Source organism: Lysobacter olei (genome assembly GCF_054777355.1).
In genome coordinates this window covers 224,971-336,460 of sequence record NZ_BAAHAT010000003.1, presented here as the reverse complement: position 1 = coordinate 336,460, position 111,490 = coordinate 224,971, and the positions used below count along the sequence as shown (strand labels likewise).

The following is a 111,490-nucleotide window of genomic DNA, read 5'->3' as shown; positions in this document are numbered from 1 at the left end:
AGCGACACCTGGCTGCCGCTACTGGGGCGGCCGCGGAGCGTGGGCGCATGAGCATGAATGCCCCGCTCGTCCTGCGCGACGTTCACATGCCGGCTCCGCCGCCTTGGTGGCCGCCTGCGCCCGGGTGGTGGCTGGTGGCGCTGGCGGTGTTGCTCGCCGCGCTGGCCCTGGGGTGGCGCCGGCACGCACGCCGCCGACGGCACGCGCGCATTGTGGCCCTGTTCGACGAGGCGGTCCCAAGTGCGGCAACGTCGCCACAGGACGTGGCGGTGATGTCGGAACTGTTGCGTCGCGCCGCCCGGCGCCACGACGCACGCGCCGACCGCCTGGAAGGCGAGGCGTGGCTGGCCCTGCTCAACACGGGGCTGGCACGACCGGAGTTCGATAGCCCGCAGGGACGCTTGCTGCTGGATGGGGCGTTTCGCCCCGATGTGCCGGCGGAGGATGTCGCGGCATTGCGGCGCATCGCCCGCATGCGCTTCATCGCATGGATGACGGCACGATGACCGACTGGCTGTCGCATGCCGCGCAATGGCGCGACTTTTCCGTGGCGTGGCCGTGGCTACTGCTGGCCATCCCATTGCCGATGTTGATCGCCGCGTGGGCGCGACCTGCGCCCTTGCCAGGCTCCGCGCTGCGCGTGCCTTTCGGGGCGCGCCTGGAACGTGCAGCGACCGCGGTGGGCAGCAAGCGGCCGTTGCTAGCGGCAGGAGCCCTAGCGTGGTCGGCCTGGGTGCTGCTCTGCGTCGCCGCCGCGCGACCGCAACAGCTCGGGGACATGGTGCAGCCGCCCCATGCCGGCCGCGACCTGATGCTGGCGTTGGACGTGTCCGGCAGCATGAGCGAGCCAGACATGGAACTGGGCGGTCAGCGCGTGGATCGACTCACCGCTGCGAAGGCTGTCATCGCAGACTTTCTGGCTCGCCGCGACGGTGATCGGGTCGGCCTGCTGGTGTTTGGGCGAAGCGCCTACGTGCTGACCCCGCTGACGCTGGACCACCAGACCCTGCGCGAGCAACTGCAGGACGCAGTGGTGGGCTTGGCGGGACAGGAAACGGCGGTGGGCGATGCCATTGGACTGGCCGTCAAACGGCTGAGCCGGCAGACCGAGGGCCAGCGCGTGCTGGTGCTGCTGACGGACGGGGTGAACACGGCCGGCGTGCTGCAACCCGCGAAAGCGGCGGAGCTGGCCCGGGATGCAGGCGTCCGCGTGCATACCATTGCGCTCGGCGGCGAAGGCGTCGTGTCGTTGTTCGGGTTCCAGTTGCCGGTACCGGGCGGCGGTAACGAGATTGACGAAAAGAGTCTGGGCGACATCGCGGCAAGCACTGGGGGCCGATTCTTCCGGGCGCGGGATGCGGTGGAGCTGGCGGGCATCTACGCGGAAATCAATCGCATCGAACCTGTCGCGCGGCCGGGCGAGGCCATGCGTCCGCGCGTGGAGCGCTACCCGTGGCCGCTCGGCGCCGCGCTGCTGCTTGCGTTTTTGGCCTTCCTGCGTTCGCGACGGAGAGGGCATTGACCATGGACATGGGTGGGCTGCATCTCCTGCGCCCGGGATGGTTGTGGGCACTGACGCTGCTGCCGTTGTGGCTGTGGGTAGCGGTTAGGCGCGCGCGCGCCCCTGACCTTTGGCGGGGCGTGGTGGATGCCCAGCTGATGCCGCACCTGTTGGCCACGGCAGAGACTCCGGCTCGACGGCGGGGCTGGTGGTGGGGCGGCGCGGCCTATGTGTTGGCCGTGCTGGCGCTCACAGGGCCCAGCTGGCGGCTTGCGGAACAGCCCGTGTGGCGCCAACAGTCTCCGTTGGTGGTGGCGATGGATCTGTCGACGGCAACCCTGCAGCGCGACCTGCCGCCGTCGCGACTGGCGCAGGCGCGGGGCAAATTGGGCGAATTGCTGAAGCTGCGCCAGGGGGGGCAGGTCGGCCTGGTGGCCTATGCCGGGGATGCCTTCACCGTGGCGCCCCTCACTGACGACGCGAACAATGTGGCTGTGCTTCTGGACGCCTTGGCGCCGGACGTGATGCCGGAGGATGGCCAGCGCCTCGACCGGGCAATCGCATGGTCGACCCGCCTGCTGAGGCAGGGTGGACACGCGCGTGGCGACATTCTGGTGATGGCCGACCATGCGACTGACAGCGACATTGCGGCGGCGGCGACCGCCGCGGCGACGGGCATCCGCGTGTCCGCCCTGGGCGTCGGCGCTGCCGCGGGTGATGCCGCGTCGTCTGGTTTCGATGAGGCGTCGCTCCGACGGTTGGCCGCGGCAGGCGGTGGCCGCTACCGACGCATCAGCCTGGACGATGCCGACCTGCGCGACCTCGGGATACTGGTGGCGCGTGGCCCGGCGCAGTCGGATGACACCGAGCGCCGCGCGCGGCGTTGGAAGGACGAGGGCTATTGGCTGTTGCCGGTAGTCATGCTCCTGGTGCTGCCGCTGTTCCGGCGCGGGGTGGCGATGGCCGCGCTGTTCGTCGCCGTGGGCTTGCCGTTGGGCAAGGCGCAGGCGGCCGACTGGTGGCGCCGTGAGGACCAGGTCCAACACGCGACCATGGCGGCCGCAACGCAGCGCTACCGCCAAGGCGACTACGAGGGGGCTGCCAAGGGCTTCGCGCAAGTGGACAGCGCCGATGGACACTACAACCGGGGCAACGCCCTGGCGAAGGCGGGACGCTATCGGGAGGCGATCCAGGCGTACGACCGGGCCTTGGAGCGTGCGCCGGGCATGGCGGACGCCATTGCCAACCGTCGCGCGGTGGAGGCAGCGATGAAGCGCCCGTCGACGTCAGGTCCGCAAGGAGGGCGACCATCGTCCGGGCAAAGTGGCTCGAAGGACTCGACCGCCGGTGGCCAGGGCCGCGACGGCACAGGCGAGGCGAGTGGCAATGCGTCCGGTCCACCGGATGGCCACCAGGGCGGCCGTCAAGCAAGCGGCGACGGTGGCGCGGCACGTCCTTCGGAAGCAGCCACGACGGAGCCTCCTGCAGGGCAACGTCCTGCCTCCGGGGACGCCACTGCGCCTGCGCCAAGCGCGAAACCGGCGGATGCGGCGCGGCAGGCGCAGGCGGACGCCGCGCAGCGCGCGCGCATGGCGCAGGCGATGCCCACGCGCGGGTCGGAGCGGGGTGATGCCCGGGCATCGCAATCCACGGCAGCACGCACGGAAACCGCGCAAGCGCGCGAGCGCCGAATCGCGAATGAGGCCTGGTTGCGACGCGTGCCCGATGATCCGGGCGGATTGCTTCGCGAGAAGTTCAGCCTGGAACACCAACGTCGTCTACAGCAGGGAGGAGCGTCGCCATGAGGTCGTTGGACGACGTGCGGTCCAGCGTGCGCGTGACCCTGTGGGCAATGCTGTGCGTGGCGTTGCTCTGCTCCGGCTTCGCTGCCGAAGCCTCCGCCCAGGCACGCGCATGGCTGGACCGCGACAGGATCGGACCGGGCGAAACGGTCACGCTGAACGTGGAGGCGACGGCCCCAGGGTCGGCCACGCCTGACTTCTCGCCGTTGCAGCGCGACTTCGAGATCAGCGGCAACACCAGCCGCCGCGAGTTCGAGATGCGAAACGGGCGAGCGACGGTTCGCGCCTCCTTTGGCGTGGTCCTGCGTCCGCGACGCAGCGGGACGCTGACGGTGCCGGCGCTCGCGGTTGGAAACATGCGGACGGAGCCCATGGCGCTGGTCGTGATCGCCGGGCCGAACGGGTCGCCGGTGCCTGCGCGCGCCGGGGACGATGTATTCATCGAAAGCGACGCCGATGACGAATCGCCCTACGTGCAACAGGCCGTCGGCTGGGTCGTGCGGTTGTATTCCGCGGTGCCGCTGGTGTCCGGCCAGCTGGACCAGCCTGCACCGGAAAACGCGACGTTGCAGCGCGTGGGCACGGATGCGCAGTACACGCGCGACATGGGGGGGCGGCGCTACGTGGTGGTGGAACGCCGCTTCCAGTTGGTGCCCGAGCGCAGCGGCACGCTGACGATGCCTGCGGCGACCTTCGAGGGCCGGGGCGCCGGCGGATTTTTCGACGACCTGTTCGGCGACCGTGGGGGCGCGTTGGCCGCGCAGGCACGCCCGCGATTCCTGCAAGTCAAAGCACCGCCCGAAAACGCGCCCCAACCCTGGTTGCCGCTGCACACCCTGACGATGCGGTACCGCGCGACGCCGGCGACGCTGCAGCTGGGCACGGCGAGCGATCTGGTGGTTGAGATCACCGCGGACGGCGCGACGGCCGCGCAGATGCCCGACATTCGGTTGCCTCCCGTTGACGGTGCCCGGGTATTTGCCGACCCGGTAAAGACCGACGAGTCCTTGGTGGGTGGGCGCCCGCGGGTGAGGCAGGTCCGGCGCTTTTCCCTGGTGCCGACGCGCGAGGGCGAGATCAGTGTCCCCGCCGTGCGGGTGTCCTGGTGGGATGTCGGGTTGGGCCGGGCGCAGGTGGCGGGCCTGCCGGCGCTGGCACTCCGCGCCCTGGGTACACCTGGGGCAAATGCGTCCGGGCGCGCAAACGCGGCCGCCGCGCAAGCCGCCTCCGTCCCCCCTTCGGCTAGCGAGCAATCGAAAAACGTCATGGATCTTCGTACGCCCTGGATACTGGCCACGGTCGTCTTTGCCGTGTTGTGGCTGGTGACGCTGATGTGGTGGTTGGGCCATCGACGCGGCCGGGCGGCGCCGGTCGCACCCGTTGACGCTGGCGCGCTGACGCGAGCGCCGCCGTTGTCCGGGCTCGCGAATGATCCCGGGATGCTGCGCCGGGCGCTCGATACCGGCAGTTTGACGGATGTGGCCGATGCCTTGCTGGCGCAGGCGCCTGTGCCTTGTACGGGCATGGATGCGGTTTGCGACTTGCTCGCCGATCCGCACCAGCGGGAAGCGGTCGATCTGCTGCAACGCGCGCGCTGGTCCGACGGCGATGGCCGTGCGGCCCGTGCGGCATTGCGCGAGGCGTTTGCGAAAGGGGCGAAGTGGCGGCATCCAGCGAACACGCGCGAACAGGTGCTGCTGCCGCCCCTCTACCCCGAGCGGTAAGGCGCCCCAGGCGGGTTTGGTAAGCTCCGAGGATTACAAAGGGAACGCCGACCATGACTGAAGCCCGTGCCACTGCCCAGGGCAAGCCCAAGATGCCCTTGCACTGGAAGATGGCCATCGGGTTTTTTTCCGGCCTGTTGCTGGGCATGTTCGTGCACTACGGCGCAGGCGCGGATACGGGCTGGGTGCAGTGGCTGACCAGCCACGTAACCCAGCCGGCGGGCACGCTGTTCCTGCGCCTGATCTTCATGCTGGTGATCCCCTTGCTGTTTTCGGCACTGGTGGTGGGCATCGCCGAGATGGGCGACATCCGCGCGCTGGGGCGCGTGGGCTGGCGCACGCTGGCCTACACCATCGTGGTATCGGCCATCGCGGTGCTGATCGGGCTGGTGCTGGTCAACTGGCTGCAGCCGGGCGCGGGGGTGGACCGGGCCGCCGCGCAGCAGATGCTGGCCGAAGGCTCCGAACGCGCGCAGTCGATCATCAGCAGCAGCGCGGAGCAGCCCAAGGGCATGGACATGCTGCTGTCGATCGTCCCCGACAACGTGGTGGCCGCCGCTTCCAACAACGCGATCCTCGCGGTGATGTTCTTCGCCTTGATGCTCGGCATTGGCCTGGTCGCGACGCGCAGCGAGGCGGCCGACACGCTCAAGCGCGGCATCGAGGGGCTGTTCGAAGTGTCGATGACGCTGATCGGCATGGTGATCAAGCTGGCGCCCTACGCGGTGTTCTGCTTCATGTTCAACCTCGCCGCACTGTTCGGCTGGGACCTGCTGGCGCGCTTGGGTGCTTACGTGGGCGTGGTGGTGCTGGCGCTGGCGCTGCACATGTTCGTGACCTATTCGCTGGCGCTGAAGTTCGTCGGCAATTACTCGCCGGTGAAATTCTTCCGCGGGTCGCAGGAGGCGATGGTGATGGCCTTCTCGACCGCGTCGAGCAATGCCACGCTGCCGACCGCGTTGCGCGTGGCCGAGGAGGACCTGGGCTTGCCCAAGCGCGTGTCGCGCTTCGTGCTGACCGTGGGCGCGACCGCCAATCAGAACGGCACGGCGCTCTTCGAGGGCGTGACGGTGCTGTTCCTGGCGCAGTTCTTCGGGGTGGACCTGTCGCTCTCGCAGCAGGTGACGGTGATGTTCGTGTGCATCCTCGGCGGCATCGGCACCGCGGGTGTGCCGGCGGGCTCGCTGCCGGTGGTGGCGCTGATCTGCGGGATGGTGGGCGTGCCGCCGGAAGGCATTGGCCTGATCCTGGGCGTGGACCGGTTCCTGGACATGTGCCGGACGACGCTGAACGTCACCGGCGACCTGGCCGCGGCGGCCGTGGTGTCGCGCGGGGAAGCGGATTCGCCGGCCTAGGGCTTGAGGTTGTGGGTCGGGTTTCGGGCACCCATGGCGCGCTTTTCCGCAACGCCCCCGAGGCCCGAAGCCCTTTTCACCTTGGCGGCGGCTCGTAGGACGTTGATTCGCCGAAGCTGAATGGCGCCAAGGGCGACACAGCCCCCCGGGGATGGGACAATAGGGGTCCGGCCCGCCCGTCCAGGCCCGGCCGCGCCTCCTTCCGCCTCCCAGACGCCCACGCCGCCCCATGACGACGCCCAGCCGCCGCGACCTCGCCAACGCCATCCGTTTCCTTGCCATCGACGCCGTACAGGCCGCCAACTCCGGCCACCCCGGCATGCCGATGGGCATGGCCGACATCGCCGAGGTGCTGTGGAACGATTACTACAGCCACAACCCCAACAACCCCAAGTGGTTCAACCGCGACCGCTTCGTGCTGTCCAACGGCCACGGCTCGATGCTGCAGTACGCGCTGCTGCACCTGTCGGGCTACGACTTGCCGCTCGATGAGTTGAAGAACTTCCGCCAGTGGGGCAGCAAGACCGCCGGCCACCCCGAGAACACCCACACCCCGGGCGTGGAGACCACCACCGGCCCGCTGGGCCAGGGCTTCGCCAATGCCGTGGGCATGGCGCTGGCCGAAAAGCTGCTGGCGCAGCGCTTCAACCGCCCGGAACTGGAAATCGTCGACCACCGCACCTGGGTGTTCATGGGCGACGGTTGCCTGATGGAAGGCATCTCGCACGAGGCCGCGTCGCTGGCCGGTACGTGGGGCCTGCACAAGCTGGTCGCGTTCTGGGACGACAACAAGATCTCCATCGACGGCAACACCGATGGCTGGTTCACCGACAACACCCCGGCACGCTTCGAGGCCTACGGCTGGAACGTGATCCGCGGCGTCGATGGCCATGACGCCGTCGAGATCAAGACCGCGATCGAGACCGCGCTGAAATCCACCGACAAGCCGACCCTGATCTGCTGCCGCACCACGATCGGCTTTGGCTCGCCGGCCAAGGCGGGCAAGGAATCCAGCCACGGCGCGCCGTTGGGCAAGGACGAAGTGGTCGCAACCCGCGCCGCGCTGGGCTGGGAACACGGTCCGTTCGAGATTCCGCAGGCCATCGCCGATGGCTGGCGCGCCGGCAACGCTGGCCTCGTGCGCGAGGATCAGTGGAACCGCCTGTTCGACACCTACGCCGCGCAGTACCCGGAGCAGGCCGCCGAGTTGGTGCGCCGCTCGCACGCCGAGCTGCCGGAAGGCTTCATCGCCGATGCCGACGCCTACATTGCCAAGCTGCAGGCCGAAGGCCCGGTCGTGGCCTCGCGCAAGGCCTCACAGATGGCAATTGAGGCCTTCGCGCCGCTGCTGCCGGAACTGGTCGGCGGCTCGGCCGACCTGGCGCACTCCAACCTGACCCTGTGGAAGGGCAGCAAGTCGGTCGCCACCGACGACCCCAACGCCAACTACATCTACTTCGGCGTGCGCGAGTTCGCGATGACCGCGATCAGCAACGGCCTGAGCCTGCATGGCGGCTTCGTGCCGTACGACGCCACGTTCCTGGTGTTCAGCGACTACGCGCGCAATGCCGTGCGCATGAGCGCGCTGATGCGCGCGCAGGCGATCCACGTCTACACGCACGATTCGATCGGCCTGGGCGAGGACGGCCCGACGCACCAGCCGGTCGAGCACCTGGCCAGCCTGCGCTACATCCCGCATAACGACGTCTGGCGTCCGTGCGATGCGGTGGAGTCCGCCGTGTCGTGGAAGGCCGCGATCGTGCGTGCTGACGGCCCGAGCTGCCTGATCTTCTCGCGCCAGAACCTGGCCCACCAGCCGCGCAGCGCGCAGCAGGTGGCGGACATCGCGCGTGGCGGTTATGTGCTGAAGGACAGCGTCGGCGCGCCGGAGATCATCCTGATTGCCACCGGTTCGGAAGTGGGCCTGGCCACGCAGGCCGCCGAGCAGCTGGGCGACAAGGTCCGCGTGGTGTCGATGCCGTCGACCGACGTGTTCGACCGTCAGGACGCGGCCTACCGCGAAGCGGTGCTGCCCAAGGCCTGCCGCAAGCGCGTGGCCATCGAAGCCGGTGTCAGCGATTTCTGGCGCAAGTACGTGGGCCTGGATGGCGCCGTGATCGGTGTCGACGAGTTCGGCGCCAGCGCACCGGCGGAGAAGCTGTTCGAGGAATACGGCTTCACCGTGGAAAAGGTGGTCGAGGCGGCGAAGGCGCTTTGATCCATTGGCTGTGAGGTAAAAGGAACGGGGCCTCAGGGCCCCGTTCTTGTTTGCGCACCGCCGCACGCGAATCCATTGCGATCAGCGAGACGGTCGAGGGTGCGCGGATCCATATGGCCCTTCAAGTTGCTGCTTCAAGCGCCGCATCCTGCCTCGCGCAGTGCGGTGTCGACGAGCATTGCGGGTGCGGCGTAGGGTTTGATTGCCCGTTCAGCACGCTGCCAGGATCCATGGCGGAGTTGTCGGCACGCAGGCTGACGAAGTTCAGCGCATGACCATCGCCGCTGAAAGCCGGGGTGAAGTCCATGCCCGTGCCATTGATCGGTGCAGGCAGTCGAGCGGCGCGCGACCAATGGGTCGGCCGCCTGCAGGCGGCGAACAGGTCCAGCTCGTCGGAGCCGTCGCGCCATTGAAATTCGACGCATACGTGCTCCATTACATCGCGGGGCACGCCCGGCGCGGCGATCACCTGGGCTTGCTGTACCAGAGCGCGTTGACGATGATCCAACGCTCGCCGAACTTGCCCATGTGGAAGTAGTCGACGAACCACGGCGTCTCCAGCCGCACCGATGCGGCGTTGCCGGTGACGTCCAGCACGCGGCACGTCCGGTTCCACTGTTCGCGGGGCGTTCTGATCACCCCTTGGCGCGTGAGACCGACCAACTCGTCTTTCGACATCCGGCGCAGGCCCAGTCGCTCGTAGGGCGTGTCGCCAATCACCATGCGCTTGGCCAGATCAGGATGCAGCGCACGCGCGACGCGTTCGGGATCGGCTTCCAACTGACCATCCACATAGTCGTGGCATGTCGCCTCGATCGCGGCCAAGGTGGCGGCATCGGCCGGGATTGGATTGGCGGTTGCCGCAGCGGCGGCAAGCAACAGGGCAAGCGTGGACATCGTTTCTCCAGATGGGCGCGTGATCGAGTACAGACTGGCATTGGACGATACTGATCCAGCCACTGTCTGCGGGGCCTGCGACAAACTTTTAGCGGTTTGCGGTGAGGTTCGACGCCCCGAAAAGAATCGCGCCCGCTCGTCCGGTGGTGAGGTCAGGGGAACCCATGGACCGGACGGCGGGCGCAAGGGGGAATCACACGTGAGAGATGGCCTTGTGGCCGGCGGGGACGAACATCCATAGCAACACGTAGGCGATGATGCCGGCGCCGCCGGCCAGGGCCAGGCCGATGAACGCGCCGCGCCACAGCCAAGCGGGCACCGGGCTGTGCTCGGCCAAGCCGGCGCACACGCCGGCCACCTGCACGTCGGTGGTAGCGCGCTTGATGGCCTGCAGGTCCCAGGCGTCGGCGGCGGGCGCACCCGCGCTGCCGGCCTTGGGCATCAGCAGGGCGAAGATCAGGTAGGCAACCGCGCCGGCACCGCCCGCAAAACACAGTGCGACGAACAGCACGCGCCACATCCAGCTCGGGACGGGCGTGTGTTCGCCCAGGCCGCCGCAGATGCCATCCAGCTGGCGGTCGGTGGCGGATTTCCGCAGGGCTTTCAGGTTCCAGTCCATGGGGGCGTCTCATCGGGGGGCCGTTGGGGGGTGGCCCTATGGACGCATCGTCGGTTAGCGCAGTCGACGTCGCACAGTGTCGAAAGACAGGGGGACCAATGCCGCCGCGATGCCACGTGCGGTATGCCATCGCGGCGCGCTGCGCGGCGCCGCCGTATGCCGTGGATTGAGGGCTGCGCGGTCGCAGCTTTTTGCTGCACCACCTTCGCGCGCACCTGCGCCAACATCGCGTCCAGCGCGGTGCGGTCGTGCATGCGGCCGGCCAGCACCACGGCGTAGATGCGGCGCGGAGCGGAGATGTTCTGTAGCGGGTTGGCGTCCAGCAGCACCAGATTGGCGCGCTGGGCTCCGGCGACCGGGCACGGCAGGCCGCTCGCCTGGATCCCATCGCCGCGCTGCGCCATGACTGACGGGGCGACGGACGGGGCGACGGACGGGCTCGCCCCGTCCGCCGCCGATGCTCGTGCCCACTCGGTGAATCCCGACGCATTCCGGGGCCAGGGCTTGACACCACCGTTTACAAGCGTAATCTCAATATCGATTACGAATGTAAACGGAGTGGCCCCCGTGCAGATAAGTGAAGCCGAATCGATCGTCATGGACGTGCTCTGGCACCGCCACCCGTTGGCGGCCGAAGAGGTGGTCAGCGCGCTGGGTGATGCCCAGCAATGGCAGGAAGCCACGATCAAGACCCTGCTCAACCGCCTGCTGAAGAAGGGCGCCATCACCGCCGAGAAGGACGGCCGTCGCTACCTGTACGCGCCGGTGCTGCGCCGCGAGGACTGGGTGCTGGGCGAAAGCGAAAGCCTGCTCGGCCGGCTGTTCGGAGGGCGCGTGGCGCCGCTGGTGGCGCACTTCAGTGAGCACCGCAAGTTGAGCCCCAAGGATGTGGCAGAACTGCGCAAGCTGCTTGAGGAGATCGACGATGGAAAGCGCTGAACTGCTGGGTACGTTGGTCGAGGCCACGCTGGCGACGAGTGCGGCGCTGGTGTTGGTCCTGCTGTTGCGCCGCCGGCTGCGCGGCATGTTTGGTGCACGCGTCGCCTATGGCGCCTGGCTGCTGGTGCCGGCCGCCTTGTTGGCGGTGCTGCTGCCGGCCGCCGTGCAGGCACCGCTGCCGGTGAGCGTTGCACCGGTGGTGGCCGCGCCCGTGGCGGTGGTGGCCCCCGTGGTCGTTACCGCGCCAACGGATTTTTCGTCGTGGTGGCTGGCGACGTGGGTGCTCGGCGGTGCGGGTCTGCTCGGTTGGATGGCGCGGCTGCAGCGCCGCTTCCACCGCACGCTGGGGCGCGTACGCGCACGCGGCGACGGTTTGCACGAAGCGGACACCGTCGCGGGCCTGCCCGCGGCAATGGGTCTGGTCCGGCCGCGCATCGTCGTCCCTGTCGATTTCGAGCAGCGCTACGACGCTGACGAGCGCGAACTGATGCACGCCCACGAACGCATGCACATCCGCGCCGGCGACCTGCACAGCAATGCGCTGGCCTCCGTGATGCGTTGCGTGTTCTGGTTCAACCCGCTGGTGCATGTGGCGTGGTTCGCGTTCCGCCACGACCAGGAACTGGCCTGCGACCAGCGTGTGATCAGCCGCTATCCGCATGCGCGTCGCCGCTACGGCGAGGCCATGTTCAAGACCCAGCTCGCAGCCAACCCGCTGCCGCTGGCCTGCCATTGGGGCTTTGGCCACCCGCTCAAGGAGAGAATCGCCATGCTGACCCGTCCCGTTCCTTCGCGCGCCCGCCGTGCGGGTGGCGCGCTGTTGATGACTGCACTTGCAATGGGCGTGGGCTTTGCCGCCTGGTCGGCACAGCCCGCGCGCACCGCTGACGCGCCGTTCGCCAGAACCGCGCGCCCGCTGCCCAAAGGCCACGTGATGGCCCGCATTGAGGCCCGGGTAGATGCCAACCGTGAGGAGTCGTTCCTCATCGCCAATCGCGCCGGCGAGCCGTTCGCCATCGCCGTGGGTGAGGGGGCGACCGCTTATCAGATGGAGGCCGCGATGAAGCCGCTATCCGGCGACCGCATCGAGCTGGATGCAGTGCTGACCCAGGCCGGCAAAGTGGTCGGCAAGCCGAAGCTGGTCGTGGTCGATGGAAAGCAGGCAGTGATCAAGCTGGGCGAGGAGCCGGCGGCCGGTGCGTTCAAGGGCATCGAGCTGGCAATGACCTTGACTACGCGCGGAGAGCTGCCGGCGCCGCCCACGCCGCCACCCGCCCCACCCGCGCCACCCGCGCCACCCGCAGCGCTTCCGGCGCCGCCGGCCGTGCCTGCCGCACCTCCGGCCCCGCCTGCGTTGGGTGGTTCGCGTTCCATGCCGGCACCGCCCGCTCCGCCTGCATTGGCCGGGGAGCGTGCTCTCCCGGCGCCCCCCGCGCCGCCGGCCCCGCCCATCGCAGCTGGACACGCGCCGTTACCGCCGGAGCCACCGTCGGAAGGCGTCCGGATCAAGGCGAAACGCGTCGTGGTGCAAAGGGTCCCCGACAAGGACGGCGCTCCGGCGGCAACGCGCACGACGCGCCTTCGCGTCAAGGGCGCTCCCGCGACGTTCGAGGGCGCTTGGGAGCCGTTGGCAGCGGACGGCAGTCGGACGTGCGAAGGCACCGTGGAGACCGATGAGGCCGGAAATCACTTCACCTGCATCCCCGACGCAAAGGCCGCCGAAGCGCAGAAGGCCGCCCAGCCACCTGCGCCAGTGGATCGCTGATGGTCAGACCAGCCCGTCCGCAGGCGCCTCGATGCGCAACGGCGTGCTCAGGTGACGCCTGCCGTGCGGATCTTCCGCCGGCAGGCGTCCGCCGCGGATGTTGACCTGCAACGAGGGGTACAGCAGGTTCGGCGCCGGCAGCCCCGCATCGCGCGCATGGCGCGCTTCGGAAAATGCTTCCAGCGAGGTTTCGCCGTCGAGCATGCGGTTGTCCCGCTTCTGCTCGCCCACGCTCACGCTGGCACGGCGCTCGCGCCCGGCCGGCGGATAGTCGTGGCACAGCCACAGCGTGGTTTCGTCGGGCAACGTGTAGAAACGCTGGATCGAGTGGTACAGCTGCTCCACGCTTCCACCCGGGAAGTCGCAGCGCGCGGTGCCGATGTCAGGCGCGAAGATCGTGTCGCCCACGAACACGTTGCCGTCGATGCGGTAGCTGAGGCTGTCGGCGGTGTGCCCGGGGGTGGCCAGTACCTCGATGCGCAGCGCGCCGGCCTCGATCACGTCGCCATCCTCGAGCAGCCCATCGAAGGCGTCGTGCAGCGCCGGATCGTCGGTGGTCAGCTGGAACAGGTCGGCGAAATGCGCCTGCACCGAGCGAATGCCGTGGCCGATCGCCACCGGCGCACCCGTGCGCGCACGCAGGAACGCCGCCGACGTCAGGTGGTCGGCGTGTGCGTGCGTTTCCAGGATGCGATGGACGGTCAGGCCGCGATCCACCACATAGGCCAGCAGGTGGCGTGCACTGTCGGTGGCGATGCGGCCCGAGCGCGCGTCGTAGTCCAGCACCGGGTCGATCACGACCGCATCGATGCCGCGGTGCACGACGTAGCTCCAGGTGCCGGTGCCATCATGGAAGAACGGCTCGATGTGCAGTGCTTCGTTCATCACGTTCCCTCGCAAAGCGGGCGCTGGTCGGCGCAGTAGATGCCGTGCAGCGTGTCGATGATGCGCTGCGCCGGGCCTTGGGCGAGTGAATAGTAAATGGTCTGCGCTTCACGCCGCGTGTTCACCAGACCGTCCTCGCGCAGGACGGCAAGGTGCTGCGACAACGCGGGCTGGCTTAGCGCCAGACGTGAGTTGAGTTCGCCCACGGAGCGTTCGCCCTCGACCAACAGGCACAACAGCATCAGCCGGTTCTCGTTGCCGAGCGCCTTGAGCAGTCGTGCGGCGTCGCCGGCGTGGGCGCGCATCGACTCGGGGTCGATGGCCGATGGGGCGAGTGGCTTGCGGTCAGCGGCCATGCCGGCGTCAACGCTGGGTCACGGGCAAACCAACGTTGGCCCATTCGGTGATGCCGCCCGCGAGGGAGCGCACGTTGGTGAAGCCCATGCGCTGCAGGTTGAGCACGGCCAGCGCCGAGCGGCCGCCGGTGCGGCAGTACACCACGAGCGGCTGCTCCTTGTGCGACAGGGCCGGGTCACTGACGTTGGCCACGGCCGGGTGCGCGTCGACCTGGAACTCCAGCACGCCGCGCGGGATGTTGACGGCGCTGGCGATATGCCCGGTCTCGAACTCGGCGGGTTCACGCACGTCGATCAGCACGACGCCCTGGGTGTCAGACGCGAGTTCGGACGGGCTGATCTCGCGGATTTGGCGGCGGGCATCGGCGACGAGGTCGGCGGCGGTGAGGGCCATGGGGGACACTCCGATGGGTGGGGGTGCACGCAATATATCACTTGACGCTAATATAAGGAAGGGCTAATGTGGCGTGGTGAACCGTCGCGCCGCGGCGGAACCGGACGCCGGACGGAGGTGGTCGATGGCCAGGATCGTGGTGTTGGGTGCAGGGCTCGGCGGCATGGCCGCCGCCTACGAGTTGCGCGAAACGCTGGGCAAGGCGCACGCGATCAGCGTGGTCGGCCTGGGTGACCGTTTCAGCTTCACCCCTTCAAACCCGTGGCTCGCCGTCGGCTGGCGCAAGCCGGACGAAATCACCTTGCCGGCGGCTGAATACCTCGGGCGCAAGGACATCGCCTTCCACGGCTCGGGCGCGCAGCGCGTCGATGCCGAGGCGCGCCAGGTGCATACCGGCGCCGGCGAGGTGCTGGACTACGACTACCTGCTGGTCTGCACCGGGCCCAAGCTGGCCTTTGACGAAGTGTCGGGCACCGGCCCGGACGCTGGTCACACCCAATCGGTATGCACCACGCCGCACGCGCAGCACGCGTGGGAGGCCTACCAGGCCTTCGTGCAGGATCCCGGTCCGATCGTGATCGGTGCGGTGCAGGGCGCGAGCTGCTTCGGCCCCGCGTACGAGTTCGCGATGATCCTCGACGCCGACCTGCGCAAGCGCAAGATCCGCGACAAGGTGCCGATGACCTTCGTCACCAGTGAGCCGTACATCGGCCACATGGGCCTCGGCGGTGTCGGCGACTCCAAGGGCCTGATGGAGTCGGAGATGCGCCAGCGCCACATCCGCTGGATCACCAACGCCAAGGTGCAGGAGGTGCGCCCGGGCGAAGTGGTTGCCGTCGAACACGACGCACAGGGCCAGCCGCTCAAGGAGCACGTGCTGCCCTTCAAGTACTCGATGCTGCTGCCGGCATTCAAGGGCGTGGATGCGGTGGCCGCGGTGGAGGGCCTGTGCAACCCGCGCGGCTTTGTCATCGTCGACAAGCACCAGCGCAGCCCGAAGTACCCGCAGATCTTCGCCGCCGGCGTTTGCGTGGCGATTCCGCCGGTGGAGGCCACGCCGATCCCGACGGGCGCGCCCAAGACCGGCTTCATGATCGAGTCGATGGTCACCACCATCGTGCGCAACATCCACGCCGAGCTGCAGGGCCAGCCCGCCACGTTCGAAGGCACGTGGAATGCGGTATGCCTGGCCGACATGGGTGACACGGGCGCGGCGTTCGTAGCGCTTCCGCAGATCCCGCCGCGCAACGTGACGTGGACCAAGATCGGAAAGTGGGTGCACCTGGCCAAGATCGGCTTCGAAAAGTACTTCCTCTACAAGATGCGCAACGGCACGTCCGAGCCGATCTACGAGAAATACATCCTCAGCGCGCTCGGCATCGAGCGACTGAAGAACGGCGGGAAGTGAGCCGCGGCCCCGCGCCTCATTACCACCTGCTTCGCGTTACCACCCACCTCGACACCATCTTTCAACACACCACTGCAATTTCCAGGAGATCCACCATGAGCCTCGACCGCGCCATCATGGCCTTTGCCGGCGTGATGATCCTCATCAGCATCGCGCTGACCAAATTCGTGCATCCCAACTTCTGGTGGTTCACCGCCTTCATCGGCGCGAACCTCTTCCAGTCCGCGTTCACCGGCTTCTGCCCGGCCGGCATGGTGATGAAGAAGCTCGGCATTGGCCGCAACGCCAGCGGCGCCAGCTGCTGCAACTGACCGCCCCACGCGTCCCCCGCCGTTCCGCATGAGGCGGGGCGGCGCTTTACCCCACGGATTGACTCTGCGATGAAGCCCCTGCGTACCACCCTGATTGCCTCCGCGTTGCTGGCCCTGGCGGCCTGCGGCGGTGAACCCGCCGCGCCCACGCTGCCCCCGTTGCCCAAGCTGCAGACCCTGACCGTTGGCGGCACCGCCGATGCGTCCGGCCGCAGCTGGGACGGTGTGGTCGAAGCCGTGCAGCAGGCCGACCTGACCGCACAGACCGCCGGCCGGGTCACGGTCGTCAACGTCGACGTCAACGACCGCGTGGCCAAGGGCGATGTGCTGCTGCGGCTGACCGCGGTGGAGCAGCAGGCCGGTGCCAACACCGCGCGTGCGCAGTTGCGTGCGGCCGAGGCGGCCGCCGCCGAGGCGGAAGCCAATTACCGCCGTTACGCCGCGTTGGCCAACGGGCAGTACGTGTCGCGCTCGCAGATCGACCAGGCACGCGCCGCGCGTGACAGCGCCGCCGCCGCGCGCGATGCGGCCCGTGCGCAGGTCGCGCAGGCCAGCCAGCAGACGGATTACACCGTGATCCGCGCGCCATTCGCCGGCATCGTCAGCGCGCGTCGCGTGGAGCCGGGGGAAAGCGTGGCTCCGGGGCAGCCGCTGATGGCGGTGTACGCGCCCGGCGCGCTGCGTATCGAGGTGCAGGTGCCGCAGTCGGAAGCCGACGCCATCCGCTCAGTCGGCAGTGCCCGCGTGGCGTTGGCCGATGGCCGCACCGTGGATGCCGCCGAGGTGGTGGTCTTTCCGGCCGCCGATCCCGCCACGCACAGCGTGGGCGTGCGCGTCACGTTGCCGGATCTGAAGCAGGCGCCGGCGCCGGGTGTCACCGCCAAGGTGCTGTTCCCGATCGCCGTCACCGCCCAGGCCGGCACCGTCAGCATTCCGGCAAGCGCGCTGGTGCAGCGCGGCGAGGTCAGCGGCGTGTACGTCATCGCCGGCAACGGCATCGCCCTGCGCCAGGTCCGCCTCGGTCAGCGCAGCGGCGATCGCGTCGAAGTCTTGGCCGGTCTGAAGGCTGGCGACGTCGTTGCCGCTGATCCGGTCGCCGCCGTGCAGGCGCTGGCCGCGCAGCGCAAGTCGGCGGGCGGCCAAACCGGAGCCGCTGGCCATGAGTGATTCGCGCAACCGCTTCGGCATTTCCGGACGGTTGGCCGCGGCATTCCAGGCCAATCCGCTCACCCCGATCCTGGCCATCATGGGCCTGCTGCTGGGCCTGGTCGCGGTGCTGATCACCCCGCGCGAGGAAGAGCCGCAGATCGACGTGACCATGGCCAACGTGTTCGTGCCATTCGCCGGCGCGAGCGCGCGCGACGTGGAGCAGCTGGTCAGCACGCCGCTGGAGCAGAAGCTGTCCGAAATCGAAGGCGTCAAGCACGTCTATTCGATCAGCCGGCCCGGCATGGCCGTGCTCACGGTGGAATACACCGTGGGCGTGGAGCGCCAGCCGGCCATCGTGCGCCTGTACAACCAAGTCTATTCCAACCAGGACTGGCTGCCGCCCGGCATGGGCGTGGGCCAGCCGCTGATCAAGCCCAAGGGCATCGACGACGTGCCGGTGATGGCACTGACGTTGTGGACCGACGACGCGCAGCGTGGCGCCACCGAGCTGGCCGAAGTGGCGCACTCGCTGGAAACCGAACTCAAGCGCATCCCCGGCAGCCGCGACGTCTACACCATCGGTGCACCTGACCGCGTCGTGTCGGTGACGCTGGACCCGGCCAAGCTCGCTGCGTACGGCCTGACCGTGGCCGACCTCGGCCAGGCCTTGCGCGCCGCGAATGCGGTGCAGCAGGTGGGTGAGCGCGTAGGCAGCGGTGCGGCCGTGCCGGTCACCGCGGGCACTTTCCTTGCCAATGCCGACGAAGTGCGCGACCTGGTCATCGGTTTGTCCGGTGGCCAGCCGCTGCGCCTGTCCGACGTGGCGACGATCCGCGCGGGTGGCGACATCGCCAGCCGCTATGCGTGGCACGGTGCGCCCGCTGGCAAGACCGGCCCCGCGCAGGGCATCGCGCCCGCGGTCACGATTGCGATCGCCAAGAAGCCCGGAAGCAACGCCGCCGACATCACCACCGCGGCCACGCAGCGCGTCGAGCAACTCAAGGGCGAGTTGATCCCCGAAGGCATCAACGTCACCGTGACCCGCGACTACGGCATGACGGCCACCGACAAGGCGCAGAAGCTGATCCAGAAGCTGGTGTTCGCCACCGGCTCGGTCGTACTGCTGGTGCTGTTCGCGCTGGGCTGGCGCGAGGCCATCGTGGTCGGCAGCGCGGTGGTACTGACCCTGGCGCTGACCCTGTTCGCGTCGTGGGCGATGGGTTTCACCCTCAACCGCGTGTCGCTGTTCGCGCTGATTTTCTCCATCGGCATCCTGGTCGATGACGCCATCGTGGTGGTGGAGAACATCCACCGGCACATGACCCAAGGCGGCAAGACCCTGCGTGAAGCGATCCCGCCGGCGGTGGACGAAGTGGGTGGCCCCACCATCCTCGCCACCTTCACCGTGATCGCGGCGCTGATGCCGATGGCGTTCGTGTCTGGCCTGATGGGCCCGTACATGCGTCCGATCCCGATCAACGCGTCGGTGGGCATGCTGCTGTCGCTGGCGATCGCGCTGATCGTGACGCCGTGGCTGTCGCTGAAGCTGCTGGGCCGCCACGTGCCCGGCCATGGCGATGGCGGCCATGCGCCGGAAAGCCACGACACCTGGCTGCATCGCCTGTTCGGCAAGGTCATGCGTCCGTTCCTGGATGCGAAGACCGGTGGTCGTCGTCGCCTGATGCTGTTCGGCGGCATGGCCGCGCTGGTGGTGCTGGCCGCATCGCTGGCAGTGTTCCAGCTGGTCGTGCTGAAGATGCTGCCGTTCGACAACAAGTCCGAGCTGCAGGTGGTGGTCGACCTGCCCGAAGGCCGCACGCTGGAAGACACCAACGCGCTGCTCACCGAGCTGGCGTCCGTGGTCGACACTGTGCCCGAAGTCCTGGATTACCAGGGCTATGCCGGCACGGCCGCGCCGATCAACTTCAACGGCTTGGTGCGCCAGTACTTTCTGCGCAGCGGCAGCAACGTCGGCGACCTGCAGGTCAACCTGGTCGACAAGCACGCGCGCGACCGCCAGAGCCACGAGATCGCCCGCGACCTGCGACCGAAGCTCGCGGAGATTGGCCGCCGCCACGCCGCCTCGGTGAAGGTGGTGGAAGTGCCGCCGGGGCCGCCGGTGCTGTCGCCGCTCGTCGCCGAAATCTACGGCCCGGACTACGCCACCAGCCGCAAGCTGGCGAAGGCGTTGGAACAGCGTTTCCTCAAGACCGAGGGCATCGTCGATGTCGACACCACGGTGGAAGCCGATGCGCCGCGCGAAGTGATGGTCGTTGACCGCGCCCGCGCCGCACGCTTGGGCGTGCCGCAGTCCGCGATCAGCGATGCGCTCGCGGCGGCCGTGGCCGGCTTTGACGCAACCTACGTGCACGACGGTACCTCCAAGTACCCGCGCCCGGTGCGCCTGCGCCTGCCGCCCGGCGACCAGGCCAGCACCGAGCGCCTGCTCGCGGTGAAGGTGCGCGGTGGTCAGGGTCAGCTGGTGCCGTTGTCGGAGTTGGTGACCGTCCGCAAGTCCCCGTGGGATGGCGCCATCCACCACAAGGACCTGCTGCCCGTGGTCTACGTGATGGGTGACGAGGCCGGTGAACTCGACAGTCCGTTGTACGGCATGTTCGACCTGGTCGGCCAGGTGTCGGACAACGCCATCGGCGGGCAGACAATGGCGCAGACCTTCATCTCCCAGCCCGAGGACACCAGCGGTTTCGCGATCAAGTGGGACGGCGAATGGCAGATCACCTACGAGACCTTCCGTGACATGGGCATCGCCTACGCCGCTGGCATGGTGCTGATCTACCTGCTGGTGGTGGCGCAGTTCCGCAGCTACGTGGTGCCGCTGGTGATCATGGCGCCGATCCCGCTGACCGTGATCGGCGTGATGCCGGGCCATGCGCTGCTGGGCGCGCAGTTCACCGCCACCAGCATGATCGGCATGATCGCGCTGGCCGGCATCATCGTGCGCAACTCGATCCTGCTGGTGGACTTCATCAACCAGGAAACGGCGCGCGGCGTGCCGCTGGCCGAGGCCGTGGTCGACGCCTGCGCCGTGCGCGCCAAGCCGATCGTGCTGACCGGCGTGGCGGCAATGATGGGCGCGTTCTTCATCCTCGACGACCCCATCTTCAACGGGCTGGCGGTGTCGCTGATCTTCGGCATCCTCGTCAGCACCGTGTTGACGCTGGTTGTGATTCCATTGCTGTATTACGCGCTGTTGCGGCGCGGGCAGCGTGCGGAGGCGGCCCTGTGAAACGCGGATTTGGCATCGGGCTGATGGCGGGGGTCGCCCTGCTCGCCGGCTGCGGTCAACAGGCAAGCGAGGCGGGGGTCGAGCCCCCCGCCGCCACTCCCAGTGCCGCGGGCACCGCAACTGCTGCCGCGACGACAACCCCGGGCCTCGATGAAGCACCTGCCGATGCGGCATCCGCACAGGAGATGCCCTCGCCCGAGCCGGATGCAATCCCTGATGCGGCCCCCGCCAACGCCGAGGCGCGCGCGAAGGCTGCCGCCGCCGACTTCAGTGGCCAACTCAAGTCCGCGCTGATGGCCCAGCTCCAGGCAGGTGGCCCGGTCCAGGCCGTCGAGTTCTGCCACGCACAGGCGCCGCGCATCGCCAAACAGGTGGCGCAAGTGCATGGCGTGCGCCTGGGGCGCGTGGCGGTGCCGGGCCGCAACCGCAATCCGGCCCACGAGGCGACGGGGTGGCAACTGGACGCCGCGCAAGCTTTCCAGCAGGCCGTGGACGCCGGTGGCAACGCCAGCGAACAAGTCCGCCTGCTGACCGCCGACCTGCCCCAAGGCGTGGCGGCACGCTTCGCCAAAGGCATTGCCGTCGAGCCGGCCTGCCTGGCCTGCCATGGCCAGCAGGTTTCGCCACCGGTTCTAGAGGTCCTTGCCCGCCACTACCCGGGCGACCGTGCGACCGGGTTTGACGTTGGCGACCTGCGCGGCCTGCTATGGGTGGAAGTCCCGGCCGGTGCAGGCGCATCCCGCGAAGCGAACACCCAAAAGGAGAACCGCCCATGAGCGCAGAGGGACAGATCCGACTGACTCTGGAACAGGACAGCGACTACGCGTTCCGCATCCATTTCGACGAGACCTCGCTGGAGCCGCTGCTGGCCGACGAGGCCTCGCCGCTGGGTCATGACCGTGGTCCCACGCCGTCGCGCCTGCTGCTGGCCAGCATCGCCAACTGCCTCAGTGCCAGCCTGCTGTTCGCACTGCGCAAGTACAAGAACCAGCCGGGCACGCTGCGCGCGGAAATCACTGCCACGCCGTCGCGGAACGCCGACGGTCGGCTGCGCATCCCGAAAGCCTTCGTCACCCTGCAGCTGCCCGAGGGTAACGAGGACTACCAGCACCTCGAGCGCATCCTCGACCAGTTCGAAAACTTCTGCACCGTGACCCAGAGCGTGCGCCACGGCATCGAGGTGGAGGTCACGGTGAAGGACGCGCACGGTCGCACGCTGCTGGGCGACAAGAGCTTCGAGGCGGGGTCGTGAGCGAGGGGCTGCACATCGCGTGCCCGTACTGTCACGCGGTCAACCGCGTGCCGCCTGCGCGGCTGGGTGAGGCGCCGGCGTGCGGTCGCTGCCATCGCCCGTTGTTTTCCGGAAAGCCGGTGGCGTTGGGCGTGGACAGCTTTGATGCGCACTACCTGCGCTCGGACGTGCCGCTGCTGGTGGATTTCTGGGCGCCCTGGTGCGGCCCCTGCCGGGTGATGGCGCCGCAATTCGAGCAGGCAGCCGCCGTGCTGGAGCCGCAGGTGCGGCTGGTCAAGGTCGATACCCAGGAGCAGCCAACGCTGGGGCAGAAATTCGGCGTGCGCAGCATCCCCACGCTGGCGTTGTTCCACCAGGGCCGCGAGGTCGCCCGGCAGGCCGGTGCGATGCCGGCTGCCGCCATCGTGGACTGGGTGCGTCGGCACCTGGGCTGAGCATCCCCAGCGATGCGACGTGCTTCCGTTTCCATCCGACGTTGGAGTCCTTCGTGAGCCCCTCCTTCCCCGATCTCATCGACGATCTCAACGCCGCCATCGGCACGCTGCGCGCAGGCACGCCCGGGCCGATGAAGGCGTTCAGCGGGTTGGCCCGCGAAGCACTGGCCCCGGGCCAGTTGGACGTGAAGACCAAGGAATTGATCGCGATAGGCATCGCGATCGCCACGCGCTGCGATGGCTGTGTCGGCTTCCACGTGAAGGCCGCGATGCGCGCCGGCGCCACCCGCGAGGAGCTGCTGGAAACCGTGGCGATGGCGATCTACATGGGGGCCGGCCCGTCGATGATTTATGCTGCGGAGACACTTCGCGCCTTCGACGAGCTCACGGCTGCACAGGCCGCGCCCGCCGCCAGTGCCTGATGACCTGCCACTTGATTCGAAAAGGCTCGCACGCATGAACATTTCAATTCGCATTCCCCGCGCGCTCGCGGCCATCGGCCTCGTGTGGCCGGCATTGGTGCTGGCGGGCTGCGTTGCGCCTGGCGTGGCGGGTACTGAGGCCAATGCCCAAGCGGCCGCCCCCGTCTCCCAGGCCGTGACGCTGCCCGGGCTGCGCCAGCCGCGCCCGGGCGTGTACACCGGGGGCCAGCCAGCGGCGGACGCGTGGGCCGGCATGGCCGCGGCGGGCGTGGGCACGGTGATCAACCTGCGACCGGATGCCGAACTGGCCGGGCGCGACGAAGCGGCCGAAGTCCGCGCCGCGGGCATGGCATACCACCAGATTCCCGTCGCGGGCGCGGGGGATCTCACCGGCGCGAATGCCGACCGCCTGTGGGCGTTGCTGAAGGACGCCAAGGGGCCGGTGGTGGTGCATTGCGCCTCGGGCAACCGGGTGGGCGGGCTGCTGGCCATTGCGCTGGCGCGCCATGAGGGGCTGGATGCCGACGCGGCGCTGGCAGCGGGCCGCGAGGCCGGCATGGCCAGCACCGAAGCCAAGGTCAAGACCGTGCTGGCCTCCGACGAGGGCCGCTGCACGGCGGACTGCTGAGACGCCTCAGGGCGTCAGGGCGGCGTTCAGCAGCAGCGCGAGCTGGGTGCCGCCGCGCCGCAGTCGCTCCTCCAGGACGGGGCGCCAGGTGTCGGCATAGCCATCGGGCAGCTTGGCCGAGGGCGGATACACTCCCGGCTGGGTGGCAATCGCGCACGACTGGCGCGCCCACGCAGCGCTGTCGGGTGGCAGCACCTTCAACGGCACCGGCACCGCCACGGGCAATTCGCGCAGCCGCTGCAGGTAAGCGGCTTCATCCAGCGCCGTGGCCGCCAGCAGCTTGCTGTCCCACAGCGTGTGGAGGTTGGTGCCTTGCCCATTGAGGCTGACCTGCACCGTGTTGCCGCCCTTGTCATGCGCGTAGCCGGCATGCAGCGGCTGGTGTGCGTCGCCGACGAAGTGCACCACGAACTTCAGCGCCTGTAGGCGCTCGGCACGGCTGCGATGGCGGTCGGCCAGAATCGCGGTCTGGGAGTGGATGGCCTCAACCACGCAGTCGCCATTGCGGCAATCGCGCGCGACGTCGTAGCTGCAGCCCTGTTCGCCCAGGTTGACGTAATGCCACGGGGCACTGCGCTTGCCGAGGACGGGGTCGTGGGCGCGCACGTCGTCCGCCCACGCGGCGGTGCCGGGCAGCGTTGGAACGGCCTCGCCCTCCAGCAGGCGGGCGACCTCGTCGCGTGCGGCCGGGCTGAGTTCATCGGCCGCCAGCGCGGCTACCAGCCGGTGTCCCATCGCGCCCCACGCCTGCGCGGGAAGTGGCAATGCGGCCAGCACGGCCAGCACGCCGGTCGCAAGCGGCGGGGCGAGGCGGCGGCGGTGGGCGTGGAGATATTCGGAAATGCGACGGGCCATGTCCGGAAGGGTATCGGACATGGCCCGCGCTGGCAGCCCTGACTGATGTCAGGGTGTGTTTTAGAACGAGAACACGTAAGCGACGCCGTACACCAGCGGGTCGATGTTGACCGTGCCCAGGTCCTGGCCGTCCACGCTCACGTCGGTGTCGATGTCGATCCAGCGGGCGTCGACGCGGATCGCGCCCTTCTCGCCGACCTTGAAGTCCACGCCGGCGTGCGCGGCCAGGCCCCACGACGCATCCAGTTCCAGGTCCGTGCCTTCCAGCGCGCCGGAGGTCTCTTCGCTGAAGAACTTGGTGTAGTTGACGCCGGCGCCGACGAACGGCTTCACCTTGCCCTGGCCGAAGTGGTACTGCAGCGACACGGTCGGCGGCAGGTGCTTGGTTTCACCCACAGTGCCCAGGCCGTCGATGGTGATGTCGTGCTGGAACGGCAGCGAGGCCAGCACCTCGATGCCCAGGTTGTCGGCGATGAAGTACTCGCCGGTGATGGTCGGGCGGATGTTGCTTTCGACTTCGACCGCCAGCGCGCCATTGGCCAGTTCGCCGTTGTCGGACTTCGGGTTGACCTGGTGGGCGCCAACGCCGAGCGTCCAGGTGCCGGCGGACTGGGCCAGGGCCGGGGTGGCGACGCCGCCCAGGACGAGGCCGAGGGCAAGGGCGGATGTGCGGAGCTTCATGGGCAAACCTCTGTGGGAGATGACGTTGGGAACGCGTTGAGGTCATTGTCCGCAGGGGCTGGAACCCGCGCTTGATCATCGTCAAGTGGGTGTTTGACTTTGATCAAGCTGGCTTTTAGCGAAGGCTGCTAGGCCCGCCGGGGCCGTCCGGCCGGCGGGGCGGGGGGCGCCGGGATGGGGTAAAATGGCGGTTTCTCAAGCTCGCCCCACTCAGGAGTCCCGGTAATGGCGATCAAGGTTGGTATCAACGGTTTCGGCCGCATCGGCCGCAACGTGCTGCGTTCGGCCGTGCAGAACTTCGGCAACGACATCGAGATCGTCGCCATCAACGACTTGCTGGAGCCGGACTACCTGGCCTACATGCTGAAGTACGACTCGGTGCACGGCCGCTTTGAAGGCGACGTGTCGGTCGACGGCGGCAACCTGATCGTCAACGGCAAGAAGATCCGCCTGACGCAGGAACGCGACCCGGCCAACCTGAAGTGGAACGAAGTCGGCGCCGACGTGGTCATCGAGTCCACCGGCCTGTTCCTGGACAAGGTCACCGCGCAGAAGCACCTCGACGCGGGCGCGAAGAAGGTCGTGCTGTCGGCCCCGTCGAAGGACGACACGCCAATGTTCGTGTTCGGCGTGAACCACGCCAAGTACAACGGCGAGGCCATCATCTCCAACGCTTCGTGCACCACCAACTGCCTGGCGCCGATCGCCAAGGTGCTGAACGACAAGTGGGGCATCAAGCGCGGCCTGATGACCACCGTGCACGCTGCCACCGCCACGCAGAAGACCGTCGACGGCCCGTCCAACAAGGACTGGCGCGGCGGCCGCGGCATCCTGGAGAACATCATTCCGTCGTCCACCGGTGCCGCCAAGGCCGTGGGCGTGGTGATCCCGGAGCTCAACAAGAAGCTCACCGGCATGTCGTTCCGCGTGCCGACCTCGGACGTGTCGGTCGTTGACCTGACCGTCGAGCTGGAGAACGCCGCCACCTACGCCGAGATCTGCGCGGAGATGAAGGCGCAGTCGGAAGGCGCGCTGAAGGGCATCCTGGGCTACACCGAGGACAAGGTGGTCGCCACCGATTTCCGCGGCGACGCACGCACCTCGATCTTCGATGCCGAGGCCGGCATCGCGCTGGACGGCACCTTCGTCAAGCTGGTCAGCTGGTACGACAACGAGTGGGGCTACTCCAACAAATGCCTGGAGATGGTCAAGGTCGTCGCCGGCAAGTAAGCCGCAACGCCCGCTGACTGCAGCACCCCGGAAGCCCCGCGCAAGCGGGGCTTCTTCGTAGAATGGACAACGAAATGCGGCGTACCCTGCCGCACGTCTGCGGACACTGGCCTCCACTGCGCCGCGGCGCGGGGCGCCGGGCGACGCGCTATTGCAGGACGGCCACACGATGACATCCGACCCCCAAGACAACGTGGCGCTGGACGAAGCGCAGATCGCGCTGCTGGTTGCCCGCTTCTACGCCAAGGTGCGTCGCCACCCGGAGCTGGGGCCGGTGTTCAACGCCGCCGTGCACGACTGGGACGACCACCAGCGCACGCTGACCTCCTTCTGGGCGTCGGTGGCGCTCAAGCACGGCACGTATCGCGGCAATCCGATGGCGAAGCACCACGGCCATCCGATCCGCCACGAGCACTTCGACCAGTGGCTGGCGCTGTGGCGTGAAACCACCGCCGAAGTGCTGTCGCCCGACGATGCGGCGCAGTTCAACCATTACGCCGAGCGCATCGGACAGAGCCTGCGGTATGGGTTGGGGTTGAACGGGGGCGTGGGCGCCCGTTCGCTGGGCCTGCCGATGGTGGGCTCGGGCCGCTGAGTCGACGGCTGCGGCGCGTGCCGCCCGGATCCCGGGCCGCGCCTGGATGGGGCAGCGGCATCCCTGCCGCCCTCCCGCCGGCATCCCGCCGCTTCCCCGCCTTCCTGGCCTAGCGACGTCGATGCCTTCCGACGCGGGCGCGCCTCCTGCCGCCCTGAGCTCCCACGGCCTTGTGGGTGTGACTTGTCGGACTGCCACGTCCTGTGGAACCCGACACGGCGTTGCCGCCGTACTGCGCTTGCCTCCCCGAAGTCCAAGGCCGGCGCAGATTTCTGAATCCCGTGGCAGCTAGGGTCTGCCAGACGGGTCGTGTCTGCCTACTCAACGCGGGGGGCGGTCTGCCCCCCTACCTCCTGGTGCCCCGGGGCTGATACCGCAGCCATGCACCCCCGCCACCGATAGGCTCGCCTACTTCCGCTGGCCCCGCCGGCCCCGCTGGTGCTGGCCGACACGGGGCCGAAAGGCTTCAGAACGCGGCGTCGAACGCCACCTCGCCCTCCACCCCCACCTGGTAGGCGGATACCCGACGTTCGAAGAAGTTGGTGACCTCCTGCACGTCCTGCAGGTCCATGAACGCGAACGGGTTGCTGGCCCCGAAGTGCTTCGGCAGGCCCAGTTGTGCCAGACGCTGGTCGGCGCAGTACTGCAGGTACTGGCGCATGTCGCGCGGCGACAGCCCGGCCACGCCGCCGGACAGCACGTCCTCGGCGAACTGCATCTCGCACTCCACGGCCTCCTCCAGCATCCGCACCACCTGGCGCTGCAGGTCCTCGTCGAACAGGCCGGGCTCTTCCGCACGCGCGGTGCGGATGACCTCGAAGGCGAACGCCATGTGGCAGCTCTCGTCGCGGAACACCCAGTTGGTGCCCGAGGCCAGCCCGTGCAGCAGCCCGCGCGAGCGCAGGTAGTACACGTACGCAAAGGCGGCAAAGAAGAACAGGCCTTCGATGCAGCACGCGAAGCAGATCAGGTTGAGCAGGAACTGGCGGCGCTGCTCGCGCGTCTCGATGCGCGTGAGTCCCTGGAGCGAGTCGATCCACTTGAAGCAGAACTCGGCCTTGGCGCGGATCGAGGGGATGTTCTCGACCGCCGCGAACGCCTTGGCGCGCGCGACCGGGTCGGGCAGGTAGGTGTCGAGCAGGGTGAGGTAGAACTGCACGTGCAGCGCCTCCTCGTACAGCTGGCGCGACAGGTACATCCGCGCCTCGGGCGCGTTGATGTGCTGGTACAGGTTCAGCACCAGGTTGTTGGCGACGATGCTGTCCCCGGTGGCGAAGAACGCGACCAGCCGCTCGATCAGGTGGCGTTCGGCCGGGCCAAGCTTGTGCTTGAGGTCGTTGACGTCCAGCGAGAAGTCGACCTCTTCCACGGTCCAGGTGTTTCGGATCGCGTCGCGGTACATCTCGTAGAACTGGGGGTAGCGCATCGGCCGCAGGGTCAGGTCGAAGCCGGGATCGAGCAGGCGGGGCGCGGCGGGTTGGGCGGACATGGGCGTTCCTTCGGACTTGGGGTGGGTCCGGGGGCAGGGCGGGCCGCGATCGTGTGCGTCCTTGCGGTCGCACCTCCGTGTGCGGCAACGATCGCGGCCCGCGATGCCCCCGGACCGCAAGGGCGGCGGGGCGCTGGGTGCAGTGGGCACCCCAGCGCTGGCGTGATCAACGGCGCGGCCGTCGCGACCGCGCGCGGATGTGGGCTTACTGGCAGGCCTCGCACGCCTCAGGGTTTTCCAGCGAGCAGGCCACGGCTTCGCTCGGGCTGTGCTCCGGCTTCGGCGCGGCGGTGCTCGCGCTGCTCACCGTGGTCTTGGCGATGCGCGTGGCCGGCCGCGAGCGCAGGTAGTAGGTGGTCTTCAGCCCCTGCTTCCAGGCGTACATGTACATCGACGACAGTTGGCCGATGTTCGGGCTCTCGATGAACAGGTTGAGCGACTGGCTCTGGTCGATGAACGCGCCGCGCTCGGCGGCCATGTCGATCAGTGATCGCATCGGCAGTTCCCACGCGGTGCGGTACACGGCACGCAGCGACTCGGGAATGGCATCGATGCCCTGGATCGAGCCTTCGGCCAGCTTGATCGCATCGCGCAGTTCCGGCGTCCACAGGCCCAGGGTCTTCAGCTCCTGCACCAGGTAGCGGTTGACCACCAGGAAGTCGCCCGACAGCGTCTCGCGCTTGAACAGGTTGGACACCTGCGGCTCGATGCATTCATAGCAGCCGGCAATCGACGCGATGGTCGCGGTGGGCGCGATGGCGATCAGCAGCGAGTTGCGCAGCCCGTGCGCCTTGATCCGCGCGCGCAGGCCGTCCCAGTCCAGCGTCGCGCTCGGCGCCGCGCCCCAGGCCTCGAACTGCAGTTCGCCCTGTGAGGCGCGGGTGTCGCCAAAGCCCGGGTGCGCCCCGTGCTCCAGCGCCAGTTCATTCGAGGCCGACAGGGCGTGGAAATAGATCGCCTCGGCGATGTCGCGCGACAGCGCGCGCGCGGCGTCGGAATCGAACGGCAGCCGCAGCTTGAAGAACACATCCTGCAAGCCCATCGTGCCCAACCCCACCGGGCGCCACTTCAGGTTGGCGGTGCGCGCGGTTTCGATCGGGTAGAAGTTCAGGTCGATCACCCGGTCGAGCTGACGCACCGCCAGGCGCACGGTCTCGGCGAGCTGCTCGAAATCGAAGCGACCGGCCTGCCCGTGCACGTTGCCTTCCGGGTACAGCTCGACGTGGTGGCTGAGGTTGATCGATCCGAGGTTGCACACCGCGGTCTCGTCCTGCGAGGTCACTTCCAGGATCTCGGTGCACAGGTTGGACAGGTGCACCACGTTGCCCTCGCGAAGGGTCTGGTTGCAGGCGCGGTTGGACTTGTCCTTGAAGTTCATCCAGCCGTTGCCGGTCTGGGCGAGGGTGCGCATCATCCGCGCGTACAGCTCGCGCGCCTTGACCTGCTTCACTGCCAGGCCCGCGGCTTCGGCCGCGTGGTAGGCGCGGTCGAAGGCGTCACCGAACAGGTCAGTCAGCTGCGGCACTTTGTGCGGGTCGAACAGTGACCACGCGGCATCGGCCTCGACCCGGCGCATGAACTCGTCGGGAATCCAGTTGGCCAGGTTGAGGTTGTGGGTGCGCCGCGCTTCGTCGCCGGTGTTGTCGCGCAACTCCAGGAACTCCTCCACGTCGGCGTGCCACGGCTCCAGGTACACGCAGGCTGCGCCCTTGCGCCGCCCGCCCTGGTTGACCGCGGCGACCGAGGCGTCCAGCGTCTTGAGCCACGGCACGATCCCGTTGGACAGGCCATTGGTCGAGCGGATCAGCGAGCCGCGCGCGCGGATGCGGCTGTAGCTCAGGCCGATGCCGCCGCTGAATTTGCTCAGCTTGGCCACGTCCATGTAGCGCTTGTAGATCGCCTCCAGCGAGTCTTCCGGCGAGTCGAGCAGGAAACACGACGACAGCTGCTCGTGCGTGGTGCCGGCGTTGAACAGCGTCGGCGAGCTGGGGATGTAGTCCAGTTGCGCCATCTTGCGGTACAGCGCCAACGCGTCGGACACGTCGTCGGTCAGCGCGCAGGCGATGCGCAGGAAGAACTGCTGCGGGGTCTCCACTACCGTGCGCGCGGTCGGGTGCCGCAGCAGGTAGCGGTCGTACAGCGTGCGCAGGCCGAAGTAGTCGAAGCGCTGGTTGTGCGTGTTGTCGATGGCATCATTGAGCTTGCGCGCGTTGGCCTGGACGAACGTCAGTAGCCGGTCATTGATCAGTCCCAGTTCGTGGCCGCGGGTGACCGACTGCGAGAACGCGTAGATCTCGATGCCGGCGACTTCCTTCTCGATCACGCCGGCGAGCAGGCGCGCGGCCAGCCGGCCGTACTCGGGCTCCTCGGCGGTGAGCAGTGCGGCGGTGCGGATCGACAACTCGTCCAGTTCGCGGGTGCTGGCACCGTCGTACAGGCCCGAGATGGTGCGGGTGGCCACGCGCATCGGATCGACCGCGTACAGGCCTTCAGCGTTGCGGGCCACCGCGCGCACGATCTTGTTGAGGTCGACGGGCTCACGGCGACCACTGCGCTTGGTCACGGTCATGCTGAAAGCGGTGGCCGGCGGGGTCAGGGCGAAGCCGCCGGGCCGTGCCCCGTCGGTGTCGGAGCGTTGGTCAGCGGCGACGCCGTCGGTGCGGGCGTCGGCAAGGGTGTCGATGGACGGGGACGCGGTCATGGCTGGAAGACTCCGGTGCATGGGCGCACGGATCGCCGCCTTCCCTCGAAGGACGACGCGCGGCGGTGCGGACGCGGCCGGATGCCACTGGCATCGGCTGCGCGACCACGCCCCCGCGGGCGCGGAGTCAGCAGGGTGCTACGGAGGTGTCGCGCCGCCCGAGACTGCAGCGGACGGGGGCGATGGCAGGCCATCGCCACGGCCAGGACGCGGGGCGTCGTGGCGCGACACCGACCGTCCTCCCCCGAGGACTCCCTGGCCGGTCACCGCGCGGTGTGCATCGCGCGGCTGTCGGCAGGTCTTCGGGCTCGGGACACGACGCCGTGCGTCACCTACTGGCGGTCGCTTCCCAGGCCGTGTCGCCCAGTGCCAAGACCGCGGTCGTTTCCCATACCGCTGCGGGGCAGCGCCGGCATTTCACCGGCTTCCCTTTTCAGCCGACCCGTGAAGGCCGGCACCGACGACCCCAAGATATCGGGTTTTCTGTCCCCGTCAACACGAAATGTGGGGCTAACCTGCCCGGGGCTTGCGGGGCAAGGGTTTGCGCGACGTGGGCGCGGTGGTGGCATGGAGGGCGTGTGGTCGGTGCTTGGGAGGGTGTGGGGTTGGTGCGTGCGCGGTTGGGGCGTGGAGCGCGGCCCGCGATAGGACGCCGCGTGATGCCGGCATCGCGCGCGTCGAGTGAACGGCCCCGGCCGGCCCGGCGGCCGCGGTTTGCCGGCGGGACGACCGGGCGGGACAATAGCGAGCTACGCGCCGGCCGCCCGGGCCGTGCCGCACCCCCTCCCCATCGCCCCAACGGAACCGACCATGTCCATCGTCCGCATGACCGACCTCGACCTCGCCGGCAAGCGCGTGCTGATCCGCGAAGACCTCAACGTGCCGATCGAGGACGGCCGCATCACCTCCGAGCAGCGCATCACCGCCTCGCTGCCGACGATGAAGTTGGCGCTGGAGAAGGGCGCCGCCGTGATGGTCACCTCGCACCTGGGCCGCCCGAAGGAGGGCGTGTGGTCGGAAGCCGATTCGCTGGCGCCGGTCGCCAAGCGCCTGTCCGAGCTGCTCGGCATGGACGTGCCGCTGGTCAAGGACTGGGTCGATGGCGTTGACGTCGCGCCGGGCCAGTTGGTGCTGCTGGAGAACTGCCGCATGAACGTCGGCGAGAAGGCCGATGACGAGGCCCTGTCGCAGAAGTACGCCGCGCTGTGCGACGTGTTTGTCATGGACGCCTTCGGCACCGCGCACCGCGCACAGGCCTCCACCCACGGCGCGATCCGCTTTGCCAAGATGGCCGCTGGCGGCCCGCTGCTGATGGCCGAGCTCGACGCGCTCGCGAAGGCGCTGGAGCATCCGGCGCGTCCGCTGCTGGCGATCGTGGCGGGCAGCAAGGTCAGCACCAAGCTGGAGCTGCTGGCGTCGCTGGTGGGCAAGGTTGACCAGTTGATCGTGGGCGGCGGTATCGCCAACACCTTCATCGCGGCGATGGGCCATTCGGTGGGCAAGTCGCTGGTGGAAATGGACCTGATCGACACCGCCAAGCAGATCATGGCCGACGCCAAGGCGCGCGGTGCCGACATCCCGGTGCCGACCGACGTGGTCGTCGCGCCGGCCTTCGCCGCCGATGCGCCGGCCACGGTCAAGGCCGTCGATGCGGTGGGCGCCGATGACATGATCCTCGACATCGGCCCGGACACCGCCGCGGCCTATGCCGCGCTGATCGCCAAGGCGGGCACCGTGGTGTGGAACGGTCCGGTGGGCGTGTTCGAGTTCGACGCATTCGGCAAGGGCACCGAGGCGCTGGCGCGCGCGATCGCGGCGTCGCCGGCGTTCTCGATCGCGGGCGGCGGTGACACGCTGGCGGCCGTGGACAAGTACGGCATCGAGCAGGACGTGTCGTACATCTCCACGGGTGGCGGTGCGTTCCTGGAATTCCTGGAAGGCAAGGAGCTGCCGGCCGTGGCGGCGCTGAAGGCGCGCGCCTGAGTCATCGCGGCGTCGTTGCGCAGTCCTGATGATGCCCTGAGTTGTCCTGCGGGCCGGTGTGAACCGGCCCGCTTCGTTTCCACGTTTACGAGTCCCCCATGGCACACCACAAGCCCACGCTCTTCTTCGACATGGACGGCACGCTGATTGATTCCGCGGTCGGCATCACCCGCTGCGTGGCGCACGCGCTGCAACGCATGGGGCTGGACGTGCCGCCGGACGAAGCGCTGCGGCAGTGGATCGGTCCTTCGTTGCGCACCAGCTTCGCGCCGCTGCTGCACGATGCTGCACGGGTGGAACAGGCGGTGGAGCACTATCGCGAACGCTTCGAGACGCACGGCTGGGCCGAGCATGAGGTGTATGCCGGCATCGACGAGGCGGTCCGCACGCTGCATGCAGCAGGGCATCGGCTCGCGATCGTCACGGCCAAGAACGAACCGCACGCGCGCAAGATCGCCGCGCACCTGCCGTTCGGGCATCTGTTCGAGGACGTGATCGGGGCCACGCCCGATGGCAGCCGCAGCCACAAACCGGAGCTGATCGGCGAGGCATTGCAGCGGTTGGCGCTGGCGCCCGAGGGCTGCGTGATGATCGGTGACCGCCACATGGACATCGAAGGCGCGCGCCACCACGGCATGCGCCACGTGGGCGTGTTGTGGGGCTTTGGCGGTGAGGTCGAGCTGCGCGCAGCCGGCGCCTTGCACCTGGCAACGTCGCCCGCGCAGTTGCCGGCGTTGCTGGTGGCCTAGCGCCTCTCTGCGTGGTGCGGCGCGGACTTGCCGCCGTGGTGGCTCAAGGCTCCCCGGTGCGCCAGTCGCGCGCCAGCAACCCGTACATGGCGGAGTCCTGCAGGTCGTCGGCCACGCGCCAGCGTTCGCGCAGCAGGCCTTCGCGGACGAACCCGAGGCGCTCCACCAGCCGGCACGAGGCCACGTTGCGGGGATCGATGTCGGCTTCGACCCGCCGCAGCCCGAGAGGGCCGAACGCATGGTCAAGCACCGGGCGCAGCATGTTGCGCGCATGGCCCCGGCCCCACTGCGAGGAGTGCAGCGCGTAGCCGATTTCCGCTCGCCCCTGGTCGGGGTTGATGGCGAACAGCGTCACGCCGCCGATCAGCCGGTCGCTCTCCACGTCGGCCACTGCCCAGCACAGCAGGCGCGCGGGATCTTGGCCTTCGAGGGCGCCTTCGAAGCGCTCGCGTGCCTGCGCCACGTCGGTCCAGGCAGGGAAGCTCCAAAAGCGCATCACCTGCGGATCGGCGTACAGCGAATAGAAGTCCTGCAGGTCGTCGCGCCGATGCGGACGCAGGCGTACGGTCCCCGCGTCCAGCACGGGCAGTGCGCACGATGCGTGGGGTACCGCGGACGTCGTGGCGGTTGGCATACGTATTCAATCCGTTCGGTAGCGAGGCTGTGCTAGCGTGAATCCACTCACGGAAGTCTGACATGCCCACTACGCTTCGACGCACCAAGATCCTCGCTACCCTCGGCCCGGCCACCGATGCGCCGGGCGTCCTCGATGCTCTCCTCGCCGCTGGCGTGGATTGCGTCCGGCTCAATTTCTCCCACGGTGACCCCGCCGGTCAGATCGCGCGTGCGCACGCGCTGCGTGAAGCCGCGGGCCGCGCCGGACGCGAGGTCGGCATCCTCGCCGACCTGCCGGGCCCCAAGATCCGCATCGAACGTTTTGCCGACGGCAAGGTGCAGCTCAAGGCCGGCGACCGCTTCGACCTGGTGGCCCGCGCCGATGCGCCCGCCGGCACCGTGCACGAGGTGGGCGTCAGTTACCTCGGGCTGCCCGGCGACGTGAAGCCCGGCGACGTGCTGCTGCTGGACGACGGCATGATGCAGCTGCGGGTGGAGGCAGTGGAGGGCGAGCGCATCGTCAACACCGTGCTCAACGATGGCGCGCTGTCGGACCGCAAGGGCCTGAACAAGCAGGGCGGCGGACTGTCGCTGGGTGCGCTGACCGAGCGCGATCGCGAGTTGATCGCGGTGGCCGCCGAGCTGGGCGCGGACTTCATTGCGGTGTCGTTCTGTCGCACCGCCGAGGACATGCACGAGGCGCGCCGGGTGGCACGGGCGGCGGGCAGCAACGCCGCGCTGGTGTCGAAGATCGAGCGCGCGGAGGCCATCGAGAACCTGGCCGAGATCGTCGAGGCCAGCGACGTGGTGATGGTGGCGCGTGGTGACCTCGGCGTGGAGATCGGCGATGCCGAGTTGCCGGGCCTGCAGAAGAAGATCATCCGCGAGGCCTTGGAGCGCAACCGGGTGGTGATCACCGCCACGCAGATGCTGCAGTCGATGGTCGACAGCCCGATCCCGACCCGCGCCGAGGTGCTGGACGTGGCCAACGCGGTCATTGACGGCACCGACGCGGTGATGCTGTCGCAGGAGTCCGCCGCCGGCCGCTACCCGGTCAAGGCGGTGGAGGCGATGGCCCGCATCTGCCTGGGCGCCGAGCGCCAGTTCAACCACGACACCGACTTCGAGGAAGCCCCGCGTGGGCTGGACCGTGCCGACCATGCGATCGCGATGGCGGCGATGTTCCTGTCCGAGCACATCGGGGTGCGCGCCATCGTGGCGATGACCGAATCCGGTGGCACGGCACGCTTCCTGTCGCGGTTCCGGGCGCCGTCGCCGGTGTTCGCGCTGTCGCGCCATGCCGACGCACGCCGCCGCATGGCGCTGATGCGCGACGTGACCCCGTTTGCGTTCGACAGCCGTGGCATGGCCTCGCGCGATGCGGCGCGCGGCGCGGTCCGCCAGTTGTTCGAGGCGGGCCACCTGATGCCGCACGACCGGGTGATCTTCACCAGCGGCGACACCATGGAGCAGCACGGTGCGACGAACACGCTGCGCCTGCTGGAAGTGGGGGCGGATGGTTGCGCCCAGGGATTGGGGGAGCTGTAGGCCGGCAGGGGGCGGTGGCTCCCGCTTGGATCGGCCAGTCGCTCCCCGATACTCGCTTGGTGTCCGACCCAAGCGGGAGCCACCACCCCCTGCCCACTGGGTTTGAGGGTGAGAGGGGTTGAATAGGTCGCGGTGAGGGGTGCCTGCCTTCCGGGTTGGGCACCAAGCGAGTATCGGGGAGCGACTGCCCAACCCGGGCGGTAGGCACCCCGTCCCTCGCAAGGCGCCGCAGGCCAAGGGAATTAACCATTCCCGCCAAGGATTTGCGCCAGCGCGGGCGGGACGTGGGGTGGAGGAGCGGGCTATAATCCCGTTTCTTTCCCAGCCGCTCCCTCAGGATCCCATGAGCATCGAACAGCTTGCCGAAACCGCCCTGGCCATGGTCGCCCCGGGCAAGGGCATCATCGCCATCGACGAGTCCAACGCCACGTGCAAGAAGCGTTTCGACAGCGTCGGCATCGAGTGCACCGAAGAGACCCGCCGCGCCTACCGCGAGCTGCTCCTGACCGCGCCGAAGCTGGGCGAGCACATCTCGGGCGCGATCCTGTTCGACGAGACCCTGCGCCAGTCGACCAAGGACGGCGTGCCGTTCACCAAGGTCATGATGGACAACGGCATCATCCCGGGCATCAAGGTCGACAAGGGCACCTTCCCGCTGGCCGGCTTCCCGGGCGAAGTGGTGACCGAGGGCCTCGATGGCCTGCGTGGCCGCCTGGAGGAGTACTACAAGCTCGGCGCCCGCTTCGCCAAGTGGCGCGCGGTGATCAACATCGGTGACGACATCCCGTCGGGCACCTGCATCGACGCCAACACCCACGCGCTGGCCCGCTACGCCGCCCTTTGCCAGGAGCAGGGCCTGGTGCCGATGGTCGAGCCGGAAGTTATCATGGACGGCAGCCACGACCTCGACACCTGCTACGAGGTCACCGAGGTGACCCTGCGTTCGCTGTTCGCGTCGCTGTACGAGCACAACGTGCTGCTCGAAGGCACCATCCTGAAGGCTTCGATGGTCATCTCCGGCACCACCTGCGAGGAGCAGGCCGGTATCGAGGAAGTGGCCGCCGCCACCCTGCACTGCCTGAAGGCCAACGTGCCGGCGACCCTGCCGGGCATCGTGTTCCTGTCGGGCGGTCAGTCCGACCAGGCCGCCACCGCGCACCTCAACGCGATGAACCAGATGGGCGACAAGCCGTGGCCGCTGTCGTTCTCGTACGGCCGCGCGATGCAGCAGGCCGCGCTGAAGCTGTGGGCGCAGGACATGATCGGCAACTACGCCGCCGCGCAGCAGACCGTGTACGAGCGCGCCCGCGCCAACGGCCTGGCCGCGCTGGGTGAGTGGCAGGCCGCGTAAGCGACCTCGCCCTCTCGGGTTCAAGAAAAACGCCGGTCACATGACCGGCGTTTTTTTGTTTGCTGGGCGCGTCGGCCAGCGGGTGGGGCGCAAGCCGCGCTGTTGGGCCGCCTGCCGTGTTGGGCACCTGCGCGGCTGCGGATCCGTGGCGTATCCCCATTCCGCGCGCGTGGCAATTACGGCAGGCTCGCCAGCCACTCGTCGTCCGAGCCCTCGTTGACGTCCTCGAACAGGAAGGTACTGAGGTAGCGTTCGCCCGTGTCGGGCAGCATGGCGAGGATCGCCGCGCCGGGGTCGGCGGTGCGGGCGACTTCCAGCGCCGCGGCCAGGGTCGCGCCAGCGGAAATACCGACGAACAGCCCTTCCTCCGCGGCTAGCCGGCGCGCGGTGTCGCGGGCCAGTACGTCGTCGATGGGCAAGATGGCGTCGGCGATTTTGCGGTTGAGCACTTCGGGCAGGAAGTCCGGGGTCCAGCCCTGGATTTTGTGGGGCTGCCATTCCTTGCCGGACAGCAACGACGCGCCGGCCGGCTCGCAGGTGGTGATGCGCACTTCGGGGCGCGCCACCTTCAGCACCTCGCCCACGCCGGTGAGAGTGCCACCGGTGCCCCAGCCGGTGACGAAGTGGTCCAGCCGTCGACCGGCGAAGTCGCGCAGGATCTCGGTCGCCGTGGTCTGGCGGTGGTAGGCCGGATTGGCGGGGTTGGCGAACTGGCGCGCCAAGAACCAGCCGTGTTCTTCGGCCAGCTGCGCGGCGCGCCGGACCATGCCGCTGCCGCGCTCGGCTGCGGGGGTCAGGATCACCTTGGCACCGTAGGCGCGCATCAGCTTGCGGCGCTCGATGGAGAAGGTCTCGGTCATCACGGCCACGAACTTGTAGCCGCGGGCCGCGCAGACCATAGCGAGCGCCACGCCGGTGTTGCCGGACGTGGCCTCGACCACGGTGTCGCCGGGCTTGATCAGGCCGCGGGCCTCGGCATCGAGGATGATCGCGATGGCAAGCCGATCCTTCACCGAGCCACCGGGGTTGAACGACTCGACCTTGGCGAAGAGCTCGATGCCGGGCGGCCCGATGCGGTGCAGGCGCACGACCGGAGTGCGGCCGATGGTGTCGAGGATGCTGTCGTGGATCATGGGGAGGCCTCGGGGGACGGTGGCCGGGCGTTCCCGCACGGCTTGCAGGAAGGATCACGGGACAAGGGCCGGCACGCGGCCGCGCCCATGCATGCGGCAGCCTACGCATCGGGGCGTGCAGGGGGCGTCACGCCACCTGTGCATCCAGCCGCCGCAACGGGCCGTATATCCCGGTGCCTGTCTGTGACCCCCGGCTGGCCGAATCTGGCGGTTGGCCCCTGGGTCAACCAATGGCCCACGTGGCCGTTAACACCAAGCTACTAGAATCGGGGTCCCCAGCCCGAAACCGGCCCAACGCATGCCTATCCTGTCCCTGTCCCGCACCGCCTGCGTTCTCGCACTTGGCCTGACCCTCAGTGCCTGCGGCGGTGGCAAGGACGGACCCGGCAAGGGCGGCGGCGACCGGCCGACCACGGTCACCACCACCGTGGTGCAGCCGCGGGCATGGAATGACACGGTGCAGGCGCTGGGCACGGTGAAGGCGCACGAATCGGTCACCGTCACCGCCAAGGTCAGCGAGACGGTGGAAGGCGTGCATTTCGACAGCGGCGATGTGGTGCCCAAGGGTGCGCCGCTGGTGACGCTGAGCGGGCGCCAGCAGCAGGCCGCGTTGAACGAAGCGCAGGCCAACGCCAACGAAGCGCAGCGCCTGTTCAAGCGCCAGGAAGAATTGGCGTCGCAGCAACTGATCGCGCGCGCCTCGCTGGACAGCCAGCGGGCCACCCGCGATGCGGCCAACGCGCGCGTCGCGCAGATCCGCGCCAACCTCGGCGATCGCGTCATCCGTGCGCCGTTCTCCGGCGTGCTGGGCCTGCGCCAGGTGAGCCCGGGCGCATTGGTCACGCCGGGCACGGTCATCACCACGCTGGATGACACCTCACGGGTGTTCATCGATTTCCCGGTGCCGGAGGCGGCGTTGGGCCACGTGGCGCCGGGCCAGCGCGTAAGCGGCACCAGCGTGGCCTGGCCCGGCCGCACCTTCGATGGCACGGTCGCGACGGTGGACTCGCGCCTGGATGCGGCGACCCGTGCGGTCATCGTGCGCGGTGACTTCCCCAATGCGGACCGCGCGCTGCGCCCGGGCATGCTGCTGCAGGTCACCCTCAGCCGTCCTGAGCGCCAGGCGCTGCTGCTGCCGGAGATCGCGGTGGTGCAGGTGGGCAATGCCAGTTACGTGTTCCGCGTGGGCGCCGATGGCACCGCCGAACGCGCGGACGTCAAGGTTGGCGTGCGTCGTGATGGGCTGGCCGAGATCGTTGAAGGGCTCAAGTCCGGCGATCGCGTGGTCGTGGACGGCACTGGCAAGCTGCGTCCGGGCGCGAAGATCGTGGAGGCCTCGGCCTCCACGCCCGCCGGCGCCAAGGGCTGACCGCCGATGCTGCTCTCCGACATTTCCATCCGCCGACCCGTCTTCGCGACGGTGATGAGTCTGCTGCTGATCGTGCTCGGCGTCATGGCGTTCTCGCGCCTGACCCTGCGCGAGCTGCCCGCCATCGACCCGCCGATCGTGTCGGTGTCGGTCAGCTACCCCGGCGCTTCGGCCGCGGTGGTCGAGACCCGCATCACCCAGGTACTGGAGGATGCGCTTGCCGGCACCGAGGGGATCGAAACCATCGAGTCACGCAGCGTCAATGGGCGCTCGGGCATCACCATCGAGTTCAGCCTGGACCGCGAGATCGAAGCGGCGGCCAACGACGTGCGCGACGCGGTCAGCCGCGTGGTCGACCGCCTGCCAGAAGAGGCCGACGCGCCGGAGATCGAGAAGGTCGAAAGCGACGCCGAGACCATCATGTGGCTCAACATGAGCTCGGAGAAGATGGACACCATGGAACTCAGCGACTACGCCGAGCGCTACGTGGTGGACCGCCTCTCCAGCATCGACGGCGTGGCCCAGGTGCGACTGGGCGGCGGCCAGCGTTACGCGATGCGCGTGTGGTTGGACCGTGACGCACTGGCCGCGCGCGGCATCACCGTGGGTGACGTGGAAAGCGCGTTGCGCGCCGAGAACGTCGAGCTGCCCGCCGGCCGCATCGAATCGGCCGATCGGGACTTCACCCTGCGCGTGGCGCGCGGCTACGAGCGCGCCGAGGAATTCGCGCAGATGCCGCTGCGCAAGGGCAGCGACGGCTACGTGGTGCGCCTGGGCGACGTCGCCAAGGTGGAGCTGGCCTCGGCCGAGCGCCGCGCCTACTTCCGCAGCAACGGCGCGCCCAACGTGGGCCTGGGCATCATCAAGACGTCCACGTCGAACGCGCTGGATGTGGCCAAGGCGGTGCGCGCTGAAGCCGAACGCATCCAGCCGAGCCTGCCACAGGGCACGAAGATCTTCGTCGCGTTCGACAGCACGGTGTTCATCGACGCCTCGGTGGAGCGCGTGTACCACACGCTGTTTGAGGCGATCGCGCTGGTGCTGATCGTGATCTGGTTGTTCCTGGGCAGCGTGCGAGCGGCGTTGATCCCGGCGGTGACGGTGCCGGTGTGCCTGGTGGCGGCGTTCATCCCGCTGTACCTGTTCGGGTTCTCGATCAACCTGCTGACGTTGCTGGCGCTGGTGTTGTGCATCGGTCTGGTGGTGGACGATGCGATCGTGGTGCTGGAGAACATCCAGCGCCGTGCCGACCTGGGCGAGCCCAAGCTGGTGGCGTCCGCACGCGGTACCCGGCAGGTGGCGTTCGCGGTGATCGCGACCACCGCGGTGCTGGTGGCGGTGTTCCTGCCGGTGGGCTTCATGGAAGGCAACACGGGTCGCCTGTTCCGCGAATTGTCGGTGGCGCTGGCCGGCGCGGTGGCGCTCTCGGCCTTCGTGGCGCTGACACTGACGCCGATGATGTCGTCCAAGCTGGTGCGGCCGCACAAGGAAGAGAAGTCGCTGGCCATCAACCGCTGGGTCAATGCGCGACTGGACGGCGTCGGCGTGCGCTATCGGCGCTTCCTGGATCGCAGCGTCGAACGCCCGTGGTTCTTCGGCGCGCTGATGCTGGCGGCGCTGGCGCTCAGCGCGGTGCTGTTCAAGCTGGTGCCGTCCGAACTGGCACCGCCGGAGGACCGCGGCGCGTTCTTTGTCTCGGTGATGGGCCCGGAAGGCGCGGGTTTTGATTACACCGTGGGGCAGATCCAGCAGGTGGAGTCGGTGCTGATGGGCCAGATCGGCGAAGGCAAGCCGATCCAGCGCGCCAACACCCGCGTCCCCGGCGGCTTCGGCGCCAGCGAGGAGATGCACACCGGCCAGGTGATCGTGTTCCTGCAGGACTGGGACAAGCGCGACGTCAGCACCAGTGACGTGGTGGACAACCTGCGCGGCGAACTGGGCAAGCTGCCGGGCGTGCGTGCCAACCCCTCGGTGCGCACCGGCCTGGTACGCAGCCGCGGGCAGCCGGTGCAGATCGTGCTGGGCGGACCGGACTACGCCGAACTGGCCCAATGGCGCGACCGTTTGCTGGCGCGGATGGAGCAGAACCCGGGCCTGTTCTCGGTCGACTCCGACTACAAGGAAACGCGCCCGCAGATGCGTGTGGACATCGACCGCCAGCGTGCGGCCGACCTGGGCGTCAGCGTCACCGCGATCGGCAGTGCGCTGGAATCGATGATGGGCAGCCGCCGCGTCACCACCTTCGTGCAGGACGGCGAGGAGTACGACGTGGTGGTGCAGGCCGGCAAGGAGGGCCGCGCCTCGCCCGCGGACCTGGCCGCGATCCAGGTGCGCGCGCGCGACGGGAGCCTGGTGCCGCTTTCGAACCTGGTCACGCTGCGTGAGCTGGCCGAGCCGGGCAGCCTGAATCGCTTCAACCGCCTGCGGGCCATCACCATCAGCGCGGGCCTGGCGCCGGGTTATCGCATGGGCGAGGCGATCGAGTGGCTGCAGGGCGTGGTCCGCGAAGAGCTGCCGGAGCATGCCCAGATTGACTGGAAGGGCGAGTCGCGCGAGTACCAGCAGGCGGGTGGCGCGGTGCTGCTGACCTTCGCGCTGGCATTGCTGATCGTGTTCCTGGTGCTGGCGGCGCAGTTCGAGAGCTTCATCCACCCGCTGGTGATCATGCTGACCGTGCCGCTGGGCGTGCTGGGCGCGTTGCTGGGCCTGTGGCTCACCGGGGGCACGCTGAACCTGTTCAGCCAGATCGGCATCGTGATGCTGGTGGGCCTGGCGGCGAAGAACGGCATCCTGATCGTCGAGTTCGCCAACCAGCTGCGTGACGAGGGCCGGAAAATCCACGACGCCATCGTCGAAGCGTCGGCGGTGCGCCTGCGGCCGATCCTGATGACCTCGATCGCCACCGTGGCCGGCGCGCTGCCGCTGGTGCTGGCCGGTGGTCCGGGCTCCGCGAGCCGGGCCACGATTGGCGTGGTGGTGATCGCGGGCGTGTCGTTCTCCACCCTGCTGTCGCTGGTGGTGGTGCCGGTGTTCTACGTGCTGCTGGCGCGTTACAGCCGCTCGCCGGAAGCGGTGACCCGCGAGCTGGAGGAGCAGGAAGCCACCACGCCGCAGGCCGGCGGACACGCCTGATCCCCGGGGGCAGCGCCACGCGCCTGCCCCTGCGGTCGCCGGGAATTGCCGGCCTCCCGCGTGAATCCGCGCCGAAAACCGTACCGTCCGCCCCCCCAATACGGGTATCTTGGGCGCCTTGAGCGCGCGTCCGGGGGCGCGCGTGCCACATTTCGGGGAGTTACTGTGGAATCACTGCTGGCCTCAATCAACGCCATCATCTGGAGCAAGGCACTGATCTTCATGTGCCTGGGCGCCGGTATCTTTTTCACCATCCGCACCCGTTTCATGCAGGTGCGCGGCTTCGTGGAGATGGCCCGGCTCACGGTCAGCGGACAGAGCTCCGCGGCGGGCGTCTCCTCGTTCCAGGCACTGGCCATGTCGATGGCCGGCCGCATCGGCATTGGCAACATCGCCGGCGTGGCCACCGCCATCGCCTTCGGTGGACCCGGCGCGGTGTTCTGGATGTGGGTGATGGGCTTCCTGGGCGCGTCTACCTCGTACGTGGAATGCACCTTGGCGCAGATCTACAAGGTCAAGGACGCGGAGGGGCGCTATCGCGGCGGCCCGGCGTACTACATCGAGAAGGCAATGGGGCTGAAGTGGTACGCCCTGCTGTTCGCATTCGCCACCATTGTCGCTACCGGCTTCCTGATGCCCGGCGTGCAGGCCAATGCCATCGCCGACAGTGTGGCCAATGCCTGCCAGGGCACGGCGCTGTGCGGCCCGATGGATGGCGAGTGGATGGGCCTGTCGGCGCGCGAGACGCTCAAGCTGGGTATCGGCCTGGGCGTGTCGATGCTGCTCGCGGTGATCATCTTTGGCGGCGTCAAGCGCATCGCCAACTTCGCCGAGGTGGTCGTGCCGTTCATGGCCGGCGGCTTCATCCTGATGGCGATCACCGTGATGGTGCTCAACGCCGAGCAGGTGCCGGCGATGTTCGGCCTGATCTTCAGCAGCGCCTTCGGCGCCCATGCCGCATTTGGCGCGATGATCGGCCTGGCGGTGGAGTGGGGCGTCAAGCGCGGCGTCTACGCCAACGAGGCCGGCCAGGGCACCGGCCCGCATGCCGCCGCAGCGGCCGAGGTCTCGCACCCGGCCAAGCAGGGCTACGTGCAGGCGTTCGCGATCTACATCGACACCATGCTGGTGTGCACTTCCACCGCCTTCCTGGTGCTGGCTTCGGGCATGTACAACGTGCACGCGCCGGACGGCGTGGCGATGCTGCACAACGCGTTGCCGGGCGTGGAGCCGGGCCCGGGCTTCGCCCAGGCGGCCGTTGAATCCATCTTGCCGGGCTGGGGCGCCGGCTTCGTGGCGGTGGCGCTGTTCTTCTTCGCGTTCACCACGATCATGGCCTACTACTACATGGCCGAGACCAACCTGACCTACGTGGCCGGCACTGGCCGCACCCACCCGCTGGCGATCCTGCTGCTGCGCCTGGGCATCATGGGCATGGTGATCTTCGGTGCGTTCCACAACGCCGGCCAGGCTTGGGCGCTGGGCGACATCGGCGTGGGCCTGATGGCGTGGCTGAACATCATCGCCATCCTGATCCTGCACAAGCCGGCCATGCTGGCGCTGCGTGACTACGAGGCGCAGAAGAAGGCGGGCAAGGACCCGGTGTTCGATCCCGATGCGCTGGGCATCCGCAATGCCGACTTCTGGCGTCGCCAGGGCGGCAACAACCCCTGATAGGCCGAAACAATGAGCGAACGACGTCCTCCCCGACCGGGTCAACACCGCGGCCAGCCGCCGCGACGGGAGGGGAGTGCGGGCCCGTGGGGTGAGCCGCGCCCCGAGCGGCCGTCGGCGGATCGCCCGCCGCGGCCGCAGATCGAGCGCGAGCGACCGGGTCGACCGGCCGAGCGCCCATGGGTCGAGCGGTCCCCGCGCGGTGGCGCCTTCGAGCGCGGGCCCGGGCGTGAACAGGAGCGCGAACGGACGCCGCGTCCTCGGCCGCCCATGGCGCCTGCCGAGTCGGAAAGCGCCGAGTCCGCCGCGCCACGCGGTCCGCGTGAGCTGCGGCTTTACGGGCTCAATGCCGTGCACGCGGTGTTCGCCAAGCGCCCCGAGGCCATTCGCAAGCTGTACCTGACCGAATCGCGCATTCCCGCCCTCAAGCCGCTGCTGGCGTGGTGCGTGGCCAACCGCGTGGGTTACCGCGTGGTGGAGGAGGCCGACCTGGAGAAGCTGTCGTCCAGTGCCCACCACGAAGGTGTGGTCGCCGATGTGCTGCGCGCCGAGCCCGAGTCGCTGTCCACCTGGCTGCGCGACCTGCCGGCCGGCCCGCAACTGGCGCTCTGGCTGGACGGCGTGGGCAACCCGCATAACCTGGGCGCGATCCTGCGTTCGGCCGCGCACTTTGGCGTGACCGCGGTGCTGTTGCCCAAGCATTCCCCACTGGCGCTGTCCGGGGCCGCCGCGCGCGTGGCCGAGGGCGGTGCCGAGCATGTCCCGATGGTGCGGCTGGGCCGCACCGACAACGCACTAGCGCAACTGCGGGGCGCGGGGTTTGCCTTGGCCGCGACGGTGGTGGACGGTGGCCGCGATGTGTTCGCGACCGAGCTGCCGCCCCGGCTGGTGTACGTGATGGGCGCCGAAGGCGAGGGCATGGACCGCGAGCTGGCGCGCACGTGTGACCTGCAACTCTCGATTCCGGGCACCGGTGCGGTGGAAAGCCTGAACGTGGCAGCCGCCACCGCGGTGCTGCTGGCCGCCTGGCGTCGCGGCCATCGCTAAAAAAACAAAGCCCCCCGGGGAGCGGGGGGCTTGGCCACCGTTGCGAGTGCGCGGGGCCTAGAAGAGTTCCACGCTGCCGACATCCATCGACTGCTGCGAGACCGGCTTGTGCGGGGGGCGTTCCCACTCGCCGCGCATCTGCGAGATGCGGTCGCCGATGTGCTTGAGCGCGCGCTTGACGTCGTCGTCCTGCGGGTTGCCACCGCTGCGGTGCAGCAGTTCCTGCAGCGAGGTGGCCTCGCGGTTGATCTCGAGCATGCGGTCCAGGTGCATCTGGGCGGCGCCCAGCGCCTGGGTGGCGATGTCCTCGAACTGCAGCGAGCGCACGGCTTCGGCCACGGAGTTGTCGATGGCACGGCCGCAATCGGCGATCTCGCGCATGCCATTGCCGAGATTGCGGTTGATGCCTTCCACGTGTTCGAGCATCTGCGCGGCTTCGGCGCGAGCACCGCGGGAGCGGTCCAGGTCGCGCGAAGCCATGTGCGAGACGGTGTCGCGCACCTTGGCGATGGCGTCCTTGGAGCTGTGGGCCAGCTTGCGGATTTGCTCGTTGAACGCGGTGGAGCGCTCGGACAGGTTGCGCACCTCGTCGGCCACGACCGCGAACCCGCGGCCCGCCTCGCCGGCACGCGCCGCTTCGATCGCGGCATTCAGTGCGAGCAGGTTGGTCTGGTCGGCGATCGACTTGACGTCCTCGAGCAGGGCGAAGATGCCGTCCAGGTGCTCGGCCATCGCGTCGATGTGGGTGACGGTGGTGGTGCTCTGGCCGCTCACGGCCTCGAGCGCTTCCACCAGCTGTTCCATCTTCTGGCTGGCTTGCAGCGCGAAGCGGTGCACGTCCAGGCCGCCCTGGTCGCCATCGGTGCGGTCGATGATGCGCTTGATGGAATCGTTCTGCTGGCGCGACTGGCGGTTGACCGCGTCGAAGCTGGTGCCCAGGCGGGCGACCGATTCGCGGATCAGGTCGCGGGTGCGCTCGATTTCGCTGCGCGAACCCTGGATCTCGCTGCCCACGAAGTTGCGCAGTTCGTCCAGCAGGCGGGTCTGTTCACGCAGCGAGGCCGACTGTACGGCGTCGGGTCGCGTGACGGCCCAGAAGGCGAACAACCACGCCGAGGTCATGGCCACGAGAGCGCCCCAACGCACGGCGCCTGGCCAGCCAAGGGCTTCGGCGAGGAGGAGCAGCAGGGTGAGCGCGAGGGGCGGTGCCAGGCGGATCAGGATGCGGGGAGCCATTGCAGTTCTCGTCGGGACTTCAACCGGGGTATCGGCGGGGGGGCGCGGGGCTTGAGTGTGTGAAGCGGAATTCAGTTCGCGTTCTGCGCAGTGGAGGCGAGCAGCCGCGATGCCACCTGGTGCAGCGGCACGACTTCAGTCGCGGCACCCAGCGCCACGGCCGAGCCCGGCATGCCCCACACCACGCTGCTGTCGCGGTCCTGCACGAACGTCGCGGCGCCGGCATTGCGCAAGGCCAGCAGCCCGCGCGCGCCGTCGTCGCCCATGCCGGTGAGCAGCGCGGCACTGGCGTTGCTGCCCGCATGCGCGGCGATGGACTCGAACAGCACGTCGACGCTCGGACGATGGCGACGCACCGGCTCGTCGTCGCCAAGCTGGCACCACCAGCGCGCGCCGTTGCGCACCACGCGCAGGTGGCGTCCGCCGGGTGCGACGTAGGCGTGGCCGGTGAGCAGAGGTTGGTCGTGGGCGACTTCGAGCACCGTCATGCGGCTGTGCCGGTCCAGGCGCTGCGCAAACGGGCCGCTGAACGCCGCCGGGATGTGCTGCACGATCACGGTGGCCGGGGCGTCGGCCGGCATGGCCTCGAGCACTTCGCGGATGGCTTCGGTGCCGCCCGTGGACGCGCCGATGGCAAGCAGGCGGTCGGTGGTGCGATAGCCGATGGCGGCGATGGGGGCTGGTGGCGCGCGATTGTCGATGACATGCACGCGGGCGCGCGCGGCATCCTTCACCTTTTCGACCAGCACCTCGGCATAGCCGGCCAACGTGCGGGCGACGTCGATCTTGGGCTTGGTGACGAAATCCACCGCCCCCGCCGCGAGCGCGTCGAGGGTGACGGCCGCGCCCTGTTCGGTGAGCGAGGACACCATGACCACCGGCATCGGTCGCAGGCGCATGAGGTTGCGCAGGAACGTCAGACCGTCCATGCGCGGCATCTCGACGTCCAGCGTGAGCACGTCGGGCGAAAGTTGCTTGATCTTCTCGCGGGCGATGAACGGGTCGGCGGCGGTGCCGACGACCTCGATGCCGGGGTCGGCACCGAGTATCTCGGTCATCAACTTGCGGATGATCGCGGAGTCGTCGACCACCAGAACGCGGATCGGGCGGGCCATCTCAGAACAGCTCCACACCACCGGAGGTGGGGCGGCGCGCCAGGCGACCGACATAGTCGCGCTCGGCCGTCACGATCTCGCCGTCGCGCGTGGACGGCAGGCGGCGCACCAGTGCGCGCCCGTCCTGGGGGAAGAACGCCACCTTGCGTGGAAACACGTCACCGAGGTCCTGCGCCAGCAAGGGGATCCGCTCGGCCTCCAGGTACTCCAGGATGAAGCGCGCGTTGCGGGTTCCGATGGGGTCGGTGTAGAACCCGTTGAGGACATTGCCGCCGCCGAAGACCTTGGCCTGCAGCCGGTTGCGCCGCGCACCGCGCTTGAGCAGGCCGTTGACCAGCAGTTCCATGGCGTGCACGCCGTAGCGCGCGCTGTTGCCGTCACCGGGACCGCCGGCCGGCAGCATGAAGTGGTTCATGCCGCCGATCTGGATGGCGGGGTCGTACAGGCAGGCGGCCACGCACGAGCCGAGCAGGGTGACCAGCGGCTCGGGCAGGTTGCTGACGCGGTACTCGGCCGGGAGCAGCTTGTAGGCCTCGGTCCGGAGTCCCGTGTCGAAGTAGGTGCCGGAATCGCTTTCCAGGCGTTCGGCGGCACTCACGATGCACGCTCCGCACGGGGGGCGGCCGCCGCCCGGTAACTGGTGCGTCCGGCGGGACGGACCAGGTCGGCGGCATGGGTGAAGCTTTCGGAATGCCCGGCGTAGAGCACGCCGTCGGGTTCCAGCAAGGGCACGATGCGGGACAACACCTGCAACTGCGTGGGCTTGTCGAAGTAGATCATGACGTTGCGGCAGAACACGGCTGAGAAGCCGCCTGCGATGCCGTAGTGCGGCGACAGCAGGTTGAGCGGCCGGAACTGGATCAATGCCTGCAGCGCGGGCAGCACGCGGCACAGTCCCGCGTTGGGTCCGGTCCCGCGCTGGAAGTAGCGGTGGCGCAGTGCGGGCGCGACGGCCTCGACCCGCTCGATCGGGTAGACGCCGCGGGCCGCGGTTTCCAGCACGTTGGTGTCGATGTCGGTGGCGAGGATGCGAACCGGCGGCGTCAGCGTGCCGAACGCCTCGCAGGCGGTAATCGCGAGCGAGTAGGGTTCCTCACCGGTGGAGGCGGCGCAGCACCAGATCTCGTGCGAGCGACGGGGCCCGGCCCGCAGTTGCTCGGCCAGCATGTCGAAGTGGTGCGACTCGCGGAAGAACGAGGTGAGGTTGGTCGTCAACGCGTTGACGAAGCCTTGGACGACCTCGTGGTGGCCCTGCTCCACGCGATCCAGGTAACTGTCAAACGAGGCGTCGCCTTCACTGCGGATGCGCCGCGCCAGACGGCTGTACACCATGTCGCGCTTGTGCGGACCCAGGCTGATGCCGGCATGCTCGCGGATCAGGCGGCAGGCGCGCTGGAAGTCGCGCTCGGTAAAGTCGAATTCGCGATCGGTGATGCCGCCGTGGGGCGCGGCCCCGCCAGCGCCGGTCTTGCGCGGCTGGCGGGCTTCAGTGTGCATTGCACGGGGACCTGCGGTCATGGTCACTTCGAGGGATTAGCCTCAGAACTCCTGCCAGTGCTGGTCGCCGGAGGCCGGCTTGCTGGCACGTGACGCGACCGCCTTCGGGGCACGCGGCGCGTGCTTGGCCACCACCGGCTCACGCACCCGCGCATGGGTGTGCGCGTGCGCGCGGCGGCTGGAGGGCACGGCCTCAAGCGGCGCCGGCTCGGCCTGGTCGGCGTTGGTGAGGCGGAACGCGGCGACCGTCTGCACCAGGCTGGCGGCCTGCTGCTCCATGCTAGCAGCGGAGGCGGAGGCCTCTTCGACCAGCGCGGCGTTCTGCTGCGTGCTCTCTTCCATCTGGGTGATGGCCTGGTTGACCTGCTCGATGCCGGCGGTCTGCTCCTGCGAGGCGGCGCTGATGTCGGCGATGATGTCGGTCACGCGCTTCACGCTGGTGACGATCTCGTCCATGGTCTTGCCGGCCTGGTCGACCAGCACCGAGCCTTCCTCGACCTTGCCGACCGAGTCGGTGATGAGCTGCTTGATCTCCTTGGCGGCGCCGGCCGAGCGCTGCGCGAGCGAGCGCACCTCGGCGGCGACGACGGCGAAGCCGCGGCCCTGTTCGCCGGCGCGGGCCGCTTCGACCGCGGCGTTGAGCGCCAGGATGTTGGTCTGGAACGCGATGCCATCGATGACGCCGATGATGTCGACGATGCGGTGCGAGGAGCGGTTGATCTCGGCCATGGTGTCCACGACCTTGCCGACCACTTCGCCGCCCTTGGAGGCCACGTCCGCGGCGCCCACGGCGAGCTGGTTGGCCTGGCGCGCGTTGTCGGCGTTCTGGCGGACGGTGGAGGTGAGCTCTTCCATCGAGGAAGCGGTTTCCTCCAGCGCGGCGGCCTGCTGTTCGGTGCGGGCGGACAGGTCGCTGTTGCCGCTGGCGATCTCGCCGGCGGCGGCGCTGATGGCGTCGCTGCCGACGCGGATGTTGCCGACGATGGCGGCGAGCTTCTCGACGGTGGCGTTGGCGTCGGCCGCCAGCTGGCCGAACTGGCCCGGCAGCTCCGCGTCGGCGCGGCGATCGAGGTCTCCGTCGGCGACGGCAGCGAGCAGGTCGCCCACTTCCTGGATACCGCGGTCGGCGGTGGCCATCAGGGTGTTCAGGCCCTCGATCATGTCGCGGTAGGCGAAATCGAAGCGCTCGGCGTTGCCGCGCTGGTGGAAATCACCGGCCACGGCGGCGTTCACGAGACGCGAGATTTCCTCGTTGACCTGCAACAGACCGGACTTCATGGCGTCGACGGCCTCGGTGACGCGTGCCTTCTTGCCCGGCAGGCGCTCCATGTCGATCGACAGGTCGCCGCGACCGTAGTGCGAGACAACGTCGATGGCCCGGAACTTCACGTCGATGTGGGATGCGACCAGCGTGTTGATCTCGTCGGCCATGACGCCGAACGATCCGGCGTACAGGCCCGTGTCCAGGCGTGCGTCGATGTCGCCGGCCTCGTGGGCACGGAAGAGCGCCTGCTGTGCGTCGGCGAACTCGCGCAGGGTGCGGATCGCGCTGCTCATGCCGTCGGCGATGTCGCGCAATTCGTCGCGCGTGTCCACCGTGATGCTGGCGGGGAACTGGCCGACGGCCAGCATCCTGGAGGCCTCGTCGATCTTGCTCAGCGCGGTGCGGGTGCTGCGCGAGAAGCCGAGGAACAGGTAGGCCGAGAGCAGCAGCACCAGGACGCAGATCAGTGCGGTCAGCGCGGTGCGGCGCTGCTGGCTGGCGATCTGGCTGTCCGCCGCGTCCTGCAGCGCCTTGTTGGCGCCAGCGAGGGCGGTGGTGATGGCGGCGCGAGTGGCGTCGTCGCGCAGCGCCATCGTCTTGACCGGCAGGACCGGAGTCTCCGCATCGAGGACGTGGGTCTGGATGGCCTTGTTCTGCTTGTCGATAGCGGTCAGCGCGCCCTTCAGCGGCTTGCCCATGCTGTCGGCCAGTCGCGGCATTTCCTTCTGCGCGTTGCCCACGTCCTGCTCGATACGGCCGCGCAGGAAGGACTGCATGGTCTGCGACACGGCAAAGCCGGTGCGGTCTTCCACCCAGATGGCGCCTTCACCCAGCACGCGCAAGCCGACGGCGGCCTGCTGGCTGGTGTACTCGGAGAGGGTGGGCAGCCATTCGCTGGCAGCGCGGCCCATGTACAGCATCGGGGCGCTGGTGGCGTGGGACAGGCTGGTGTGCTCGCCGACCAGGCTCATCTGGTTGCGCAGGGCGGCGATCGCTGCGTTGTGCAGGTCCACCGAAGTGCTGGTTTCGTCCTGTGCAAGGGCCTTGGCCCAGGCGGCGCGCACGTCCTTCAGCGGCTTGGCCAGCGGCGCGTCGGGCAGATTGGCTGCCTGCCAGGCCTCGTAGGCGTCCAGCGCCGTCTTGACCTGTTCTGCGCTGGCGGTCACCGCCCCCGCCGAAACGGCATCCTTGGCGGCGCGCCGCACCAGCAGCTGCCGGTGGTGCTGCATCGCGCCCATCGCGCCGTGCAGGTGTTGCAGGGCTTCCACCGCGGTGCGCTGCTTCTTGGCGGCGGACAGCTCCTGCAGGGAGCGCGTCATGAGCATGCCGCCCAGCACCAGGCAGGTCAGCAGGAACGCGGTGCCGATCACCATCGCCTTCTGCGCGAACCGGAAGCGGGACATGAGGCGGACCGAGGGGGCAAGGATGCGGTCCAGGAGCGAGGTAGGACGGTGGGACATGAACGGCCTCGGAAGTGCGTGGGCAGGGCCCGGTGCGGGCTCTCACACGAGGTCATCGGCGGCGCGGGGACGAACTTTAGGGGGCTAAAGCTCGCCCCGGTCCGGCCGATACCTGCGTTGCATCCACCCGATCCAGCCCCAGGAGCCCTCCTATGTCCCGCCCCCTTCCGTTTGCCGCCGCGATCCTCGCCCTGGCATTCGCCCTGCCTGCCCAGGCCCAGCCGAAGCCGATCAAGCGCGTTGAGCCGCAGTACCCGGCCGATGCCGCGCGTGCCGGCACGACCGGCTTTGTCGAGCTTGAGTTCACCGTCGGTGGCGATGGCAAGGTGAGCAAGGTCTCGGTGCTCAACGCCAAGCCGGCGCGCACCTTCGAAACCGCGGCCGTGCGCGCGATGAAGCAGTGGGAGTTCGCCGCGTCTGGCGGCGAGCAGCGCGGCAAGATCCGCCTCGACTTCAGCCTCTGATCCCCGAAGGGTGGCGCCGGCCTGGATGGGCTGGCGATACCTGAAGGGCACCGCCGGCGCGGCCGGCGGTGCCCTTTATTTTGCCTGCTTGCCGGGAAAGGGCTGACGCCGGTGGCGTCAGCCCGCGGTGTCGGCCAACTGGAACGCCGCCACAGTGCGGCGCAGGTGTGCGGACTGGTCGGCCATGCTCGCAGCTGCGGCGGCAGCCTGTTCGACCAGCGCCGCATTCTGTTGCGTGGCCTCTTCCATCTGCATCACGGCCTGGTTGACCTGCTCAATGCCGGCACTCTGCTCGCGCGAGGCGGCGTTGATCCCGGCGACCAGCCCGGCAACCTGCTCGATGCTGGATACCACCTGCTCCATGGTCGCACCGGCCTGTTGGGCCAGTTCGGCGCCTTCGCGCACTTCGGTCACCGAATCGGTGATGAGTTGCTTGATTTCGCGCGCGGCGGCGGCCGAACGCTGGGCGAGGGCACGGACCTCGCCGGCCACGACCGCAAACCCGCGTCCTTCCTCGCCGGCGCGCGCGGCTTCCACGGCGGCGTTGAGCGCGAGGATGTTGGTCTGGAAGGCGATGCCGTCGATCACGCCGATGATGTCGGCGATGCGGTCGGAATGCTGGCGAATGGCCCGCATCGACTGCACCACGTTGCCGACCGCCTGGCCACCGTCGCCGGCGATGGTGGCGGCTTCGTGCGCCAGCCGGTTGGCTTCGCCTGCGCTGTTGGCGTTCTGCCGGACCGTGGAGGTCAGCTCCTGCATGGATGCAGCGGTTTCCTCGAGCGAGGCGGCCTGCTGCTCGGTGCGCCGCGACAGGTCGTCGTTGCCGGCGGCGATTTCCGCGGCGGCGTGGTCGATGGCCGCCGAGGTGTCGCGGATCGTCGCGACCATGCCGTCGAGCTGGTCGAGGGTGGTGTTGGTGCTGTGCTTGAGTTCGCCGAACACGCCCTCCATCTGCGAGGCGATGCGCGGCCGCAGGTCACCCTCGGCCAGGGCGCCGAGCACGGCACGGGTTTCGGCCAGGCTGCTGTTGGTGGCGTCGAGCAGGCGATGGATGCCCTCGGACAGGACGCGCAGGAAGCCCTGCTTGTCGTCCAGTGCGAGGCGGTGGCCAAGATCGCCGCGCGCGGCAGCGTCCACCACCGCCTGGACTTCGCGTTCGAGCGCCAGTTCGACGGTGCGATCGCGCCATTCGGTCACTACGCCAATGCGCTCGTCGCGTTCGTTGCGCACCGGCGTGACCAGCAGGTCCATGGTGCGGCCGCCGGCGCGGATGGTCGCCTTGTGGGTGTCCTGCAGGGTGTCGAGCAGGGCGCGCTGGTGGGCGGGGTCGCGGTGGAACTGGTCGATGCTGCGGCCGATGACCTGCCCGGCGTCGAAGTCGGGCAGGTGCTGGCGCAGGTCGGCTTCGGCGGTGCGCAGCATGGCCAGCATGGAGGGGTTGGCGTAGACGATGTCGTGGTCGCGGTTGGCGACCATCACGTTTACGTCGGCGGCGTCCAGCGCGCGGCGGATGCGGATGGCCTCATTGGCGCGCCGCGTCTGGTCCTCGAGCATGAATCCCTGGCGGATCTGCATCGACTTCAGTGCGTTCAGCACGCGACCGACTTCATCGTTGCGATCGATGTGGATGTCGCGGCCGTAGTCGCCGCCGGCGATGTGGTGGAACTCCTCGACGGCTTCGTCGAGGCGGTCGACCACGTCGTGCGACAGCCACCACATGGAGTACACGGTCACGGCGGTCGCGACCGCGCTCAGCCCCAGCAGCAGCGGCGTGCCTGCACCGCGCGAGGCCAGCAGGGCCATGGCCCCGCCAAACACCGCGACACCCACGCCGGACAGCATCATGCGCTGGCGCAGCGACAGCAGCCACAGCGGGTTCAGTTGCCGCAGGCGGTCAGGTAGGCCGACGTGGCCGTGGCGGATGCGCAGTGCGGTGTTGCCCGAACGCAGCGCTGCGTAGTCGCGCTCCGCGGCGATGATCCGTTCGCGGCTGATCTTGCGGCGTACCGACATGTAGCCGACGTGCTTGCCGTCCTCGAACACGGGCGTGGCCTGCGCCTCGACCCAGTAGTGGTCGCCGTTCTTGCGGCGGTTCTTGACCAGGCCCACCCACGGCCGGCCGGCCTGGAGCGTGGTCCAGAAATCGGCGAAGGCCGCCTCGGGCATGTCCGGGTGGCGGATGAGGTTGTGCGGCTGGCCGATCAGTTCGGCTTCGGTGAATCCGCTGACGCGGATGAAGTCGCGATTGACGCGCGTGATGATGCCGCGCAGGTCAGTGCGTGAGGTCAGGCGGTCACTGTCGGCAAGTTCGAATTCCTTGCCGGTGACCGGGAGGTTCTTGCGCATTTCAACCCTGGGGGTGGGCGGGGGGAGTGGGGGCGTCGGTTTCCAGCGCGGTGTCGGCCAGCAGCTGGTCGACATCGAGCAGCACCAGCATGCGTTCGCCGAGCACGGCAATCGCTGCGAGGTAGCGCGCATCGACGATGGCGGCCATGTCCGGCACGGGCAGGATCTGGCGGCTCCCCAGGGTGATGATGTCGGACACGGCGTCGGCCACCAGGCCGACGGTGGCGACGGGCGTGTCGAGGACGATCATCACCGGCGAGCCGCCGGCGTGCAGGTGGTCCGGCCGGAGGCGCTGGCGCAGATCCAGCACCGGCACCGCGCTGCCGCGCAGGCTGACGGTGCCCAGGATCTGCCCAGCCGCACCCGGCTGGTCGGTGATGCCCTCGCAATCGCGGATCTCGCGCACGGGGCGGATATCGATGGCGTACTCTTCGCCCCCGAGCGTCACGGCGAGGTAATCGCCGGCAGCGGGAAGCGGGAGCGGGGGCGGAATGGCGGTCACGGGCGTCAGGCGGCCTCGCTGCCGGCCAGGCCCATCTCGGCGCTGGCCATCAGGCCTTCGATATCGAGCAGGATCAGCATGCGGTCATCGAGCGCACCGATGCCGGTGACGAAACGTCCGTCGACCGCGCCTTCGAGGTCGGGGTTGGGGCGGATCTGCTCCGCGGCCAGCGCGGCCACGTCGGACACGCTGTCGACCACCACGCCGACGATGCGATCGCCCACGTTCAGCACCACCATCACGGTGAGTGCGTTGTAAGTGGGGCTGCCGAGCTGGAAGCGGATGCGCAGGTCCACCACCGGCACGATGGTGCCGCGGATGTTGACCACGCCCTTGATGTGCGAAGGCGCGCCCGGCAGGCGGGTGACGCCTTCGTAGCCGCGGATCTCCTGCACGCAGAGGATGTCGATGCCGTATTCCTCGTTGCCAAGGGTGAACGTCAGGAACTCGCGCGGCTGGCCCTGGCTGTGGTCGGCATCGGTCAGTTCGGCGGTGGCGGAGGCGTGGGTCATGCGTGGAAGGCCTTGGATGCTATGGATGACTCAGGCGGCGCTGGGCAACGTGGCCGCCTGGGCCAGTCCGACCGGATCGACGATCAGGGCGACGCGGCCATCGCCCAGGATGGTGGCGCCGGCCACGCCCTGGATGCGGTGGTAGTGGGTTTCCAGGTTCTTGACGACGACCTGCTGCTGCCCGACCAGTTCGTCCACTTCCAGCGCGACGCGCTGGCCGTTGGCTTCCACCACGACGGCGATCGGATCGGCGTCGCCAACAATCCATGGCGTGCGCGGCAGGCGGTACTGGTCGGCCAGGTTGAGCAGGGGCAGGTAGTCGTCGCGCAGGCGCATCACGCGCGACTGCCCGCCCATGGTGCGGATGTCTTCGGCGCCTGGCTGCAGCGATTCGACGACCACGTTGAGCGGCAGGATGAACACCTCGCCGCCGGCCGACACCGACATGCCATCGAGAATGGCCAGGGTGAGCGGCAGGCGGATGGCGATGGTCGTGCCGCGACCGCGTTCGCTGCGGATCTCCACGGTGCCACCCAGCGCGGTGATGTTGCTCTTGACCACGTCCATGCCGACGCCGCGGCCCGACAGGTCGGAGACGGCATCGGCGGTGGAGAAGCCCGGATGGAAGATCAGTTCGTGGATCTGGGTGTCGGTCGCGTTTTCCGGCACGTACAGGCCGCGCTCAAGCGCCTTTTTCAGGATCTTGTCGCGGTCCAGGCCGCGGCCGTCGTCGACGATCTCGATGAGGATGTGGCCGCCCTGGTGCGCGGCCGACAGCGACAGCGTGCCGGTCTCGTCCTTGCCCGCGGCACGGCGTTCCTCGGGCATTTCGAGACCGTGGTCGATGGCGTTGCGCACCAGGTGCACCAGCGGGTCGACGATCTTCTCGATCACGCCCTTGTCCAGCTCGGTGGCTTCGCCCGTGGTGCGCAGTTGCACGCGCTTGCCCAGCCGCGAGGCGATGTCGCGGACCATGCGCGGGAAGCGGCTGAAGGCGAATTCCACCGGCAGCATGCGCACGCCCAGCACCGATTCCTGCAGGTGGCGGGTGTTGCGTTCAAGCTGCACGAGGCCTGCGAGCAACGGTTCGTGCTCGTTCGGGTCCAGGGCGGCGGCGCGCTGCTGCAGCATCGCCTGGGTGATGACCAGTTCGCCCACCAGGTTGATGAGCGCATCGATCTTGGCCACCGCGATGCGGATCGAGCTTTCCTGCGGCGCGTCGGTCGCGCGCCGGCCCGTGCGGTCGATGCCGTCAGTGGCCACGGAGGCGTCGGTGGTGGGCGCGGGCGCCGGCGTGGGGGCGACCACCGGTGCGGCGGCGGGCAGCACGGCCTGAATCTCGAGCTCGCACTCGTCCTCGACCCAGGCAAACACTTCGTCGATGGCCGCGCGCTTCACCGTGCCCGGCAGGGTGATGTCCCAGCCCAGGAAGGCCTGGTGCGGGTCGAGCGCGGCAAAGGCCGGCAACGTCGCATCCAGGCATCGGCTGGTCATGGTGCCGAGCTGGTCGAGCTCGCGCAGCATGCGCAGCGGGTCGTTGCCGCTGAGGAACAGCGACGGGAACGGCTTGAACACGATGCGCCACGCTTCGGGCGCGGCATTGGCAGCCGGCGCGGCGGCCGCGGACGGCGCCGGGGCGCCATCGGCCGGGCTGGCCAGCACGCGTTCCAGGGCGCGGCGGGCATGCGCCAGCGCCTCCTCGTCGGTGCCGCCGCCATGCTCGGCGGCTTCCAGCAGTCCGCGCAGCACGTCCACGGACACCAGCAGCGCGCCCGTGGCAATGCTGTCGAGCTGGCGCCGGCCGTTGCGGGCCTCGTCCAGCAGCGTTTCCAGCAGGTGGGTCAGTTCGGCGATGGTGGAGAAGCCGAACGTGGCGGCACCGCCCTTGATCGAGTGGGCGGCGCGGAACACCACGTGCAGGGTGTCGGCCGCCGACTCGCCGGATTCCATCGCCAACAGGCCACGCTCCATCGCGTCGAGGCCTTCACGGCTCTCTTCGAAGAACGCGGCGTGGAACCGGGACATGTCCATGGGCGTCAGCCAAGTACCTTGCGGACGGTCGCGACCAGCTGCTCAGGGTCGAACGGCTTGACCAGCCAGCCGGTGGCACCGGCGGCGCGGCCTTCCTGCTTCTTGTCGGCCGCCGATTCGGTGGTGAGCATCAGCAGCGGCGTGAAGCGGTAGTCGGGCAACTGGCGCAACTGGCGGATCAGTTCGATCCCGTCCATGCGCGGCATGTTGACGTCGGTGACAACCGCGTCGAAGCGGGTGGTGCGGGCGATGTCGAGGGCGGCCTGGCCATCCTCGGCCTCGCGCACCTGGTAGCCGCCCGAACTCAGGGCAAAGGCGACCATCTGCCGCATGGAAGTGGAATCGTCGACGATCAGAAGCTGCGCGCTCACACGGAGTCTCCAGTGGAATCTGAGGGGGCATCGACACCCAGGGATACCGCCAGGCCAAGCAGGCGCAGCGCATCCACCAAGGCGGGCGATGCCTGGGTGACAAGGGTGGTGTAGTGGTTCCGCGCGCGTTCGCAGGCGAATGCATGGAGGAGCTGCACGCCCGCGGCATGCACGCGGCGGACGTCGCTGGCGACCAGTTCGAGCGCCTGCGCGTCTTCAACGTGGGCCGACAGCAGTTGCTGCAGGCCTGAGACGTGTTCGATGCCAAGGTCGGCGGGCAGGGTCAGGGCGGTCATTTGGGCAGCCGTCGGAAACTTTCACTGTCTCTAACGGCGGGTGCGGCGGGTTCTTTAGCCCGCCCACACCGATCACTCGAACAGGCGCGAAGCGTCCAGCAGGACGGTCGGGACGCTGCCCACGCGGGCGACGCCCACGGTGGCGCCGCGCGCGGCATTGGCGTGGCTCGACTCGGTCCGCGCCGGCGTGAGCAGGGTCACGTCCTCGATGAGGGTCGGGCCGGGCTGGCCCGCGGTCGCGGCGCGGCGGCGCTCGCGTTGCAGGGTCACGACGTCTTCGACCATCGACACCAGGATGCCGATCAGTTCGTCATCGCGCTCCACGACCACGATGCGCGTGGTCTCGCTGGCGTGGGCGGCGCGGCCGCCCAGCCAGACTGCGAGGTCGATCACGGGCACGATGCGGCCGCGCAGGTTCATTACCCCCAGCGTCCAGGTGGGTGTGCCGCGCATGGCCACGATGGGCGCTGGACGCAGCACCTCCTGCACGCGGAGAAGTTCCAGCGCGTAGCTGTCGCCCCCCACGCACACGCGCAGCCAGCGGGTGCCGCCGCCTTCCGCCGGATGGCCGTCGGCGCGGCGCTCGCGTTCGTGGTGAAGCGCCGGGGAGGGCGCGGCCACGTGGGGCGAGCTGGCCGGGCGTTCCGTGCGCGCGAGCGGTGCCAACGGCGCGCGGTGCGGTGCGGGGGCGGGGGGCGGCGCGTGGGCCGCGTGCGGTTCGTCACGCGGCGGTGGGATCGTCGCGGGCGACGGCGCTACGGGAGCCGCGGCAGGTGGCGATGCCGGGGCCGCAGGCGCTGGATGGCTGGCGGCCGGTTCCGGTGGGGCCGCGGCGGGCGCGGCGGCCTCGGGGGCGCTGGCGGCAGGCGGCAGGGGAGCGGCCTCCGGTGCCAGCAGCATGTCCACGTATTCGTCTACCCATTGGGCGTTCATGCAGCCTCCCGGCGACGATCCGCCACGTTGAGGATCCAGTTGAGGGCTTTCGCATACGCCTCGGCGCCGCGGCCCTGCAGTTCTTCCGCGCCGGTGACCGCCGCCGGGTCGCGCAGCTTGGTGTCGGTGGGCACCGCGCCCGGCCAGATGCGGCCTTCGTGGCCATCGCGCAGGGCATCCAAGCTCTGCACGCCCGAGCGCGTGCGGCGGTCGTACAGCGTCGGCAGGATGTAGTGCGGCAGCGGTCGCCGGCGCGAACGCTCGATCATGGTGGCCGTTCGCAGCATGTCCGCCAGGCCGTGCAGGGCCAGTGGGTCGGTCTGGGTGGGGATGATGAGGCGGTCCGCGGCCGCCAGGGCATTGACCATCAACAGGCCCAGCGTCGGCGGGCAGTCGAGCAGGGCGTAGTCGTAGTGATCGCGCGCCGCGTGGAGGGCCCGGCCCAATGCCAGCCCCAACCCGGGTTGCGTGGCGCCGCGTCGCTCCAGCGTGGCCAGCGCAGGCTGCGCCGCCACCAGTTGCAGGCGCGGGATCGCGGTGTGGCGCGCCAGGTTGGTGAGCAGGTTGGCGGGGCTGATGAAGACTTCGTGCGTGCCGGACGGGATGGGCTCGGCCGGCACACCGAACGAGCGGGTTGCCGAAGCGTGCGGATCCAGGTCAAGCAGCAGCACGCGCTTGCCGGAGGCGGCCAGCCCTCGGGCGAGGCAGATCGACGTGGTGGTCTTGCCCACGCCGCCCTTCTGGTTTGCGATGGCCCAGATTTCCATCATGTCAACCAACCTCCGGGGGGCTGCTCAGCGGTGCATCGGTTGCGGCGGTACGCGTGGGCGTCGGCGCGGATGTCGAGGTCGGAAGCGGCGCGGCGTCGGGGGTGTCGGGCCCCTGCGGCGAGGCCAGGATGACCAGGGTGACGCGGCGGTTGGCGTTGCGGCCTTCGGGCGTTGCGTTGTCGGCCACGGGCTGGTGTTCGCCGTAGCCCACCACGGCGAGGCGGTGGGGCGACACGCCGCTGGCCACCAGTTCGTGGGTCACGCTGGCGGCGCGCGCGGCCGACAACTCCCAGTTGGACGGGTATTGCAGGTTTCGGATCGGCAGGTTGTCGGTGTAGCCCTCCACGCGCACGGCGTTGGGCTCGGGCGCGAGGACGCCCGCCAGTTCGCGCACGGTGGTCACGGCGACCGCACTGGGTGCCGCCGATCCGCTCTGGAACAGGATGTCGCTCTGGACCTCCACTTCGACAAAGGTCTCGCTCTCGCGCACCTTCACCAGCCGCATCTTCACCAGCTCACGCAGCGCCAGGCGGATGCGCGTGCCCAGGCGTTCCAGTTCCACGCGCTTGCCGGTGGCCTCGTGGTTGGCCGTGTCTTCCTGCATGCGCCGCACCGCGGCAAAGGTCGGCAGGTCGAGCACCTGCAAGCGGCTGGGCGATGCGATGGGGCTGGCCGAAGACGGGCCGGCGCGGCTGCCGGGGGTCTGCAGCGAGGGACGGTCGAACGAGGAACCGCGGATCTGGGTCTGGCCGAGTTGGATCGGCGAGATGGTGCGCGGCGGTCCGCCGAACGCCGAGGACAGCGCGTCGGACAGCACGCGGTACTTGCCCTCGTTGATCGAGGAAATGGCGTACATCACCACGAAAAAGGCCAGCAGCAGCGTCAGCAGGTCGCCGTAGGGGATCGCCCAGGCCTCGTGGTTGGCGTGTTCTTCGTGTTGGTGGCGTTTGTGCCGGGAGCCCATGCGATGCGTCCCCGGGTCACGACACGAAGCCGCTGAGGCGCGACTCGATGTTGCGCGGGTTCTCGCCCTGCGCGATGGCGATGAGGCCTTCCACGATCATCTCCCGCTCCTGCGTGCGGTCGTGGATGATCCCCTTCAGCTTGGATGCCATGGGCAGCAGCGCCATGTTGGCCGAGCCGATGCCGTAGATGGTGGCGGTGAACGCGGCGGCGATGCCGTGGCCCAGCTTGCTGGGGTCGGCCAGGTTCTTCATCACCGCGATCAGGCCCAGCACCGCGCCGATGATGCCCAGCGTGGGCGCGTAGATGCCCATGCCCTCGTAGACCTTGGCCGCGTCGATGTCGCGCTTGGACTGGCCGTAAAGTTCGATCTCGAGCATCTGGCGGATCGATTCCGGCTCCAGTCCGTCGACGACCATCTGCAGACCCTTGCGCAGGAACGGGTCGTCAAGCTTTTCGACTTCGGGCTCCAGGCCCAGCAGGCCCTGGCGACGAGCGACGTTGCTCCACTCCACCAGGCGCGCAATGGTCGCGGAATTGTCCAGCACGGGCGGGCGCACCACCCAGCGTGCAATCGCCATTGCGCGCTTGAAAGTAGGCATCGGGGTCTGCAACAACGAGGCGGCGATCGTGCCGAGAATCACGATCACGAAGGCGGCCGGCGACCACAGCGCCGCCAAGCCCGCTCCCTTGAGGATGCTGCCGCCCAGCAGCGAGCCGAGGGCGAGCACGATACCGATGATGCTGAGTCTGTCCATTACCCGGATTAACGGTCCATCGCACGCGGACTTGAGCGACGCACGCCGCTGTCGTAGAGCCCGTCCACGTCCAGGATAAGCGCCATGCGGCCGTCGCCGACGAGGCTGGCGCCAGCGTATCCGGCGAGTCCGCGCAACGTGCGCGGCAAGGCTTTGATCACGACTTCCTCGCGACCGCGCACGCGGTCGACCAGCAGGCAGAACGTCAGTTCGCCCGATTGCAGCACCACGGCGGTGCGCTCGCGCTGGTCGGGATCGCCGATGCCGAGCCACTTGCGCAGCGACAGCACGGGCACCGGCCGCTCGCGCAGATCGAGCATGGGTTGGGTGTCCAGTTGCGTGGTGGTGCCCGGCGTGTGCGGCAGCACTTCCACCACGCGCACCAGCGGCAGTGCATAAACGTCGTCGCCGATCTCAACCAGCAGGGTGGGCAGGATTGCGAGCGTGAGCGGAACGCGGATGACGAAACGGCTGCCGCGTCCCACCTCGGAATGGATCTGCACCTGGCCGCTGAGTTCGCGCAGCTTGGACTGCACCACGTCCATGCCGACGCCGCGGCCGGAGAGGTCGCTGATTTCGGTGCGCGTGGAAAAGCCTGGCAAGAACAGCAGCTGCAGGCATTCCTCGTTGGACATGCGCGCGGCGGCGCTGGCGTCGACCAGTCCTTTGCGGACGGCACTGTCGCGCACGTTCTCGGGGTTGATGCCAGCGCCATCGTCGGCCACTTCGATGGTGACGTGGTCGCCTTCCTGCTGCGCGATCAGCAGGACGCGGCCCTGTTCGGGTTTGCCGGCGGCACGGCGCACGGCGGGGCTCTCGATGCCGTGGTCGATGGCGTTGCGCACCAGGTGCACCAGCGGGTCGGCCAGCGCTTCGACCAGGTTGCGGTCGAGCTCGGTATCGGCGCCGATGACTTCCAGCTCCACCGTCTTCTTGAGTTGCCGGGCGACGTCGCGGGCCAGCTTGGGGAAGCGGGCGAACACGCGGCCGACCGGCTGCATGCGCACGGTCATCACCGCGGCCTGCAGGCGCGAGGTGGCCGCATCGAGCGCGGTGACGGCGCGGTCCAGCGCCTCGTTGCGCAGTTGCGGGCGCAGGGTCTTGAGTCGGTTTCGGGCGAGGACCAGTTCGCCGACCAGGTCCACCATGGAATCCAGGCGGCGCACGTCCACGCGCACGGTCGCTTCAGCGGGTTCGGCATTGCGCGGGCGCGCAGCGGCCTCGGCCCGGGGTGGCGCCATTTCGCGCGCTGGCGGCGCGGCGGGCGCGGGCGGTGGCATGGGCGCAGGGGGCGGTGCGGGAAGGGGATCGGGTGCGGCCGCGCCCGCACCGGGAATGCCGCCGGCTCCGTGCAGGCTGTCGAGCAGCGCTTCGAAATCCAGGTCGTCCAGCTCGTCGGGAATGGCCGGTGCGGCGGCGACGGGCGCGGCGACCGCCACCGCGGCGGGGGCCGGTGCGTGCGGCGCATCCAGGCCGGCGCGCAGGCTCGACAGCAGCGTCTGTGGCGCTTCCGGCAGGGGCTCGCCGTGGGTGATGTCGTCGATCATCTCGACCAGCAGGTCTAGCGACTGCTGCGCGTGGTCGAAGGCCGCGGCATCCAGCGGTACTTCACCCGTGCGCGCGGCATTGAGGCGGTCTTCGACGGCGTGGCAGATCGCGACCATCGGCACGAAGTCCAGGAAGCCGGCGCCGCCCTTGATGGTGTGGAAGCCGCGGAACACCGCGTTGAGGCATTCACGGTCGGCCGGGGCGTGCTCCAGGTCGACCATCTGCTCGCCGAGCTGGTCCAGGATCTCGCGCGCCTCGACGAGGAAATCGGCGCAGATGTCGGAGGCGAGCCCGCTCATGGATTACAGCCCCAGGGAAGAAAGCAGTTGGTTGGCGTCGTCCTGGCTGGCCGGCGCCGGGTCCAGGCCCGCGACCGCGGGGCCGGTGCCGCGCGACAGGTGCAGGGCGTCGTTTTCGTCGGCGGCGAGGCGGTGATCGCCCAGGCCTTCGTGCACGGCGCGCACGAGCTTGACCACGCGCAGGATGATCTGCCCGGTGAGGTCCTGATAGCCCTGCGCGGCGGTGATTTCCGACAGTCGGCTGCGGATCTCGGCCACGGTGGCGGCGTGCTCGGCCGCGTCCTGCGGCATCGTGCCCAGCAGCGTGCTGCACTCCTGGATGAGGTCCAGGGTGCGCATGCTGGCGCCTTCGGTGAGTTCAACCACGTGCTCCAGGCGCGCGCAGGCCTCGGGCAGCGAACCGCCGCCGCGTGCAGGGGTCGCGGAGGCTTCACCCAATGCCTGGTCCAACTCGCGTGCCAGGCGCGCCAAGCCCTGCACCAGCGGCTGGGTGCGCCACTCGATCAGCGCATCGACGTTGCTGCGCCAGGCATCGTTGTCATCGCGCTCCAGCGCGGACAGCGCATCGTGCAGCCGGTCGATGACGTGCTGGCGTTCGCCGTTGGCGGGGATGTGGCTCATGCCGTCGCCCCGATCCGCTCGAAGATCTTGGAGAGCTTGTCGCCCAACGTCGCGGCAGTGAAGGGCTTGATGACGTAGCCGTTCACGCCGGCCTGCGCGGCTTCGATGATCTGCTCGCGCTTGGCCTCGGCCGTGACCAGCAGCACCGGGATGGTCTTGAGCGTGTCGTCGGCGCGGATGGCCTTGAGCAGGTCGATGCCGGCCATGCCGGGCATGTTCCAGTCGGTGATCACCAGGTCGAACGGCGCACGCCGCAGTTCGGCCAGCGCGCTGGTGCCGTCGTCGGCCTCGGTCGTGTTGAAGAACCCGAGGTCGTTGAGCAGGTTCTTGACGATCCGCCGCATGGTGGAGAAGTCGTCGACGATGAGGATGCGCAGGTTCTTGTCCATGGTGCTGTGGCGCTCGCTAGGTATGGGGGGAATCAGGAAGGTTCGCCGGGCAGTGCGTCCGCGCTGCCCCAGTCGCCGAGGCGGGAGCGAAGGCGCAGTACCGCCTGGCCGTGGATCTGGCACACGCGCGACTCACTGACCGAGAGCACGGCGCCGATCTCCCGCAGGTTCATCTCCTGCTCGTAGTAGAGCGAGAGCACCAGCTGCTCGCGCTCAGGGAGTTGGCCAATGGCGTCGGCCAACGCGGTGCGGAAGGCGCCCTGGACGAATTCGCGTGCCGGCGTGGCGCCCACGGAGGAAGCGATGCGCGCTTCGCCGTCGTGCTCTTCGGCATGCGCCTCGAGGCTGACCAGTTGCCCGCGCGCGGCGTCCTCCAGCATGTGGTGGTAGTCGGCCAGCGGCACCTGCAACTCCTGCGCGATTTCCTGCGCGCTGGCGGCACGGCCCAGGCGCTGCTCGACGTCGCGGGTGGCGGCGACGATGCTGCGGTAGCTGCGGTGCACCGAGCGCGGCACCCAGTCGCCGCGACGGATCTCATCGATCATCGCGCCGCGGATGCGGATCGAGGCATAGGTCTCGAAGGTCGCGCCCTGGTCGGACTGGAAATTGCGCGCGGCTTCGATCAGCCCGAGCATGCCGGCCTGGACGAGGTCATCCAGTTCGACGCTGGCGGGCAGTCGTGCGGCGAGGTGGTGGGCGATGCGCCGGACCAGTTCGGAGTGGCGCTCGACCAGCGCGGCGGGGTTGGGTGCCTGGTGGGCACGGTATTGGGCGACGGCGGCGTTCATGCGGTGGCCCTCCGCGGTGCGGCGACGAGGCGTTCGACGAAGAATTCCAGGTGGCCCCGTGGGCCCGTCGGGGCATCCCAGCGGTTCACCCGCGCGGCGAGGTCACGGAACGCGAGCGAGGACGGGGCCGACGGATAGGCGCGGACCACCGGCTCCTGCCGCTGCACCGACTGGCGCAGCCACGGATCGCGCGGCACGCAACCCAGGTAGACCATGGTCACGTCGAGGAAGCGCGCGGTCACCCGCTCCAGCTTGTCGAACAGCTGGCGTCCTTCGATGTCGTTGTGCACCTGGTTGGCCAGCACCTGCACGCGCTCCACACCGCGCTCGCGGTTGAGCACCTTGACCAGCGCGTAGGCATCGGTGACCGAGGCGGGATCGTCGCAGACCACCACCACCACGTCCTGCGCGGCCTGGCAGAAGGTCAGCACGCTGTCGGCGATGCCGGCGGCGTTGTCCACCACCATCACGTCGACGTGGTCCTGCAGCTGCGAGATGGCGTTCACCAGCCCGACGTGCTGCTGCTGGGTGAGTTCGGTCATGTGGCGCTTGCCGGACGAGGCCGGGATCACCAGCAGCCCGTCGGGGCCTTCGAGCAGGGTGTCGGCCAGCTCGCAGCGGCCGGCGATCAGGTCGGCCAGGGTGTAGCGGGGCGACAGGCCGAGCATCACGTCGACGTTGGCCAGGCCCAGGTCGGTGTCCATGAGCAGCACCCGCTGCCCGCGTTGGGCGAGGGCCACCGACAGGTTGATCGAGACGCTGGTCTTGCCGACGCCGCCCTTGCCGCTGGCCACCGCGATCACGCGCACTGGGGCGGGCACGCCCTGGGCGACCGGGGCGATCGGGGAGGTGGGGAAATCACGCGATGGCATGGCGGTCCTCGTTCACCAGGGGGTTATCGGCCGCACGACGCAGTTTCTCCAGTCGCAGGACCAGGTTGGATGCGTCGCCGGACTCCAGGTCGGTCGGCACCTGCTGGCCGTGGCAGGTGTAGGCCACGCGCAGTTCGTTCTCCAGCAGCACCGAGAGGGCGGCGCCGAGGCGCCCGGTCTCGTCGATCTTGGTCAGCACCGCGCCTTCCGGACGCAGGCCGCGGTAGCGGCGGGCGATGTCGGCCAGGTCCAGCGGATTGCCGTTGGCCGGCAGCACCAGCAGGCTGCGCAGGCCCTGCGTGGTCCGCAGCCATGCCAGCTGGCTGCCCAGCGCGCGGTCACGGCCCGCGTAGCCGGCGGTGTCCACCAGCACCAGCGGGTAGTCGGCCACCTGCTGCAGGGTGTCGGCCAGCGCTTCGGGGCCGGCGGCCTCGCAGACGGTGATGCCCAGGCGGCGGCCGAAGCCTTGCAGCTGCTCGCGCGCGCCGGTGCGGTGGTGGTCGGTGGTGACCAGGGCGACATCGCGGGTGCTGTGGCGGGCCGCGAAGCGGGCGGCCAGCTTGGCGGCGGTCGTGGTCTTGCCCGCGCCGGTGGGGCCGACCAGGGCGATGACGCCGCCGCGCTCGATCGGCTCGTCGCGCAGCACCGGGATCATCTGCGCCAGGGCGGCGAGCATGACCGGGGGCACGCGGGCGGGGTCCAGGTTGGGGTCGATGCGTTCGGCCACGGCCTGGGCCAGCGCCTGGGTGCAGCCGTAGTCGAGCAGCAGGTCCATGGCGAGCGCGCGCGAGGCCGAGCCGCGCAGGCGTTCGCCGGCCAGCTGGCCCAGCTCGCGCTCGATCATGCGCCGCATCAGGCCCAGCTCTTCGCGCATGGCGACGACGGTCGGGTCGGTCGCCGGAGCGGTGGGCACGGCGGCCAGGGCCGGTGCGGTGGCGTCGCCCGCGGTCGGGTCGAGGGTCTCGGCCGGGGCGGCCTCAATGGGTTCGATGGCCCACTGTGCCGGAGGCGCGGTCACCGTCGCCGTCGCGTCAGCGGCGACCGGGGCCTCAGCCGCGGCGGTGGCGGTCGCGGTGCTTGCCACGAAGGCGGCCGGGGTAAAGGCGGCGGGGGCACGGGCGGGAGTCGCGGCCGCGGCGGCCATCGACGGCGCTTCGATTCGGGCGGCCTCGCTGGCCGGGGTCACGCGGTCTTCGATCGCCGGTGGGGCCACGGCCTCAATCGGCGCTGCCTCGGCGGCCGGCGTGGGCGCGACGACATATTGACGGGTCAGGGCGGCCATCATCATTTCGAATCGGCTGGGCGCCGGGCGCGCGTCGGTTGCGTCTTCCGCCACCGGTTCCACTGCCGGCACGTGGGCGGGAGCCGCCACTTCGGCGATGGGGGAGGGGATCACGGCGGCCTCGGCGCGGGCCTGGGCCAGGTCGATCCGCGATTCCGCGGTGGGGCGCTCGTCGATGTGGAACACCGCGCGGCGTTCTGGCGCCGCCGTGGCGGCCAGCGCGGGCTCGCGGGCGACGGCTTCGGCGCGGGCGGACCAGGACACGCTTTCGCCGCGCTGCGCCAGCAGCACCGGCTCGAACGCGGCGGCCTGCGGGCTGGCTTCCGCCGCTGACGCGGCCGGGGCGGCCTCGGCACGCGACTCCGCGCCCGCCGTGCGCAGCGCCTGCTGCACCAGCGCTTCGTCGTAATCCGTGGCGGCGACGATCTCGATGCCATCGGCCGTGGTGCGATTGGACAGGATCACCGCCTCGGCACCCTGTTCGTCGCGGACCATCCGCAGCGCACTGCGGATGTCAGGGGCGATGAAACGCTTGATTCTCACATCGTTCTCCAGTGGGTGCCGGTGGCCGGCCCCCGGTTCGCATCAGCTGCCGGGCGGGACACGGAGGGGGTGTCAGCCCACCGCACCGACCAGCCGCAACCGCTTGTCTTCCGGCACTTCGTTGTAGGCCAGCACCGAGAGCGCGGGGACGCTGTGCCGCACGAGCCTTGCCAGGGTTGGCCGCAGGCTGGCCGGGACCAGCAGCACCGCGGGCTCGCCGCGGCTTTCCTGCTGGCCGACACAGTCACTGAGGTTCTGGTGGAGGCGTTCGGCAAGTCCCGGTTCCAGTGCGGCCCCTTGGCCGTTGACCGAGTCTTGCAAGAGCCGTTCCAAAGCCGGCGCCAAGGTATAGACGGGCAGCTCCGGCGCCATGCCGTTGAGCTCCTGCACGATGAAGCGGCCCAGCGCCGTGCGCACCGCCGCGGTCAACAGGGACGGGTCCTGGTTCATCGCGCCGTGTTCCAGCAGGGCTTCCACGATCTGGCGCATCTGCCGCAGGGGCACGCGTTCGGCGAGCAGCGACTGCAGCACCCGGACCACCACCGACAACGGCAGCAGCTTGGGCGTCAAATCCTCGACGAGCTTCGGCGTCGACCGGCCGACGCTGGCCAGCAACTGCTGCACTTCTTCGTGGCCCAGCAGTTCCGAGGCGCGCTCGCGCACCACGTGCGACAGGTGGGTGGCGATCACCGAGGAGGCGTCGACCACGGTGTAACCGAGTGATTCGGCGTGGGCGTGCTGGCTGGGCATGATCCAGACCGCGTCCAGGCCGAACGCCGGGTCCTTGCCCGGCAGGCCGTCCAGCGGGCCGAACACCTGCCCCGGATCCAGCGCCATCTCCCGGTCCGGGTGGACGTCGCCCTGCGCGACCGGCACGCCGTGTACCAGCAGGCGGTACTGGCCCGGCGCCAGCGCCAGGTTGTCGCGCACGTGCACCGCCGGGATCAGGAAGCCCAGGTCCTGGGTCAGCTTGCGGCGCACGCCCTTGAGCCGCGCCAGCAATTCGCCGCCCTGCTGCTTGTCCACCATGGCGATGAGCCGGTAGCCCACTTCCAGCGCCAGCGGTTCGACGGGACGGATCTCGTCCCACGACAGCTCGGCCACCGCCTGCGACGGTGCCGCGGCCCCGCCTGCGCCGGCGTCCGCCTCTGCCTCGGGGAGGTCGCTCCCCCGCATGCGCCAGGCGGCGTAGCCCATGCCCACGGCCAGCAGCAGGAACGGCACGTTGGGCATGCCCGGGATCAGCCCGATCAGGCCCATCAGCGCGGCGCCCACGACCAGCGCGCGCTGCTGCCCGAACACCTGGCTGGACACCGCCGCGCCCATCTCCTGCTCGCGGGTGGCGCGGGTGACCAGCATGGCCACCGCCGTGGACACCAGCAGCGCCGGCAGCTGGGCGACCAGGCCATCACCGATGGCCAGCAGCGAATAGGTCTGGGCCGCGTCCGCAAAGCTCAGGTCGTGCTGCAGCATGCCGATCAGCATGCCGCCGATCAGGTTGATGGCCATGATCAGCAGGCCGGCGATCGCATCGCCGCGCACGAACTTGCTGGAGCCGTCCATCGCGCCGTAGAAGTCCGCCTCTTCGCGCACTTCCTCGCGGCGGCTCCGTGCTTCCTCGCGCGTCAGCAGGCCGGCGTTGAGGTCGGCGTCGATGGCCATCTGCTTGCCGGGCAGCGCATCCAGGATGAAGCGCGCCGACACCTCGGCGATGCGCCCGGCGCCCTTGGTGACCACCACGAAGTTGATGATGGTGAGGATGGCGAACACCACCAGGCCGACGGCATAGCTGCCGCCGATCACGAACTGGCCGAAGGACTCAATGACGTGGCCGGCCGCGCCCGGGCCTTCGTGGCCGTGAAGCAGCACCACGCGGGTGGAGGCCACGTTCAGCCCCAGCCGCAGCAGGGTGACCATCAGCAGCACGCTGGGGAACACCGAGAACTCCAGCGGGCGCTTGACGTAGACCACCGCCAGCAGCACCACCAGCGACAGCGCGATGTTGATGGTGAACAGTGCGTCCAGCATCAGCGGCGGCAGCGGCACCACCACCATGGCCAGCATGGCCAGCACCACCACCGGCGCCGCCGCGCCACTGCGCACCGCCGACGTCAAAGCGCCGACGGTGGGAAGCCCCTTTCCGCTCACCGCGACGGGTTCCCGTCAGCCGGCGGGGCGGGGGTGGGCTCCACGGCCACCGGGCCCAGCGTGGGCATGGGCCCATGCGCGGGGTGCCAGCGGCGCAACTGGTACACGTAGGTCAGCACCTGGGCGACGGCAGCGTAGAGGTTCACCGGGATCTCCTGGTCCACTTTCGCCTGTCCATACAAGGCGCGTGCCAGAGGCGGTGCCTCGACCAGGGTGATGCGGTGTTTGCCCGCCACTTCGCGGATGCGCAGGGCCAGTTCGTCCACGCCCATGGCCACCACCCGCGGGGCGCGCATCTTGTCGGCGTCGTACTTCAGCGCCACCGCGTAGTGGGTCGGGTTGACCACCACCACGTCGGCGGAGGGCACCGCTTCCATCATCCGGCGCTGGGCCATGGCGCGCGCAACCTGGCGCATGCGGCCCTTGACCTCGGGGTTGCCCTCGGTCTGCTTGAACTCGTCGCGCAGCTCCTGCTTGGTCATGCGCAACTTCTTGATGTGCTGGAAGCGCTGCCACGGCACGTCCGCCAGTGCCAGCACGCCCATTGCGCCGACCGTCCACAGCAGGATGGTGAACGCGGCATCCACGCCCACGCCGGCCGCCGCGGCCAGGTCCATGCTCGGAATCCGCAGCAGGCGCGGCATCACCGCCAGCATGGCCAGCGTGCCGGCCCCGCCCACCAGGGCCACGCGCAGCAGGGAGCGCACCAGCTCGGCCAGGCCTTCGCCGCCGTACATGCGCTTGAGCCCGGCCATCGGGTTGAGCCGACTGAACTGCGGCTGCAGGGACTGCCCGCTGAAACGCAGGGTGCCCATCACCGCCGGCGCAATGAAGCACGCCAGCAGCGCCACCAGCAGCACCGGCAGCACCGCCACCACCAGTTGCAGCGTCAGGTGGCCGAAGTGGCCCAGCAGGCGGTCGGGTTGGTCCAGCAGCGTGGGGTCGAACGTAAAGGCGCCGCGCATCCAGTCGTGCGCGCGGCGGGCCGCCATCGGCCCGGTGAACACCAGCGCCAACGTTCCGGCGCCCAGCACGGCAACGTTGGATAGCTCGCGCGAGCGCGGGACCTGGCCTTTCTCGCGGGCCTCGCGCAGCCGTTTTTCTGTTGGCTGTTCGGTGCGGTCTTCCTGGCTCTGCTCGTCGGACATGCGGTCAGTCCGTCACGCCGCGCGCGGCTTCGAAGGCCGCGTCGAACAGGTGTTGCACCGGGGCCTGCAGTTCGCGGAACAGCACGCCCAGCAACAGCAGGCCCACCAGCAACGACACCGGAATGCCGAGCTGGATGGGGTTGAGGGCCGACGCCGCGCGCGACAGCACGCCAAACGCCAGGTTGACCGCGAGCAGCGCCATCGTCACCGGCAGCGCCAGCAGCACGCCGGTACGCAAGGCCGTCCCGAAGAAAGTCGGCACCGAGGCGGCCAGCGCGGCCGGATCGGGCAGCGCGGTGCCGATCGGCAGGTGGCGGTAGCTTTCCAGCAACAGTTGCACCAGCGCCAGGTGCGCGTCGAAGGCGAAAAACAGCAGGCCGAAGGCGAGGTAAAACCATTGCGACAGCACCGGCGACGAGGCGCCGCTGAGCGGGTCGGCCAGCGTGGCGAACGACAGCGCCATCCCCTGTGACACCAGTTCGCCGGCAATCTGCCCGGCTTCGAAGGCGATGCGCAGCATCAAGCCCATCGCCACGCCCACCGCGAATTCGCGCATCACCGACAGCACGGTGGCGGCGTCCACCGCAGCGGTGGGTGGCGTCGGCAACACCGGCGACAGCGCGCCGGACAGGGCGAGGATCACGATCAGGCGCGCGCGCGCCGGCAGGCTCCGCCCGCCCAGCATCGGCATCACCTGCATTGCCGCGCCGATGCGCAGCGCGTGCCACAGCACGGTGCCGAGCATGCCGAACAGGTTGAGCCCGTCGACGGTGGTCGCGGTCACCGGATCCATGCGGTCAGCCGATCAGGTGCGGAATGCGCTGGTACAGCTCGGTGGTGAAGGCCACCAGCCGGCCGAGCAGGAAGTGGCCGACCAGTGCCAGCGTGGCGACCATGGCCACCGCCTTGGCGACGAACGCGATGGTCGGCTCGTTGATCTGGGTGGCGGCCTGCAGCACGCCCACCACCACGCCGACCACCAGCACGGCCAGCAGCAGCGGGGCACCCAGCAGCAGCGCCATCTGCAGGCCGCGCGCGATTTCGGTGAGTGCGGTCTCGGGCGTCATGGCGTCAGCCCATGTTGAAGCTGGCGGCGAGCGAGCCGACGACCAGCACCCAGCCGTCCACCAGCACGAACAGCAGGATCTTGAAGGGCGCCGACACCAGCATCGGCGACATCATCATCATGCCCATCGACATCAGCACGCTCGCCACCACCAGGTCGATGATCACGAACGGGATGTAGATCAGGAACGCGATCTCGAACGCGGTCTTCAGCTCGCTGGTGAGGAACGACGCGGCCAGCACGCTGAACGGCACGTCCTGCGGCGTGGCAAACGGGCCGCTGTTGGACAGCCCGGCAAAGGTCATCAGGTCCTTCTCGCGCACCTGCGCCAGCATGAAGCCGCGGAACGGTTCCGACGCGGCGGCCCACGCGGCCTTGAAGTCCATCTGCTTGTCCAGGTACGGCGCGATGCCCGCGGCCCAGGACTGCTCGAACACCGGCGTCATGATCATGAAGGTCAGGAACAACGCCAGAGCCAGCAGGATCTGGTTGGAGGGTGTCTGGCCCGTGCCCAGTGCCTGGCGCAGCAGGCCCAGCACGATGATGATGCGGGTGAAAGCGGTGAGCCCCAGCAGCGCTGCCGGCAGCAGCGTGATGCTGGTCATCAGCAGCAACACCTGCATCGGCATGCTCACCGGCTCGCCGCCCACGCGGCCCACCGTGACGGCCGGCAACGGCGTGGAAAGCGGCGACGGCGCCGACGCGACGGCCGGCGCAACGGAGGCTGCCGGTGCGCCGGTAGCGGGGCTGGCTGGCGTGGCGGTCGCGGCCGGCGGCGTGGCCGAAGGCGCCTGCGCCTGTGCGTCCGCGGCGCCCGGCCAGGCCAGCGCCACCAGCAGCGTCAACGCCAGCAGCGACGCCATCAACGAGTACAACCAGCGGCTCATGCGCGCTTCCTGAAGTGTTGCGCAAGCACTTGCGCGAAGGGAGACGGAGTCGAGGGCGTGGGTGCCGGCAGCGGCGTGTCGAGCGTGTGCAGCGTTCGCGGCCCGCCCGCGCCTACGCCCACCAGCAACTGCGTCTCGCCCACTTCCACCAGCACCACGCGATCACGCGGCCCCAGCGCCACCGAACCCAGCACGCGCAAGCCCGGATGAGTGGTGCCGGTCAGGCCGGGCATGCGCTTGGCCAGCCAGGCCAGCAGCAGGATTAGGCCGACCACCAACAACAGCGCCAGCACCGCGCTGGCGGCCGTGCCGGCACCGCTGGGGGCGTTGGCGGCGGGACGTTCGGGGGCCTGCGCCGTGGCGTGCGTGCGTGCGGCCGGCGGCGGCAGGGCGACGCCATGGCTGGCTGTCGCGGTGGCCTCGGCGGCCGTCGCCGTCGTGGTCGCCGTCGCCGTCGCCGTCGCTGGGGCGGGCGTGACCGCCGCTGCGACGTCCGGCGAAGCCGGTGAGGCAGCAACTGGCGTGGCACCGGTTGCCGTCACGGACGCGTCGACGACCGCGGTATCCGCCGCGGCAGGCGCGACGTCGGGCTCTGCGACCTTTGGTGCGGTAGCGGCGGGCGTGGGGGCCTGCATGGGGTCAGCGCAGCCGCTTGATGCGCTCGGACGGGCTGACCACGTCGGTCAGGCGCACGCCGAAACGGTCGTTGACCACCACCACTTCGCCTTGCGCGATCAGCGTGCCGTTGACGTACACGTCCAGCGGTTCGCCGGCACCGCGCTCGAGTTCGACCACCGAACCCTGGTTGAGCTGCAGCAGGTTGCGGATCGGAATGCGCGCGCGCCCCACTTCCAGCGAGAGCGACACCGGCACGTCCAGGATCACGTCGAGGTTGAGGTCGCCGGCCGTGCCGGCATCGGCACTGAGCGGGTCGAAAGCGGCGCGCAGGGCGCTGGAATCGTTGTTCATGGCGTGCTCGCGAGGTGTTCAAGGTTGGAGGTGGTGCGCGGCGAGTGCACCTGGGTGATCTTCACGGCGTTGCGGCCGTTGTGGATGCCGAATTCGCCGCTGAAAAGCGGCATCTGCTCGACCTGCAGGGTGACCGTGTCGGGCAGGTCGATCGGGATGATGTCGCCCACCTTCAGCCGGCTGAGTTCGCGCAGGCTGATCTGGCGCTCCGCAATGGCGCTGCTCAGTTCGACCTGTGCGTCCTGCAGCTGCTGGCGCAACGCGATGATCCAGCTTTCGTCCTTTTCGATGCGGTCGCTCTGCACGCCCGCGTCCAGTTGCTCGCGGATGGGCTCGAGCATCGAATAGGGGAACGACACGTGGAACTCGCCGCCACCGCCGTCCAGTTCGACGTGGAAACGGCTGACGACGATGTACTCGCGCGGGCTGATGATGTTGGCGAAGTGCGGATTGACTTCGGAATTGAGGTATTCGAAGTCCACCGGCATCACCGGCGCCCAGGCCTCCACCAGGTCGGAGAAGGTCTGCTTCAGCAGCAGATGGATCACCCGCATCTCGGTCGGGGTGAACTCGCGGCCTTCGATCTTGGCCGGGTACTTGCCCATGCCGCCGAAGAAGTTGTCCACCACGGTGAACACCAGTCGTGGTTCGTACATCACGATCGCGGTGCCGCGCAGCGGCTTCATCTTGACCAGGTTGAGGTTGGTCGGCACCTGCAGTGAGTGCATGTACTCGCCAAAGCGCATCAGGTCCACGCCGCGCACCGACAGGTCGGCCGAACGGCGCAGCAGGTTGAACAGTCCGATGCGCCAGGTGCGGGCGAAGCGCTCGTTGATCATCTCCAGCGTGGGCAGGCGACCGCGGACGATGCGGTCCTGGCTGGCGAAGTCGTATTGGCGTGCCTCGCCCGGCGCGGGCGGCGGCTCGGTCTCCACCGCACCGCTATCCACGCCGTGCAGCAGGGCATCGATTTCGTCCTGGGAAAGCAGGTCGCTCATGGGGATCCCGTCTTACTGGGTGACCAGGCTGGTGAAGAACACGGCATCGACCTTCGCCGGCGCCTGCTCGCGGCGCAGCAGCAGGCGGGTTTCCTCCAGCGCCTGTTCCTGCAGTCGCTCCTTGGCGGAACGCTGGCGCAACTGCACCGCTGACTGCTGGCTGAAAAGCAGCAGCAGGCGGTTGCGCAGGGCGGGGCTGTGCTGCTGGATCGCGGCCAGCGTGGCCGGATCGCGGGTCATCATCTGCACATCCGCCTGCATGTAGCGGACCGCATCGACGTCGCTGAGATTGACCACGAACGAGGGTTCGAGCGCGTGGTACAGGGCCGGCGACTTGCTGGCCGGCTTGGCCTTGCCTTTGCCAGTGGAGGCCGCGGCCACCGCTTGGGCCTGCTGCCACCAGACGTAGCCGCCGGCGCCGCCGCCGGCGAGCACGAGGACGAGCGTGATCCAGACCGCCACGCCGGGGCGGCGCTTGGTCTTGGCGGGGGAAGAGGCATTTGCGGTGGGGTCGGCCACGTATGGGGTCTCGCGTCGGTTTCCCGTTCACAAGCAAGACCCGTGCCGGAGGTTGCGCCGGCCCGCCGTCGGGGTTTTGACGGCCCCGCGGGGCCGTGCGTCAGGCGTAGGTGTCGAGCAGTCGCGCGCGGCGGGCCGGCGAGACGGCAGTGGCGGTCACGGCGTGTGCGGGGCCGGGACGTTGCGCGTCTGCGTCCCGCGCGGGTGCGTCTTCACGCCGCGGTGAACGGCGGGAGTCGCCGCCATCGCCCACTTGCGCCTGGACGAGTTGCAGGCCGTGCTGCGCCAGCTGGTCCCGCAGGCGTGACAGGCCGCCTTCCAGGGCCTGGCGCACATCGGCGTGGGCCGACTGGAACTCGGCGCTGATGCGCTGGCCGTCGAGGTTGAGCACCAGATCAATGGTGCCGAGGTGGTCGGGGGTGACGCGGATGCGGGCTTCGCCCAGGCCCTGCGCCGCCATCCAGGTCAGTTGTGTGGTCAGGCCGTCATCGAAGCCCTCCGCCGGGTCCGCGGGCATGGCCAGGCTGGCGGGTGGGACCGGCGCGGTGGATGCGGTCGATGCCGTCCCGGTGGTCGGCAGTGCGGCGCCCAGCCACGCGGGGCTGTCGGGCAGCGGATCGCCGCCGCGGGGCGCATCGGTCGGGGCGATCGTTTCAGCGACGAGGGCCAGGCTGGCGGCATCGGCCAGCGTCGCCGGCGTGGCCGTCGCCTGGGCCGCGGCCGGTGCTGCGGCCGGCAGGCCTGATCCCAGCAAGGCCGCCGGATCGGTAAGGGGCGCCGGACCGGAGGCGGGGCGGGCTTGCCCAGGCGCGCTCGTCTGTACGCCGGCGGCAGTGACCAGGCCGGGTGGCAGCGCCATCGCACCAGCCGCATCGGCCAAGCCGAACGGCGCGGCGGCGACCGCCGGGCTGCCCGGGGCGGCCGTCGGGGTCACGGTGGGACCCATGACCAAGCCGGGGCCCACGCCCCCAAGGGAGGCCACGGTCGTCGAAGGGGATGCCGCGCCCACCGGCGTCGATACGCCGGTGCCCACGGCCGACGCGGCGGTAGTGCCCCCATCGCCCGACGCTACCGCGCCCGCCAGCGCCGACTGCGACAGCAGGGCCAGCAGTTGCGCCGGATCCGCGGCGGGGCTGGTCGCCTCGGCCGGCTCGGGCGCGCTTTCGTGGGTCTCCGGGGTCGCCGCGGGAGCCGAGGCGCTGGCCGCCGGCTCCATCAGACGCTCGAAGGATGAGGTCGCGGGGCTTTCGTCCGCACCCGACGGCGCGGCACCGCGCACGGGGACCGCGTCCGTCGCCGGGGTGGCCGACGGGGCCGCGGCGGGCATGCTCACGCCCGGCCCGATCATGCGTCCGACTCCGTCTCGTCGGCCAGGCGCGCCCGCGCACGGCGGGCGCCCAGGTCGTCCAGTTCGCGCTGGCCGCGGCGTTCGGCATGGCGGTGTTCTTCGGCGCGGTAGCTGGCGGCCAGTTTTTCCAGCACGTGGGTGTCGCGGCTGGCCAGCATCAGCCGGGCGCGCTCCACGTCGCAGCTCAGTCGGCTGTGGTCCACCACCTTGCTCTGCTCGGCCACCGCCGCGTCCAGCCGCTCGCGAAACGCCAGCCGGTTGGCCAGCAGGGCCGGGTGGGTGACCGTTGCGGCCGGCGTGGCGTACTCGGCGGCATAGCGCTGCAGCGCGTCCAGCCGGGCCTGTTGCTCGGCCAGCGCGCGGTCGCGGTCGGCCAGTTCGCGGGCCACCGCGTCCTGGCGTTCTTGCACCACTTTGAGCAGGGGATCCAGACGTTGCGAGCGCATGTCAGCGTTCCGGGGCGTTCAAGGGGAAGGAAGGGGTGGAGCCGTCGTCCAGCAGGCGCGCCAGCGCTTCGCGGCTGGCTGCCACGTCGGCAGCCTCGTCCACGTCCTGGCCGAGGAAATCGAGGATGGCGGGCCAACGGGCCAGCGCTTCGTCCACGATCGGGTCGTTGCCGCGCTGGTAGGCGCCGATGGCGATCAGGTCGCGTTGCGTGTTGTACGCGGCCATCAGCCGCTTGAGTTTGCGGATGCGCTCGCGCCACGGCGCGTCGGTGATGTCCTGCATCACGCGGCTGACGGAGACTTCCACGTCGATGGCCGGGTACTGGCCGGCATCGGCGATGCGGCGGGTCAGCACGATGTGGCCGTCGAGGATGGCGCGCGCGGCGTCGGCGATGGGTTCCTGCTGGTCGTCGCCTTCGGTCAGCACGGTGTAGAACGCGGTGATGGAGCCCCGGCCCTTCGCGCCATTGCCGGCGCGTTCGACCAGTGCTGGCAGCTTGGCGAACACCGACGGCGGGTAGCCGCGCGTGGTCGGGGGCTCGCCCACCGACAGGCCGATCTCGCGCTGGGCCTGGGCGAAGCGCGTCAGCGAATCCATCAGCAGCAACACGTGCAGCCCCTGGTCGCGGTACCACTCGGCGATGGCGGTGGCGCGCAGGGCGCCGTGCAGGCGGGCCAGCGGCGGGCGGTCGGCCGGCGCGGCCACCACCACGGCGCGGCGCAGGCCTTCCTCGCCCAGCGTGGCCTCGACGAAATCACGCACTTCGCGTCCGCGCTCACCGATCAGGCCGACCACGATCACGTCGGCAGCGGTGAAGCGGGTCATCATGCCCAGCAGCGTCGACTTGCCGACGCCCGAGCCGGCGAACAGGCCCACGCGCTGGCCGCGCCCGATGGGCAGCAGCGCGTTGATCGCGCGCACGCCCACGTCCAGCGAGCGGGTGATCGGCTCGCGCATCAACGGGTTGATGGCGGTGCCGGCCAGGCCCACCCAGTTTTCGGCGCGCAGCGGGCCGCGGCCGTCCAGGGGAACCCCGTCGCTGTCGATGACGCGGCCCAGCAGGCCGTCGCCCACCGCCACTTCCCCGTGCTGGCGGGCGCTGACCACGCGCGCATTCGGCAGCAGACCGGCAATGTCGGCCGTCGGCATCAGGAAGGTGCGGTCCCCGGAGAAACCGACCACTTCGGAGTCGATCCAGCGGCCGCCGGAAATCTCCACCTGCACGCGCGAGCCCAGCGGCGCGCTGCAGCCGGTGGCCTCCAGGGTCAGGCCGACGGCGCGCCGCAGCACGCCCTCGCGGGCCAGCCCCAGTGCCGGGGCGGTGGGCTGCAATTCGTCCAGGCGTGCTGCCAATCGCAGCTGGCGGGCGGCTTCCCAACGGTCGGCGGCGACGGTCGTCATGCCTGGCCTCCGGCGACCTTTTCCAGCATCGAGTCCAGGCAGCTCTGCAGGCGGGCCTCCAGGGTGCCATCGATGCGCAGGCCCTCGCTGTGCAGGCGCAGTTCGCCGCGGGCCAGGCCGTTGTCGTTGGTCAGGCGCACGCCACTCAGGCCGGCCAGGTGCGGGGCCAGCACGCCCATGTCGTCCGGGTGCAGGCGCAGCTCGACCTCGCGCTGGGTGGTGCCGACCGTGTCCAGCGCTTCGCGCACCAGGTCGGCCAGCAGGGTGGGGTCGGCCATGTACGTGCGCCCCAGCAGGGCGCCGGCCACGCGCACGGCCAGATGGCCCAGCGCGTCGGCCACTTCGCCGTCGAGACGGGCCAGCGGGCGGGTGAAGCCATCGAGGATGCCTTCGATCTGGGCGACGAGTCGGCGGACCTCCGCCTGACCCGAGGCAAGGCCCTCGGCATGGCCCTCGGCCAAGCCGCGGCGGTAGCCCTCCTCGCGCGCGGCTTCCTCCAGCGCCTGCAGTTCCTGCACGCTGGGGGGTGGCGGTGACACGGGCGCGGCGACCGTGGCCAGGCCCGGGGCATTCCAGCGCACCACGGTGGCGGCGTTCATACGAAGGCCTCCGCCTTGGCGGCCAACTGGATCGCGCCGCTTTCAGCCATGCGCCGCACGATGGTGAGGATTTCCTTCTGCGCGGCTTCGACTTCGGCTAGGCGCACCGGGCCGCGTACTTCGATGTCCTCGAGCAGCATTTCGGCGGCGCGCTGCGACATGTTGGAGGTGATCTTGTCGCGGACCTTGCTGTCGGCGCCACGCAGCGCGACCGCCAGCCGGTCGGTGGGCACGTCGCGCAGCACGGTCTGCATGGCGCGGTCGTCGATCTCGGCCAGGTTGTCGAACACGAACATCAGGTCGCGGATCTGGACGCTCAGCGTCTCGTCCAGGCGCTGGATATCGCCCAGGATCGTCTCGTCCTGGCCGCCATCCATGAAGTTGAGGATGTTGGCCGCGACCTTGATGCCGCCAATGGTGGAGGACTTGATGTTCTGCGCGCCGGCAAACTGGCGCGTCATCACGTCGTTGAGCTCGTTCAGCGCATGCGGCGGAATGCCGTCGAGGGTGGCGATGCGCAGCAGCACGTCCGGCCGCACGCGCTCGCCCAGGCACTTGAGGGTTTCCGCCGCCTGGTCGGGGTCCAGGTGCGACAGCACGATCGCGATGATCTGCGGGTGCTCGTTGCGCACCAGGTCGGCCACCGCGCGCGGCTCCATCCACTTCAGCGTGTCCAGCCCGGACGTGTTGCGGCCCAGCAGGATGCGGTCGATCAGGCTGTTGGCGCGGTCCTCGCCCAGCGCCTGCACCAGCACCGCGCGCACGTAGTCGTCGGCGCCGGTCCCCAGGCCGCCGGGCTGCTCCAGCACGTCGACGAAGTCGTCGAAGACCTTGAGCACGGTGTCGCGCGAGACGCCGCCGACCGAGGTCATGGCCACGCCCAGCTTCTGCACTTCCTTGGCGCCCATGTGCTTGAGCACCTCGGCCGCCTGCTGCTCGCCCAGCGAGAGCAGGACGATGGCGGCGCGCTGCACGCCGGTCAGGTTGGCGGTCAGGAACGCGTCAGCCATCGGATTCCACCAGGTCGCGGACCACCTGCGCCACGCGCTTGGGGTCGGTATTCACGGCGGTGCGGGCCACGTCCAGCTTCTCCTCGAAGCTGGCGGCCTTGCGTGCCGCCTCCGGATCACGGGTCGGGCGGGTGACGGCGACTTCCGGCGCTTCCAGCGGCATCGGCTCATCGACCACCGTGGCGACCGTGTACTGCGGCTGCTTCGGCGCCAGCAACTGGCGGAAGGCGGGGCGCAGCACCACCCAGATCACCAGCAGCACCGCGAGGCCACCCAGCACGGTGCGCAGCAGGTCGCGCGCGCCGGGCTTTTCCCACAGCGGCGGCCCTTCCGGCTCGGCCTGCGGCGTGGTGGCGAACGGGGCGTTGACCACCGAGACCGCGTCGCCGCGGGCGGCATCGAAGCCAATCGCCTGCTGTACCAGGGTCTGGATGCGCGCCAGTTCGGCACCATTGAGCGCGCGCGTGCTGGGCTTGCCGTTGCTGGACGCGCCCGGGAGGTTATCGACCAGCACCGCGGCGGTCACCCGGCGGATGCGGCCGGTCGCCTGGCGGGTATGGGTCAGGGTGCGGTCCAGCTCGTAGTTGCGGACCGCCGTGCGCGACGTGGCACCGCCGTCGGCGGCCGGCGCGGCGGGGGTTACCGGCGTGGTGCCCGTCGGGTCCGGGGTGTTGCTCGCGCTGCCCGGGACCCCCTGGGCCCCGGCGGCTGCCGGCGCGGCGGCCAGCCGACCGTTTTCGGAAATCTGCTCGCTGCGCACCCGGGCCGGATCCTGGCCGTAGATCTCGCGCGCCTCTTCGGTCTCGGAAAAATCCATGTCGACGCTGACCTGGGCACTGACGCGGCCCGGGCCGGTCATCGGCTCCAGCAATTCCTGGATGCGCTGCACGTACACCGCTTCCTGGCGGCGCTGCTGCTCGAACTGCTTGGCGCCGCGCGCGGCTTCGCTGTCCGGATCCGGGTTGGAGAGCATCCGGCCGAACTGGTCCACCACGGTCACCCGGTCCGGCGCCAGGTCCGGAATGCTGGAGGCCACCAGGTGCACGATCGCGTCCACCTGGCCCTGTTCCAGCGCGCTGCCGGCCTGCATCTGCAGCACCACCGAGGCGCTGGCCGGCTGCTTCTGCCGGGTGAAAGCGCTCGGCTTGGGCAGGGCGAGGTGCACCCGCGCCTCGCGCACCGGGCGCAGCTGGGCGATGGTGCGGGCCAGTTCGGTTTCCAGCGCGTGCTGGTAGCGGGCGTTCTCGACGAACTGGCTGGTGCCAAAGCCCTGGTCGCCCTGCATCAGCTCGAAGCCCTTGTCCTGGCTGGCCGGCAGGCCGGCCGCGGCCAGCGCCAGCTTGGCCTGGCCCAACTGCTCCTGCGGCACGGCGAGGGCGCCGCTGGCGCTATCGATCTTGAACGGAATGTTGGCGGTGCGCAGCAGTTCGCTGGCCTCGGTGGTGGACTTGGCGTCCAGCCCGGCGAACACCGGCACGAAATCCGGCTTCTGGGTCCAGAAGAACAGCCACAGCCCCAGGGCGATCGCGGCCGCGGTCACGGCCAGCACCCCGAGCTGGCGGACGATCGGGATGTCCTGCAGGCGGCCCAGGTTCTTCAGGCGGTCCTGGGCGGTGTTGGCGGGCACGACGCTCATCGGGCGGGTCTCGGGGTGGTGCGGTCAGGGGGTGGGAAGGTCAGTCAGGTGGGACGGGGTCAGACCGGCATGTTCATGACGTCCTGATAGGCCTGGACCAGCCGGTTACGCACCTCGACCGTGGCGCGGAAGGCGACCTGCGACTGCTGCATCGCCACCATCACCCGGGCCAGGTCGGCGCGCGGGTCGCCCAGTTCAAAGGCCTGCGCCAGCGCGCCGGCGTCGTTCTGGGCCTTGCTGACGCCGTCCATCGCCCGGTTGAGGGTCTGGGTGAAGCCCGCGCCTTCGCCGGGCTTGGCGCCCGCCGGGCCCGGCGCGATGGCGCCCGACGACGGCGCATCGGCCAGCACGCTGCGGCTGCGCATCTCGTGGGCGCGGATCTGCGAGAGGATGGAGGAAATCGCGTCGCTCATGGCCTGGCGGTGGTTCTCCTTGCTTGACGGTGATCAAGCAAGGGCCGTGCCAGAGGCGGCGTCAGGATTCCGGCGTTGCGCCGTCGTCGTCGCGCTCGATGCCGTACTTGCGCAGTTTTTCCACCAGGGTGGTGCGGCGCAGGCCCAGCAGGGTGGCGGCATGGGCGACCACGCCCCCGGACTGCTGCAGGGCCGCGCGGATCAGTTCCAGCTCGATGGCGGCCATGTGCTCGCGCAGGGCAATGCCCTCCGGCGGCAAGGTGGCCGTGGGCGAGAGCGCCGCTGGGGCGGCCTCACCCCCCGCCAAGGGGGCGGTGCCGGCAAATGGGGCCGCAGCCGTGGGCGCCGGGGTGGCCACGAGGGGCAGGACGACGCCCGTTGCCGCACGGGCGGGCGCAGCGGCATCCGTCGGCGGGCCAAACAGCGCGTCAAAGCTGGACCGCCCCGGCAGGTTGGGTTCGCGGCCGTGCAGCATGGCGAATTCCGCGGCGCGCTCCTCGGCGGAGTCCGGTGCCAGCACCGCAGGAGGGGCCGGGGAGGTGGGCGCCACGGCCCCGACCAGGGGCATGGGCGCGGCTGCTTCCACGGCCACCGGCACGGGGGGCGGCGCGGCAGGCGCGATCGCGGGCGCACCCGGCGTAGCGGCGGCAGCGTTCGCCACCGCGACGGGCGCGGGGGCCGCCGTCAAGGCCGCCTGCCGGTACCGCGCCGGCAGGTCGTCCACGTCCGCCTGGCCGCCCGGGTGGAGCACCGCCATGCGTTCCAGCAGGTTGCTCAACTCGCGCACGTTGCCGGGCCACGGGTAGGCCTGCAGCGCCTGGATTGCCGCCGGCGTCAGCCGGATCCGGCCGCGGCCGCTGTCTTCCAGTTGCCGGGTGATTTCCGTGATCAGTTCCGGCAGGTCCTCGCTGCGCTCGCGCAGCGCCGGCATCTCGATGGGGAACACATTGAGCCGGTAGTACAGGTCCTCGCGGAAGCGCCCCTCCGCAATGGCCTGCTCCAGGTTGCGGTGCGTCGCCGCGATCACCCGCACGTCGCAATGCATGGTCTGGGCGCCGCCCACCCGCTCGAAGGTGCGCTCCTGCAGCACGCGCAGCAGCTTCACCTGCATCGGCATCGGCATGTCGCCGATCTCGTCCAGCAGCAGAGTGCCGCCTTCAGCCATCTCGAAACGGCCCTTGCGCTGGGTCAGCGCACCGGTGAAGGCGCCCTTCTCGTGGCCGAACAGTTCGCTTTCCAGCAGATCAGCGGGGATCGCGCCGCAGTTCACCGCCACGAAGGCCTTGTTGCGGCGCTTGGAGCGGTCGTGGATGGCGCGGGCCGCCACCTCCTTGCCGGTGCCCGATTCACCCAGGATCAACACGGTCGTGTTGTGCGGGGCCACCTGGTCGATCATCCGCGACAGGCGTGAGGCCGCCGCGCCGTGCCCGGTCGGGCCGCCGCGTGGCAGTTCCGCTTCTTCGTCCTGGGTCAGGCGGCGCAGGCTGGCGCGGCGCAGGGCCTCCTGCAGCTGCGCGTGGCGCACCGGGTACTCCAGCGGCCAGATGTTCTCCGGGTGCACGCGCCCCCGCACCAACGTGCTCGACTGCCCCGGCAGTACCAGGACCGGCGGCGGGTGCGGCTGGCTGGCCAGCCACTCCACGAAGGCGGGGGCGTCGGGGTCGTGGCTCACGTCGCCCATCACCACCGCCAGCCACTGGCTGGCCCGTGCGCGCGACAGGTCGAGGTCGGCCGCGTCGGTGCACAGCCGGGGCACGAAGTCCATGAACTCCAGCAGCGCCGCGAATTTCTCCGCGCGCTCGAAGTCCTGGTCCAGCAGCAGGATCCGCGACTCGCTCATTCCGCCGGAGCATCCCCGGTCGCAGGCGCGGCGAGCCGCTGGTCGCGAAGGCGCTCCAGCAGCGGGATCGCATCGTGCAGGTACGTCAGCTTGCTGATGAAGGCGTCGGCACCCGCGCGCGTGGCGTGTTCGCGGTGCTCGGGGTCGTCGAAGTGGCTGGCGATGACCACGTAGGGCGCCTCGTCCTCGGCCTTGATCAGGCGCGTGGCCTGCAGGCCGCCCATCTCAGGCATCGCCAGGTCCATCAGCACCACGTCCGGACGCAGCGCGTCGCAGCGCACGATGGCCTCGATGCCGTTGGCCGCGGTACCCACCACCTTCAGCCACTCCAGCTGGCGCAGCTGGCGCAGCGTCGCATTGATGAAGGCTTCGTGGTCGTCCACCAGCAACAAGGTCAATGGGGGCATCAGCGGCTCGCTTCGGCAGGGGCGCCGCCGGAGGGCGTGCGCATCCGCGACCGGGCAGGGCCGATCGCCAACTGATCACGATACTTCGCCACGGTCCTGCGCGCGACCCGTATCCCGTTGCGGGCCAGTAGCACGGCGATGGTTTCGTCGGCCAGCGGCGCGTCGGGCGGCTCGTTGTCGATCAGGCGCTTGACCATTGCCCGGACCGCATTGCCCGACACCTCGGCGCCTTCCAGGCGCACGGCGAAGAACTGCTTCAGCTCCAGCACGCCCCGCGGGGTCTGGATGTATTTGCCGGTGGTGACGCGCGACACGGTGGACTCGTGCATCGCGATTTCCTCGGCCACCTCGTTGAGGGTCAAGGGCGCCAGGGCCTCCGCGCCGCGCTCCAGGAAGCCGCGCTGGCGGCGCACCAGCACCTGGCCGGTGCGCAGCAGGGTGTCGTTGCGCATGCTGATGCCGCGCAGCAGCCAGCGCGCCTCGTCCAGCAGGCCCCGCAGCGCCGAGGTGTCGCCCGGGGCGCCGGCCAGCGCTCGCTCGCAATGGACGGCGATGCGCACCCGCGGCAGCGCGCGTTCGTTCAACGCGACCCGCCACTCGCCGCCCACGAAGGTGGCCACGAGGTCGGGGATGATGTGTTCGGCGGCGGGCGCCGCGGCGTCGTCGACCGGGGTGGGGCGCAGGCTGCGGATCTCCGCGACCGCCTCCGACACGAGGGCCGGGGACTCGCCCAGCTGGGCGGCCAACCGGGCAATCTGCCCACTGGCCATCAGCTCCAGGGCTTCGGCCACGATCCGCCGGGCCAGTCGGACGGCGGGGGTGTCGGCGCGTAGCGCCAGCTGTGCCTGCAGGCATTCGGCGGCGGTCTCGGCGCACATGCCGGGCCATTCGCTGTGCAACAGGCGCTGGCGGACCACCTCCAACTCGTCCGGCGCCACGTCCAGTGCGTCGGCGCCTTCGGCCAGCAGGCGCTGGCGCGGCTCTTCCAGCAGGCCCACGTCGCTGCAGCGGTCCAGCCACCACGCCGCCAGCCGCAGGTCGGCCGGGGCCCAGTGCAGGGCAAGTCGTTCCAGCAGCCGCAGCCGGGGATCGCTGGATTCGCCGGCGGCGATGCGCGCGGTGGCATCCAACTCGTCGTCGGGGAGGCCGCTGCCCGCGCCGGACAGGTAGGCCGGCTCGGGCAGTTCATCCCAGGCCCCCGTCTCGACCGCACTCTCCGCCGGGGGGGCGTCGAGCGGGTCGATGTCGGCCTCGCCGACCTCGTCGCCCTCGTCGCGCTCCAGCATGGGGTTGTGCTCCAGCGCCTGCAGCAGCTCCAGCTCCAACTGCTGGGCAGTCAGCTGCAACAGCCGGATCGACTGCAGCAGCTGGGGGGTCAGGTTGAGGGTCTGACCCAGTTGGGGGCGGAGCGTGGTCTTCACGGCATGTGGGCACGGGACTTGCTTGTACCTGCCAGTGTCCGCAAAAAGCGTGGCGTAGCAAGCCCCGGCCGCCGGTCGGGAAGCGACGGGAAGCAGGAACTAAGGCTTGCGTCGCAGTTCGGCAATGGCGCGCCGGTGCACCCGGAAGACGTGCCGTTCCAGTGCGGCCTGCAGGGCGTCAGGCAGGGGGGCAAAACGCAGCCACAGGCGCCAGGACGCGCCACTGGGCTCGGCGGCAACGACCGTGGCCGGCAGCCGCAACGGCTCGGACAGCCAATCGGTGGGTTGGACGCAGAACACGCCCTCGGTATCCGGGGCGACGATCGGCTGGCCGTCCAGGCAGGCGGCACTGGCCGACCAGCACAACCGCTGCGCCGGGTCCTGGCGGTCGCGCACCGAGTGCAGGTTGGCGATCAGCGCGGTCAGCAGGTCCAGCTTGGCCTCGATGCGCTGCAGCGCCTGGTTTTTCTCGCCGCTTTCGTCGGCACCCTCGCCGCGCTGGTCTTCCACCACGGCCAGGGCGCGCAGCAGGCCCTCCGCGGCCAGCATCGCGGTGCGTGATTCGGCGGCACTCAACGCACCCACGCGGAACGACGCGGGGCGCAGCTCCTCGCACACCAGCGCGTCGGTGAACAGCGTGGCGTGGGGGCTGTCGGGGATCATCCCAGCGTGCCGCTCAGGTACGCATTCATGCCGCGACGCTGCTGCGACAGCTCGCGCAGGCGGCGGCCGGTCTCATCGCGGGCGGCCTGCAGTTCGGCCAGCAGCTCCAGCTGCTGCACCAGCAGCGATTGCCACTGCGCCAGCATCTGAGCGTCCATCGGGCCGTCGTCCATGCGTTGCTTCACGGCGTCATCGTACGCCGCCAGCAGGGCCGAGGCGGCCTCCCAGTCACTCTTGGCAATCGCCGCGCGCACGGCCTCGGCCGGCAATTCGGGGATGTTCATGCACCCTCCGGGGCAATGGCGTTCCACGCGCTCTCGATGTCGGCCAGCAGGGCGTCGATCTCGGTCAGCGGTGCGGCATCGTTGTTCACGTTGGCGTCCACCAGACGGCGCTGCGCATAGTCGTACAACGCCGCCAGCCCGTTGGCGATGTCGCCGCCAGCCTCCAGGTTCAGCGAGCCGTCCAGCCCGCCGATGATGGTGGAGGCCTCATGGATCGCCTTGACCTTGCGCGGCAGGTCGCCACGCTCCAGGCAGGCGATCGCCAGCTGGGCACGCTCGCGCGCGCCGGCCAGCATCAGGGAAACGAGCTGGTGGGGACTGGCGTCAAGCACGGCACTGCTGACGGCCGTCTGTCGGTACTGGTTGGCGTAGCCGCGAGGTGACATGGCAAGGCTCAAGGAAGTGGTCAGGAGGACTTCTGGAACTGGCTGATCTGCTGTGCGAGGTAACTGGATGTGTTCTGCATCTGGCTCATCATCGCGTCGAGCGCGGTGAACTGGCGGCGGTACATCGCGGCGATGCCCTCGATGCGCTGGTCGAGGTCTTCGCGCTGCTTGGACAGGCCCTTCAGCCGCTTGTCCAGCGCCTCGCTGCGCGACTGCAGCATTCCGTCTACGCCCACGTAGGACGCCAACGAATCGCGCAAGCGCCCGCCCAGGCCCGACTCGCTGCCGACCAGTCGCTTGACCGACTCGGGGTCGGCCAGCATGGCCGCATCGAACTTGCTGCCGTCCAGCGACAGCGAACCGTCGACGCCGGTCTTCAGGCCCATCGCGCTGAGCTCGCCGTAGTACGCGCTGATCGCGCCGCGCAGCGACTGCATGATGGCGCGCGGCGCGGCATCGCCGCTCAGCGGGCCGGCGGCCTTGCCTTCACCACCGGACGCGCTCTGCGTGCGCATCGCGCTCAGCGCGGTGTTGTAGGCGCTGACGAAGCCCAGCATCGCGGCCTTGAGCGTGCTGGGGTCCGAGTTGATCTCAAGATCGAACGTTTCGCCCGGCTTGGCCTTCGTCAGGTCCAGCGTGACGCCGTCGATGAGGTCGGTGAGGTGATTGCTCGTCGCGGTGCGGGTGATGCCATCCACGATGACCTGCGCGTCCTGCGCGGGGGTCACGGTGGTCATCGTGCCGCCACTGGTGGCCAGCGCCGACAGTCCGCCATCGCCGCCGCTGGTGGTCACGGTCAGCGCACCCGCGCTGCCCGCCGTGCCGGAGGTCAACACCAGCACCTGGCCAGCGTCGCCATTGACCAGCGTGGCGGTAACGCCCTTGCCCGCCGCCTGCGTGTTGATCGCGTCACGGATGTCGGACAGCGTGCCCTTGCCCTGGTCGATGGTGACGTTGAACGCGTCGCCGCTGCCGACCTGCAGGGTCAACGTGCCGTAGCCCACCTGCGTATCGGCGGCCTTGGCGGCGGACTGCAGCTTGTGGGCGGTGGCGAGGCGCTCAACACTGATCGCGTAGCGACCCAGCGCTGCGCTGGCGGACGCACTGGCGGTGAAACCCGCATCGGCGCCCACGGTGGCCTTGCGGCCGGGCAGGGAGCCGTCGCCCTCCAACTTCTTGAGCGCGCTTTCCAGACCGGACAGCGCGGCCTTGATGGTGCCAAAGGCCGAGACCTGCGCCTTGGTCGTGGTTTCGGCCCGATTGATGCGTGCGTCACCCGGAGCGCGCTCGGCCGCAACCAGCTGCGAGACCAGACTGTTGACGTCCAGGCCTGAGCCGATACCTGCGCTGGAAATGGCCATGCTGCCTCCGGGTCGGCGCCGCGTGCGGCGTCCTGCGTTGAATGGGTTATCGGCGCGGGCGGCGCAGGCTTGAGTGGGCTGCGTCGGGCATGGCCGGACTCACGCCTCGTCCGACAATAGCCCGGTGCCCGTATCGGCCAGCCGTCGCGCAAGTGCCAGCGCCGTGTCGTCGGGGATCTGCCTCAGGGTTTCGCCGCTTTCCGCGTCCACCACCGATACGACGATGCGACGCGCGTCCTGGTCCACGCGGAAGCGCAGCGCCGTGGGCGCACGCGCCTGCGCCAGCGTCTGGTCCAGCTGCCGCTGCAATGCGGCGGCGTCGTGGGCCGTGCGGGCTGGCTGGGCGGCAGCTTCCGCTGGGCTGGCCACGCCCTCGGTGGGCGTGCCCGTGACCCCGCCAGTACCCGGTGCCACACGCGGCAAAGCCCCGGCGCGGGGCGTCGGGGCCAGGACCGCCTCTGCGGCGGTGTGCGGGATGGGTGCTATGCCGTTCATGGCCACTCATCGTTGTAAGCCGCGCAGGGAGGCCGGTGAACCGACCTCCCCGACGGGTGCCACGGGGGTATCAGCGCAGCAGGCTCAGGACACCCTGCGGTGCCTGGTTGGCCTGGGCCAGCATCGCGGTGCCGGCCTGGGTCAGGATCTGCGTACGGGTCAGTTCCGCCGTTTCCTTCGCGAAGTCAGTGTCGCGGATGCGGCTGCGCGACGCGGTCAGGTTCTCGGACGTGGTGTTGAGGTTGGCGATGACCGAGCTGAAGCGGTTCTGGATCGCACCCAGTTCGGCGCGCGAGGAGTTCACTTCGGTCAGGGCCGAATCCATGATGCCGATCGCTTTTTGGGCGCCGGCGAAGCTGGAAACGTCTACATCATCCACTTGCGATGCCGTGGTCGCAGCCACAGTGGGGTTGTTGAAACCGCTTTCGGCCGTGGCCGAGCCGGCAATCACCAGGGCCTTGCCCGCAATCGTCGAGGTCAGCGTGATTTCGTTGCTGCCGGCCCCGCCCACTGAAGCAACCACGCCGGTCTCACTGGTCTTGGCGTTGATCGCCTTCGCGAGCGATGCGGCAAAATCCGCGCCGCCATTGGCGGCATTGGCGGCCACATCCGCGATATCCACATTGTTGATCTTCAGCCCCGCCGAAGCGGTCGCACCGTCCACTGCAGAACCAGTGGTGGCGGCGGCGAAGCTCGTGGCACCCAGAGTGCTCGTCTGCGCGCTGGCGATGGAGTCCACAGTGATCAGCTGACCGGCATTGGCGCCGACCTGGAAGGCCTGGCCGGAGAAGTTGCCGTCCAGCAGCTTGGTGCCGTTGAACTCGGTCTGGCTGGCCACGCGCTGGATTTCGGACTGCAGCTGCGTCACTTCGGCCTGCAGGGCGTCGCGGTCGGACTGCGAGTTCGTCGCATTGGACGACTGCACGGCCAGCTCGCGGATGCGCTGCAGGTTGTTGCCGATCTCGGCCATCGCGCCTTCGGCGGTCTGGGCGAGCGAGATGCCGTCGTTGGCATTGCGGGCGGCCTGGTTCAGGCCACGGATCTGGGTGGTGAAACGCTCGGAAATGGCCAGGCCGGCGGCGTCGTCCTTGGCGCTGTTGATGCGCAGACCCGAGGACAGGCGCTGGATGGTCGTGCCGAGGCTGGCGTTGTTGGCCGCGAGGTTGCGCTGGGAGTTCAGCGACATCACGTTGGTGTTGATCATCGACATGGGTGGTTCACCTCATGGGCGCACCGGATGGGTGCGCCTTCGTAGTGGTTAACGGTAGGTTGCCGAGAAAACTTGAGAGAAAAACGCCAGAAAATCAGCGCAGCAGGCTCAGGACACCCTGCGGTGCCTGGTTGGCCTGGGCCAGCATCGCGGTGCCGGCCTGGGTCAGGATCTGCGTACGGGTCAGTTCCGCCGTTTCCTTCGCGAAGTCAGTGTCGCGGATGCGGCTGCGCGACGCGGTCAGGTTCTCGGACGTGGTGTTGAGGTTGGCGATGACCGAGCTGAAGCGGTTCTGGATCGCACCCAGTTCGGCGCGCGAGGAGTTCACGCCCTTCAGGGCTGCATCCATGATGCCGATGGCCTTCTGGGCGCCTGCGAACGAGGAGACGTCCACGCTGCTCACGAACGTTTCGTCGCCAGCGGCGAGCGCGGTGTTGGTGAACGTACCTCCGGCCAAGGTCGATGCCACTTGATCGCCGATCTTGCCGGACTGCAACGAGCTGATGGTAACCGTGCCGGTCGTGCTGTCGATGGAGGCCACCACGCCGGCTTCGCCGGACTTGGCATTGATTGCGGAGACCAGTGCATTGCCGGCCGCATTGCGACCAGCCAGTGCAGCGTCGGCGGCAGCCGTGCCACCCGTGAAGGTGCCGTCGTTGATCCCGGCAACGTTGATCGCACTGAAGCTGGTGGTCTTGCCGTTCGCCGTGATCGTGAATGCCGCGACGGTTTGCGCATCGACGCCAAACGTTGCGGCATTGCCATCGTCGCTGGGGCCGGCAGCGTTGGCGGCACTATTGCGCTGGTAAGTCGCGTCAGCGAACAGCGTCCCACCCAGCGCACTGGTCTGGGCATTGGCAATGGAGTCGACGCTGATCAACTGACCGGCATTGGCGCCGACCTGGAAGGCTTGGCCAGAGAAATTGCCGTCCAGCAGCTTGGTGCCGTTGAACTCGGTCTGGCTGGCCACGCGCTGGATTTCAGCCTGAAGCTGGGTCACTTCGGCCTGCAGGGCGTCGCGGTCGGACTGCGAGTTCGTCGCGTTGGACGACTGCACGGCCAGCTCGCGGATGCGCTGCAGGTTGTTGCCAATCTCGGCCATCGCGCCTTCGGCGGTCTGGGCCAGCGAGATGCCGTCGTTGGCATTGCGGGCGGCCTGGTTCAGGCCGCGGATCTGGGTGGTGAAACGCTCGGAAATGGCCAGGCCGGCGGCGTCGTCCTTGGCGCTGTTGATGCGCAGACCCGAGGACAGGCGCTGGATGGTCGTGCCGAGGCTGGCGTTGTTGGCCGCGAGGTTGCGCTGGGAGTTCAGCGACATCACGTTGGTGTTGATCATCGACATGGGTAGTTCACCTCATGGGCGCACCGATGGGTGCGCCTTCACTGTGATTAACGGCGTGGCTCAGGGGTTATTGAGCCCGTGCGTTGGCCGGGAGGATCAGCGCAGCAGGCTCAGGACACCCTGCGGTGCCTGGTTGGCCTGAGCCAGCATCGCGGTGCCGGCCTGGGTCAGGATCTGCGTGCGGGTCAGTTCCGCCGTTTCCTTCGCGAAGTCGGTGTCGCGGATGCGGCTGCGCGACGCGGTCAGGTTCTCGGACGTGGTGTTGAGGTTGGCGATGACCGAGCTGAAGCGGTTCTGGATCGCACCCAGTTCGGCACGGGAGGAGTTCACTTCGGTCAGGGCCGAATCCATGATGCCGATGGCCTTCTGTGCGCCGGCAAAGGTGGAGATGTTCACGTCGTCGGTCTGGGAGGCGGTCGTCGCCGCCGTGCTTGCCACGGTCAGGCCCGAGTTTGTGATGGTGCCGCCCACAGCGGTCGCGGTACCGGCCTTCAGTGACTGCAGGGTCACGCCGTTGCTGCCGTTGGCGACGGCGAACACACCGCTCTCGCCCGACTGCTTGTTGATGGCGGCAGCCAGCTTGGCCGCGCCGGCGGCATCGGCAGTGACCGTCACGTCTTCAATGGTCTTGCCGTTGATGGTCAGGCCGGACACGGTGCCGGCGGTGACCGCGTTACCGGCCACATCGGCGGCAAAATTGGTGCTGCCCAGCGCGCTGGTCTGCGCACTGGCAATGGAGTCCACGGTGATCAGCTGACCGGCATTGGCGCCGACCTGGAAGGCCTGGCCGGAGAAGTTGCCGTCCAGCAGCTTGGTGCCGTTGAACTCGGTCTGGCTGGCCACGCGCTGGATTTCGGACTGCAGCTGCGTCACTTCGGCCTGCAGGGCGTCGCGGTCGGACTGCGAGTTCGTCGCATTGGACGACTGCACGGCCAGTTCGCGGATGCGCTGCAGGTTGTTGCCGATCTCGGCCATCGCGCCTTCGGCGGTCTGGGCGAGCGAGATGCCGTCGTTGGCATTGCGGGCCGCCTGGTTCAGGCCACGGATTTGGGTGGTGAAACGCTCGGAGATGGCCAGCCCGGCGGCGTCGTCCTTGGCGCTGTTGATGCGCAGGCCCGAGGACAGGCGCTGGATGGTGGTGCCGAGGCTGGAATTGTTGGCCGCGAGGTTACGCTGCGAGTTCAGCGACATCACGTTGGTGTTGATCATCGACATTGCATTTGTCTCCTGGGTAGCGATGCCGGCGCGGGTCAGGGCGTTGCCGGTAGGTTCCGCAGGGGTTTGCCGTTCGATTCGGCCCTGTCCTCTGCTGGGCTAACTAACGGCGTTGTCAAGAGGATCTTTAGCGCGATGTCGATTTTTTTGAACTGCGGCTCAAAGCTTGCTGAACAACGACATGCCCTGCGCCTGCAGGATCGTCTTCTGCGCGGCTTCCAACGCCACCATCTGCAGGTTGAGCCGGCTGATGGCCTCGGCGTAGTCGGTGTCCCGCAACGTGGACAGCGACTCGGCCAGCGACACTTCCTGCAGTCCGCGGTCGTCGTTGGCGGTGTCGATGTTGGCCAAGCGCCCGCCCACGTCCGAGCGCAACGCCAGCATGTGGTCCTGGGCCGTTGCGATGTCGGCGATGGCGCTGCCAAATGCATTGGCGCGTTTCGCATTGTCCGAGGCCGTGGTGCCGGGCACGGCCAGCGCATCGGCCAGCGCCTGAAGCGTCGCAAATACGTCCTGGTTGGGTGCGGGCTGCACGGTGAACGTATCACCGGCCGCGGGCGTGCCGATCACGCGGAATTCCACGCCCAGTCCCGCCGAAGCCGGCGGCACCGCAGCACCGGCGGTCCAGCTGCCGGTAACGGCCGGGCTGAGCGCATTGCCCGCGCCGTCCACCACTTCATAGGCGTCAGGTGCGGTGAAGCGCAGCGTGAGCGCCGCGCCGCCCCAGTTGGCCGCATCCGTGACCTGTGCGGTCTGTAGCAGGCCGCTGCCGGTGTTGGTGCTGGCGGCCGTGCCGCGTACCAGTCCGTCGCCGGTCCGCACGCGCACGAACACGGCGCTGCCAGGATCGCCATCGGTAATCGTGACATCGGGTGCCACGTCCACGCGGTTGCGTCCGTCGTCGCCGTGGTAGGCCACGGTGCCGGCGTTGTCCACGAACGGCGTGACGCCATCGCGCGTGCCGGCAAACAGGCGGCGGCCGTTGCCATCGTCGCGATTGGCGATGTCCAGCAGGTTCTGCCGCAGCTGCAGCACCTCCGCGGCAATGGCCTTGCGGTCGGCGGACGACAGTGCCGCGCTGTTGGCCTGGATGGCCAGCTCGCGTGCGCGGGTGAGGTTGTCGTTGGCGTCCTGCAGGGCGTTTTCATGCAGGCGCAAGCGGTGGTCGACGCGATCGGCGTTGCGGCCAAACTGCGCCAGCGCCTCCTGCACATGGTCCAACCGCTGCGCGGTGGCCATGCCGATGGGGTCGTCCTTGGCCTGCGTGAGCTTGGTGCCGCTGGTGAGCTGCTGCTGCGTGCGGGCGATGTCGGCCTGGCGTGCGAGCAGGCTGCTCAGGCCCTGCATGTGCAGGCTTTCGGTGGACAGGCGAACGGTCATGGGGGCTCTCCTTCGCGGCGTCAGCGGCGCACGGCGCCGAGCAGGGACTGGAACATGGTGTCGGCCGTGGCGATCACCTGCGCGGCGGCCTGGTAGGCCTGCTGGAAGCGCAGCATGTTGGCCGCCTCTTCGTCCAGGTTCACGCCCGAAACGGATTCGCGCTCGGCCACCACCTGGTCGTGGATGGCCTGCTGGGCATTGAGGTTGAGCTCGGCATGCCGGGCGCCGCTGCCCACGCGCGCGGTGAGCTGGGTCATGGCCGCGGTGACGTCCAACCGGCCGCCGTCCAGTACGTCCTGATCATCCACTGCCGCGAGCAGGCGCGCATTGGCATTGTCGGACGAACGCGGACCCGTGCGTCCCAGCGTGATTTCATCGCCCGCCGTCGGCGCGCCGTTGAGCACCAGTGACCAGCCGGCGCCGGTAATCGTGTCCCCGGGGGTATAGGCCACGGGTGCGCCGCCATCAATGCTGTAGGTGTTGGCATCGATGAAGCTGATGGTGGCGCCGCTGAACGACGCGAACGCCGTCGCATCGGTGATGCGCGCGGTGCCGCCGGTCACGTTGCCCAGATTGCCGCTGTCCAGTCCCACGGTCATGGGGGCGGCCGCCGCGATCTTGCTCGGATCCGTCAGTGCCACCTCGATCCCGGCGGCGGCATTCGCCGTCGGCCGCAGCAGGAAGCGATCTCCGGCTGCTGCGGTGTTCGACACCACCAGCTCCACGCCATCCACGCGCAGGGGATCGGCCGCGGAGCCCGTTCCCGTCACGCTGACGGCCTGCCCGTTCTCGGCCCGGATCGCGCTCCAGTTGGCGCCGTCAAAGCGCAGCACCAGGTCGTGGCCGGTCAACGCACCGACATCGGCCACGCGTGTCGTGAAGCTGGCGTTGCCCGTGTTGGCCGCATGGTCGTTGATGTGCGGCGCGGGCACGTTGAAGAAGTCGCTGCCCGCGGCACCGGTGTAATCCACGCCTCCCCGCTGCACCGCGTTGAACGTTTCGGCGAACGCGGTGGCCAGGCGCCCGAGTTCGGCGCGTGCCGGGTCAAGCGTGCCGCTGCGAAATTCCAGCAGCCCGCCAATTTCGCCGGACACCGCGCCCTGCGGCAACGCGATCGTGCCGCCGGGCGTCTGCAGCGCCAGTTGCATCCGGTCGGCCTGGTACGGATCGGGGGTGGTGGTCAGCGGCATCGCCTTGGTGCCCAGCACCATCGGCTGGCCGCCGGCCGTGAAGACGTTGAGTGCGCCGTCGTCCTGCAGCACGGCCGTGCCACCGACCAATGCCGAGAGCTGGCCCACGCGCAGTTCACGCTGGTCCAGCAGGTCGGGGGCGACGTTGGCACCCGCGGAGATGATGTCGCGGTTCAGCAGTGCGACTTCGCCCGCCAGCTGGTTGGCGGCGGTGACCTGGCCTTGCAGGCGCGCCTCGGTATCGGCACCCACCTGGGCCAGGTGGCTGTCGAGCGTGCGCCAGCGCGTGGCGAGTTGCTCGCCGGTGGTCAGCAATTGGTTGCGCGCGGCCGCCGATGTGGGATCGGCGACGACCCCCTTGGCCGCACTGAAGAACGCCGACCAGCTCGTGGCCAAGCCGGTGGTGGGGTTGGAGACCAGCTTGTCCACTCGCGAGGACAGGTCGGCCAACTGGGTCAGCCGCCCCAGTTCCCCGTTGCTGTCCACTTGCCGGGCGAACACCAGGCCGTCGGCCAGCCGTTGCAGCCGCGCCACGTCGACACCGTTGCCGATGGCCAACTGGCTCGCGCTATACCCGGGTCGCGCTTCCAGTTCCACGCGCTGGCGGCTGTAGCCCGGCGTGGCCGCGTTGGCCACATTGTGACTCACGGTGGAAAGCGCTCGCTGGAAGGCGAGAAGGGCGGAGCTGCCGGTGGAAAGTACGTCGGCCATGGTCGTCAGCCCCGGGTGGTGGTCGGCAGCGCGTCAAGCGCGCGGCGCAGCGTGGCGCCATTGGCAATGGCGGAAATCTTCGCGGCGTAGCTCGGGTCGGTGGCGTAGCCCGCCGACTGCAGCGCCGAGGCAAAACGGTGCACGTCCTCGCCGGTACCGCGCGCGCCGGCGTAACGTGGCCCCTGCAGCAGGCGCGCGTAATCGGCGAAGCTCTCCGCGGGCGAGCCGTAGGCGCGGAAGTTGGCGCGTTCTTTCACGCGCACGCCCCCCACGAATTCATGCGTGGCCGCGCTGACGCGCGCGCCACCCCACGAGCGCCCGGCCTTGATCCCGAACAGGTTGTGCGACGTCACGTCGCCACCCGCCCCGACCAGTCGGCGTCCCCAGCCCGTTTCGAGTGCGGCCTGTGCGACGAGGGCCTTCGCCGGCACGCCCAGTTCTTCAGCGGCCTTGCGTGCGTGCGGCCAGACCGAGCGCACGAACGCCTCGGGGCTGCTGCAGTCCAGGGGCGCGGCGGGGTCGCAGACCGCCTCGGTGCCGGTGGTCGCCAACGGCGGTGCCAGCGTCGCCGCCGGAATGGCGGCCATCGACACGCCGCTGTGGCTCGGTGCGAGGGCCAGACTGCCGTCCGCGGACAAAGGCATTGGCGCCACCGCCGGCGTCGACAGCGGCAGCCCGGCAGGCGCGCCGATGGCCGCAGGCAACGGCATGGGCGCACCCGGCGCAGCGGGCGCGGGCGTGGTGCCCATGCTGCGTTCCAGCTGCTGGATGATCATCGGCGCCAGCCCGAGGCCCCGGCCCTTGGCCAGTTCCTTCGCCAACTGCTGGTCGTACATCTCGCGGTAGGTCGTGTTGTCGCCGCCCAGCGGGTCGCCGAAGCTCGCGCTGCGCATGGACTTGATCATCATGTGCGCGAACTGCGTTTCCAGTTCGCGCGCCGCCTTCTCGATGCGCTCGCGCGACGCGCCCGTAGGGGGCGTCAGCGGCAGGCCAGCGGTGGAAGGCAGCGTGATCATGTTCAGATCACCTCAAGCTCGGCCCGCAGCGCGCCGGCGCGCTTCAGCGCCTCCAGGATCGCGACGATGTCACCCGGCGCCGCGCCCACGGCATTGACCGCACGCACGATGGCTTCCAGCGACGTGCCGCCCTTGAACATGAACATGCGGCCGCCATCTTGGCGCACGTCGACGGTGGACTGCGGCACCACCGCCGTGCGCCCGTTGCCGAAGGGCTCCGGCTGGCTGACCTGCGTGGCCTCTACGATGGACACCGTCAGCGAGCCGTGCGCCACCGCCGCCGGCAGCACGCTCACCTGGCCGCCCATCACCACGGTGCCAGTGCGCGAATTGACGATGACCTTGGCCGCCGCGGCGCCCGGCGCCACGTCCATGGATTCGAGTTGCGCAAGGAAGGCGATGCGATCGCCGGCCGGCGGCATCACTTCAATCGTGACGCCGTCCAGCGCACGCGCACGGCCGGCGCCGAAGGCGCCATCGATGGCCGACACGATCCGTGCGGCGGTGGTGAAGTCGGCCCGGTGCAGGTTCAGCGTCACAGGGCCCGCCTGTGCGCTGCCCGGCACGGCGCGCTCCACGATGGCGCCGTTGGGGATGTTGCCGCCGTTGGGCGCATTGACCGAGATCCGCGAACCGTCCTTGCCCGACGCGCCAAAGCCGCCGACCACCAGGTTGCCCTGCGCGATCGCATAAACCTGGCCGTCGGCGCCACGCAGCGGCGCCATCAGCAGGCTGCCGCCGCGCAATGAGCCGGCATTGCCGATCGACGACACGGTCACGTCGATGGACTGGCCGGGCTTGGCGAACGCCGGCAGCTCGGCATGGATCGCCACCGCGGCCACGTTCTTCAACTGCGGGTTGACGCTCGGCGGAATGCTGACGCCCAACTGGTCGAGCATCGACTTCAGGCTCTGCACCGTGAACGGCGTCTGGCTGGTGCGGTCGCCGCTGCCGTCCAGGCCCACCACCAGGCCGTAGCCCACCAGCGGGTTGCCGCGGACGCCGGCCACCTGGGCCAGGTCCTTGATGCGCTCGGCGTGCGCCGTGGGCAGCGCCAAGGCGGCGAGGGCGGCAATGAGCAGGCTGGATAGAATGCGCATGGGTCGCCTCAGTAGGGGAATGCGGCGGAATTGAAGAAGCGTCCCAGCCAGCCCATGGCGTTGGAGCGGGCCAGCGTGCCGCGCCCGCCATAGACGATGCGCGCATCGCCCACCCGGTCGGAGGTGATGCGGTTATCAGGACCGATATCGGCGATGCGGACGATGCCTTGAACTTGCACCACCTCGTCGCCCTGGTTCAGGCGCACGCGCTTCTCGCCGCCCACCAGCAGGTTGCCGTTGCCCAGGGCCTGCAGCACGCGCACGGTGACGTTGCCGTCCAGCTCGTTGCTCTGGGTCGAGTTGCCGTTGCCGTCAAAGCCGCGGCTGCCTTCGATTTCCGCCTGCAACACCGGCTTGCCATTGAGCGTCACGCCCTGGCCGAAAATCGTGGGCGCGGCGATGCCGATGCTGCTGTCCTTGGCGACACTGGTCTTCGCGGCGGTGCGCGCGCTGGTGCTTTCCACCAGCACGATGGTGAGCAGGTCGCCCACCTCGCGCGCCTTGTTGTCCTGGAACAACCGCAGGCCGCTGCCACCTGCATAGATCGAGCCGGCCGAAGCGGCCGCGGGCGCCGCGACCGCGGCCGGCGCAGCCAACTCGGCCGGCGCCACCGGCGGCGCGAACGTGCGCACGTCGCCCATCGTGGCGGCGCAGCCGGCCAGCAGGGGCAGGGTGAGCAGGGCGGACAGGGCAAGGCGCTTCATGGCGGTCACAGCTGGTTGTTGAGGTAGGCCAGCATCTGGTCCGTGGTCGAGATCGCCTTGGCGTTGGTCTCGTAGGCGCGCTGGGTCTCGATCATCGACACCAGCTCTTCCACCACGTTGACGTTGGAGCCTTCCAGCGCGCCCTGCACCAGCCGGCCCACGCCGCCGGTGCCCGGGGCGCCGCCCTGCGCCGGGCCACTGGCGCCGGTCTCCAGGTACAGGTTGCCGCCGATGGCCTGCAGGCCAGCTGGGTTCACGAAGTCGGTCAGGGTCAGCGCGCCGACCTGCACCGATTCGGCTTGCCCGGCCACCTGCACGCTGACCGTGCCGTCGGCCGCGATGGACACGCTCTGCGCGCCCTCGGGGATCTGCAGGCCCGGCTGCACCGGGTAGCCTTCGCCCGTGACCAGCTCGCCCTGGGCGTTGATCTGGAAGCTGCCGTCGCGGGTATACGCGCTGCTGCCGTCGGGCATCAGCACTTCAAAGAAGCCGCGGCCGTTGATCGCCACGTCCAGCGCGTTGCCGGTCTGGGCCAGGTTGCCTTGCGCATGCTGCTTGGCGGTCGTGGCCACGCGCACGCCCGTGCCGACCTGCAGGCCGGTGGGCAACTGCGTCTGCTCGGACGAGGCACCGCCGGGCTGGCGCACGGTCTGGTACAGCAGGTCCTCGAAACTGGCCCGGTCGCGCTTGAAGCCCGTCGTGCCCACGTTGGCGAGGTTGTTGGAGATGACCGCCATGCGCGTCTGCTGCGCATCGAGGCCGGTCTTGGCGATCCACAGGGCCTGGGTCATGGCAAATCCTCAGTCATCATCAGTCAGGGTCAGCGCGTCGACAGCAGGGCGTTGGCGGCGCGGGCGTTCTCATCACCGGTATGCAAGACCCGTACCTGCATCTCGAACTGTCGAGAGAGTTGGATCATTGACACCAGCATCGCGGTGCCATCGACGTTGCTGCCTTCCAGCGCGCCGGCCACCAGGGACGGGCCGTTGGCGGCGGGCGGGGTGGTCCCCGGCGCCGGGCGCATCAGCCCATCGTCGCCGCGCACCAGCGCGTCGGTGCGGGCCTGGACCACGTTCAGCCGGCCGACCGTGGTCAGCGTGGACGCCGGCTGGCCCTGCGGCACGATCGACACCGTGCCGTCGGCACCGATGTCCAGCGACTGGTGCGGCGGCACCGCCATGGGCGCGCCACCGGCATCCAGCACCGGCAATCCTGTGCCCGTCACCAGCATCCCGTTCGGCGTCAGCCGCAGGTCACCGGCGCGGGTGTAGGCCACGCCGCCGGCCGGGTCCTGCACCGCCAGCCAGCGGTCCTGCTGCAGCGCCACGTCCAGCGGATTGCCCGTGTTGGTCACCGCGCCGTCGGCATCGCTGACCCCAAAGGTGCGGCTGGACGCCGCCACCCGCGAGGCCAGGCCCGGACCCGTCACCGGCACCGCCACGGTGCCGTTGAGCGTGGCCTGGAAGCCCACGGTGTTGGTGTTGGCCAGGTTGTGCGAGACCGCCGCCTGCGTGCGCAGCGTGGTGCTGGCACCGGTCATCGCGACATACAGGCTCTTGTCCATGGCGGCTCAGCCCCGGTCTTAGCGGATGTTGATCACGGTCTGCGTGATCTGGTCCTGGGTGGAGATCATCTGCGCGTTGGCCTGGAAGTTGCGCTGCGCGGTGATCATGTTGACCAGCTGCTCGGTCAGGTTGACGTTGGACGCTTCCAGCGCGCCGCCCTGCACCAGGCCGAACTCCGAGGTGCCGGCCGGCCCGCGGCGCGGCTGCCCGGAGTCGAAGGTTTCGGCCCAGGTGTTGTCGCCCAATGCCTGCAAGCCCTGCGGATTGTTGAAGGTGGTCAGCGCCACCTGGCCCAGCGGGTTGGCCACGCCATTGCTGTAGCGCGCCAGCACCACGCCTTCCTTCGACACTTCGATGCCGGTCAGGCGGCCGGTCGCATACCCGTCCTGGCTCAGAGAGAACACGCTGAACGCGTTGCCGTATTGCGTCGACTGGCCCATGTCCAGCGTCATCGTCATCGGCGCGGCGCCGTTGGTCGGGGTGAACGCCGGCATCGCGATCTGGCCATTGGCCGGCGAGAGCATCGCGCCCGTGTTGGAGTACTGCACCAGGTTGGGGCCGGCCGCGGCGCCGCCGTCCATCTGCGTGTACACCTCCCACTCGTTCGGGTTGGCGGTCTTCACGTAATAGACGGACTGCGTGTGGCTTGCGCCCAGCGAGTCGTACACGGTCAGCGAGGTGGTGTGGTTGTAGGTGTTCGGGTCGGTCGCGTCGAACGGCGTGACCGACGGCACCGCCGCATCGGCGGGCAGGTTGGTGCTCACCGTCGACAGCGTGGTCGCATTCGGCGCCGAGTCGCCCGTGACCAGCTGCAGGTCGCCCATGCGGCCCGTGTCGAAGCCCGCGCCATTGGCGTTGGGCAGGAACACCTGCAGGCGATGGCCCGCCGGGTTGACCACGTAACCATCGCGGTCCGCACCAAAGTTGCCGGCGCGCGAGTAGGTGGTGGCACCACCGTTGGACATGGTGAAGAAGCCTTCGCCGGTCAGTGCCATGTCCAGCGCGCGGCCAGTGACGTCGACGTTGCCCTGGTCGAACTGCTGCGCGACTTGGGCCAGGCGCACGCCGGCACCGATCGCATTCTTCGACAGGCCATAGGCCGACGCCGGGAACACGTCACCGAACTCCGCGCGCGACTGCTTGAAGCCGGTCGTGTTGGCATTGGCGATGTTGTGCGAGGTGACGTTGAGGTCAGAACTGGCGGCGTTCATGCCGCTGAGGGCGATGCGGAAACTCATGCGGGCTGCTCCTGGGTGGTGGCGATGTCGCCGTCGTTGTGGGGTGTCCGGATCAGCCGATCCGGCGGACCGAGCCCAGCGCGAAACCGCCGAGTCCGGAGAGGTTGAGGGTCAGGCCGGAGGCTTCGATGGACACGCTGTCCACGCGCGCGGCCAGGCGCACCGGCAATGCGGCGGCGTTGTCGCCAATGCCGCTGCCGGCCTTGATCGAATATGCGCCCGCCGCCACCGGCCGGCCGGCGTCGTCGCGGCCGTCCCACTGCCACGCCACGGGGCCTTCGCCCGAGGCCTGCACGGTGCGTCGCGCCACGCGCTGTCCGTTGGCGTCGAGGATGTCGACCTGGATCGTGCCCGCCCCTTCGGCAACGACTTCGCCGCGCAGCGAGCCTTCGCCCGAATACTGGAATGCGTTGGCATCGACCAGCGCCTCGCGGCCCACGAGGGCGGCGGCACGCAGTGTCTGGTCGGACTCCATGACGCTGGCCATCGCGCCCATCGCCGAGTTCATCTGCTCGATGCCCTGCACCGTGGAGAACTGCGCCAGCTGGGCGAGGAACTGCTGGCCTTCCAGCGGCTTCAGCGGGTCCTGGTTCTTCATCTGCTCCGTCATCAGGCGCAGGAAGTCCGCCTGGCCCATGCCGTTGGAGCGGGCTTTGTCCGCGTTGCCGGCCAGGCCGAACGCGGCGTAGGGGTTGTCATTGCTGGTGGAAGCGATTGCGCTCATGGCGTCCGGGGCTCCGAGGGGCCGAAAGATCAGCGGCCCATGGCCAGGGTGGCCTGGGCGAGTTCGCGGGCGGTGTTGAAGACCTCGACGTTGGCCTGGTAGCTGCGCGAGGCCGAGATCATGTCCACCATCTGAGCCACCGGGTCGACGTTGGGCGCGTAGACGTAGCCCTTGTCGTCGGCCAGCGGATGGCCGGGTTCATAGCGCTGCACCGGCGCGGCCGTGCTCTGCACCACCTCGGTGACCTGCACGCCCGACAGGCCGGGCTGCCCGTCCACCTGCTGGGCCTGAAACACCGGCATGCGGGCGCGGAAGGTGTCTTCCGGCTTGCCGGCCACCGAGTCCGCGTTGGCCAGGTTGCTGGCGATCGTGCTCAGGCGCACCGACTGCGCGTTCATCGCCGAGCCGGCGACGTCGAAGATGGGAAGGTTGCTCATGGCTCAGGTCCCCCGGGCCTTATTGGCCGGTGATGGCGGTCAGCATCGAGCGCACCTTCGACTCGATGAAGGAAAGCGAGGCGCGGTACTCCAGCGCCGCCTGGCCGAAGGCGGCCTTCTCGCGGTCGCCGTCCACGGTGTTGCCGTCCAGGCTGGGCTGGCTGGAGGCGCGTTCATAACGGGCGACGGCCCCGGCCTGGGTGATGCCGTCCCCCGGGCCAGGCTGCATGGCGGCCTGCAGAGCCCGGTTGAAGTCCAGGTCCTGGGCTTTGTAATTAGGGGTGTCCGCGTTGGCCAGGTTGGCCGACAGCAACTGCAGCCGCTGCTCGCGCAAGGCGAGGGCGGTGCCGTGGATGCCCAGGAAACTCGAGGTTGGCTCGGCCATGACTGGCCTCCGTCAGGAATTCGACAGAGACCAAGCAAGCGGCGTGCCACGGCCGCCCCCGACGGGCGGCGCGGCCGGTCAGGCCATCGACATCAACCGCTGCTGGATCCGCTCCGAAAGCTCCTGTTCGGAGTACTTCGGCACGAAATCGTCGGCGCCCACCCGCTCCACCATCGCGTGGTTGAAGACGCCGGACAGCGAGGTATGCAGCAGGACGTACAGGTCGCGCAGGACCGGGTGGCGACGGATTTCCGTCGTCAGGGTGTACCCGTCCATGGCCGGCATCTCGATGTCGGAGATGACCATCGCGTAGCGCTCCAGCGGCGAGCGGCCGGCATCGACCATCTGCAGCAGGTGGTCCAGTGCCTGGCGGCCGTCGTTCAGCAGGTTGGCGGTCAGCCCCATCTGCTCCAGCACCAACCGGATCTGGTTGCGCGCCACTCGCGAGTCGTCCACCACCAGCACTTCGCGCGGGCCGTCGGGCATGCCGTCCGGCAGTGCCGACACCCCCAGGGCATCGCTGGTCCGGGGGATCGCCTCGGCCAGTACGCTTTCCACGTCCACCAGCTGGATCAGCTCCCCGTTGTAGCGGGTCACGCCCGTCAGCGAGCGGCAATCCCCGCCAAAATCCGGCGGCGGCAGCACGTCCTCCACGGCGATGTTGACGATGCGGTCCACGCCCGACACCAGGAAGCCCTGCACCGACCGGTTGAACTCGGTCACCACCAGGTACATCGGCTCCGGCGCATCGACCGGGGTGCCATGGCCAATGGCCCGCGCCAGGTCCAGCACGGGCACCGTCCGGCCGCGCACGTCCGCGGCGCCGGCAAAGGCCGCCGGCAGCTGCGGCAACGTGAACAGGGGCGGCCGGGGAATGACCTCCTGCACCTTGAAGACGTTGACGCCAAAAAGCTGACGCGTCCCCAGCCGGAACAGCAGCAGCGCGAGCCGGTTGTGGCCGGCCAGGCGGGTACGTTGGTCGATGCGGTCCAGAAGGTCACGGCTCATGCCCGGGTTGACGGCGCCCGTCGCGCAATCTTGAGCCCCGCGACGCCCCCGCGGCGGCACGCCCCTTGCTTGATGGTCGGCAGCCAACCCTGGCCGAACCCAACGGGCTGTCCGTGCGACCACTGATCCTGCTGCTGTCCCTTTGCCTTGCCGCCACCGCGGCGGCGGGCGGCTGGGAGTCGCACGCACGCATCCGCGATGCCGCCGCGGCGGCACTCGGCGGGCGTGTCGCGCCGCAGGACGTCCAGGTCGACCCCGACTTGCGCCTGGCGGCCTGCACCAAGCCGCTGGCCGCGGCCGCGGCCGCCGCGCGCTCGGTCGAGGTCCGCTGCCCGGACAGCCCCGGCTGGCGCACGTTCGTCCCCCTGAGATTGAAGGAGGAAGCCGCTGTCGTTGTCCTCACCCGGGCCGTCCGGGCCGGCCAGCCGCTGGGGCCGGATGATCTGACCGTGCAGCACCGCGACGTGGCTGCCGTCGCCGGGACACCGTTTGTCGAGGCCACGGGGCTGGCGGGCCGCGTCCCGCGCCGCGGCCTGCCTGCCGGCGCCGTACTCACCGAGCAGGCCCTGGCCAGCGAGGTCATGTTCCGGCGGGGCGACCCCGTCGTGCTGGTATCGCGCCTGGGCGGCATCGAAGTCCGCGCCGAGGGGAGGGCGTTGGGCAACGCCACCGCCGGTGGTACGGTGTCGGTCGAAAATCTGGCCAGCCGCCGCATTGTCCGCGGCCGGGCCACTGCCAGCGGGGAGGTCGAAGTCCTGCGCTGAACCGCCGCCGACGTGGGTCAAACGGGGGCTAAAGTTCCCCCGCGTATGGCCGTTAGGGTGTTCGAGCCCAGAAAACAGGACGACAGTCACATGACTTCCAGGATCGATGCCAACCCGGTGCCCAGCGCACGGCCGGTAGACCCGGCCCAGGGCAGCACCGTGTCCCGCGCCGGCAACGAACGCAGCGCGCCCGTCGTGGCCGCCGCCCCGGCCGAAAGCCTGCGCCTGACCGGCGAAGCCGAAGGCCTGATGGCGCTGGAGCGCCAGATGGGCGGCGCGCCGGCCGGATTGGACCTGGCCAAGGTCGAGTCCGTACGTGCGGCCATCGCCAACGGCAGCTACCGCGTGGATCCGCAGGCCATCGCCGACCGCATGCTGGACCTCGACGCGGCGCTGGGTGGCTGACATGGGCACGGCCGTGCATCCGCTGGACGCACTCGAGCAGGCACTGAATGCCGAGCGCCAGGCATTGCTTGACCGCGATGCCGAACGCCTGCTGGATTCCACCCAGGCCAAGTTGCGCGCCCTGCGCTCCATTGAAGCGCTGGCGCTGGACGACGATGCCCCGGCCCGCGTGCTCGCGCTGAGCGAGCTCAACCAGGCCAACGCGGCGCTGCTCTCGCGCCGTCGCCGCGAGCTCAACTGGGCCCTGCGCCACCTCGGCATGACCGAGGGCGGTAACGTGTACGATGCAGCCGGAAGGGTGGGCATGCGCCCCCAGCTGCGTAGTCTCGGTACCGGATGAATGAACCCCTGCAGCCTGCCATGATCCCCTCGGGCGTGGAGCCCGCCTGGATCCTGTCCCAACTTGATCGTGCCGCACTGCTGTTGGACGACGGCGGCGCGGTGATCCATGCCAACCCGGCCGCCTACCAGTTGCGCGTGCGGCTGCCCGCGCAGGGCGACAAGGCGTTCGCCGTCCTCGTGTCCAGCCTGCCCACCGCCGCCTGGGACGCTGCCCGCCAGGGCCAGCGCTGGAACGGCCGCGTGAGTATCGAGGCGGCCGGCGTGACGCTCGCCGCGACCCTCGCCCGCCAACCCAGGCCGGCGGACGGCGTTTACCTCGCCACGTTCCACGAAAACGGCAACGGCAACGGCAACGGCAACGATGCCCGCGTACGTGCGGGTGAGCCGCCCTTTGCGCTGTCCCGCGAGCAGCTCCAGCAGTCCGAGAAAATGGCCTCGATTGGCCAGCTTGCTGCTGGCGTCGCGCACGAGATCAACAACCCCATCGGCTACGTCCATTCCAACCTCGGCACCCTGCAGGGTTACGTGGAAGGCTTGTTGAACATGCTCGACGCGCATGAGCGCGCACTCGCGTCCGGCGACATGATCGCCGCGCGCTCCAGCATCCTCGTCCTGCGTGATCGGCTGGACATCGACTTCATCATCAACGACGTGCCCAAGCTGCTGGCCGAATCGCGCGAGGGCATCGAGCGCGTGTGCAAGATCGTGCAGGACCTCAAGGAGTTCTCGCACGCCGGCCACAACGAGCCCATGCGCCTGGCCGACCTGCACCGCGGCCTGGAATCGACGATCAACATCGTCTGGAACGACCTCAAGTACAAAGTGCGGATGGAGAAGCACTACGGCGAGCTGCCGCTGGTGGAATGCCGCATCTCCGAGATCAACCAGGTGCTGCTCAACCTGCTGCTCAACGCCGGCCAGGCCATCGAGGAAAGCGGCACCATCACCGTCGCCACCGGCACCGAGGGCGATGAGGCGTGGATCAGCATCGCCGACACCGGCTGTGGCATCCCGCCGGACGCGCTGCCCCGCATCTTCGATCCGTTCTACACCTCCAAGCCCATCGGCCGCGGTACCGGCATTGGACTGGCGGTGGCCTACGGCATCATTACCCGCCACCACGGACGCATTGAAGTGCGCAGCCGTGTGGGCGTGGGCAGCATGTTCCGGGTGGTGTTGCCGGTGCACCAGCCCGAAGCGGCCCCCGCCGAGGCCTGAGCCCGGCGCTCAGGCGCGTTCCGTGCCGCGGGCCGCGCGGTTGCGTTCGAAGTTGGCGAACGCATCCTGGATGTGCCCGCGCAGTTCCTCGTCGTTCCAGGGCTTGACCAGGAAGCGGTAGATCGCGCCGCGGTTGATCGCCTCGGTGATCGTCGCCAGGTCGGTGTAGCCCGACAGCACCAGCCGCACCGTGTCCGGGTACAGGTCGCGCACCCGCGACAGGAACTCGGTGCCCGGCATGTCGGCCATGCGCTGGTCGGACACGATCACCTGCGGCCGGTGGCTGGCCAGCAGGTCGAAGGCCTCGCGCACCGTATTGGCGGTGAGAATGCGATAACCGTCGCGCCGGAACAGGCGCGCCAGCGAACGCAGCACGTTTTCCTCGTCGTCCAGCAGCAGCAGCGTCCGCTCCGACTGCGGCGTGGCAAACGCCTCCTGCAGCAGGTGCCGCTTGCGGATCAGTTCGTCCAGGGCCTCCGCGGGCTGCGGCGGGCACAGCACGTAACCCTGCAACAGGTCGCACTGGCTGCTGCGCAGGAACGCCAGTTCGGCCTCGCTGCCCACGCCCTTGGCAATCACCTTCATGCCCAGCTGGTGGCCGAGCGCGATGATGCCGCGCACGATCGCCGCGCTGCGCGGGTTGCTCGCCACGCTGTGGATGAAGCTGCGGTCGATCTTGATGTGGTCGATGGGGTAATGCGACAGCGCATTGAGCCCCACGCCGCTTACGCCGAAGTCCTGGATCGTGAGGGTGATGCCCAGCTTGTGCAGGCCCTCCAGCGATTGCAGCACCCGGCGCGCGTCCAGGGTCAGGGCGCTTTCGCCGATCTCCAGTTCCAGGCGCTGTCCGTCCAGACCATGCTGGTGCAGCAGTGCGCCGATGCGGTCCACGCAGTCGGCCTGCTGCAGCAGGCCGTCGGGCACGTGGATGGCCAGGTCCAGGTATTCCAGTCCGCGCTCGCGCCAGCTGGCAATCTGGCGCACGGCCTCGCCCACCACCCACCACGCCATGTGCGTGGTCAGGCCCACGCGCTCCACGGTGTCCAGGAACGCGTGGGGCTGCAGCACCCCATGCGTCGGGCTGTGCCAGCGCAGCAGCGCACTGAAGCCGGAGATGCTGCCGTCGCTGGCGGCCACGCGCGGCTGGTAGTACAGGCGGAATTCGCCGCGGTCCAGCGCCTCCACGATCCGGTTGGCATCGGCATCGTCGGGCCGCTCGCGCGGGACCGGTCGGGCGTACATGCCGATTCCGGCCAGTCCCAGTTCCTTGGTGTGGCGTCGCGCCTCGTCCGCGCGCGCCAGCAGGCTGGCGGCATCGGTGGCGTGGTCCGGGTAGATCGCGATGCCGGTGAACAGCCTCACCGGGAACGTATACGGCGGCAAGGACAAGGGCGCCTGGAACGCCTCGTGCAACCGCTCGGCCAAAGCCGCGCCGTCCAGTTCGCCCGGCAGGTAGCCAATGCCCGCCAGGAATTCGTCGCTGGACAGCCGCCACAACCAGCTTTCGGCGGGCATCGCCGCGCGCAGCCGCTGCGCGATCGCCGCCAGTGCCTGGTCGCCCACGTCCTCGCCCATGTTGACGTTGATCAGGCGGAACATGTCCACGTCGATGTGGAGCAATGCGATGCGGCGGCCCGTGGCGCCCGCCGCCGCAATCGCCGCCGTCAGGCTGGGGCCGTTGGCACCCAGCCGGAACAGGCCGGTCACCGGATCGACCGGCGTCCCGCTGCTGAAGCCGTACCCTTGTGGCACCGGGGTCCCGCGTCAGTCCTGCGCGCCGCGGCCCGCGGGCTTGGGCATGCTGCCGAAATCGCCTTCCGCCTGCGCGGCCAGATAGGCGAACACCGCGTAGGCGGCCACGTTCTGCGCCAACGCCTGCGGGTCGATCTTGTCGAACGTGTCGTCGGGCGTGTGGTGCAGGTCGAAATAGTCACTGCCGTCCTGCGCCAGCCGCGCCCACGCCAGCCCCTCGGCCGCGAACGGACTGATGTCCGGCCCGGGGCCGCCTTCGCCCGGCGCATGCGCGATACCCAGCGGCGCCAGTGCGGCCGCGATCTGGCGGTCGGCTTCCTGCGCGTACTCAGGCGCCGCGCTGGAGTAGGCGTAGATGCGGCCCGCGCCGAAGTCGCTCTCGGCCGCGATCTGGTGGCGACGCACGGCCTTCGCATGCTGCTGCGCATACGCCTTGCCGCCGTACAGACCTTGTTCCTCGTTGGCGAACGCCACGACGCGGATGCTGCGCGCCGGGGCCTTCGGCAACTGGCCAATCAGGGCGCCGGCCGCCATCGTCAGGCCCACGCCGGCGCCGTCGTCCACCGCACCGGTGCCCAGGTCCCAGGAATCCAGGTGGCCGCCGATCAGCACGACCTCCTCGGGGTGCTTGCTGCCACGGATCTCGCCAATCACGTTGTAAGAAGTGGCCGTGCCGGTCCAGCCGCAGTCCAGGTGCATCCGCACGCGCTGCGCCCCGCGTTGCAGCAGGCGCGCCAACTGGTCCGCATCGGGCACGGACAGCGCGGCCGCCGGGATGGGCGTCAGGCCCTCTTCGAAGCGGGTGATGCCGGTATGCGGCTGGCGGTGGGTGTCCGTGCCCGCGGATCGCATCAGGAATCCGGCCGCCCCCTTGGTGATCGCGACGGACGGCCCGCGGCTGCGCACGCGCGAGCCCGGACCATAACCGCTGCCGTCGCGGGCGCGTTCCATTCGGTAGTCGACGAAGGCGATCTTGCCAGCCAGCGACCCCACTGGCGCCGCTTCCAGCGCCGCCAGGTCAGCAAACCGCACCACCTCGGCCTCCACCGTGCCACCGGGACTGCCGCCCAGAGCGGTCAACGTCAGCGGCTGCGCGTGTGCGCCCAATACCTGTGCCTGCTCGGCGCGGCGCTCCCATTTGGGGAAGGTCACCGGCTCGACCCAGACCTTGTCATAGCCCAGCTCGCGGAACTTGGCCTGCGCCCAGGCCACCGCACGCGCGTCGCCTTCGCTGCCGGCCATGCGCGGGCCGACTTCGGTCGTCAACGACTCGGTGACCCGGTAGCCGAGGTCGCTGGCCAGCGCGGTCTCGCGCAGCGTGCCGGCCACTGTCATCGCCGATTCGGGAATGCGGGTGGTGCGTTGCGCGGCGTCGACCGCCATGGGGAGCAGGGTGGCCGTGGCCAGCACCATGCCAATGGCCGCAGACAGAACGCGCATTCCAATACCTCGGTTCAAGGATGAGTCCGCGAGCGTAGCAATCCTTGTTGCCCGTGGTGTGTGCCACCGGTCATGCCACGGCGGGCAGGACCGGTGCGTTGGCCGGATTACTTGCGCAGCGCGTCGCGGATGTCACGCAGCAGCAGCACTTCCTCGCTCGGGCCGGTCGGCGCCACGGGGGCCGGCTTGCGCGCCCGGTTGTAGGCCTTCAGGAACAGGAAGATGACCATCGCGATCAGCAGGAAGTCGATCATGGTCTGCAGGAACATGCCGTACTTGACCGCGACTTCCGCGGCGACCTCCTTGCCCGCCGCATCCAGTTGCGCCGGACTGATCACATACTTCCAGTCGCTAACGCTGACGCCACCCGTGGCCGCGCCCACCAGCGGCATCACGATGCCGTCCACCATCGCGGTGACGATCTTGCCGAACGCCGCGCCGATGACCACGCCGACCGCCAGGTCGACCACGTTGCCGCGCGCGATGAATTCCTTGAATTCGCTGACCATGCCCATGGACCGATCCCCTTCTGTCGTTGGTATGCCGAGTGGCGTGCGGCGACTATAGCGTGGCCGCC

The 111,490-nt window shown here is 69.4% G+C and carries 109 protein-coding genes, 1 pseudogene and 1 riboswitch (2 of these 111 running past the window's edge); of the genes and pseudogenes, 33 read left to right on the top strand and 77 right to left on the bottom strand.

All coding sequences use genetic code 11. The annotated features are described in order from the left end of the window. The 7 genes from ACYVBS_RS06485 to tkt form a co-directional block, all read left to right on the top strand. On the top strand, positions 1 to 51 hold the 3' end of the coding sequence (locus ACYVBS_RS06485) for a DUF58 domain-containing protein (protein ID WP_460822631.1). 912 nt of this gene lie to the left of the window's left edge; 51 of the gene's 963 nt are visible here — the last part of the coding sequence; the start codon falls outside the window, past its left edge; it ends in the stop codon at positions 49 to 51. Continuing rightward, on the top strand, positions 48 to 506 hold the full coding sequence (locus ACYVBS_RS06480) for a DUF4381 family protein (RefSeq protein ID WP_460822568.1): 459 nt from the start codon (positions 48 to 50) through the stop codon (positions 504 to 506). Before ACYVBS_RS06485 ends, ACYVBS_RS06480 begins: the two co-directional genes overlap by 4 nt. Next, a complete protein-coding gene (locus tag ACYVBS_RS06475; RefSeq protein ID WP_460822566.1) occupies positions 503 to 1,522 on the top strand; it encodes a vWA domain-containing protein in 1,020 nt (339 codons plus the stop codon). The genes ACYVBS_RS06480 and ACYVBS_RS06475 overlap by 4 nt, the downstream gene beginning before the upstream one ends. A gap of 2 nt (positions 1,523 to 1,524) precedes the next feature. Continuing rightward, positions 1,525 to 3,306, top strand: coding sequence for a VWA domain-containing protein (locus tag ACYVBS_RS06470; protein ID WP_460822630.1), 1,782 nt, complete (start codon positions 1,525 to 1,527; stop codon positions 3,304 to 3,306). Between the two features lie 26 nt (positions 3,307 to 3,332). Continuing rightward, a complete protein-coding gene (locus ACYVBS_RS06465) occupies positions 3,333 to 5,027 on the top strand; it encodes a BatD family protein (protein WP_460822565.1) in 1,695 nt (564 codons plus the stop codon). 53 nt (positions 5,028 to 5,080) lie between these two features. Beyond that, complete coding sequence (locus ACYVBS_RS06460; RefSeq protein WP_460822564.1) at positions 5,081 to 6,382, top strand: dicarboxylate/amino acid:cation symporter; 1,302 nt, start codon at positions 5,081 to 5,083, stop codon at positions 6,380 to 6,382. Positions 6,383 to 6,611: 229 nt separating this feature from the next. Continuing rightward, positions 6,612 to 8,600, top strand: coding sequence for a transketolase (tkt, locus tag ACYVBS_RS06455; protein WP_460822562.1), 1,989 nt, complete (start codon positions 6,612 to 6,614; stop codon positions 8,598 to 8,600). 121 nt (positions 8,601 to 8,721) lie between these two features. On the opposite strand, the gene ACYVBS_RS06450 is transcribed toward tkt, so the two are convergent. From ACYVBS_RS06450 to ACYVBS_RS06440, 3 genes are all read right to left on the bottom strand, one after another. Next, a complete protein-coding gene (locus ACYVBS_RS06450) occupies positions 8,722 to 9,069 on the bottom strand; it encodes a hypothetical protein (RefSeq protein WP_460822561.1) in 348 nt (115 codons plus the stop codon). Next, complete coding sequence (locus ACYVBS_RS06445) at positions 9,066 to 9,497, bottom strand: nuclear transport factor 2 family protein (protein ID WP_460822559.1); 432 nt, start codon at positions 9,495 to 9,497, stop codon at positions 9,066 to 9,068. Before ACYVBS_RS06445 ends, ACYVBS_RS06450 begins: the two co-directional genes overlap by 4 nt. 193 nt (positions 9,498 to 9,690) lie before the next feature. Next, positions 9,691 to 10,116: a PspC domain-containing protein gene (locus tag ACYVBS_RS06440; protein ID WP_460822558.1), complete on the bottom strand. Its 426-nt coding sequence runs from the start codon at positions 10,114 to 10,116 to the stop codon at positions 9,691 to 9,693. Between the two features lie 567 nt (positions 10,117 to 10,683). Here ACYVBS_RS06440 and ACYVBS_RS06435 point away from each other — a divergent pair. Next, positions 10,684 to 11,055 (top strand): BlaI/MecI/CopY family transcriptional regulator, encoded by a 372-nt coding sequence (locus tag ACYVBS_RS06435; protein ID WP_460822557.1) that lies wholly within the window; start codon positions 10,684 to 10,686, stop codon positions 11,053 to 11,055. After that, entirely contained in the window at positions 11,042 to 12,820 is a 1,779-nt protein-coding gene (locus tag ACYVBS_RS06430; protein WP_460822556.1) for a M56 family metallopeptidase, read from the top strand. Before ACYVBS_RS06435 ends, ACYVBS_RS06430 begins: the two co-directional genes overlap by 14 nt. A gap of 3 nt (positions 12,821 to 12,823) precedes the next feature. Here ACYVBS_RS06430 and ACYVBS_RS06425 read toward each other — a convergent pair whose 3' ends face one another. The 3 genes from ACYVBS_RS06425 to ACYVBS_RS06415 are packed head-to-tail and all read right to left on the bottom strand — an operon-like array spanning position 12,824 to position 14,455. Continuing rightward, a complete protein-coding gene (locus ACYVBS_RS06425; protein WP_460822555.1) occupies positions 12,824 to 13,705 on the bottom strand; it encodes an MBL fold metallo-hydrolase in 882 nt (293 codons plus the stop codon). Next, positions 13,705 to 14,061, bottom strand: coding sequence for a metalloregulator ArsR/SmtB family transcription factor (locus ACYVBS_RS06420; protein ID WP_460822554.1), 357 nt, complete (start codon positions 14,059 to 14,061; stop codon positions 13,705 to 13,707). Before ACYVBS_RS06420 ends, ACYVBS_RS06425 begins: the two co-directional genes overlap by 1 nt. A gap of 7 nt (positions 14,062 to 14,068) precedes the next feature. Beyond that, positions 14,069 to 14,455 carry a rhodanese-like domain-containing protein gene (locus tag ACYVBS_RS06415; protein ID WP_460822553.1) on the bottom strand — a complete coding sequence of 129 codons (387 nt, stop codon included), beginning with the start codon at positions 14,453 to 14,455 and terminating at the stop codon, positions 14,069 to 14,071. Positions 14,456 to 14,579: 124 nt separating this feature from the next. Between ACYVBS_RS06415 and ACYVBS_RS06410 the strand changes: the two genes are divergently transcribed. From ACYVBS_RS06410 to ACYVBS_RS06370, 9 genes are all read left to right on the top strand, one after another. Beyond that, a complete protein-coding gene (locus tag ACYVBS_RS06410; RefSeq protein WP_460822552.1) occupies positions 14,580 to 15,863 on the top strand; it encodes an NAD(P)/FAD-dependent oxidoreductase in 1,284 nt (427 codons plus the stop codon). A 95-nt stretch (positions 15,864 to 15,958) separates the two neighbouring features. Continuing rightward, entirely contained in the window at positions 15,959 to 16,174 is a 216-nt protein-coding gene (locus ACYVBS_RS06405; RefSeq protein WP_460822550.1) for a YgaP family membrane protein, read from the top strand. 69 nt (positions 16,175 to 16,243) lie between these two features. Next, on the top strand, positions 16,244 to 17,341 hold the full coding sequence (locus ACYVBS_RS06400; protein WP_460822548.1) for an efflux RND transporter periplasmic adaptor subunit: 1,098 nt from the start codon (positions 16,244 to 16,246) through the stop codon (positions 17,339 to 17,341). Beyond that, on the top strand, positions 17,334 to 20,570 hold the full coding sequence (locus ACYVBS_RS06395) for an efflux RND transporter permease subunit (protein WP_460822546.1): 3,237 nt from the start codon (positions 17,334 to 17,336) through the stop codon (positions 20,568 to 20,570). The genes ACYVBS_RS06400 and ACYVBS_RS06395 overlap by 8 nt, the downstream gene beginning before the upstream one ends. Next, positions 20,567 to 21,346: a c-type heme family protein gene (locus tag ACYVBS_RS06390; protein ID WP_460822545.1), complete on the top strand. Its 780-nt coding sequence runs from the start codon at positions 20,567 to 20,569 to the stop codon at positions 21,344 to 21,346. Before ACYVBS_RS06395 ends, ACYVBS_RS06390 begins: the two co-directional genes overlap by 4 nt. Then, positions 21,343 to 21,822, top strand: a complete 480-nt coding sequence (locus ACYVBS_RS06385) for an OsmC family protein (RefSeq protein WP_460822544.1) — start codon at positions 21,343 to 21,345, stop codon at positions 21,820 to 21,822. Before ACYVBS_RS06390 ends, ACYVBS_RS06385 begins: the two co-directional genes overlap by 4 nt. Next, complete coding sequence (gene trxC, locus ACYVBS_RS06380; RefSeq protein ID WP_460822543.1) at positions 21,819 to 22,256, top strand: thioredoxin TrxC; 438 nt, start codon at positions 21,819 to 21,821, stop codon at positions 22,254 to 22,256. Before ACYVBS_RS06385 ends, trxC begins: the two co-directional genes overlap by 4 nt. Positions 22,257 to 22,309: 53 nt before the next feature. Continuing rightward, positions 22,310 to 22,678: a carboxymuconolactone decarboxylase family protein gene (locus tag ACYVBS_RS06375; protein ID WP_460822542.1), complete on the top strand. Its 369-nt coding sequence runs from the start codon at positions 22,310 to 22,312 to the stop codon at positions 22,676 to 22,678. A 34-nt stretch (positions 22,679 to 22,712) separates the two neighbouring features. After that, the gene (locus tag ACYVBS_RS06370; protein ID WP_460822541.1) at positions 22,713 to 23,306 is read left to right on the top strand and encodes a protein tyrosine phosphatase family protein; all 594 of its coding nucleotides are present in this window, start codon (positions 22,713 to 22,715) and stop codon (positions 23,304 to 23,306) included. 6 nt (positions 23,307 to 23,312) lie between these two features. On the opposite strand, the gene ACYVBS_RS06365 is transcribed toward ACYVBS_RS06370, so the two are convergent. Both ACYVBS_RS06365 and ACYVBS_RS06360 read right to left on the bottom strand, forming a co-directional pair. Next, a complete protein-coding gene (locus ACYVBS_RS06365; protein ID WP_460822629.1) occupies positions 23,313 to 24,161 on the bottom strand; it encodes a S1/P1 nuclease in 849 nt (282 codons plus the stop codon). Between the two features lie 60 nt (positions 24,162 to 24,221). After that, a complete protein-coding gene (locus ACYVBS_RS06360) occupies positions 24,222 to 24,842 on the bottom strand; it encodes an OmpW/AlkL family protein (RefSeq protein ID WP_460822539.1) in 621 nt (206 codons plus the stop codon). 225 nt (positions 24,843 to 25,067) lie between these two features. Between ACYVBS_RS06360 and gap the strand changes: the two genes are divergently transcribed. Next, positions 25,068 to 26,072 carry a type I glyceraldehyde-3-phosphate dehydrogenase gene (gap, locus tag ACYVBS_RS06355; RefSeq protein WP_460822538.1) on the top strand — a complete coding sequence of 335 codons (1,005 nt, stop codon included), beginning with the start codon at positions 25,068 to 25,070 and terminating at the stop codon, positions 26,070 to 26,072. A 169-nt stretch (positions 26,073 to 26,241) separates the two neighbouring features. Continuing rightward, the gene (locus tag ACYVBS_RS06350) at positions 26,242 to 26,667 is read left to right on the top strand and encodes a group III truncated hemoglobin (protein ID WP_460822537.1); all 426 of its coding nucleotides are present in this window, start codon (positions 26,242 to 26,244) and stop codon (positions 26,665 to 26,667) included. 466 nt (positions 26,668 to 27,133) lie between these two features. On the opposite strand, the gene ACYVBS_RS06345 is transcribed toward ACYVBS_RS06350, so the two are convergent. Both ACYVBS_RS06345 and ACYVBS_RS06340 read right to left on the bottom strand, forming a co-directional pair. Further along, the gene (locus ACYVBS_RS06345) at positions 27,134 to 28,156 is read right to left on the bottom strand and encodes a ribonucleotide-diphosphate reductase subunit beta (protein WP_460822536.1); all 1,023 of its coding nucleotides are present in this window, start codon (positions 28,154 to 28,156) and stop codon (positions 27,134 to 27,136) included. Between the two features lie 205 nt (positions 28,157 to 28,361). After that, positions 28,362 to 30,725 carry a ribonucleoside-diphosphate reductase subunit alpha gene (locus tag ACYVBS_RS06340; RefSeq protein ID WP_460822628.1) on the bottom strand — a complete coding sequence of 788 codons (2,364 nt, stop codon included), beginning with the start codon at positions 30,723 to 30,725 and terminating at the stop codon, positions 28,362 to 28,364. Between the two features lie 408 nt (positions 30,726 to 31,133). After that, positions 31,134 to 31,334, bottom strand: a riboswitch (cobalamin riboswitch). A 333-nt stretch (positions 31,335 to 31,667) separates the two neighbouring features. Between ACYVBS_RS06340 and ACYVBS_RS06335 the strand changes: the two genes are divergently transcribed. Beyond that, on the top strand, positions 31,668 to 32,840 hold the full coding sequence (locus ACYVBS_RS06335; protein WP_460822535.1) for a phosphoglycerate kinase: 1,173 nt from the start codon (positions 31,668 to 31,670) through the stop codon (positions 32,838 to 32,840). 98 nt (positions 32,841 to 32,938) lie between these two features. Beyond that, complete coding sequence (locus ACYVBS_RS06330; RefSeq protein ID WP_460822534.1) at positions 32,939 to 33,589, top strand: HAD family hydrolase; 651 nt, start codon at positions 32,939 to 32,941, stop codon at positions 33,587 to 33,589. 43 nt (positions 33,590 to 33,632) lie between these two features. Here ACYVBS_RS06330 and ACYVBS_RS06325 read toward each other — a convergent pair whose 3' ends face one another. After that, on the bottom strand, positions 33,633 to 34,223 hold the full coding sequence (locus ACYVBS_RS06325) for a GNAT family N-acetyltransferase (RefSeq protein ID WP_460822533.1): 591 nt from the start codon (positions 34,221 to 34,223) through the stop codon (positions 33,633 to 33,635). 62 nt (positions 34,224 to 34,285) lie between these two features. Here ACYVBS_RS06325 and pyk point away from each other — a divergent pair, with 62 nt between their 5' ends. Both pyk and ACYVBS_RS06315 read left to right on the top strand, forming a co-directional pair. Beyond that, complete coding sequence (gene pyk, locus ACYVBS_RS06320; protein ID WP_460822532.1) at positions 34,286 to 35,752, top strand: pyruvate kinase; 1,467 nt, start codon at positions 34,286 to 34,288, stop codon at positions 35,750 to 35,752. A 343-nt stretch (positions 35,753 to 36,095) separates the two neighbouring features. Then, on the top strand, positions 36,096 to 37,103 hold the full coding sequence (locus tag ACYVBS_RS06315; RefSeq protein WP_460822531.1) for a class I fructose-bisphosphate aldolase: 1,008 nt from the start codon (positions 36,096 to 36,098) through the stop codon (positions 37,101 to 37,103). Positions 37,104 to 37,279: 176 nt separating this feature from the next. Here the strand turns inward: ACYVBS_RS06315 and cysK are convergent, their stop codons facing one another. Then, positions 37,280 to 38,236, bottom strand: a complete 957-nt coding sequence (cysK, locus tag ACYVBS_RS06310) for a cysteine synthase A (RefSeq protein WP_460822529.1) — start codon at positions 38,234 to 38,236, stop codon at positions 37,280 to 37,282. Positions 38,237 to 38,534: 298 nt separating this feature from the next. On the opposite strand from cysK, the gene ACYVBS_RS06305 reads away from it, so the two are divergent. The 4 genes from ACYVBS_RS06305 to ACYVBS_RS06290 all read left to right on the top strand — a co-directional run bounded on the left by ACYVBS_RS06305 (position 38,535) and on the right by ACYVBS_RS06290 (position 45,458). Next, positions 38,535 to 39,605: an efflux RND transporter periplasmic adaptor subunit gene (locus ACYVBS_RS06305; protein WP_460822528.1), complete on the top strand. Its 1,071-nt coding sequence runs from the start codon at positions 38,535 to 38,537 to the stop codon at positions 39,603 to 39,605. Between the two features lie 6 nt (positions 39,606 to 39,611). Next, the gene (locus tag ACYVBS_RS06300; RefSeq protein ID WP_460822527.1) at positions 39,612 to 42,737 is read left to right on the top strand and encodes an efflux RND transporter permease subunit; all 3,126 of its coding nucleotides are present in this window, start codon (positions 39,612 to 39,614) and stop codon (positions 42,735 to 42,737) included. Between the two features lie 165 nt (positions 42,738 to 42,902). Then, entirely contained in the window at positions 42,903 to 44,411 is a 1,509-nt protein-coding gene (locus ACYVBS_RS06295) for an alanine/glycine:cation symporter family protein (protein ID WP_460822526.1), read from the top strand. A gap of 270 nt (positions 44,412 to 44,681) precedes the next feature. Further along, positions 44,682 to 45,458 (top strand): TrmH family RNA methyltransferase, encoded by a 777-nt coding sequence (locus ACYVBS_RS06290; protein WP_460822525.1) that lies wholly within the window; start codon positions 44,682 to 44,684, stop codon positions 45,456 to 45,458. A gap of 57 nt (positions 45,459 to 45,515) precedes the next feature. Here ACYVBS_RS06290 and ACYVBS_RS06285 read toward each other — a convergent pair whose 3' ends face one another. The 5 genes from ACYVBS_RS06285 to ACYVBS_RS06265 form a co-directional block, all read right to left on the bottom strand. After that, positions 45,516 to 46,694 carry a methyl-accepting chemotaxis protein gene (locus ACYVBS_RS06285; protein ID WP_460822523.1) on the bottom strand — a complete coding sequence of 393 codons (1,179 nt, stop codon included), beginning with the start codon at positions 46,692 to 46,694 and terminating at the stop codon, positions 45,516 to 45,518. A gap of 71 nt (positions 46,695 to 46,765) precedes the next feature. Then, a complete protein-coding gene (locus ACYVBS_RS06280) occupies positions 46,766 to 47,809 on the bottom strand; it encodes a protein-glutamate methylesterase/protein-glutamine glutaminase (protein WP_460822522.1) in 1,044 nt (347 codons plus the stop codon). A gap of 1 nt (position 47,810) precedes the next feature. Then, the gene (cheD, locus tag ACYVBS_RS06275; protein WP_460822521.1) at positions 47,811 to 48,407 is read right to left on the bottom strand and encodes a chemoreceptor glutamine deamidase CheD; all 597 of its coding nucleotides are present in this window, start codon (positions 48,405 to 48,407) and stop codon (positions 47,811 to 47,813) included. After that, positions 48,404 to 49,306, bottom strand: a complete 903-nt coding sequence (locus tag ACYVBS_RS06270) for a CheR family methyltransferase (protein ID WP_460822627.1) — start codon at positions 49,304 to 49,306, stop codon at positions 48,404 to 48,406. Before ACYVBS_RS06270 ends, cheD begins: the two co-directional genes overlap by 4 nt. 42 nt (positions 49,307 to 49,348) lie before the next feature. Next, positions 49,349 to 52,030, bottom strand: a complete 2,682-nt coding sequence (locus ACYVBS_RS06265; RefSeq protein WP_460822520.1) for a methyl-accepting chemotaxis protein — start codon at positions 52,028 to 52,030, stop codon at positions 49,349 to 49,351. A 152-nt stretch (positions 52,031 to 52,182) separates the two neighbouring features. Between ACYVBS_RS06265 and ACYVBS_RS06260 the strand changes: the two genes are divergently transcribed. Further along, the gene (locus ACYVBS_RS06260; RefSeq protein WP_460822518.1) at positions 52,183 to 52,494 is read left to right on the top strand and encodes an energy transducer TonB; all 312 of its coding nucleotides are present in this window, start codon (positions 52,183 to 52,185) and stop codon (positions 52,492 to 52,494) included. Between the two features lie 117 nt (positions 52,495 to 52,611). Here ACYVBS_RS06260 and ACYVBS_RS06255 read toward each other — a convergent pair whose 3' ends face one another. From ACYVBS_RS06255 to ACYVBS_RS05980, 56 genes and pseudogenes are all read right to left on the bottom strand, one after another. Continuing rightward, on the bottom strand, positions 52,612 to 54,843 hold the full coding sequence (locus ACYVBS_RS06255) for a methyl-accepting chemotaxis protein (RefSeq protein ID WP_460822516.1): 2,232 nt from the start codon (positions 54,841 to 54,843) through the stop codon (positions 52,612 to 52,614). Between the two features lies 1 nt (position 54,844). Further along, positions 54,845 to 55,345 (bottom strand): chemotaxis protein CheW, encoded by a 501-nt coding sequence (locus tag ACYVBS_RS06250; RefSeq protein ID WP_460822515.1) that lies wholly within the window; start codon positions 55,343 to 55,345, stop codon positions 54,845 to 54,847. A 5-nt stretch (positions 55,346 to 55,350) separates the two neighbouring features. Next, positions 55,351 to 55,857 (bottom strand): chemotaxis protein CheW, encoded by a 507-nt coding sequence (locus ACYVBS_RS06245; protein WP_460822514.1) that lies wholly within the window; start codon positions 55,855 to 55,857, stop codon positions 55,351 to 55,353. 30 nt (positions 55,858 to 55,887) lie between these two features. Further along, entirely contained in the window at positions 55,888 to 57,888 is a 2,001-nt protein-coding gene (locus ACYVBS_RS06240; protein ID WP_460822513.1) for a chemotaxis protein CheA, read from the bottom strand. Between the two features lie 5 nt (positions 57,889 to 57,893). Then, positions 57,894 to 58,259, bottom strand: coding sequence for a response regulator (locus ACYVBS_RS06235; protein WP_460822512.1), 366 nt, complete (start codon positions 58,257 to 58,259; stop codon positions 57,894 to 57,896). Next, a complete protein-coding gene (locus tag ACYVBS_RS06230; RefSeq protein WP_460822510.1) occupies positions 58,256 to 58,555 on the bottom strand; it encodes an STAS domain-containing protein in 300 nt (99 codons plus the stop codon). Before ACYVBS_RS06230 ends, ACYVBS_RS06235 begins: the two co-directional genes overlap by 4 nt. A 72-nt stretch (positions 58,556 to 58,627) precedes the next feature. Further along, positions 58,628 to 59,488, bottom strand: a complete 861-nt coding sequence (locus tag ACYVBS_RS06225; RefSeq protein ID WP_460822509.1) for a chemotaxis protein CheW — start codon at positions 59,486 to 59,488, stop codon at positions 58,628 to 58,630. Continuing rightward, a complete protein-coding gene (locus ACYVBS_RS06220; protein ID WP_460822626.1) occupies positions 59,485 to 60,255 on the bottom strand; it encodes a ParA family protein in 771 nt (256 codons plus the stop codon). Before ACYVBS_RS06220 ends, ACYVBS_RS06225 begins: the two co-directional genes overlap by 4 nt. Before the next feature lie 4 nt (positions 60,256 to 60,259). Then, the gene (gene motD, locus ACYVBS_RS06215; RefSeq protein ID WP_460822507.1) at positions 60,260 to 61,222 is read right to left on the bottom strand and encodes a flagellar motor protein MotD; all 963 of its coding nucleotides are present in this window, start codon (positions 61,220 to 61,222) and stop codon (positions 60,260 to 60,262) included. 16 nt (positions 61,223 to 61,238) lie between these two features. Further along, positions 61,239 to 61,979: a flagellar motor protein gene (locus ACYVBS_RS06210; protein WP_460822506.1), complete on the bottom strand. Its 741-nt coding sequence runs from the start codon at positions 61,977 to 61,979 to the stop codon at positions 61,239 to 61,241. An 8-nt stretch (positions 61,980 to 61,987) separates the two neighbouring features. Then, complete coding sequence (locus ACYVBS_RS06205; RefSeq protein ID WP_460822505.1) at positions 61,988 to 63,826, bottom strand: chemotaxis protein CheA; 1,839 nt, start codon at positions 63,824 to 63,826, stop codon at positions 61,988 to 61,990. A 3-nt stretch (positions 63,827 to 63,829) separates the two neighbouring features. Further along, positions 63,830 to 64,447 carry a protein phosphatase CheZ gene (locus ACYVBS_RS06200; protein WP_460822504.1) on the bottom strand — a complete coding sequence of 206 codons (618 nt, stop codon included), beginning with the start codon at positions 64,445 to 64,447 and terminating at the stop codon, positions 63,830 to 63,832. Then, the gene (cheY, locus tag ACYVBS_RS06195; RefSeq protein WP_460822502.1) at positions 64,444 to 64,836 is read right to left on the bottom strand and encodes a chemotaxis response regulator CheY; all 393 of its coding nucleotides are present in this window, start codon (positions 64,834 to 64,836) and stop codon (positions 64,444 to 64,446) included. Before cheY ends, ACYVBS_RS06200 begins: the two co-directional genes overlap by 4 nt. A gap of 32 nt (positions 64,837 to 64,868) precedes the next feature. Further along, positions 64,869 to 65,624 carry an RNA polymerase sigma factor FliA gene (locus ACYVBS_RS06190; RefSeq protein WP_460822501.1) on the bottom strand — a complete coding sequence of 252 codons (756 nt, stop codon included), beginning with the start codon at positions 65,622 to 65,624 and terminating at the stop codon, positions 64,869 to 64,871. Then, positions 65,621 to 66,496 carry a MinD/ParA family protein gene (locus ACYVBS_RS06185; protein ID WP_460822500.1) on the bottom strand — a complete coding sequence of 292 codons (876 nt, stop codon included), beginning with the start codon at positions 66,494 to 66,496 and terminating at the stop codon, positions 65,621 to 65,623. Before ACYVBS_RS06185 ends, ACYVBS_RS06190 begins: the two co-directional genes overlap by 4 nt. Continuing rightward, the gene (locus ACYVBS_RS06180) at positions 66,483 to 68,321 is read right to left on the bottom strand and encodes an AAA family ATPase (RefSeq protein WP_460822498.1); all 1,839 of its coding nucleotides are present in this window, start codon (positions 68,319 to 68,321) and stop codon (positions 66,483 to 66,485) included. The genes ACYVBS_RS06185 and ACYVBS_RS06180 overlap by 14 nt, the downstream gene beginning before the upstream one ends. Positions 68,322 to 68,393: 72 nt before the next feature. Further along, positions 68,394 to 70,469, bottom strand: a complete 2,076-nt coding sequence (gene flhA, locus ACYVBS_RS06175; RefSeq protein ID WP_460822496.1) for a flagellar biosynthesis protein FlhA — start codon at positions 70,467 to 70,469, stop codon at positions 68,394 to 68,396. Then, a complete protein-coding gene (gene flhB, locus ACYVBS_RS06170) occupies positions 70,466 to 71,617 on the bottom strand; it encodes a flagellar biosynthesis protein FlhB (protein WP_460822495.1) in 1,152 nt (383 codons plus the stop codon). The genes flhA and flhB overlap by 4 nt, the downstream gene beginning before the upstream one ends. A gap of 4 nt (positions 71,618 to 71,621) precedes the next feature. Continuing rightward, positions 71,622 to 72,410 carry a flagellar biosynthetic protein FliR gene (gene fliR / locus ACYVBS_RS06165; protein ID WP_460822493.1) on the bottom strand — a complete coding sequence of 263 codons (789 nt, stop codon included), beginning with the start codon at positions 72,408 to 72,410 and terminating at the stop codon, positions 71,622 to 71,624. A 4-nt stretch (positions 72,411 to 72,414) separates the two neighbouring features. Then, positions 72,415 to 72,684, bottom strand: coding sequence for a flagellar biosynthetic protein FliQ (locus tag ACYVBS_RS06160; protein WP_144816379.1), 270 nt, complete (start codon positions 72,682 to 72,684; stop codon positions 72,415 to 72,417). A gap of 4 nt (positions 72,685 to 72,688) precedes the next feature. Next, positions 72,689 to 73,570 carry a flagellar type III secretion system pore protein FliP gene (fliP, locus tag ACYVBS_RS06155; RefSeq protein ID WP_460822491.1) on the bottom strand — a complete coding sequence of 294 codons (882 nt, stop codon included), beginning with the start codon at positions 73,568 to 73,570 and terminating at the stop codon, positions 72,689 to 72,691. Further along, complete coding sequence (gene fliO, locus ACYVBS_RS06150; protein WP_460822489.1) at positions 73,567 to 74,205, bottom strand: flagellar biosynthetic protein FliO; 639 nt, start codon at positions 74,203 to 74,205, stop codon at positions 73,567 to 73,569. The genes fliP and fliO overlap by 4 nt, the downstream gene beginning before the upstream one ends. A 4-nt stretch (positions 74,206 to 74,209) precedes the next feature. Further along, positions 74,210 to 74,539 carry a flagellar motor switch protein FliN gene (gene fliN / locus ACYVBS_RS06145; protein WP_460822487.1) on the bottom strand — a complete coding sequence of 110 codons (330 nt, stop codon included), beginning with the start codon at positions 74,537 to 74,539 and terminating at the stop codon, positions 74,210 to 74,212. Beyond that, positions 74,536 to 75,543 (bottom strand): flagellar motor switch protein FliM, encoded by a 1,008-nt coding sequence (fliM, locus tag ACYVBS_RS06140; RefSeq protein ID WP_460822625.1) that lies wholly within the window; start codon positions 75,541 to 75,543, stop codon positions 74,536 to 74,538. Before fliM ends, fliN begins: the two co-directional genes overlap by 4 nt. 6 nt (positions 75,544 to 75,549) lie before the next feature. Continuing rightward, entirely contained in the window at positions 75,550 to 76,056 is a 507-nt protein-coding gene (locus ACYVBS_RS06135; RefSeq protein WP_460822486.1) for a flagellar basal body-associated FliL family protein, read from the bottom strand. Positions 76,057 to 76,156: 100 nt separating this feature from the next. Next, a complete protein-coding gene (locus ACYVBS_RS06130; RefSeq protein ID WP_460822484.1) occupies positions 76,157 to 77,404 on the bottom strand; it encodes a flagellar hook-length control protein FliK in 1,248 nt (415 codons plus the stop codon). Then, the gene (fliJ, locus tag ACYVBS_RS06125; protein WP_460822483.1) at positions 77,401 to 77,850 is read right to left on the bottom strand and encodes a flagellar export protein FliJ; all 450 of its coding nucleotides are present in this window, start codon (positions 77,848 to 77,850) and stop codon (positions 77,401 to 77,403) included. The genes ACYVBS_RS06130 and fliJ overlap by 4 nt, the downstream gene beginning before the upstream one ends. 1 nt (position 77,851) lies before the next feature. Beyond that, a complete protein-coding gene (fliI, locus tag ACYVBS_RS06120; RefSeq protein WP_460822481.1) occupies positions 77,852 to 79,252 on the bottom strand; it encodes a flagellar protein export ATPase FliI in 1,401 nt (466 codons plus the stop codon). Further along, a complete protein-coding gene (locus ACYVBS_RS06115) occupies positions 79,249 to 79,851 on the bottom strand; it encodes a FliH/SctL family protein (RefSeq protein ID WP_460822479.1) in 603 nt (200 codons plus the stop codon). Before ACYVBS_RS06115 ends, fliI begins: the two co-directional genes overlap by 4 nt. After that, the gene (gene fliG / locus ACYVBS_RS06110) at positions 79,848 to 80,834 is read right to left on the bottom strand and encodes a flagellar motor switch protein FliG (RefSeq protein WP_460822624.1); all 987 of its coding nucleotides are present in this window, start codon (positions 80,832 to 80,834) and stop codon (positions 79,848 to 79,850) included. Before fliG ends, ACYVBS_RS06115 begins: the two co-directional genes overlap by 4 nt. Positions 80,835 to 80,853: 19 nt before the next feature. Next, positions 80,854 to 82,497, bottom strand: coding sequence for a flagellar basal-body MS-ring/collar protein FliF (gene fliF / locus ACYVBS_RS06105; protein ID WP_460822478.1), 1,644 nt, complete (start codon positions 82,495 to 82,497; stop codon positions 80,854 to 80,856). A 59-nt stretch (positions 82,498 to 82,556) separates the two neighbouring features. Beyond that, positions 82,557 to 82,910 (bottom strand): flagellar hook-basal body complex protein FliE, encoded by a 354-nt coding sequence (gene fliE, locus ACYVBS_RS06100; RefSeq protein ID WP_460822477.1) that lies wholly within the window; start codon positions 82,908 to 82,910, stop codon positions 82,557 to 82,559. A gap of 61 nt (positions 82,911 to 82,971) precedes the next feature. Further along, on the bottom strand, positions 82,972 to 83,136 hold the full coding sequence (locus tag ACYVBS_RS06095) for a helix-turn-helix domain-containing protein (RefSeq protein WP_460822623.1): 165 nt from the start codon (positions 83,134 to 83,136) through the stop codon (positions 82,972 to 82,974). Between the two features lie 384 nt (positions 83,137 to 83,520). Further along, positions 83,521 to 84,750, bottom strand: a pseudogene (locus ACYVBS_RS06090) (sigma-54 dependent transcriptional regulator); the annotation flags it as partial. After that, positions 84,747 to 85,157, bottom strand: a complete 411-nt coding sequence (locus ACYVBS_RS06085; RefSeq protein WP_460822475.1) for a response regulator — start codon at positions 85,155 to 85,157, stop codon at positions 84,747 to 84,749. The pseudogene ACYVBS_RS06090 and the gene ACYVBS_RS06085, both read right to left, overlap by 4 nt. Then, a complete protein-coding gene (gene rpoN / locus ACYVBS_RS06080; RefSeq protein WP_460822474.1) occupies positions 85,157 to 86,578 on the bottom strand; it encodes an RNA polymerase factor sigma-54 in 1,422 nt (473 codons plus the stop codon). Before rpoN ends, ACYVBS_RS06085 begins: the two co-directional genes overlap by 1 nt. Before the next feature lie 99 nt (positions 86,579 to 86,677). Beyond that, complete coding sequence (locus ACYVBS_RS06075; RefSeq protein WP_460822472.1) at positions 86,678 to 87,241, bottom strand: PilZ domain-containing protein; 564 nt, start codon at positions 87,239 to 87,241, stop codon at positions 86,678 to 86,680. After that, positions 87,238 to 87,525 carry a flagellar protein FliT gene (locus tag ACYVBS_RS06070; protein ID WP_460822471.1) on the bottom strand — a complete coding sequence of 96 codons (288 nt, stop codon included), beginning with the start codon at positions 87,523 to 87,525 and terminating at the stop codon, positions 87,238 to 87,240. The genes ACYVBS_RS06075 and ACYVBS_RS06070 overlap by 4 nt, the downstream gene beginning before the upstream one ends. Then, complete coding sequence (gene fliS, locus ACYVBS_RS06065; protein WP_460822469.1) at positions 87,522 to 87,911, bottom strand: flagellar export chaperone FliS; 390 nt, start codon at positions 87,909 to 87,911, stop codon at positions 87,522 to 87,524. The genes ACYVBS_RS06070 and fliS overlap by 4 nt, the downstream gene beginning before the upstream one ends. A 20-nt stretch (positions 87,912 to 87,931) precedes the next feature. Further along, on the bottom strand, positions 87,932 to 89,272 hold the full coding sequence (gene fliD, locus ACYVBS_RS06060) for a flagellar filament capping protein FliD (RefSeq protein WP_460822467.1): 1,341 nt from the start codon (positions 89,270 to 89,272) through the stop codon (positions 87,932 to 87,934). Positions 89,273 to 89,371: 99 nt separating this feature from the next. Further along, a complete protein-coding gene (locus ACYVBS_RS06055; protein ID WP_460822465.1) occupies positions 89,372 to 89,767 on the bottom strand; it encodes a flagellar protein FlaG in 396 nt (131 codons plus the stop codon). Positions 89,768 to 89,837: 70 nt separating this feature from the next. After that, positions 89,838 to 90,977, bottom strand: a complete 1,140-nt coding sequence (locus ACYVBS_RS06050) for a flagellin (protein ID WP_460822464.1) — start codon at positions 90,975 to 90,977, stop codon at positions 89,838 to 89,840. 94 nt (positions 90,978 to 91,071) lie between these two features. Then, positions 91,072 to 92,319, bottom strand: coding sequence for a flagellin (locus ACYVBS_RS06045; RefSeq protein WP_460822462.1), 1,248 nt, complete (start codon positions 92,317 to 92,319; stop codon positions 91,072 to 91,074). Positions 92,320 to 92,415: 96 nt separating this feature from the next. Continuing rightward, entirely contained in the window at positions 92,416 to 93,534 is a 1,119-nt protein-coding gene (locus tag ACYVBS_RS06040) for a flagellin (RefSeq protein ID WP_460822461.1), read from the bottom strand. 159 nt (positions 93,535 to 93,693) lie between these two features. Next, positions 93,694 to 94,914: a flagellar hook-associated protein FlgL gene (gene flgL / locus ACYVBS_RS06035; RefSeq protein ID WP_460822460.1), complete on the bottom strand. Its 1,221-nt coding sequence runs from the start codon at positions 94,912 to 94,914 to the stop codon at positions 93,694 to 93,696. A gap of 20 nt (positions 94,915 to 94,934) precedes the next feature. After that, positions 94,935 to 96,815, bottom strand: coding sequence for a flagellar hook-associated protein FlgK (gene flgK, locus ACYVBS_RS06030; protein ID WP_460822459.1), 1,881 nt, complete (start codon positions 96,813 to 96,815; stop codon positions 94,935 to 94,937). A 5-nt stretch (positions 96,816 to 96,820) separates the two neighbouring features. Continuing rightward, positions 96,821 to 97,831, bottom strand: a complete 1,011-nt coding sequence (flgJ, locus tag ACYVBS_RS06025) for a flagellar assembly peptidoglycan hydrolase FlgJ (RefSeq protein ID WP_460822457.1) — start codon at positions 97,829 to 97,831, stop codon at positions 96,821 to 96,823. Between the two features lie 2 nt (positions 97,832 to 97,833). Continuing rightward, complete coding sequence (locus ACYVBS_RS06020) at positions 97,834 to 98,931, bottom strand: flagellar basal body P-ring protein FlgI (protein WP_460822455.1); 1,098 nt, start codon at positions 98,929 to 98,931, stop codon at positions 97,834 to 97,836. Between the two features lie 8 nt (positions 98,932 to 98,939). Continuing rightward, a complete protein-coding gene (gene flgH, locus ACYVBS_RS06015; protein ID WP_460822454.1) occupies positions 98,940 to 99,635 on the bottom strand; it encodes a flagellar basal body L-ring protein FlgH in 696 nt (231 codons plus the stop codon). Positions 99,636 to 99,640: 5 nt separating this feature from the next. Then, positions 99,641 to 100,426, bottom strand: coding sequence for a flagellar basal-body rod protein FlgG (gene flgG, locus ACYVBS_RS06010; RefSeq protein WP_460822453.1), 786 nt, complete (start codon positions 100,424 to 100,426; stop codon positions 99,641 to 99,643). Positions 100,427 to 100,455: 29 nt separating this feature from the next. Next, entirely contained in the window at positions 100,456 to 101,199 is a 744-nt protein-coding gene (locus ACYVBS_RS06005) for a flagellar basal body rod protein FlgF (protein ID WP_460822451.1), read from the bottom strand. An 18-nt stretch (positions 101,200 to 101,217) separates the two neighbouring features. Then, positions 101,218 to 102,438, bottom strand: coding sequence for a flagellar hook protein FlgE (gene flgE / locus ACYVBS_RS06000; protein WP_460822450.1), 1,221 nt, complete (start codon positions 102,436 to 102,438; stop codon positions 101,218 to 101,220). Between the two features lie 52 nt (positions 102,439 to 102,490). After that, the gene (locus ACYVBS_RS05995; RefSeq protein ID WP_460822449.1) at positions 102,491 to 103,162 is read right to left on the bottom strand and encodes a flagellar hook assembly protein FlgD; all 672 of its coding nucleotides are present in this window, start codon (positions 103,160 to 103,162) and stop codon (positions 102,491 to 102,493) included. A gap of 29 nt (positions 103,163 to 103,191) precedes the next feature. Next, on the bottom strand, positions 103,192 to 103,599 hold the full coding sequence (gene flgC, locus ACYVBS_RS05990; RefSeq protein ID WP_460822447.1) for a flagellar basal body rod protein FlgC: 408 nt from the start codon (positions 103,597 to 103,599) through the stop codon (positions 103,192 to 103,194). A gap of 19 nt (positions 103,600 to 103,618) precedes the next feature. Further along, positions 103,619 to 103,984 carry a flagellar basal body rod protein FlgB gene (flgB, locus tag ACYVBS_RS05985; RefSeq protein WP_460822446.1) on the bottom strand — a complete coding sequence of 122 codons (366 nt, stop codon included), beginning with the start codon at positions 103,982 to 103,984 and terminating at the stop codon, positions 103,619 to 103,621. A gap of 78 nt (positions 103,985 to 104,062) precedes the next feature. Beyond that, positions 104,063 to 104,992, bottom strand: a complete 930-nt coding sequence (locus ACYVBS_RS05980) for a chemotaxis protein (RefSeq protein ID WP_460822444.1) — start codon at positions 104,990 to 104,992, stop codon at positions 104,063 to 104,065. Positions 104,993 to 105,105: 113 nt separating this feature from the next. Between ACYVBS_RS05980 and flgA the strand changes: the two genes are divergently transcribed. From flgA to ACYVBS_RS05960, 4 genes are all read left to right on the top strand, one after another. Beyond that, positions 105,106 to 105,756 carry a flagellar basal body P-ring formation chaperone FlgA gene (flgA, locus tag ACYVBS_RS05975; RefSeq protein WP_460822443.1) on the top strand — a complete coding sequence of 217 codons (651 nt, stop codon included), beginning with the start codon at positions 105,106 to 105,108 and terminating at the stop codon, positions 105,754 to 105,756. Positions 105,757 to 105,846: 90 nt separating this feature from the next. Then, a complete protein-coding gene (gene flgM, locus ACYVBS_RS05970) occupies positions 105,847 to 106,161 on the top strand; it encodes a flagellar biosynthesis anti-sigma factor FlgM (RefSeq protein ID WP_460822442.1) in 315 nt (104 codons plus the stop codon). Position 106,162: 1 nt separating this feature from the next. Beyond that, entirely contained in the window at positions 106,163 to 106,501 is a 339-nt protein-coding gene (locus ACYVBS_RS05965) for a flagellar protein FlgN (RefSeq protein ID WP_460822440.1), read from the top strand. Further along, the gene (locus ACYVBS_RS05960; RefSeq protein WP_460822438.1) at positions 106,498 to 107,721 is read left to right on the top strand and encodes an ATP-binding protein; all 1,224 of its coding nucleotides are present in this window, start codon (positions 106,498 to 106,500) and stop codon (positions 107,719 to 107,721) included. The genes ACYVBS_RS05965 and ACYVBS_RS05960 overlap by 4 nt, the downstream gene beginning before the upstream one ends. Positions 107,722 to 107,730: 9 nt before the next feature. Here the strand turns inward: ACYVBS_RS05960 and ACYVBS_RS05955 are convergent, their stop codons facing one another. From ACYVBS_RS05955 to ACYVBS_RS05940, 4 genes are all read right to left on the bottom strand, one after another. Next, complete coding sequence (locus tag ACYVBS_RS05955) at positions 107,731 to 109,473, bottom strand: EAL domain-containing protein (protein ID WP_460822437.1); 1,743 nt, start codon at positions 109,471 to 109,473, stop codon at positions 107,731 to 107,733. Positions 109,474 to 109,485: 12 nt separating this feature from the next. Then, positions 109,486 to 110,913 (bottom strand): M28 family peptidase, encoded by a 1,428-nt coding sequence (locus ACYVBS_RS05950; RefSeq protein WP_460822435.1) that lies wholly within the window; start codon positions 110,911 to 110,913, stop codon positions 109,486 to 109,488. 107 nt (positions 110,914 to 111,020) lie between these two features. Further along, positions 111,021 to 111,428 carry a large-conductance mechanosensitive channel protein MscL gene (gene mscL, locus ACYVBS_RS05945; protein WP_460822434.1) on the bottom strand — a complete coding sequence of 136 codons (408 nt, stop codon included), beginning with the start codon at positions 111,426 to 111,428 and terminating at the stop codon, positions 111,021 to 111,023. A gap of 46 nt (positions 111,429 to 111,474) precedes the next feature. Further along, positions 111,475 to 111,490 carry the 3' portion of a fumarylacetoacetate hydrolase family protein gene (locus ACYVBS_RS05940; RefSeq protein WP_460822433.1) on the bottom strand. The gene runs 719 nt beyond the window's last position, so only the last 16 of its 735 coding nucleotides appear in the window; the start codon falls outside the window, past its right edge; it ends in the stop codon at positions 111,475 to 111,477.

Excerpts from the sequence above, each read along its gene's own strand:
- ACYVBS_RS06400 (WP_460822548.1), top strand. The coding sequence starts at position 16,244 with ATGAAGCCCCTGCGTACCACCCTGATTGCCTCCGCGTTGCTGGCCCTG.
- ACYVBS_RS06290 (WP_460822525.1), top strand. The coding sequence starts at position 44,682 with ATGGCGCCTGCCGAGTCGGAAAGCGCCGAGTCCGCCGCGCCACGCGGT.
- ACYVBS_RS06480 (WP_460822568.1), top strand. The coding sequence starts at position 48 with ATGAGCATGAATGCCCCGCTCGTCCTGCGCGACGTTCACATGCCGGCT.
- flgG (WP_460822453.1), bottom strand. The coding sequence starts at position 100,426 with ATGACCCAGGCCCTGTGGATCGCCAAGACCGGCCTCGATGCGCAGCAG.
- ACYVBS_RS06350 (WP_460822537.1), top strand. The coding sequence starts at position 26,242 with ATGACATCCGACCCCCAAGACAACGTGGCGCTGGACGAAGCGCAGATC.
- ACYVBS_RS06300 (WP_460822527.1), top strand. The coding sequence starts at position 39,612 with ATGCTGCTCTCCGACATTTCCATCCGCCGACCCGTCTTCGCGACGGTG.
- ACYVBS_RS06420 (WP_460822554.1), bottom strand. The coding sequence starts at position 14,061 with ATGGCCGCTGACCGCAAGCCACTCGCCCCATCGGCCATCGACCCCGAG.
- cheY (WP_460822502.1), bottom strand. The coding sequence starts at position 64,836 with ATGGACAAGAACCTGCGCATCCTCATCGTCGACGACTTCTCCACCATG.
- ACYVBS_RS05995 (WP_460822449.1), bottom strand. The coding sequence starts at position 103,162 with ATGAGCGCAATCGCTTCCACCAGCAATGACAACCCCTACGCCGCGTTC.
- fliI (WP_460822481.1), bottom strand. The coding sequence starts at position 79,252 with ATGACGACCGTCGCCGCCGACCGTTGGGAAGCCGCCCGCCAGCTGCGA.
- ACYVBS_RS06475 (WP_460822566.1), top strand. The coding sequence starts at position 503 with ATGACCGACTGGCTGTCGCATGCCGCGCAATGGCGCGACTTTTCCGTG.
- fliD (WP_460822467.1), bottom strand. The coding sequence starts at position 89,272 with ATGGCCATTTCCAGCGCAGGTATCGGCTCAGGCCTGGACGTCAACAGT.
- ACYVBS_RS06325 (WP_460822533.1), bottom strand. The coding sequence starts at position 34,223 with ATGCCAACCGCCACGACGTCCGCGGTACCCCACGCATCGTGCGCACTG.
- ACYVBS_RS06095 (WP_460822623.1), bottom strand. The coding sequence starts at position 83,136 with ATGGCCGCCATCGAGCTGGAACTGATCCGCGCGGCCCTGCAGCAGTCC.
- ACYVBS_RS06370 (WP_460822541.1), top strand. The coding sequence starts at position 22,713 with ATGAACATTTCAATTCGCATTCCCCGCGCGCTCGCGGCCATCGGCCTC.
- ACYVBS_RS06005 (WP_460822451.1), bottom strand. The coding sequence starts at position 101,199 with ATGGACAAGAGCCTGTATGTCGCGATGACCGGTGCCAGCACCACGCTG.
- ACYVBS_RS06070 (WP_460822471.1), bottom strand. The coding sequence starts at position 87,525 with ATGAACATCCCCGAATTGCCGGCCGAGGCCGTGCGCGCGGCGATTGCC.
- ACYVBS_RS06210 (WP_460822506.1), bottom strand. The coding sequence starts at position 61,979 with ATGGACAGACTCAGCATCATCGGTATCGTGCTCGCCCTCGGCTCGCTG.
- ACYVBS_RS06245 (WP_460822514.1), bottom strand. The coding sequence starts at position 55,857 with ATGACCCACGCCTCCGCCACCGCCGAACTGACCGATGCCGACCACAGC.
- flgC (WP_460822447.1), bottom strand. The coding sequence starts at position 103,599 with ATGAGCAACCTTCCCATCTTCGACGTCGCCGGCTCGGCGATGAACGCG.
- ACYVBS_RS06430 (WP_460822556.1), top strand. The coding sequence starts at position 11,042 with ATGGAAAGCGCTGAACTGCTGGGTACGTTGGTCGAGGCCACGCTGGCG.
- fliN (WP_460822487.1), bottom strand. The coding sequence starts at position 74,539 with ATGAACAACGATTCCAGCGCCCTGCGCGCCGCTTTCGACCCGCTCAGT.
- ACYVBS_RS06395 (WP_460822546.1), top strand. The coding sequence starts at position 17,334 with ATGAGTGATTCGCGCAACCGCTTCGGCATTTCCGGACGGTTGGCCGCG.
- fliE (WP_460822477.1), bottom strand. The coding sequence starts at position 82,910 with ATGAGCGACGCGATTTCCTCCATCCTCTCGCAGATCCGCGCCCACGAG.
- ACYVBS_RS06360 (WP_460822539.1), bottom strand. The coding sequence starts at position 24,842 with ATGAAGCTCCGCACATCCGCCCTTGCCCTCGGCCTCGTCCTGGGCGGC.
- flgK (WP_460822459.1), bottom strand. The coding sequence starts at position 96,815 with ATGGCCGACGTACTTTCCACCGGCAGCTCCGCCCTTCTCGCCTTCCAG.
- ACYVBS_RS06285 (WP_460822523.1), bottom strand. The coding sequence starts at position 46,694 with ATGGCTCCCCGCATCCTGATCCGCCTGGCACCGCCCCTCGCGCTCACC.
- ACYVBS_RS06405 (WP_460822550.1), top strand. The coding sequence starts at position 15,959 with ATGAGCCTCGACCGCGCCATCATGGCCTTTGCCGGCGTGATGATCCTC.
- ACYVBS_RS05960 (WP_460822438.1), top strand. The coding sequence starts at position 106,498 with ATGAATGAACCCCTGCAGCCTGCCATGATCCCCTCGGGCGTGGAGCCC.
- fliJ (WP_460822483.1), bottom strand. The coding sequence starts at position 77,850 with ATGCGCTCGCAACGTCTGGATCCCCTGCTCAAAGTGGTGCAAGAACGC.
- flgH (WP_460822454.1), bottom strand. The coding sequence starts at position 99,635 with ATGAAGCGCCTTGCCCTGTCCGCCCTGCTCACCCTGCCCCTGCTGGCC.
- flgE (WP_460822450.1), bottom strand. The coding sequence starts at position 102,438 with ATGAGTTTCCGCATCGCCCTCAGCGGCATGAACGCCGCCAGTTCTGAC.
- tkt (WP_460822562.1), top strand. The coding sequence starts at position 6,612 with ATGACGACGCCCAGCCGCCGCGACCTCGCCAACGCCATCCGTTTCCTT.
- motD (WP_460822507.1), bottom strand. The coding sequence starts at position 61,222 with ATGGGCTCCCGGCACAAACGCCACCAACACGAAGAACACGCCAACCAC.
- ACYVBS_RS06190 (WP_460822501.1), bottom strand. The coding sequence starts at position 65,624 with ATGAACGCCGCCGTCGCCCAATACCGTGCCCACCAGGCACCCAACCCC.
- ACYVBS_RS06440 (WP_460822558.1), bottom strand. The coding sequence starts at position 10,116 with ATGGACTGGAACCTGAAAGCCCTGCGGAAATCCGCCACCGACCGCCAG.
- pyk (WP_460822532.1), top strand. The coding sequence starts at position 34,286 with ATGCCCACTACGCTTCGACGCACCAAGATCCTCGCTACCCTCGGCCCG.
- fliP (WP_460822491.1), bottom strand. The coding sequence starts at position 73,570 with ATGAGCCGCTGGTTGTACTCGTTGATGGCGTCGCTGCTGGCGTTGACG.
- ACYVBS_RS05980 (WP_460822444.1), bottom strand. The coding sequence starts at position 104,992 with ATGAGCCGTGACCTTCTGGACCGCATCGACCAACGTACCCGCCTGGCC.
- ACYVBS_RS06425 (WP_460822555.1), bottom strand. The coding sequence starts at position 13,705 with ATGAACGAAGCACTGCACATCGAGCCGTTCTTCCATGATGGCACCGGC.
- ACYVBS_RS06055 (WP_460822465.1), bottom strand. The coding sequence starts at position 89,767 with ATGAACGGCATAGCACCCATCCCGCACACCGCCGCAGAGGCGGTCCTG.
- ACYVBS_RS06220 (WP_460822626.1), bottom strand. The coding sequence starts at position 60,255 with ATGGAAATCTGGGCCATCGCAAACCAGAAGGGCGGCGTGGGCAAGACC.
- ACYVBS_RS06130 (WP_460822484.1), bottom strand. The coding sequence starts at position 77,404 with ATGATCGGGCCGGGCGTGAGCATGCCCGCCGCGGCCCCGTCGGCCACC.
- ACYVBS_RS06085 (WP_460822475.1), bottom strand. The coding sequence starts at position 85,157 with ATGCCCCCATTGACCTTGTTGCTGGTGGACGACCACGAAGCCTTCATC.
- ACYVBS_RS06335 (WP_460822535.1), top strand. The coding sequence starts at position 31,668 with ATGTCCATCGTCCGCATGACCGACCTCGACCTCGCCGGCAAGCGCGTG.
- ACYVBS_RS06230 (WP_460822510.1), bottom strand. The coding sequence starts at position 58,555 with ATGACCGCCCTGACCCTGCCCGCCGACCTTGGCATCGAACACGTCTCA.
- ACYVBS_RS06200 (WP_460822504.1), bottom strand. The coding sequence starts at position 64,447 with ATGAGCCACATCCCCGCCAACGGCGAACGCCAGCACGTCATCGACCGG.
- ACYVBS_RS06305 (WP_460822528.1), top strand. The coding sequence starts at position 38,535 with ATGCCTATCCTGTCCCTGTCCCGCACCGCCTGCGTTCTCGCACTTGGC.
- ACYVBS_RS06115 (WP_460822479.1), bottom strand. The coding sequence starts at position 79,851 with ATGAACGCCGCCACCGTGGTGCGCTGGAATGCCCCGGGCCTGGCCACG.
- ACYVBS_RS06410 (WP_460822552.1), top strand. The coding sequence starts at position 14,580 with ATGGCCAGGATCGTGGTGTTGGGTGCAGGGCTCGGCGGCATGGCCGCC.
- ACYVBS_RS06315 (WP_460822531.1), top strand. The coding sequence starts at position 36,096 with ATGAGCATCGAACAGCTTGCCGAAACCGCCCTGGCCATGGTCGCCCCG.
- cysK (WP_460822529.1), bottom strand. The coding sequence starts at position 38,236 with ATGATCCACGACAGCATCCTCGACACCATCGGCCGCACTCCGGTCGTG.
- ACYVBS_RS06240 (WP_460822513.1), bottom strand. The coding sequence starts at position 57,888 with ATGGACATGTCCCGGTTCCACGCCGCGTTCTTCGAAGAGAGCCGTGAA.
- ACYVBS_RS06050 (WP_460822464.1), bottom strand. The coding sequence starts at position 90,977 with ATGTCGATGATCAACACCAACGTGATGTCGCTGAACTCCCAGCGCAAC.
- ACYVBS_RS06225 (WP_460822509.1), bottom strand. The coding sequence starts at position 59,488 with ATGAACGCCCAATGGGTAGACGAATACGTGGACATGCTGCTGGCACCG.
- ACYVBS_RS06415 (WP_460822553.1), bottom strand. The coding sequence starts at position 14,455 with ATGGCCCTCACCGCCGCCGACCTCGTCGCCGATGCCCGCCGCCAAATC.
- flgL (WP_460822460.1), bottom strand. The coding sequence starts at position 94,914 with ATGACCGTTCGCCTGTCCACCGAAAGCCTGCACATGCAGGGCCTGAGC.
- flgM (WP_460822442.1), top strand. The coding sequence starts at position 105,847 with ATGACTTCCAGGATCGATGCCAACCCGGTGCCCAGCGCACGGCCGGTA.
- fliO (WP_460822489.1), bottom strand. The coding sequence starts at position 74,205 with ATGCAGGCCCCCACGCCCGCCGCTACCGCACCAAAGGTCGCAGAGCCC.
- mscL (WP_460822434.1), bottom strand. The coding sequence starts at position 111,428 with ATGGGCATGGTCAGCGAATTCAAGGAATTCATCGCGCGCGGCAACGTG.
- ACYVBS_RS06340 (WP_460822628.1), bottom strand. The coding sequence starts at position 30,725 with ATGACCGTGACCAAGCGCAGTGGTCGCCGTGAGCCCGTCGACCTCAAC.
- ACYVBS_RS06460 (WP_460822564.1), top strand. The coding sequence starts at position 5,081 with ATGACTGAAGCCCGTGCCACTGCCCAGGGCAAGCCCAAGATGCCCTTG.
- ACYVBS_RS06270 (WP_460822627.1), bottom strand. The coding sequence starts at position 49,306 with ATGCACACTGAAGCCCGCCAGCCGCGCAAGACCGGCGCTGGCGGGGCC.
- flhB (WP_460822495.1), bottom strand. The coding sequence starts at position 71,617 with ATGTCCGACGAGCAGAGCCAGGAAGACCGCACCGAACAGCCAACAGAA.
- flgB (WP_460822446.1), bottom strand. The coding sequence starts at position 103,984 with ATGGCCGAGCCAACCTCGAGTTTCCTGGGCATCCACGGCACCGCCCTC.
- ACYVBS_RS06265 (WP_460822520.1), bottom strand. The coding sequence starts at position 52,030 with ATGTCCCACCGTCCTACCTCGCTCCTGGACCGCATCCTTGCCCCCTCG.
- ACYVBS_RS06345 (WP_460822536.1), bottom strand. The coding sequence starts at position 28,156 with ATGTCCGCCCAACCCGCCGCGCCCCGCCTGCTCGATCCCGGCTTCGAC.
- fliF (WP_460822478.1), bottom strand. The coding sequence starts at position 82,497 with ATGAGCGTCGTGCCCGCCAACACCGCCCAGGACCGCCTGAAGAACCTG.
- ACYVBS_RS06020 (WP_460822455.1), bottom strand. The coding sequence starts at position 98,931 with ATGCGCATTCTATCCAGCCTGCTCATTGCCGCCCTCGCCGCCTTGGCG.
- ACYVBS_RS06260 (WP_460822518.1), top strand. The coding sequence starts at position 52,183 with ATGTCCCGCCCCCTTCCGTTTGCCGCCGCGATCCTCGCCCTGGCATTC.
- ACYVBS_RS05965 (WP_460822440.1), top strand. The coding sequence starts at position 106,163 with ATGGGCACGGCCGTGCATCCGCTGGACGCACTCGAGCAGGCACTGAAT.
- ACYVBS_RS06280 (WP_460822522.1), bottom strand. The coding sequence starts at position 47,809 with ATGGCCCGCCCGATCCGCGTTCTGGTGGTCGACGACTCCGCGATCATC.
- ACYVBS_RS06470 (WP_460822630.1), top strand. The coding sequence starts at position 1,525 with ATGGACATGGGTGGGCTGCATCTCCTGCGCCCGGGATGGTTGTGGGCA.
- ACYVBS_RS06445 (WP_460822559.1), bottom strand. The coding sequence starts at position 9,497 with ATGTCCACGCTTGCCCTGTTGCTTGCCGCCGCTGCGGCAACCGCCAAT.
- fliS (WP_460822469.1), bottom strand. The coding sequence starts at position 87,911 with ATGTCACCTCGCGGCTACGCCAACCAGTACCGACAGACGGCCGTCAGC.
- ACYVBS_RS06040 (WP_460822461.1), bottom strand. The coding sequence starts at position 93,534 with ATGTCGATGATCAACACCAACGTGATGTCGCTGAACTCGCAGCGTAAC.
- ACYVBS_RS06160 (WP_144816379.1), bottom strand. The coding sequence starts at position 72,684 with ATGACGCCCGAGACCGCACTCACCGAAATCGCGCGCGGCCTGCAGATG.
- ACYVBS_RS06185 (WP_460822500.1), bottom strand. The coding sequence starts at position 66,496 with ATGCCATCGCGTGATTTCCCCACCTCCCCGATCGCCCCGGTCGCCCAG.
- ACYVBS_RS06365 (WP_460822629.1), bottom strand. The coding sequence starts at position 24,161 with ATGGCCCGTCGCATTTCCGAATATCTCCACGCCCACCGCCGCCGCCTC.
- ACYVBS_RS06385 (WP_460822544.1), top strand. The coding sequence starts at position 21,343 with ATGAGCGCAGAGGGACAGATCCGACTGACTCTGGAACAGGACAGCGAC.
- gap (WP_460822538.1), top strand. The coding sequence starts at position 25,068 with ATGGCGATCAAGGTTGGTATCAACGGTTTCGGCCGCATCGGCCGCAAC.
- ACYVBS_RS06255 (WP_460822516.1), bottom strand. The coding sequence starts at position 54,843 with ATGCGCAAGAACCTCCCGGTCACCGGCAAGGAATTCGAACTTGCCGAC.
- fliR (WP_460822493.1), bottom strand. The coding sequence starts at position 72,410 with ATGGATCCGGTGACCGCGACCACCGTCGACGGGCTCAACCTGTTCGGC.
- ACYVBS_RS06045 (WP_460822462.1), bottom strand. The coding sequence starts at position 92,319 with ATGTCGATGATCAACACCAACGTGATGTCGCTGAACTCCCAGCGCAAC.
- ACYVBS_RS06075 (WP_460822472.1), bottom strand. The coding sequence starts at position 87,241 with ATGATCCCCGACAGCCCCCACGCCACGCTGTTCACCGACGCGCTGGTG.
- ACYVBS_RS06205 (WP_460822505.1), bottom strand. The coding sequence starts at position 63,826 with ATGAGCGGGCTCGCCTCCGACATCTGCGCCGATTTCCTCGTCGAGGCG.
- ACYVBS_RS06330 (WP_460822534.1), top strand. The coding sequence starts at position 32,939 with ATGGCACACCACAAGCCCACGCTCTTCTTCGACATGGACGGCACGCTG.
- flgJ (WP_460822457.1), bottom strand. The coding sequence starts at position 97,831 with ATGATCACGCTGCCTTCCACCGCTGGCCTGCCGCTGACGCCCCCTACG.
- ACYVBS_RS05950 (WP_460822435.1), bottom strand. The coding sequence starts at position 110,913 with ATGCGCGTTCTGTCTGCGGCCATTGGCATGGTGCTGGCCACGGCCACC.